94 protein-coding genes and 1 pseudogene (1 of these 95 only partly in view) are annotated in these 115,343 nt (G+C 69.7%); 44 read left to right on the plus strand and 51 right to left on the minus strand.

The annotated features are described in order from the left end of the window. Positions 1-112: 112 nt before the first annotated feature. Entirely contained in the window at positions 113-1,147 is a 1,035-nt protein-coding gene (locus ABZX12_RS36220; protein ID WP_355699968.1) for an acyl-CoA desaturase, read from the minus strand. Between the two features lie 311 nt (positions 1,148-1,458). Here ABZX12_RS36220 and ABZX12_RS36225 point away from each other — a divergent pair, with 311 nt between their 5' ends. Together ABZX12_RS36225 and ABZX12_RS36230 are read left to right on the plus strand one after the other, a co-directional pair. Then, complete coding sequence (locus tag ABZX12_RS36225; protein WP_355699969.1) at positions 1,459-2,757, plus strand: sensor histidine kinase; 1,299 nt, start codon at positions 1,459-1,461, stop codon at positions 2,755-2,757. Beyond that, positions 2,709-3,356, plus strand: coding sequence for a response regulator transcription factor (locus ABZX12_RS36230; protein WP_355699970.1), 648 nt, complete (start codon positions 2,709-2,711; stop codon positions 3,354-3,356). The genes ABZX12_RS36225 and ABZX12_RS36230 overlap by 49 nt, the downstream gene beginning before the upstream one ends. Positions 3,357-3,374: 18 nt before the next feature. Here ABZX12_RS36230 and ABZX12_RS36235 read toward each other — a convergent pair whose 3' ends face one another. Continuing rightward, the gene (locus ABZX12_RS36235; protein ID WP_355699971.1) at positions 3,375-3,989 is read right to left on the minus strand and encodes a helix-turn-helix domain-containing protein; all 615 of its coding nucleotides are present in this window, start codon (positions 3,987-3,989) and stop codon (positions 3,375-3,377) included. Between the two features lie 157 nt (positions 3,990-4,146). Here ABZX12_RS36235 and ABZX12_RS36240 point away from each other — a divergent pair, with 157 nt between their 5' ends. Then, entirely contained in the window at positions 4,147-5,193 is a 1,047-nt protein-coding gene (locus tag ABZX12_RS36240; protein ID WP_355699972.1) for a methyltransferase, read from the plus strand. Here ABZX12_RS36240 and ABZX12_RS36245 read toward each other — a convergent pair. Then, positions 5,190-5,987 carry a helix-turn-helix domain-containing protein gene (locus tag ABZX12_RS36245; protein WP_355699973.1) on the minus strand — a complete coding sequence of 266 codons (798 nt, stop codon included), beginning with the start codon at positions 5,985-5,987 and terminating at the stop codon, positions 5,190-5,192. The genes ABZX12_RS36240 and ABZX12_RS36245 overlap by 4 nt on opposite strands. Before the next feature lie 50 nt (positions 5,988-6,037). Here ABZX12_RS36245 and ABZX12_RS36250 point away from each other — a divergent pair, with 50 nt between their 5' ends. Next, positions 6,038-6,820 (plus strand): phytanoyl-CoA dioxygenase family protein, encoded by a 783-nt coding sequence (locus ABZX12_RS36250; RefSeq protein ID WP_355699974.1) that lies wholly within the window; start codon positions 6,038-6,040, stop codon positions 6,818-6,820. Here the strand turns inward: ABZX12_RS36250 and ABZX12_RS36255 are convergent. The 5 genes from ABZX12_RS36255 to ABZX12_RS36275 all read right to left on the minus strand — a co-directional run bounded on the left by ABZX12_RS36255 (position 6,799) and on the right by ABZX12_RS36275 (position 11,499). Further along, complete coding sequence (locus tag ABZX12_RS36255; protein WP_355699975.1) at positions 6,799-7,902, minus strand: hypothetical protein; 1,104 nt, start codon at positions 7,900-7,902, stop codon at positions 6,799-6,801. The genes ABZX12_RS36250 and ABZX12_RS36255 overlap by 22 nt on opposite strands. 101 nt (positions 7,903-8,003) lie before the next feature. Continuing rightward, the gene (locus ABZX12_RS36260) at positions 8,004-9,782 is read right to left on the minus strand and encodes a 3-hydroxybutyryl-CoA dehydrogenase (RefSeq protein WP_355699976.1); all 1,779 of its coding nucleotides are present in this window, start codon (positions 9,780-9,782) and stop codon (positions 8,004-8,006) included. A 63-nt stretch (positions 9,783-9,845) separates the two neighbouring features. After that, on the minus strand, positions 9,846-10,301 hold the full coding sequence (locus tag ABZX12_RS36265) for an NUDIX domain-containing protein (RefSeq protein ID WP_355699977.1): 456 nt from the start codon (positions 10,299-10,301) through the stop codon (positions 9,846-9,848). Continuing rightward, the gene (locus tag ABZX12_RS36270) at positions 10,298-11,179 is read right to left on the minus strand and encodes a class I SAM-dependent methyltransferase (protein WP_355699978.1); all 882 of its coding nucleotides are present in this window, start codon (positions 11,177-11,179) and stop codon (positions 10,298-10,300) included. The genes ABZX12_RS36265 and ABZX12_RS36270 overlap by 4 nt, the downstream gene beginning before the upstream one ends. Further along, positions 11,176-11,499: a hypothetical protein gene (locus ABZX12_RS36275; RefSeq protein WP_355699979.1), complete on the minus strand. Its 324-nt coding sequence runs from the start codon at positions 11,497-11,499 to the stop codon at positions 11,176-11,178. The genes ABZX12_RS36270 and ABZX12_RS36275 overlap by 4 nt, the downstream gene beginning before the upstream one ends. A gap of 49 nt (positions 11,500-11,548) precedes the next feature. On the opposite strand from ABZX12_RS36275, the gene nucS reads away from it, so the two are divergent. From nucS to glmS, 3 genes are all read left to right on the plus strand, one after another. Beyond that, positions 11,549-12,208, plus strand: a complete 660-nt coding sequence (gene nucS / locus ABZX12_RS36280; RefSeq protein ID WP_355699980.1) for an endonuclease NucS — start codon at positions 11,549-11,551, stop codon at positions 12,206-12,208. 81 nt (positions 12,209-12,289) lie between these two features. Continuing rightward, positions 12,290-12,571 (plus strand): hypothetical protein, encoded by a 282-nt coding sequence (locus ABZX12_RS36285; RefSeq protein ID WP_131292007.1) that lies wholly within the window; start codon positions 12,290-12,292, stop codon positions 12,569-12,571. A 39-nt stretch (positions 12,572-12,610) separates the two neighbouring features. Beyond that, complete coding sequence (gene glmS / locus ABZX12_RS36290) at positions 12,611-14,431, plus strand: glutamine--fructose-6-phosphate transaminase (isomerizing) (protein WP_355699981.1); 1,821 nt, start codon at positions 12,611-12,613, stop codon at positions 14,429-14,431. 66 nt (positions 14,432-14,497) lie between these two features. Here the strand turns inward: glmS and glsA are convergent, their stop codons facing one another. Further along, positions 14,498-15,946 carry a glutaminase A gene (glsA, locus tag ABZX12_RS36295; protein ID WP_355699982.1) on the minus strand — a complete coding sequence of 483 codons (1,449 nt, stop codon included), beginning with the start codon at positions 15,944-15,946 and terminating at the stop codon, positions 14,498-14,500. Between the two features lie 163 nt (positions 15,947-16,109). On the opposite strand from glsA, the gene ABZX12_RS36300 reads away from it, so the two are divergent. From ABZX12_RS36300 to mmuM, 10 genes are all read left to right on the plus strand, one after another. Then, on the plus strand, positions 16,110-17,225 hold the full coding sequence (locus ABZX12_RS36300) for a mandelate racemase/muconate lactonizing enzyme family protein (protein ID WP_355699983.1): 1,116 nt from the start codon (positions 16,110-16,112) through the stop codon (positions 17,223-17,225). Continuing rightward, positions 17,222-17,902: a FadR/GntR family transcriptional regulator gene (locus ABZX12_RS36305; RefSeq protein WP_355699984.1), complete on the plus strand. Its 681-nt coding sequence runs from the start codon at positions 17,222-17,224 to the stop codon at positions 17,900-17,902. Before ABZX12_RS36300 ends, ABZX12_RS36305 begins: the two co-directional genes overlap by 4 nt. 11 nt (positions 17,903-17,913) lie before the next feature. Next, positions 17,914-18,711 carry a hypothetical protein gene (locus tag ABZX12_RS36310; protein ID WP_355699985.1) on the plus strand — a complete coding sequence of 266 codons (798 nt, stop codon included), beginning with the start codon at positions 17,914-17,916 and terminating at the stop codon, positions 18,709-18,711. 50 nt (positions 18,712-18,761) lie between these two features. Beyond that, on the plus strand, positions 18,762-19,640 hold the full coding sequence (locus ABZX12_RS36315) for a LysR family transcriptional regulator (protein ID WP_355699986.1): 879 nt from the start codon (positions 18,762-18,764) through the stop codon (positions 19,638-19,640). A 52-nt stretch (positions 19,641-19,692) separates the two neighbouring features. Next, positions 19,693-20,607 carry a 5-dehydro-4-deoxyglucarate dehydratase gene (gene kdgD, locus ABZX12_RS36320; protein ID WP_355699987.1) on the plus strand — a complete coding sequence of 305 codons (915 nt, stop codon included), beginning with the start codon at positions 19,693-19,695 and terminating at the stop codon, positions 20,605-20,607. Continuing rightward, complete coding sequence (locus ABZX12_RS36325) at positions 20,604-21,923, plus strand: enolase C-terminal domain-like protein (RefSeq protein ID WP_355699988.1); 1,320 nt, start codon at positions 20,604-20,606, stop codon at positions 21,921-21,923. The genes kdgD and ABZX12_RS36325 overlap by 4 nt, the downstream gene beginning before the upstream one ends. Next, a complete protein-coding gene (locus ABZX12_RS36330) occupies positions 21,924-22,748 on the plus strand; it encodes a M55 family metallopeptidase (RefSeq protein ID WP_355699989.1) in 825 nt (274 codons plus the stop codon). 42 nt (positions 22,749-22,790) lie between these two features. Continuing rightward, positions 22,791-23,882, plus strand: a complete 1,092-nt coding sequence (locus ABZX12_RS36335; protein ID WP_355699990.1) for an esterase-like activity of phytase family protein — start codon at positions 22,791-22,793, stop codon at positions 23,880-23,882. 152 nt (positions 23,883-24,034) lie between these two features. Continuing rightward, a complete protein-coding gene (locus ABZX12_RS36340; RefSeq protein WP_355699991.1) occupies positions 24,035-24,961 on the plus strand; it encodes an FAD-dependent oxidoreductase in 927 nt (308 codons plus the stop codon). Further along, entirely contained in the window at positions 24,954-25,823 is an 870-nt protein-coding gene (mmuM, locus tag ABZX12_RS36345) for a homocysteine S-methyltransferase (RefSeq protein ID WP_355699992.1), read from the plus strand. Before ABZX12_RS36340 ends, mmuM begins: the two co-directional genes overlap by 8 nt. Here mmuM and ABZX12_RS36350 read toward each other — a convergent pair. Genes ABZX12_RS36350 through ABZX12_RS36360 form a run of 3 tightly spaced genes read right to left on the minus strand, consistent with a single transcriptional unit; the run spans position 25,812 to position 29,635 of the window. Continuing rightward, positions 25,812-27,179: a PLP-dependent aminotransferase family protein gene (locus ABZX12_RS36350; RefSeq protein WP_355699993.1), complete on the minus strand. Its 1,368-nt coding sequence runs from the start codon at positions 27,177-27,179 to the stop codon at positions 25,812-25,814. The genes mmuM and ABZX12_RS36350 overlap by 12 nt on opposite strands. 20 nt (positions 27,180-27,199) lie before the next feature. Next, positions 27,200-28,531, minus strand: coding sequence for an MFS transporter (locus ABZX12_RS36355; RefSeq protein ID WP_355699994.1), 1,332 nt, complete (start codon positions 28,529-28,531; stop codon positions 27,200-27,202). Positions 28,532-28,555: 24 nt separating this feature from the next. Further along, complete coding sequence (locus tag ABZX12_RS36360; protein ID WP_355699995.1) at positions 28,556-29,635, minus strand: alkene reductase; 1,080 nt, start codon at positions 29,633-29,635, stop codon at positions 28,556-28,558. Positions 29,636-29,761: 126 nt separating this feature from the next. On the opposite strand from ABZX12_RS36360, the gene ABZX12_RS36365 reads away from it, so the two are divergent. From ABZX12_RS36365 to ABZX12_RS36375, 3 genes are read left to right on the plus strand one after another with little or no spacing between them, the layout of a single operon-like run. Further along, on the plus strand, positions 29,762-30,223 hold the full coding sequence (locus ABZX12_RS36365) for a MarR family winged helix-turn-helix transcriptional regulator (RefSeq protein ID WP_355699996.1): 462 nt from the start codon (positions 29,762-29,764) through the stop codon (positions 30,221-30,223). A 43-nt stretch (positions 30,224-30,266) separates the two neighbouring features. Further along, complete coding sequence (locus ABZX12_RS36370; RefSeq protein ID WP_355699997.1) at positions 30,267-30,728, plus strand: carboxymuconolactone decarboxylase family protein; 462 nt, start codon at positions 30,267-30,269, stop codon at positions 30,726-30,728. Between the two features lie 10 nt (positions 30,729-30,738). Further along, positions 30,739-31,458 (plus strand): isocitrate lyase/phosphoenolpyruvate mutase family protein, encoded by a 720-nt coding sequence (locus ABZX12_RS36375; RefSeq protein ID WP_355699998.1) that lies wholly within the window; start codon positions 30,739-30,741, stop codon positions 31,456-31,458. Here ABZX12_RS36375 and ABZX12_RS36380 read toward each other — a convergent pair. Continuing rightward, positions 31,435-33,309 (minus strand): hypothetical protein, encoded by a 1,875-nt coding sequence (locus ABZX12_RS36380; RefSeq protein WP_355699999.1) that lies wholly within the window; start codon positions 33,307-33,309, stop codon positions 31,435-31,437. The genes ABZX12_RS36375 and ABZX12_RS36380 overlap by 24 nt on opposite strands. 85 nt (positions 33,310-33,394) lie before the next feature. Here ABZX12_RS36380 and ABZX12_RS36385 point away from each other — a divergent pair, with 85 nt between their 5' ends. Next, the gene (locus tag ABZX12_RS36385) at positions 33,395-33,883 is read left to right on the plus strand and encodes a pyridoxamine 5'-phosphate oxidase family protein (RefSeq protein ID WP_355700000.1); all 489 of its coding nucleotides are present in this window, start codon (positions 33,395-33,397) and stop codon (positions 33,881-33,883) included. Between the two features lie 3 nt (positions 33,884-33,886). Here ABZX12_RS36385 and ABZX12_RS36390 read toward each other — a convergent pair whose 3' ends face one another. Then, positions 33,887-35,524: a glycoside hydrolase family 32 protein gene (locus tag ABZX12_RS36390; RefSeq protein ID WP_355700001.1), complete on the minus strand. Its 1,638-nt coding sequence runs from the start codon at positions 35,522-35,524 to the stop codon at positions 33,887-33,889. An 84-nt stretch (positions 35,525-35,608) separates the two neighbouring features. Here ABZX12_RS36390 and ABZX12_RS36395 point away from each other — a divergent pair, with 84 nt between their 5' ends. From ABZX12_RS36395 to ABZX12_RS36415, 5 genes are all read left to right on the plus strand, one after another. Then, positions 35,609-36,247, plus strand: coding sequence for a GntR family transcriptional regulator (locus ABZX12_RS36395; protein ID WP_355700002.1), 639 nt, complete (start codon positions 35,609-35,611; stop codon positions 36,245-36,247). Positions 36,248-36,271: 24 nt separating this feature from the next. Next, the gene (locus ABZX12_RS36400) at positions 36,272-37,459 is read left to right on the plus strand and encodes an amidohydrolase (RefSeq protein ID WP_355700003.1); all 1,188 of its coding nucleotides are present in this window, start codon (positions 36,272-36,274) and stop codon (positions 37,457-37,459) included. Further along, positions 37,456-38,700 carry an MFS transporter gene (locus tag ABZX12_RS36405; RefSeq protein ID WP_355700004.1) on the plus strand — a complete coding sequence of 415 codons (1,245 nt, stop codon included), beginning with the start codon at positions 37,456-37,458 and terminating at the stop codon, positions 38,698-38,700. Before ABZX12_RS36400 ends, ABZX12_RS36405 begins: the two co-directional genes overlap by 4 nt. Before the next feature lie 69 nt (positions 38,701-38,769). Continuing rightward, on the plus strand, positions 38,770-39,369 hold the full coding sequence (locus ABZX12_RS36410) for a sigma-70 family RNA polymerase sigma factor (protein WP_355700005.1): 600 nt from the start codon (positions 38,770-38,772) through the stop codon (positions 39,367-39,369). After that, positions 39,366-40,214 carry a hypothetical protein gene (locus ABZX12_RS36415; protein WP_355700006.1) on the plus strand — a complete coding sequence of 283 codons (849 nt, stop codon included), beginning with the start codon at positions 39,366-39,368 and terminating at the stop codon, positions 40,212-40,214. The genes ABZX12_RS36410 and ABZX12_RS36415 overlap by 4 nt, the downstream gene beginning before the upstream one ends. Here ABZX12_RS36415 and ABZX12_RS36420 read toward each other — a convergent pair. The 6 genes from ABZX12_RS36420 to ABZX12_RS36445 all read right to left on the minus strand — a co-directional run bounded on the left by ABZX12_RS36420 (position 40,211) and on the right by ABZX12_RS36445 (position 47,092). Then, positions 40,211-41,011 (minus strand): family 1 encapsulin nanocompartment shell protein, encoded by an 801-nt coding sequence (locus ABZX12_RS36420; protein WP_355700007.1) that lies wholly within the window; start codon positions 41,009-41,011, stop codon positions 40,211-40,213. The two genes, ABZX12_RS36415 and ABZX12_RS36420, sit on opposite strands and share 4 nt — an antisense overlap. Beyond that, entirely contained in the window at positions 41,008-41,976 is a 969-nt protein-coding gene (locus tag ABZX12_RS36425) for a Dyp-type peroxidase (RefSeq protein WP_355700008.1), read from the minus strand. Before ABZX12_RS36425 ends, ABZX12_RS36420 begins: the two co-directional genes overlap by 4 nt. A 4-nt stretch (positions 41,977-41,980) precedes the next feature. Further along, on the minus strand, positions 41,981-42,799 hold the full coding sequence (locus tag ABZX12_RS36430; protein WP_355700009.1) for an aldo/keto reductase: 819 nt from the start codon (positions 42,797-42,799) through the stop codon (positions 41,981-41,983). A 53-nt stretch (positions 42,800-42,852) separates the two neighbouring features. After that, the gene (locus ABZX12_RS36435; protein WP_355700010.1) at positions 42,853-44,649 is read right to left on the minus strand and encodes a hypothetical protein; all 1,797 of its coding nucleotides are present in this window, start codon (positions 44,647-44,649) and stop codon (positions 42,853-42,855) included. A gap of 79 nt (positions 44,650-44,728) precedes the next feature. Further along, positions 44,729-46,708, minus strand: a complete 1,980-nt coding sequence (locus ABZX12_RS36440; RefSeq protein ID WP_355700011.1) for a protein meaA — start codon at positions 46,706-46,708, stop codon at positions 44,729-44,731. Between the two features lie 75 nt (positions 46,709-46,783). After that, the gene (locus ABZX12_RS36445; RefSeq protein WP_355700012.1) at positions 46,784-47,092 is read right to left on the minus strand and encodes an STAS domain-containing protein; all 309 of its coding nucleotides are present in this window, start codon (positions 47,090-47,092) and stop codon (positions 46,784-46,786) included. A gap of 129 nt (positions 47,093-47,221) precedes the next feature. Between ABZX12_RS36445 and ABZX12_RS36450 the strand changes: the two genes are divergently transcribed. Genes ABZX12_RS36450 through sppA form a run of 4 tightly spaced genes read left to right on the plus strand, consistent with a single transcriptional unit; the run spans position 47,222 to position 50,870 of the window. Further along, complete coding sequence (locus ABZX12_RS36450; protein ID WP_355700186.1) at positions 47,222-47,554, plus strand: hypothetical protein; 333 nt, start codon at positions 47,222-47,224, stop codon at positions 47,552-47,554. A 43-nt stretch (positions 47,555-47,597) separates the two neighbouring features. Continuing rightward, positions 47,598-48,215: an RNA polymerase sigma factor gene (locus ABZX12_RS36455; protein ID WP_355700013.1), complete on the plus strand. Its 618-nt coding sequence runs from the start codon at positions 47,598-47,600 to the stop codon at positions 48,213-48,215. Further along, on the plus strand, positions 48,212-49,186 hold the full coding sequence (locus ABZX12_RS36460; RefSeq protein ID WP_355700014.1) for a CU044_5270 family protein: 975 nt from the start codon (positions 48,212-48,214) through the stop codon (positions 49,184-49,186). Before ABZX12_RS36455 ends, ABZX12_RS36460 begins: the two co-directional genes overlap by 4 nt. 31 nt (positions 49,187-49,217) lie before the next feature. Continuing rightward, positions 49,218-50,870, plus strand: a complete 1,653-nt coding sequence (gene sppA / locus ABZX12_RS36465) for a signal peptide peptidase SppA (protein WP_355700015.1) — start codon at positions 49,218-49,220, stop codon at positions 50,868-50,870. Here sppA and ABZX12_RS36470 read toward each other — a convergent pair. Then, on the minus strand, positions 50,867-51,448 hold the full coding sequence (locus ABZX12_RS36470) for a cob(I)yrinic acid a,c-diamide adenosyltransferase (RefSeq protein WP_355700016.1): 582 nt from the start codon (positions 51,446-51,448) through the stop codon (positions 50,867-50,869). The genes sppA and ABZX12_RS36470 overlap by 4 nt on opposite strands. A gap of 49 nt (positions 51,449-51,497) precedes the next feature. On the opposite strand from ABZX12_RS36470, the gene murA reads away from it, so the two are divergent. After that, positions 51,498-52,784, plus strand: a complete 1,287-nt coding sequence (murA, locus tag ABZX12_RS36475) for a UDP-N-acetylglucosamine 1-carboxyvinyltransferase (protein WP_355700017.1) — start codon at positions 51,498-51,500, stop codon at positions 52,782-52,784. A gap of 33 nt (positions 52,785-52,817) precedes the next feature. Beyond that, on the plus strand, positions 52,818-53,990 hold the full coding sequence (gene fabV / locus ABZX12_RS36480; protein ID WP_355700018.1) for an enoyl-[acyl-carrier-protein] reductase FabV: 1,173 nt from the start codon (positions 52,818-52,820) through the stop codon (positions 53,988-53,990). Here fabV and ABZX12_RS36485 read toward each other — a convergent pair. Next, positions 53,977-56,478, minus strand: a complete 2,502-nt coding sequence (locus ABZX12_RS36485; RefSeq protein ID WP_355700019.1) for a DUF3516 domain-containing protein — start codon at positions 56,476-56,478, stop codon at positions 53,977-53,979. The genes fabV and ABZX12_RS36485 overlap by 14 nt on opposite strands. Next, positions 56,478-57,299 (minus strand): ATP-grasp domain-containing protein, encoded by an 822-nt coding sequence (locus ABZX12_RS36490; protein ID WP_355700020.1) that lies wholly within the window; start codon positions 57,297-57,299, stop codon positions 56,478-56,480. The genes ABZX12_RS36485 and ABZX12_RS36490 overlap by 1 nt, the downstream gene beginning before the upstream one ends. A 213-nt stretch (positions 57,300-57,512) precedes the next feature. Here ABZX12_RS36490 and ABZX12_RS36495 point away from each other — a divergent pair, with 213 nt between their 5' ends. Beyond that, the gene (locus ABZX12_RS36495) at positions 57,513-58,739 is read left to right on the plus strand and encodes an SGNH/GDSL hydrolase family protein (protein ID WP_355700021.1); all 1,227 of its coding nucleotides are present in this window, start codon (positions 57,513-57,515) and stop codon (positions 58,737-58,739) included. Between the two features lie 75 nt (positions 58,740-58,814). Here ABZX12_RS36495 and ABZX12_RS36500 read toward each other — a convergent pair whose 3' ends face one another. The 16 genes from ABZX12_RS36500 to ABZX12_RS36575 all read right to left on the minus strand — a co-directional run bounded on the left by ABZX12_RS36500 (position 58,815) and on the right by ABZX12_RS36575 (position 78,488). After that, positions 58,815-60,425, minus strand: a complete 1,611-nt coding sequence (locus ABZX12_RS36500; protein WP_355700022.1) for an extracellular solute-binding protein — start codon at positions 60,423-60,425, stop codon at positions 58,815-58,817. Then, entirely contained in the window at positions 60,422-61,321 is a 900-nt protein-coding gene (locus ABZX12_RS36505) for a carbohydrate ABC transporter permease (RefSeq protein ID WP_355700023.1), read from the minus strand. Before ABZX12_RS36505 ends, ABZX12_RS36500 begins: the two co-directional genes overlap by 4 nt. Next, on the minus strand, positions 61,318-62,268 hold the full coding sequence (locus tag ABZX12_RS36510; protein WP_355700024.1) for an ABC transporter permease subunit: 951 nt from the start codon (positions 62,266-62,268) through the stop codon (positions 61,318-61,320). The genes ABZX12_RS36505 and ABZX12_RS36510 overlap by 4 nt, the downstream gene beginning before the upstream one ends. Positions 62,269-62,461: 193 nt before the next feature. Continuing rightward, on the minus strand, positions 62,462-63,400 hold the full coding sequence (locus tag ABZX12_RS36515; protein ID WP_355700025.1) for an MBL fold metallo-hydrolase: 939 nt from the start codon (positions 63,398-63,400) through the stop codon (positions 62,462-62,464). A 3-nt stretch (positions 63,401-63,403) separates the two neighbouring features. Further along, entirely contained in the window at positions 63,404-64,177 is a 774-nt protein-coding gene (locus ABZX12_RS36520; protein WP_355700026.1) for an enoyl-CoA hydratase/isomerase family protein, read from the minus strand. Beyond that, positions 64,170-65,243, minus strand: a complete 1,074-nt coding sequence (locus tag ABZX12_RS36525) for an extracellular solute-binding protein (RefSeq protein ID WP_355700027.1) — start codon at positions 65,241-65,243, stop codon at positions 64,170-64,172. Before ABZX12_RS36525 ends, ABZX12_RS36520 begins: the two co-directional genes overlap by 8 nt. Then, on the minus strand, positions 65,240-66,427 hold the full coding sequence (locus tag ABZX12_RS36530; protein ID WP_355700028.1) for a CoA transferase: 1,188 nt from the start codon (positions 66,425-66,427) through the stop codon (positions 65,240-65,242). Before ABZX12_RS36530 ends, ABZX12_RS36525 begins: the two co-directional genes overlap by 4 nt. Beyond that, complete coding sequence (locus ABZX12_RS36535) at positions 66,424-67,170, minus strand: SDR family NAD(P)-dependent oxidoreductase (protein WP_355700029.1); 747 nt, start codon at positions 67,168-67,170, stop codon at positions 66,424-66,426. Before ABZX12_RS36535 ends, ABZX12_RS36530 begins: the two co-directional genes overlap by 4 nt. A gap of 17 nt (positions 67,171-67,187) precedes the next feature. Beyond that, entirely contained in the window at positions 67,188-69,014 is a 1,827-nt protein-coding gene (locus ABZX12_RS36540; RefSeq protein ID WP_355700030.1) for a right-handed parallel beta-helix repeat-containing protein, read from the minus strand. A 6-nt stretch (positions 69,015-69,020) separates the two neighbouring features. Next, positions 69,021-70,859, minus strand: coding sequence for a right-handed parallel beta-helix repeat-containing protein (locus tag ABZX12_RS36545; protein WP_355700031.1), 1,839 nt, complete (start codon positions 70,857-70,859; stop codon positions 69,021-69,023). Between the two features lie 5 nt (positions 70,860-70,864). Beyond that, positions 70,865-72,724 (minus strand): right-handed parallel beta-helix repeat-containing protein, encoded by a 1,860-nt coding sequence (locus ABZX12_RS36550; RefSeq protein ID WP_355700032.1) that lies wholly within the window; start codon positions 72,722-72,724, stop codon positions 70,865-70,867. A 23-nt stretch (positions 72,725-72,747) separates the two neighbouring features. After that, positions 72,748-73,536, minus strand: coding sequence for a hypothetical protein (locus ABZX12_RS36555; protein WP_355700033.1), 789 nt, complete (start codon positions 73,534-73,536; stop codon positions 72,748-72,750). 8 nt (positions 73,537-73,544) lie between these two features. Beyond that, the gene (locus ABZX12_RS36560) at positions 73,545-75,473 is read right to left on the minus strand and encodes a hypothetical protein (RefSeq protein ID WP_355700034.1); all 1,929 of its coding nucleotides are present in this window, start codon (positions 75,471-75,473) and stop codon (positions 73,545-73,547) included. After that, positions 75,470-76,348: a carbohydrate ABC transporter permease gene (locus ABZX12_RS36565; protein WP_355700035.1), complete on the minus strand. Its 879-nt coding sequence runs from the start codon at positions 76,346-76,348 to the stop codon at positions 75,470-75,472. Before ABZX12_RS36565 ends, ABZX12_RS36560 begins: the two co-directional genes overlap by 4 nt. Further along, the gene (locus tag ABZX12_RS36570) at positions 76,345-77,214 is read right to left on the minus strand and encodes a sugar ABC transporter permease (RefSeq protein WP_355700036.1); all 870 of its coding nucleotides are present in this window, start codon (positions 77,212-77,214) and stop codon (positions 76,345-76,347) included. Before ABZX12_RS36570 ends, ABZX12_RS36565 begins: the two co-directional genes overlap by 4 nt. Beyond that, positions 77,211-78,488, minus strand: coding sequence for an extracellular solute-binding protein (locus ABZX12_RS36575; RefSeq protein WP_355700037.1), 1,278 nt, complete (start codon positions 78,486-78,488; stop codon positions 77,211-77,213). The genes ABZX12_RS36570 and ABZX12_RS36575 overlap by 4 nt, the downstream gene beginning before the upstream one ends. A 177-nt stretch (positions 78,489-78,665) precedes the next feature. Here ABZX12_RS36575 and ABZX12_RS36580 point away from each other — a divergent pair, with 177 nt between their 5' ends. From ABZX12_RS36580 to ABZX12_RS36595, 4 genes are read left to right on the plus strand one after another with little or no spacing between them, the layout of a single operon-like run. After that, on the plus strand, positions 78,666-79,781 hold the full coding sequence (locus ABZX12_RS36580; RefSeq protein WP_355700038.1) for an FCD domain-containing protein: 1,116 nt from the start codon (positions 78,666-78,668) through the stop codon (positions 79,779-79,781). Next, a complete protein-coding gene (locus ABZX12_RS36585) occupies positions 79,774-80,658 on the plus strand; it encodes an amidohydrolase family protein (RefSeq protein WP_355700039.1) in 885 nt (294 codons plus the stop codon). The genes ABZX12_RS36580 and ABZX12_RS36585 overlap by 8 nt, the downstream gene beginning before the upstream one ends. After that, on the plus strand, positions 80,655-83,078 hold the full coding sequence (locus ABZX12_RS36590; protein WP_355700040.1) for a glycoside hydrolase family 95 protein: 2,424 nt from the start codon (positions 80,655-80,657) through the stop codon (positions 83,076-83,078). The genes ABZX12_RS36585 and ABZX12_RS36590 overlap by 4 nt, the downstream gene beginning before the upstream one ends. Then, complete coding sequence (locus ABZX12_RS36595) at positions 83,075-85,825, plus strand: hypothetical protein (protein WP_355700041.1); 2,751 nt, start codon at positions 83,075-83,077, stop codon at positions 85,823-85,825. Before ABZX12_RS36590 ends, ABZX12_RS36595 begins: the two co-directional genes overlap by 4 nt. 245 nt (positions 85,826-86,070) lie before the next feature. Here the strand turns inward: ABZX12_RS36595 and ABZX12_RS36600 are convergent, their stop codons facing one another. From ABZX12_RS36600 to ABZX12_RS36615, 4 genes are read right to left on the minus strand one after another with little or no spacing between them, the layout of a single operon-like run. Further along, positions 86,071-88,926: a glycoside hydrolase family 2 TIM barrel-domain containing protein gene (locus ABZX12_RS36600; protein ID WP_355700042.1), complete on the minus strand. Its 2,856-nt coding sequence runs from the start codon at positions 88,924-88,926 to the stop codon at positions 86,071-86,073. Beyond that, the gene (locus ABZX12_RS36605; protein WP_355700043.1) at positions 88,923-90,914 is read right to left on the minus strand and encodes a beta-galactosidase; all 1,992 of its coding nucleotides are present in this window, start codon (positions 90,912-90,914) and stop codon (positions 88,923-88,925) included. The genes ABZX12_RS36600 and ABZX12_RS36605 overlap by 4 nt, the downstream gene beginning before the upstream one ends. 55 nt (positions 90,915-90,969) lie before the next feature. Further along, positions 90,970-91,944 (minus strand): LacI family DNA-binding transcriptional regulator, encoded by a 975-nt coding sequence (locus ABZX12_RS36610; RefSeq protein ID WP_355700187.1) that lies wholly within the window; start codon positions 91,942-91,944, stop codon positions 90,970-90,972. A gap of 5 nt (positions 91,945-91,949) precedes the next feature. Further along, on the minus strand, positions 91,950-93,392 hold the full coding sequence (locus ABZX12_RS36615; protein ID WP_355700044.1) for a glycoside hydrolase family 28 protein: 1,443 nt from the start codon (positions 93,390-93,392) through the stop codon (positions 91,950-91,952). A 148-nt stretch (positions 93,393-93,540) separates the two neighbouring features. Here ABZX12_RS36615 and ABZX12_RS36620 point away from each other — a divergent pair, with 148 nt between their 5' ends. From ABZX12_RS36620 to ABZX12_RS36630, 3 genes are read left to right on the plus strand one after another with little or no spacing between them, the layout of a single operon-like run. Beyond that, entirely contained in the window at positions 93,541-94,953 is a 1,413-nt protein-coding gene (locus ABZX12_RS36620) for a glycoside hydrolase family 28 protein (protein ID WP_355700045.1), read from the plus strand. A gap of 11 nt (positions 94,954-94,964) precedes the next feature. Further along, positions 94,965-96,389, plus strand: coding sequence for a glycoside hydrolase family 28 protein (locus tag ABZX12_RS36625; protein ID WP_355700046.1), 1,425 nt, complete (start codon positions 94,965-94,967; stop codon positions 96,387-96,389). Beyond that, complete coding sequence (locus ABZX12_RS36630; RefSeq protein WP_355700047.1) at positions 96,386-97,681, plus strand: glycoside hydrolase family 28 protein; 1,296 nt, start codon at positions 96,386-96,388, stop codon at positions 97,679-97,681. Before ABZX12_RS36625 ends, ABZX12_RS36630 begins: the two co-directional genes overlap by 4 nt. Positions 97,682-97,703: 22 nt before the next feature. Here ABZX12_RS36630 and ABZX12_RS36635 read toward each other — a convergent pair whose 3' ends face one another. Together ABZX12_RS36635 and ABZX12_RS36640 are read right to left on the minus strand one after the other, a co-directional pair. Next, on the minus strand, positions 97,704-98,936 hold the full coding sequence (locus tag ABZX12_RS36635) for a hypothetical protein (protein ID WP_355700048.1): 1,233 nt from the start codon (positions 98,934-98,936) through the stop codon (positions 97,704-97,706). A gap of 6 nt (positions 98,937-98,942) precedes the next feature. After that, entirely contained in the window at positions 98,943-101,372 is a 2,430-nt protein-coding gene (locus ABZX12_RS36640) for a pectinesterase family protein (protein WP_355700049.1), read from the minus strand. A 181-nt stretch (positions 101,373-101,553) separates the two neighbouring features. Between ABZX12_RS36640 and ABZX12_RS36645 the strand changes: the two genes are divergently transcribed. Beyond that, complete coding sequence (locus tag ABZX12_RS36645; protein ID WP_355700050.1) at positions 101,554-102,558, plus strand: LacI family DNA-binding transcriptional regulator; 1,005 nt, start codon at positions 101,554-101,556, stop codon at positions 102,556-102,558. A 393-nt stretch (positions 102,559-102,951) separates the two neighbouring features. Here the strand turns inward: ABZX12_RS36645 and ABZX12_RS36650 are convergent, their stop codons facing one another. The 3 genes and pseudogenes from ABZX12_RS36650 to ABZX12_RS36660 all read right to left on the minus strand — a co-directional run bounded on the left by ABZX12_RS36650 (position 102,952) and on the right by ABZX12_RS36660 (position 107,384). Further along, positions 102,952-104,661, minus strand: coding sequence for a family 78 glycoside hydrolase catalytic domain (locus tag ABZX12_RS36650; protein ID WP_355700188.1), 1,710 nt, complete (start codon positions 104,659-104,661; stop codon positions 102,952-102,954). Continuing rightward, positions 104,659-105,684, minus strand: a pseudogene (locus tag ABZX12_RS36655) (alpha-L-rhamnosidase N-terminal domain-containing protein); the annotation flags it as partial. The pseudogene ABZX12_RS36655 and the gene ABZX12_RS36650, both read right to left, overlap by 3 nt. Then, the gene (locus ABZX12_RS36660; RefSeq protein ID WP_355700051.1) at positions 105,672-107,384 is read right to left on the minus strand and encodes a hypothetical protein; all 1,713 of its coding nucleotides are present in this window, start codon (positions 107,382-107,384) and stop codon (positions 105,672-105,674) included. The gene ABZX12_RS36660 and the pseudogene ABZX12_RS36655, both read right to left, overlap by 13 nt. Positions 107,385-107,508: 124 nt before the next feature. On the opposite strand from ABZX12_RS36660, the gene ABZX12_RS36665 reads away from it, so the two are divergent. Genes ABZX12_RS36665 through ABZX12_RS36675 form a run of 3 tightly spaced genes read left to right on the plus strand, consistent with a single transcriptional unit; the run spans position 107,509 to position 111,216 of the window. Next, positions 107,509-108,516, plus strand: coding sequence for an alcohol dehydrogenase catalytic domain-containing protein (locus ABZX12_RS36665; protein ID WP_355700052.1), 1,008 nt, complete (start codon positions 107,509-107,511; stop codon positions 108,514-108,516). Beyond that, positions 108,513-109,817, plus strand: a complete 1,305-nt coding sequence (locus tag ABZX12_RS36670; protein ID WP_355700053.1) for a RuBisCO large subunit C-terminal-like domain-containing protein — start codon at positions 108,513-108,515, stop codon at positions 109,815-109,817. Before ABZX12_RS36665 ends, ABZX12_RS36670 begins: the two co-directional genes overlap by 4 nt. Then, positions 109,810-111,216, plus strand: a complete 1,407-nt coding sequence (locus ABZX12_RS36675) for a four-carbon acid sugar kinase family protein (RefSeq protein ID WP_355700054.1) — start codon at positions 109,810-109,812, stop codon at positions 111,214-111,216. Before ABZX12_RS36670 ends, ABZX12_RS36675 begins: the two co-directional genes overlap by 8 nt. Here the strand turns inward: ABZX12_RS36675 and ABZX12_RS36680 are convergent. The 3 genes in view from ABZX12_RS36680 to ABZX12_RS36690 are tightly spaced (each overlapping or abutting the next) and all read right to left on the minus strand, a layout consistent with a single transcriptional unit that may run on beyond the window. Then, positions 111,188-112,315 carry a glycoside hydrolase family 28 protein gene (locus ABZX12_RS36680; RefSeq protein WP_355700055.1) on the minus strand — a complete coding sequence of 376 codons (1,128 nt, stop codon included), beginning with the start codon at positions 112,313-112,315 and terminating at the stop codon, positions 111,188-111,190. The genes ABZX12_RS36675 and ABZX12_RS36680 overlap by 29 nt on opposite strands. After that, the gene (locus ABZX12_RS36685) at positions 112,308-114,398 is read right to left on the minus strand and encodes a hypothetical protein (RefSeq protein ID WP_355700056.1); all 2,091 of its coding nucleotides are present in this window, start codon (positions 114,396-114,398) and stop codon (positions 112,308-112,310) included. The genes ABZX12_RS36680 and ABZX12_RS36685 overlap by 8 nt, the downstream gene beginning before the upstream one ends. Then, positions 114,398-115,343, minus strand: the 3' portion of a protein-coding gene (locus tag ABZX12_RS36690) for a DUF5605 domain-containing protein (protein ID WP_355700057.1). Its footprint extends 224 nt past the window's final position; only the last 946 of its 1,170 coding nucleotides appear in the window; its start codon lies beyond the right edge, outside the window; it ends in the stop codon at positions 114,398-114,400. Before ABZX12_RS36690 ends, ABZX12_RS36685 begins: the two co-directional genes overlap by 1 nt.

The following is a 115,343-nucleotide window of genomic DNA, read 5'->3' on the forward strand; positions in this document are numbered from 1 at the left end:
CAGCAGCGCGGTCGCCTGCCCGAACACCTTGAACAGGTCGTGCAGGATCTCGGTGCGCTGCCACTTGGAAGGCCTTCTGCGCGACATAGCCCCTCCAGGCTAGTCGTATGGCCTAGCTCACCTTGAGGTCGCCTCGAAGTTCGTCGCCGACCTCGTGCAGGTGGCGCAACCCCAGGCGGTACGACTCGATCAGGCCCGTCGAGACGTAGGGCATGCCGATCCGTTCGCAGTACGCGCGCACGATCGGCTGGGCGAAGCGGAGGTTCGCGCGCGGCATGCTCGGGAAGAGGTGGTGCTCGATCTGGTAGTTGAGCCCGCCCATCATCCAGTCGGTGACCAGGCCGCCGTTCACGTTGCGGGAGGTCAGCACCTGCTTCTCCAAGTGGCCCCAGTTGCTGTCGTCGTCGGGCATCTCCATGCCCTTGTGGTTGGGCGCGAACACGCTGCCGAGGTGCAGCCCGAAGACCATGTGGTGGATCAGCGCGAACAGCACCGCCTGACCGGGCGACATGATCAGGAACAGCGCGCCGAAGTACAGCACCAGGTGCGCCGCCAGCAGGCCGAGCTCGACCTTCTCGGTACGCCGGCGGGCGAGCAGGAAGCGGACGCTCGACACCTTGAGGTTGAAGCCCTCCAGCGTCAGCAGCGGGAAGAAGATCCGGGCCTGGTTGCGGGTCAGCCAGCCCTCGAGCCCCTCGCGGCCCTCGGCCTGCTCGAGCGTCCAGACCAGCACACCCTCGCCGACGTCCGGGTCCTTGCCGGTGTGGTTCGGGTTGGCGTGGTGGCGGTTGTGCTTGTCGTTCCACCAGGCGTAGCTCATGCCGAGCAGGAGATTGCCGTGCAGCATGCCGATCCAGTCGTGCAGCTTGCGCGAGGCGGCGATCTGCTGGTGCCCGGCGTCGTGCCCGAAGAACGCCGCGCGGGTGGTCAGGATCCCCAGCGGGACCGCGAGCAGCAGCACCCACCAGGACGCGCCGATCACCGCGATGCCAGCCCAGGTCAGCGCCATCAGCGCCACGTTGATCCCGATCGCCATCGCGTACGCCGCCGTACGGCGCTCCAGCAGGCCGGCGGCCTTGATCTCCCGCAGCAGCGGAGAGAAATCGGAGCGGCGGGTGGCAGCAGGTGACACGACAGGCTGAGCCATCAGGTCCTCGTCTCGGTAGCGGGGGAAGGCCTAGGCGTACAGCCGCGGCCAGGGTACGGCATCAAGCCTGTGTGCCCTAACCGCCGAAAACATGGGAGTTACTACCCAATTCACGGGGGGTGACAGCGCCCGGCGGACAGTGGGGATAACACCACTGCCGGAGATCTCACCCTCGGTCATGATGGAGACATGAGCACTGCATCGATGCCACGCCTCCGGCGCGGCGGGTCATGGGGCTGTAACTCCCGTCCTTCCCTCGTCGCTCCGGTCGCTTCGCTCCCTGCGCTCCTCAGTCCAGGACGGGAGGCCCCATGACCGGCGTCGCCGCCGCCGAAGCGCCGCCGATGCGCTACCCGAAACTCGCGCAGCCGTGGATCGCGCTGTTCCTCGCGATCCTGGCCGAGCTCGGGATCGCCCTGTTCGTGCTGAGCGTGGTGTCCGTGCCGCTGATCACGGTGTGGGTCGGGATCCCGCTACTGCTCGTCGTCGTGCCGACCGCGCGCTGGTTCGCGAACTGTCACCGCACGATGCTGGCCGGCTTCCTCGGCGAGCGCATCCCCCGGCCGTACAAGAAGCCTCCGATGCCCGGCATGCTGATGCGGCTGCGGACGATCCTGACCGACGCGCAGACCTGGCGGGACATCATCTGGCTGCTCGTCAACGCTGTGATCGGGTTCACGCTGTGTCTGCTCAGCGCCGTCCTTTTCCTGGCCGGGGTGTTCTACCTGGTCTACCCGCTGCTGGTCGGCGTCACCCCGGAGGGCGTCTTCACCGAGCCGTTCGGCGGGCTGGTCACGGTCAACTTCTGGACCAGCTTCCTGGTGATGCCGGTGGCGCTGCTCGCGTTCCTGATCTGGCAGGCCGCCGGCGAGCGGCTGCTGAAGGCGAACGCGTACGTCGCCCGCTCGCTGCTCGGCCCGACCGAGAGCGCCAAGCTGGCGATGCGGGTCCGCGAGCTGGCCGAATCCCGGGCCGAGACCGTCGACACCCAGGCGGCCGAGCTGCGCCGCATCGAGCGCGACCTGCACGACGGCGCTCAGGCCCGGCTCGCCGCGCTGAGCATGAACCTCGGGATGGCCGAGGAGATGGTGGCGCGGGACCCGGCCCAAGCGGCGGCGCTGCTCACCGAGGCCCGCGAGTCCGCGAGCACGGCGCTGTCCGAGCTGCGCGACCTGGTCCGCGGGATCCACCCGCCGGTGCTCGCCGACCGCGGCCTCGAAGGTGCGGTCAAGGCGCTCGCGCTGACCTGCCCGTTCAAGGTCGACGTGACCTTCGACGTCCCCGGCCGCCCGCCCGCGCCGGTCGAGTCGGCGGCGTACTTCGCGGTCGCGGAGTGCCTGGCGAACGCGGTCAAGTACTCGGCCGCGACGAACGCCTGGGTGCAGATCACCCACGAGGAGGAGAAGCTGCACATGATCGTCGGTGACGACGGCGTGGGAGGCGCGACGGTCAAGCCCGGCGGCGGTCTGTACGGTATCGAGCGGCGGCTGGCCGCCTTCGACGGTACGTTGACCGTGGTGAGCCCGAGCGCCGGGCCGACCACCGTGATCATGGAGCTGCCTTGCGAGTCCTCATCGCTGAAGACCACGCCCTCCTCCGGGACGGCCTGATCCGCCTGCTGGAGGCGCACGACTTCGAGGTCGTCGAGGCGGTCGACAACGGACCCCGGCTGGTGCCGGCGCTCGTGGAGCACCGGCCGGACGTCGCGGTCGTGGACGTCCGGCTTCCGCCGACGTTCACCGACGAGGGCCTGAAGGCCGCCATCGAGGCCCGCACGCAGGTCCCCGGGCTGCCGATTCTGGTGCTCTCGCAGTACGTCGAGCAGCTGTACGCGCGGGAGCTGCTCACCGGCGGCGGAGGCGGCGTCGGGTACCTGCTGAAGGACCGCGTGTCGAACGTCGCCGAGTTCCTGGACGCCGTCCGGCGGGTCGCGGCCGGCGGCACCGCGATGGACCCGGACGTGATCGGTCAGCTGCTGGCCCGCAACACCCGCGACGAGCCGATCAGCCGGCTCACCCCGCGCGAGTCCGAAGTCCTCGGACTGATGGCCGAGGGCCGCTCGAACGCCGCCATCGCCGGCGCTCTGTTCGTCACCGAGAAGGCCGTCAGCAAACACACCAACAACATCTTCGCCAAGCTCGACCTGCCGCCGTCCGAGGACGACAACCGCCGCGTGATGGCGGTCCTCACCTACCTCTCGTCCCGCTGAGCCGTTCAGTGCGGCGCGCTACTCACGAACGGCGCGCGCCAAGCGCTTCTGGGTCGCACCGAGAGCTCGCGCATAGACGTCCCGCTGTGCGGCGAACCTTTCGGTCGAGGCGCAGACGCCGAGCGACCCAGTGGGTTTGTCGCGGACGCGCAGGGCAGAGGCGGCGCATGTCACGCCGATGAGCGCGCGCTGCGGTCCGACGAGCACGCCGCGATGTTCGGTGGTCAGCACCTGACCAAGCGGCGTCAACTCCGCCGACACCGGGATTCCTGGAGCGGCAACTCCCCCGGGCGGCACGATACTGGTCACGTACAAGACCCGGTCACGGTCGAGGGCGGCGAAGTGGACCGTTTCGCCGAGCTCTTGGGCGAGTTCGTGCGCAACAGGGACGACCGTGGTGCTGTGCCCGTTCGTCTGCAGCATCGTGCGAGCCAACCCGGCCAGGCGCCAGCCGAGCCGGTACCGTCCGCACGCCATGCCCTCCAGCAGGCCGGCGTGCTCCAACTCCCGGAGCAGCGCGTGTGCGCTCGACTTCGCCACGCCGACCTCGGTGGCGACTTCGGTGGGGCCCCAGTGGGGCCGCTCGACCGAGAAAAGATCCAAGACCTCGGCGGCCCGGCGAACGCTCCGCATCCACTCATGCTAGCTCCCAACGCGTTCGGCTCTGCCGAACGGTGCTTGGCCGGGGACACCGTCCGCACGCATCGTCAACCAATGACCGTTACCGCGCTCCGCGACCGATGCCCGCCCGTGCTGCACCACGGACCTCGACGAGTTGTGTGGAGGAGCCATGACCACTGACGTCGACCAAGCGTTGTCGCCCGTCCCGTTGATGCAGCTGGCGACCGGCTTCTGGGCGTTCAAGACACTCGCCGCGGCCCATGAGCTTGACCTGTTCTCGCGTCTGTCCGGCACGGCGGGCACAACGACCCGAGAGTTGGCGGACGCGCTCGCAATCGAGGCGCGGCCGGCGGAGATGCTGCTCACCGGGTGCGCCGCACTCGGGCTGCTCGAGAAGAACGACGACCGCTACCTCAACAGCGCGCTTGCCGAGGAGTTCCTGGTCCGCGGCAAGCCGTACTACTTCGGCGGCTTCGTGCAGATGCTCGACGAGCGGCTCTACCCCGGGTGGGCCAGGCTGACCGAGGCGATCCGCACCAACCGCCCGACCACCTGGGACCCGGACCGGCAGAACTCGGTGTTCGACGGCGAGGACCCCCGACTGCTCGCGGTTTTCTGGGAGGCGATGCACTCGCTCTCGACCTTCACCGCTCGGGCGCTGGGCCGAACCGTCGATCTGCGCGGTTCGCGCCGGTTGCTCGACGTCGGAGGTGGCTCCGCGGCGTTCGACATCGAACTGTGCCGGCTCTATCCGACTCTGACCGCGACGGTTTACGAGTTGCCGAAGGTCGCCGCCATCGCGGCCGGGAAGGTCGAGGCGGCGGGACTGTCGGAGCGGATCGAGATCGTGGCCGGTGATTTCTTCGACGACGCATCGTTGCCCGCCGGGCATGACACGATCCTGCTGTCGATGATCCTGCACGACTGGGCGGAGGACCGCGCCCGCGCGATCCTCCAGAAGTGCTGGACGGCGCTGCCGAGCGGTGGCCGGCTGATCATCGCCGAACTGCTGGTGAACGACGAGCGGACCGGCCCTCCGCCGGCGGCGCTGATGAGCCTCAACATGCTGATCGAGACCGAGGGCCGCAACTACACACCTCGCGAGTATCACGCCTGGCTCGACGACCTGGGCTTCCAAGACATTGGCACGGTCTGGTTCGAGGCGGCGGGGGCGAACGGCGCCGTGATCGCCCGGAAGCCGCCCGCATCGGCCTAGGCTCTCCTCCGAAACGCGCTGGGGCTCGATCCGGTATGCCGGCGGAAGCGGGTCGAGAAGTAGAGCGGGTCGGTGTACCCGACCTGCGACGCGATCGACGCGACGGGGCGGCTGGTGAGTTCGAGGAGGCGGGCGGCCGCGTCGAGGCGGCGGCGTTCGACGAACTGCTGCGGGGCGACGCCGAGCTGCTCGCGGAACAGGTGCGCGAACCGCGAGACCGACAGGTTCACCGCCCGCGCGAGCCGCGGTACGTCGAGGCTCGCGGCCAGGTCCTGGTCGATCAGTTCGATCGCACGCAGCAGCCGGTCGTCGATCTGGACGGCCTTCGGGTTCTGGGTGTCGCACCACAGCAAGGCCGCTTCCAGCGCGTTGGCGCTCAGCTGCTCGGCCTGCGGCAGCACGCTGCGCTGGTGCAGTACGGCGTCGCGCAGGTGGCGGGCGACGCGCTCGAAGGCCGGTCCGGCCGGGTGCAGCTGAACGGTGCCCGGGGCAACTTCCGGCCAGTCGAGCAGCGGCAGCCAGTCGGGTTTCGGGTGCATGTGCGCGTACAGGAAATGCCACCGGTCGCCGACCGTGGCGTAGTCGTGCAAGGTGCCGGGGCGAACCAGCGTCACGCTGCCCGGAGCGGCCGCGACCTGACCGAATCGTCCTTGGCCGTCGAGGGTCTGGACCAGCAGCCAGTCGGTCGTCCCGCGCCGCCGATAGGTCGCGTACTCAGGGCCTTCGTCGAACTCACCGGTCACCAGCCGGCGCACCACCGGATGCGGCGACTCAGCAGGATATCGAAGGTTCACAGCGCGATAGGCTATCGCTCGGCGATGCCTGCGGGACAGATCCTGGAGGCATGACAGTCGTGGACATCTACCAGCGGGACGGCATCGTCCAGGTCCCCCAGTTGCTCGAGGCCGCCGAGGTCGAGCGGATCAAGACGGTCTTCATGGAGCAGGTCGCGGTCGACCACTCGCTGGCGATCGACGACGGCGTCCCGGACGACGACCCGCTCGCGAAGTTCCCGCGGTTCGTGCACCCGCACCGGGCGGCTGACACCGAGGCCGGGCGGATCTCGATGGAGCTGATGCTCGACAGCCGGATCCTCGATGTCGTGCAGGCCCTGATCGGCCCCGCGCTCGGCGCCCAGTCGATGTTCTACTTCAAGCCGCCGGGCGCCCGCGGACAGGCGCTGCACCAGGACAACACGTTCCTGCGCGCGGACCCCGAGACCTGCCTCGCGGCCTGGATCGCGATCGACGACGTGGACGCCGACAACGGCGGGCTCGCGGTCGTCCCCGGCTCGCACAAGACCGAGCTGGTCTGCCCGGAGCCGGCCGACCTGACCGAGTCGTTCACCAGCGTCGAGGTGCCGATCCCCGACGGCCTCAGCAGGGTGCAGACCCGGATGAAAGCCGGCGACGTCCTGTTCTTCCACGGCAGCGTCGTCCACGGCTCCCGCCCGAACTCCACCGCGGACCGGTTCCGCCGCTCGCTGATCTTCCACTACATCCCCGAGGACAGCGTCGAGATCGCCGCCTTCTACAACCCGCTGGTCCGCCCCGACCGCCGCGAGACGGTCCTCCCCGAAGCCATCGGCGGCGGGCCCTGCGGCGACTACGCCCAGGCCGAGCCGTAAACCCGCCGGCCCAGCGCACAGGCCGCCGCGATCGCGAGCAGCACTGCGCTGCCGACGAGGAGCCGCCCGACGGAGTGCGGCGGATCGAAACCGGTCTCGGTCGCCGCGGCAGCCAGGCAGGTGAGCAGCGTCAGGCCGAGGATCCCGGTCGCGAGCGTGGTCATCCGGAGCAGCGCCGCGCCGGGCGACGGGTCGAAGCGACGCCCCAGGAACCGCAGCCCGCGGCCGGATTCCGGGGCCCGCTGCCCCCAATCGTCGTACACATGCTGCGGGACCTTGATGCTGTCGAGAGCCGTGAGGCCCTGCGTCAACGACTCGGCCGTCAGCGGCTCCTCGCGGAACAGCACGAGCGCTGTGCCCGCGATCGCGAGGTGGACCTCGCGCGCGTCCAGGAGCGCCTGCATGGTGCGTGGATGCAGGACGGCGGTGAGGTAGCGAGGTTCCTCGCCGATCACGTCGAAGGTCCGATTGAACTCGCCGCTTTCGAGCGTGAGGTCCGATCGGGTCAGCCCACCTGGCCGTACCTCCAGCGGCGGTAACGCGACCGGCAGCGTCGTGACGAACGCGCTCAGGCTGCGCCGCCGGCACAGCAGGCCGTTCCACTGCAGCCACCGCACCTCGAAAGCGAGACCGTCCGGTGTCTGCACGACGTTCCGCGCGCTCCAGGAGCGGCCGACCGGCAGCGGAAGCGATGGCAGCCGCAGCTCACGCGGGTCGACGAGCCTCCAGCCGTTGCGGTGAGCGCAGTCCTGCACAGCGCGGGTGGTTGCCCGCGGCCACGAGTACGCGAGGATCGCGGCGAGCACGACGATCAGGGCCAGCAGCGGCAATACGGCGAGCAACATCGCCGGACCGGCGTCGTACGTCGTCCACGCGATCCGCGCCAGCACAGCTCCGACCCCGAGCACCGCGATCCAGCGCGCCGCGGTGGCCGATCCCGCGGAGATCCCGATCAGCACCCAGGCCACCGGAATCACCAGCACCGCGACCAGCACCATAGTCGCCGACCACCCGGGCCACTCCCCCCCGACCACCCCCGGCATCATGACCAGCCCAAGCCCGGTCACGACAACAAGCAGCATCCCAACCACCGACACCACCCGCCGCCGTCTCCGCACCCGCCCGAGTCTGCCAGCGACCCCGGGTCAGCGACGGCTCGCCTGCGCGGTGATGCTACTGCGGCTCAGTTGCTGTAGTCGCGGAAACCGCGGCCAGTCTTGCGGCCGAGGTAGCCGGCGGTGACCAGGTGTTCGAGCAGCGGCGCCGGGGCGAAGCCGGGCTCGCGGAACTCCAGGTAGAGCGTCCGCTGGATGGCCAGCGAGACGTCCAGGCCGACCACGTCGAGCAGCGCGAACGGGCCCATCGGGAGACGGCAGCCGAGCTTCATCGCCGCGTCGATGTCGTCGACGCCGGCGTAGTGCGCTTCGAGCATCCGGACCGCGTCGTTCAGGTACGGGAACAGCAGCGCGTTCACGATGAACCCGGCCCGGTCGCCGCACCGCACCGGATGCTTGCCAGCAGCAACGGCTACCGCGGCCACCGTGTCGGCGACGTCGGCGGAGGTACTCACCGTGCTGACGACCTCGACCAGCTGCATCACCGGCGCCGGGTTGAAGAAGTGCAGCCCGACCACGTCACCCGGCCGCTTGGTCGCCATCGCCAGGTCGATCACCGGCAGCGACGAGGTCGTGGTGGCCAGGATCGCGCCCGGCTTGCAGATCTCGTCGAACGTCTCGAACAGCGCCTGCTTGACGCTGAGCTCCTCGACGACGGCCTCGATCACCAGGTCGGCGCCCGCGAGGTCGTCGAGCTTCGCCGTACCGGTGACGCGGCGCAGCGCCGCGTCCCGCTCCTCGGCGGACAGCTTGCCGCGCTGCACGCCCTTCTCCAGCGAGCGCTCCAGCACACCGCGGACGCGGTCGACCTTCTCGGTGCCGCGGGCGACGTACAGGACGTCGTACCCAGCCTTGGCCAGGACCTCGACGATGCCCACCGCCATCGTGCCGGAGCCGACCACGCCGACCTGCTTGACCGGCCGGACGGCGATCTCGTCGCCATTGCGGTGCGGGGTGTGCTCGTCGTCCACCACGACCGGCGAGTCCGGCGCCTCGTAGGTGTAGAAGCCGCGCCCGGTCTTCCGGCCGAGCAGCCCGGCGGTGACCATCTGCTTGAGGATCGGCGCCGGCGCGTGCAGCCGGTTGCGGCCCTGCTTGTACATCGTGTCGAGGATCTCGTACGCCGTGTCGAGGCCGATCAGGTCGAGCAGCGCCAGCGGGCCCATCGGGTACCCGCAGCCGAGCCGCATCGCCGCGTCGACGTCCTCGCGAGTGGCGTAGCGGGACTCGACCATCGACACCGCGTGGTTCAGGTACCCGAACAGCAGCGCGTTCGCGATGAACCCGGCCCGGTCGGCGGCGACCACCGGCACCTTGTCGAGCCGGCGGGCCAGCGCCTGCACGTCCTCGACCACGTCCGGCTCGGTGACCACGGTCTTGATCACCTCGACGAACTCCTGCACCGGCGCCGGGTTGAAGAAGTGCATGCCGACGACGCGCCGCGGGCGCTGGGTGGCGACGGAGATCTCGGTGACCGACAACGACGACGTGTTGGTCGCCAGGATCGCGTCCTCGCGGACGATCTTGTCCAGTGCCGCGAAGATCTCGCGCTTCAGCTCGAGCCGCTCGACGACGGCTTCGATCACCAGGTCGCAGTCGGCCAGCGCCTCCAGCGAGGTGGCGAACGTGACCCGGTCGAACAGCGCCTGCTGGTCCTCGACCGACAGCTTGCCGCGCTTCACGGCCCGGTCGGTCGAGTGCTGGATGTGCCCGCGGCCGCGCTCGACGGCCTCCTCGTCGCGCTCGACACCGACCACCGTCAGGCCGTTGCGCGCGAACACCTCGGCAATCCCGGCGCCCATCGTGCCGAGACCCACCACACCAACCGTCGTCAATTCCCGAGCCATGCTTGCACTATGCCAGTCCCAGCACTGGTCCGCCCATGAGTTGCGTCACCGGCGAGGTCAAGCTCACACCCCCTCGTCGATGACGACCGGGGTCTCCATCCAGCCTTCGAGCAGCCACCACGGATCGGGCGCGCCGGCCAGCGCGGCCGCAACGGGTCGTGGCCGCAGGTCCCGCGCAACGAGGTCGTGCACCGGCATCCACACGGCGCGGTAACTCCCCCGCTCCGAGTCGGCCGAGCTTGCCATCTCCGGACCGTCGCCGGTCCCGAACTCGCCGCCGATCACGTCGGCGACGAAGTAGTGCTGCGTGCTGTCGCCGAAGTGCACGACCGCGACCGCCGCGCGGATCTTCACCAGCAGGCCGAGCTCCTCCTGCACCTCCCGGCGCGCGGCCTCCGCGGGACTCTCCCCGTCCTCCACCTGACCGCCGGGCAGCACGTGGTACGTCCGCCCGCCGCGGACCCGCTCGATCGCCGCGATCCCGTGCTCGCTCAGCAGCACGACGCCGGCGCGGATCACGCCCGCACCGCCAGGATCTGCAGCCAGGTTCCGATGCGGGAGTCGCCGCGCTCCAGTCGCTGGACGGACCATCCGGTCGCGGCGAGCAGATCGCGCAGCGGAGCTTCCTGCCAGAGGACGAAGTGGCGCGGCAGGTCGAGGTGCCGGTTGGACCACTCCTCCCCCTTGCCCTCCCGGGTCGCGAAGGCGAGCACGGGCGCGGCGCGGGCCGCCTTCCGCAGTACGCCGTCCAGCTGGGCGCGGTCGAAGTGCAGGAACACCGCGCTCGCGTACACCGCGTCGTACGGGCCGCCGTAGTCGTCGGTGATCGCGTTCAGCCGGTCGGCGGCATACCCGTCGGATCGCATCATCTCGACGAACGCCTGGGTCGCATCGGTGCGCCGGACGACGTACCCGCGGCTCTCCAACTCGATCGCGTCCTTGCCGGTGCCGCTGCCGAGCTCGAGGACACGCCCGCCCGGCGGCACGCGCTCGGCCAGCAGGTCGATCAGGAGGTTGTTGGGGTCGGTCGGGATCGAGTCGCGGAACTTGCCGGCGGCCTGTTCGTACGACGCCAGCGTCACCTCGTTGTCGGAGGCGATCCGCGTCCAGCCGTCGCCGGTGTGCTCGACGATCGCGGGCAGCCGGAGGCCGAGGTCCAGCCCGAGCACGACCACGGTCTCGCCGCGGTGCAGATCGGCGATCGACTGCAGCTCGGCGTCCGGGCGCTGGGTGAGCTCGGGTACGACGGTGAGCTTGACGCCGAGCCGATCGGCCAGCCGGGCGCCGGCGGCCGCCTCGAACGGGCCGGCGTACACCTGGGCGACCCGCTCGCCGACCGCCGCGTCCTGGACGTCGCCGGGCAGCAGCAGGATCCGGGCGGGACACATGAGGTTCATCGACGGACGTACTCCAAGGCCTCGGCGGCGTACTCCGGCCAGGCGGCCGACTGCTCCAGAGGGATCCTTACCCACTCCTTCATCGGCCGACCCATCCCCGGGTCGAACTGCTCCACACCGGGCAGCGCGAGCGCCTTCGCGCGCGGCTCCGGCGGGAGTTTGAAGGTCATCGCGTCGCCGTACATCCCGGCGAGCACCTTCTTGCCGATCTTCAGGCACGGCATGCCGAACATGCTGCCCCGGACCGCGCCGGCCGCCGCCAGACCGGCCGCGACCTCGTCGTACGCCGCCACTGCCGCGTCGCTCACCTTCGGCATCATGGTCACCACCTTCCCACTCCGCGCGGCGGGTGCACTACGGTGCTTTGTCGTGCGCTTGGTGATTGCTACGTGTTCTGTTGACTACTCGGGGCGGCTGACGGCTCATCTGCCGATGGCGCCGCGGTTGCTGATGGTGAAGGCGGACGGGTCCGTGCTGATCCACGCCGACGGCGGGTCGTACAAGCCGCTGAACTGGATGTCCCCGCCGTGCAAGCTGACGGAGGACGACTCCGTCTGGAGCGTCACCAACAAGGCCGGCGAGGAGCTGCGGATCACCATCGAGGAGGTGCACAGCGACACGGCGTACGAGCTCGGGACCGACCCGGGCCTGATCAAGGACGGCGTCGAGGCGCACCTGCAGGAGCTGCTCGCCGAGCACGTGCACACCTTCGGCGAGGGCTGGACGCTGGTCCGCCGGGAGTACCCGACCGCGATCGGCCCGGTCGACCTGCTGCTCCGCGACGCCGACGGCAAGCACGTCGCGGTCGAGATCAAGCGCCGCGGCGAGATCGACGGCGTCGAGCAGCTCACCCGGTACATCGAACTCCTCAACCGCGACCCGCTGCTCGCGCCGGTCCGCGGCATCTTCGCCGCCCAGCTGATCAAGCCGCAGGCCCAGTTCCTCGCCACCGACCGCGGCCTGGAGTGCCTGACCGTCGACTACGACGCCCTGCGCGGCATGGAGTCCGACGTACTCCGTCTCTTCTAGCTCCTGACAAAGCAGAGAATTTGCCCGATTTCGGGCAGATGCTTTGCGTTGACCCCAGAAAGACTGCATGGTTGACGCGTGATCAGTGAGGCGGCGGCCGTGGAGCCGGTCGACGAGCTGGCCGACCAGGTCAGCCGGACGACGGGACTGTCGGCGGATGTCGCGCGACGGGTGGTCGCCGACGTGCTGGCCTATTTCACCGAGACGACCGAGGAGTACGTCCGGCGCCGGCACCGTGAGCTGCAGACCTACGGCGCCCGCAACGACGAGATCTTCGCGCGCCTCGGCACCGAGCTCCGGCACTGGCCGGTCCGCTCGCCCGAACTCTCCGCCCGGCAGCTGCGACGGATCGTCTACGGCTGACCGGGCCGCTCAACCGAACCTACGAAGGGGCACCATCACATGTGCGGAATCGTCGGGTACGTCGGCACCAAGCCGGCCGCGCCCATCCTGGTGGACGGACTGGCCCGCTTGGAGTACCGCGGCTACGACTCGGCGGGCGTCGCCGTTCTCGGGTCGAGCGAGCTGAAGGTGCACAAGGACGCCGGACGGGTCCGTGAGCTGGAGGCGTCGCTGCCGAAGCGGTTCGGCGGCAAACTCGGCATCGGCCACACCCGGTGGGCCACCCACGGCGGTCCGAGCAAGGACAACGCACACCCGCACGCCAGCGGCAACGAGCGGATCGCGGTCGTGCACAACGGCATCTTCGACAACGCCGCCGCGATCCGCGCGCAGCTGGAGGACGCCGGCGTCAAGCTGCGCTCCGAGACCGACACCGAGGTGCTCGCGCACCTGATCGAGCAGGCCGACGGCGACACCCTCGAGGAGAAGGTGCTGGCCAGCCTGCGCCGGATCGAGGGCACCTACGGCATCGCGGTCGTCGACCTCGACTTCCCGGACCGGATCGTGGTCGCCCGCAACGGCAGCCCGCTGATCCTCGGTATCGGCGACGGCGAGATGCACATCGCCTCCGACGCCGCCGCCCTGATCCGCTACACCCGCCAGGTCGTGTACTTGGACGACGGCGAGCTCGCGACCGTCCGCGCCGACGGCTACCGCACCTTCACCCAGGACGCGTCCCCGACCACCAAGACCGCGAAGACGGTCGAGTGGGAGGCCGAGGAGTTCGAGCGCGGCCTGCACGAGCACTTCATGATGAAGGAGATCCACGAGCAGCCGGACGCGGTCGGCCGGGTCATCCGGGGCCGGCTGGACGAGCGCTTCCACACCGTGCACCTCGGCGGCCTGAACATGGATGCCCGTGAGGCGCGGGAGATCAAGCGGGTCAAGATCCTCGGCTGCGGCTCGGCGTACTACGCCGGCCAGATGGGCGCGCAGTTCATCGAGGAGGTCGCCCGGATCCCTGCCGACGCGGAGCCCGCGTCGGAGTTCCGGTACCGCAACCCGGTGGTCGAGCGGGACACGCTGTACGTCGCGGTCTCGCAGTCCGGTGAAACCCTCGACACGCTCGTCGCCGTCCAGGAGCTGAAGCGCAAGGGCGGCCGCGTGATCGGCCTGGTGAACGCGGTCGGTTCGAGCATCGCCCGCGAGGTCGACGGCGGCGTCTACCTGCATGCCGGCCCGGAGGTCTCGGTGGCCTCGACGAAGGCGCTCACCAACATGGCGGTCGGGTTCGCGATGCTCGGCATCCACCTCGGCCGGATCCGGGACGTCTCCCCCGCCGACGGCCGCCGGCTGATCGACGGCCTGAAGAAGCTCCCGGAGCACATCGCCGCGATCGTGGCGCAGGAGGAGGAGCTGGCCAAGATCGCCGGCCGGCTCGCGCAGCACGAATCGCTCTTCTTCGTCGGCCGCACTCGTGGGTACCCGGTCGCGCGCGAGGGTGCGCAGAAGCTGAAGGAGATCTCGTACCGGCACGCCGAGGCGTACCAGACCTCCGAGCTGAAGCACGGCCCGCTCGCGCTGATCTCGCCGGACGTGCCGAGCGTCGCGATCGTCCCCGACGACGAGCTGCTCGACCGCAACATCGGCGCGCTGCACGAGATCGGCGCCCGCTCCGGCCCGCTGTACGTCGTCACGCACCCAGGCGTCGACGTGCCGGACGGGGTCGCGGCGAAGATCGTCGTACCGAAGAACGAGGCCGAGCTGGACCCGATCCTGCTGACCATCCCGCTGCAGATCATCGCGTACTACGCGGCCGTTGCCCTCGGCCACGACGTCGACAAGCCGCGCAACCTGGCGAAGTCGGTCACCGTCGAGTAGCAGCCCGAACGACGACGGCCGCCGATCACCCCGAGGGGGTGGTCGGCGGCCGTTGTTCGTGGGAGATCAGAGCTGCTGGCCGGGCTGCGACGGACGCCGCAGCGTCGCTGTGCCGGCTCGCTCGGTCTCGACGGTCTGCGCGACACCCGCACCGCCGCTTCCCGGCCGGGCCAGGCCGCCGAGAGCGCGGTCGGCCGCGCTCGCCGCCTCAGCTCGCCGATCGGCGCCGTTGAGCGCACCGACCAACTGTCCCGCGGCGCGGCCGCGCTCGGCGCCCATGCTCCGGTACGGGTGCAGGCCGAACTCGTTGACGAGCCGTTTGCACACCTCGACCCCACGCACCGAGTTGCCGACCGCGTCCAGACGCGGCGAGAACACCACGACGGCCATCCGCTTCGACGGCACCACCATCAAGACGTTGCCGGACACCCCGCTCTTGGCCGGCAGCCCGACCTCGTTCGAGAACTGTCCGGAGTCGTTGTACATGCCGCTGTGGCCCATCATCGACAGCACGCGGGCGGCGGTCTCCTCGGAGAACACCTGCCGGCCGCTCAAGGGTGCGACTCCACCGTTCGCGAGCGTGGCGCCGGCCTTCACCAGGCTGGCGGCGGTCATGGTGAGTGAGCAGCCCATGGTGTAGAGCTCGGTGGCGTCCTCGGGCGCCCGCCGATCGGTCGGGCTCGCGCCGTACAGCTTCCCGTTCCGCGCCAGCGCGTTGGCGAACATGACATTCCCGAACCCGGTTTCGCGCTCGGCCAGGAACGTCGCACCGTGCAACTGCGGACGCTCGCCGGTCATCGCGGCCCAGGTGTCCCGGACGGTCGTGAACCTCGCGGACAGATCCTGGCCGGCGTCGACCAGTGCGAGCGTCCCGATCGCTCCGGCGTTGATCATCGGGTTGTGCGGCCGGCCGTCCGCACCCAGCGACAGCAGCGGATCGTTGAAGGGACCGCCGCTCTGTTCCTGACCGACCCAGCGGTGCACCTCCTCCGGGCCGAGCTGCTCCAGCGCGATCGCGTAGTTGAACGGCTTCGACGTCGACTGGACGCTGAACTCCTCCGCGGTGTCGCCGATCGAGAACACCTGGCCGTCGGCGGTGCAGATCGCGATCCCGAACTTCTCCGGATCGGCGTCCCGCAAGGTCGGGATGTAGTCCGCGGTCTCACCGGACCGCTCGTCCAGCAGATCGGTGTGGATCCGCTCGACCGCGTGCGCGAACGCCGCGAACTCGTCCACGGGAACGGCGAGATCACCGGTCAGCGCGCGCTGGATCACCTCGTGCCGCGCGACCTCGGCGAACGTGTCGAGATCGAGCTGCACGGGCTGGGCGTACGGCGTGATCGCGGGTCGGCCGGCGGCGTCACGGACACCGTCCAGCGCCGCACGGACCCGCGGATCGTCCGGCATGATGCCGGCCCGGCCGAGGGTGTTGAGCAACTCCCAGGACCAGATCCGGCCGTCGTCGTCGGTGTCGATCGTGGCGTACGACCGGAGCAGCTTCTCCGAGACGTCCATTGGCTGCTTCCTTCCCCAGCTGGCGGCAGGCGGGCGTGCACGACCACGCTGTCGGCGCGCAGCAGCTTGTCCTTCTTGTGTTTCCGGAGCGGTCACCTGGTGTTACGGCAGCATCAAACGACGGCGTTGTAGGACAAGTTGATTACTTGTACGATCACTTCGCATGGACCGCATCCGCCAGGCGAAGCTCTCGTCCGTCGTCCTCCCGCTCGACCAGCCGATCAGTGACGCCAAGGTGCTGACCGGGCGGCAGCGGCCGATGACCGAGGTGGTGTTCCTGTTCGCCGAGATCGCGACCGAGCAGGACCGGCACGGCATCGGGTTCAGCTACTCGAAGCGGGCCGGCGGACCGGCGCAGTACGCGCACGCGAAGGAGATCGCGGCCAACCTGATCGGCGAGGACCCGTCCGACATCGGCAAGGTGTACGACAAGCTGCTCTGGGCCGGCGCCTCGGTCGGCCGCTCGGGCGTCGCGACGCAGGCGATCGCGGCGATCGACATCGCGCTGTGGGACCTGAAGGCCAAGCGGGCCGGTCTGCCGCTCGCCAAGCTGCTCGGCGCGCACCGCGACTCGGTCCGGGCGTACAACACCTCCGGCGGGTTCCTGCACGCCCCGATCGAGGAGGTGAAGGAGCGCGCCTCGAAGTCGCTTGCCGACGGCATCGGCGGGATCAAGATCAAGGTCGGCCAGCCGGACAGCCGGATCGACCTCGAGCGCGTCCGGGCGGTGCGTGAACACCTCGGCGACGACGTACCGCTGATGGTGGACGCGAACCAGCAGTGGGACCGGCCGGCGGCGTTGCGGATCGGCCGGGTGCTGGAGCAGTTCGGCCTGGTCTGGATCGAGGAGCCGCTGGACGCGTACGACGCGCTCGGGCACGCGGAGCTCGCGGCGGCGCTCGACACCCCGATCGCGACCGGCGAGATGCTGTCCAGCGTCGGCGAGCACATGCGGCTGATCGAGGCCCGCGCGGCCGACATCATCCAGCCGGACGCTCCGCGGATCGGCGGCATCACGCCGTTCCTCAAGCTCGCGACGCTGGCCGACCACCACGGTCTCCAGTTGGCGCCGCACTTCGCGATGGAGATCCACCTGCACCTCGCGGCGGCGTACCCGCGGGAGCCCTGGGTCGAGCACTTCGAGTGGCTGAATCCCTTGTTCAACGAGCGACTGGAGACGGTCGACGGGCGGATGCTCGTCCCGGACCGCCCAGGGCTCGGCTTCACCACCAGCGAGCAGTGCGCGCGCTGGACGGTCGACAGCTGCGAGTTCTCGTGAGCGGACTGGCCGATCAGATCGTCGACGATCTGAAGCGGCGGATCCTCGACGGCGGGATCGCGCCGGGCCAGAAACTGCCGGGTGAGAACAGCCTGGTCGAGGAGTTCGGGGTCAGCCGGACCGTCGTCCGCGAGGCGGTGTCGCGGCTGCAGGCGGCCGGTCTGGTGGAGACGTTCCAGGGGCGCGGGTCGTTCGTGCTCGAGGTCCCGGAGCGTACGGCGGGGCTGCGCGAGGTGCGCTCGCACCGCGACGTCCTCGACCTGATGGACTTCCGGATCGGCGTCGAGAGCGAGGCGGCGGGGCTGGCCGCGGGACGGCGGACCGACCATCAGCTGAAGGGGATCGAGCGGGCGCTGGACGACTTCCGGCGAGTCGGGGACGATCCGGGCCGGTCGGTGGAAGCGGACTTCGCGTTCCACCTCAAGGTTGCTGTTGCTTCGGGCAATCGGTTCTACGCGGACCTGGTCGGCGAGCTCGGGCCGATGATGATCATGCTGCCGCGGACCCGGCTCGACCCGGCGTACGAGATGTCGGACCCGGAGCACCTGACCCGGGTGGTGCACGAGCACGAGAACATCGCCGCGGCGATCGCGCGGTCGGATCCGGAGGCGGCGCGGGCGGCGATGCGCGTGCACCTGTCGAGCACCCGGCACCGGTTGACCCAGCATCCCGGCTAGCGTCGTCCGGCATGTCCCAGTCCGTTCACGCCCGCGCACCGGCACCGCGCGCCGGGCGCCGGCATCCGGACTGGATCGAGGTGCGGGCGGACGGGATCACCGCGGTGCGTGCGTCCGGTACGTCGTGGGAACTCGTGCGGAACGAGGACAGCACGTTGCGCATCGTGGAGTCCCGCGGCCGGCCGTACTTGCAGCTCGACGGCATGACCTCCACCGGCCGCATCCCCCTCGCCCGCTTCGACGTAGACGAACTCCGCCAAGTCACCCGAGCCGAGGGCTGGCCCTGGTCCCCCAGCCCTGTAGCGCCGGACGCGAACTCCGTCGGCGCCGGCCGCACCAGGCAGCTGGGGCAGGTGGGTAGGAGTGGGACTCAGGTTGTGGTTCGGGATGGGATGCGGGGGCCTTTGCCTTGGGCTGACAGGAGGTTCAGTCCGAAGGTTGGGGTCGGGGTTGCTGGAGTCGTTGCTGCTGGGGTGTTGGTGTCGGCGTTCGAGGGTGGGTCGCCGGTTGCGATCATGCTCGCGGTGATGGGGCCTGGCGTCCTGCTTGCGTTGGCGCTCGTCGGGTTGTCTGTTCGCCATGCGTTGCGGGTCAGGTTGGCTGTCACCGTCGGGCCGGATCGGGTGACGGTTACCCACGGCACGCTCGCCTCGCAGGTCGTCCAGCGGACGGCCGTCACCTCCAGCACCATCGGCCGGCGCTACGTCCGCCTTCGCGGCCCGAACGGCAGGACCCTTCTGTACGTCCCGCTCAACCCGCAGCGCACCGCCGTACTGAACGCCCTCTCCGCCAACGGCTGGCCTGTCTGACCATGCGTCTCCAAGGCCCATATCGCGCCGAGTGATACCTTTCGGGAATCATGTTCTCGCTCGACCAACTGAGCGCGTTCGTCGCCGTCGCCGAGGAGCTGCACTTCGGCCGCGCCGCCGAGCGGCTGAACATGACCCAGCCGCCGCTGAGCCGGCAGGTGCAGAAACTCGAGCGCGCCGTCGGCGCCCGGCTGCTGGAACGCGACAACCGCAAGGTCGAGCTGACCGAGGCGGGGCAGGCGTTCCTGACCGAGGCGCGCCGGTTGCTCACGCTGGTCGAGACCGCGGGCGATCTCGCCCGCCGGGTCGACCAGGGCGCGGCGGGGACACTGCGGCTCGGATTCACGGCCACGTCGGCGATCCGGACGCTCGGCCCGCTGCTGCGCCGGCTGTCCGAGGAGCTGCCGGACGTCGACGTGATCCTGCACGAACGGGTCACCCCCGCACAGATCGACGGCCTGCTGCGCGGCGAGCTGGATCTCGGGCTCGCGCGGCCGCCGTTCGACTCCGACGTCCTGGACTCCCGGATCGTGTCCCGCGAGCCGCTGTGCGCCGTTGTCCCCGGCAACCATCGGCTCGCCGCCCTCGGCCGGCCGCTGACGTCCGCGGACTTCAGCGGCGAGCAGGTGATCAGCTACTCACCGACCCAGGCCCGGTACTTCCACGAGCTGACGGTCCGGTTCCTCGCCGAATCGCATCCCCGGATCGAGCAGCGGGTGCAGCAGATCCTGACCGTGATCCTGCTGGTCGCAACCGGCCGCGGCGTCGCGCTGGTGCCGGCGTCGGCCCGGCACCTCGGCGTCGAGGGTGTGACGTACTGCGACCTGGACGGCCCGGGCAGCCCGGTCGAACTGCACGCGATCTGGCGCCGCGACGCCACCAGCCCGGTCCTGCAACGGGTGCTCACGATGCTTCCCGAGCATCATTAGATCCAAAATCGATCTTGGACAGGTATCCACCGACGTTCTTACGCTGACCGGCGTGACCCATTACTCCCCCGCAGAACTCGCCGCGCAGCTGAAGACCGGGCTGCTGTCGTTCCCCGTCACGCACTTCCACGCCGACCTCAGCTTCAACGAGGCCGGGTACCGCGAGCACCTGTCCTGGCTGAGCCGGTACGACGTCGCGGGCCTGTTCGCCGCGGGCGGTACCGGCGAGGGCTTCTCGCTGACACCAGCGGAGATCGACACCGTCGTACGGACAGCTGTGTCGGAGGTTAATGGGCGTGTGCCGGTGATCGCACCGGCGACCGGCGGGACCGCGTCGGCGGTGGCGGGTGCGCGAGCGGCAGAAGAGGCGGGCGCGGACGGGATTCTGGTGTTCCCGCCGTACCTGACCGAAGCCGGTCAGCGCGGTTTGATCGAGCACGTGTCGGCGGTCTGTCGCAGTACGAGCCTCGGGGTGACGGTCTACAGCCGGGCGAACGCGATCCTCACCGACCTGACGGTCGCGGAGCTCGCGGACCGGCACCCGAACCTGGTCGGCTTCAAGGACGGCGTCGGGAACATCGAGCAGATGACGCGGACGTACGCGCGGGTGGGTGAGCGGCTCACGTACGTCGGCGGGCTGCCGACGGCCGAGACGTTCGCACTCCCGCTGCTGCAGCTCGGGTACAGCACGTACTCGTCGGCGATCTTCAACTTCGTCCCGGAGTTCGCGCTCGGCTTCTACACGGACGTGATCGCGCAGGACCGCGCATCGGTGTACCGGAAGCTGAACCAGTTCGTGCTGCCGTACCTGGACATCCGCGACCGGACCAAGGGGTACGCCGTGTCGATCGTGAAGGCCGGCGTGAACGCGATCGGCCGCGGCGCCGGACCGGTCCGGCCGCCACTTCAGGATCTCAGCGACGAGGAGCTCGCACAGCTCACCGAGTTGATCGGCAGGGTCAAATGACCCCGACCGTCACCGCGGTGCAGGTCGTGCCGGTCGCCGGGTACGACAGCATGCTGCTCAACCTGAGCGGCGCGCACGGTCCGTTCTTCACCCGCAACGTCGTCATCGTCACCGACAGCTCGGGCAACACCGGCCTCGGCGAGGTCCCCGGCGGCGAGAAGATCGCCGCCACGATCCGCGAGGCCGCTCCTTTGCTCATCGGCCAATCCCTCGCCCGCTACCGGGCCCTGCTCCGCACCGTCTCCACCAGATTCCATGGCCTCGACAGTGGTGGCCGTGGACTACAGACCTTCGACCTCCGTACGACGGTGCATGCGGTGACCGGACTCGAGTCGGCGCTGCTGGATCTCCTGGGGCAGCACCTCGGCGTGCCCGTCGCGGATCTCCTCGGCGATGGACAGCAACGCACCGCAGTCCCAGTGCTGGGTTACTTGTTCTACGTCGGCGATGCCACCCGAACAGACCTGCCCTACCGGACTGAGGATGCCGACGACAGATGGTCGGAGTTGCGTCGGCGGCCGGCGCAGACTGCTGACGCGATTGTCGAGCTGGCTGTGGCGGCTCAGGAGCGGTACGGGTTCGCGGACTTCAAGCTGAAGGGCGGCGTCTTCGACCCGCATGTCGAGATCGACGCGGTCCGGGCGCTGCACGACCGCTTCCCGTCCGCGCGCATCACCGTCGACCCGAACGGCGCGTGGCTGGTCCGCGAAGCCGTCGCGGTCTGCTCGGGTCTGGACGGCGTCCTCGCGTACGTCGAAGACCCGTGCGGCGCCGAACCCGGGTTCTCCGGGCGGGAGACGATGGCCGAGTTCAGGCGGCAGACCGGTCTGCGGACGGCGACGAACATGATCGCGACCGACTGGCGCGAACTGGCGCACGCGATCCGCACCGACGCGGTCGACATCCCGTTGGCGGATCCGCATTTCTGGACAATGGCCGGATCGGTGCGGGTCGCCCAGCTGTGTCACGACTTCGGGCTGACCTGGGGCTCGCACTCGAACAACCACTTCGACATCTCGCTGGCGATGTTCACGCACGTGGGCGCGGCCGCACCGGGCGAGATCACCGCGCTCGACACGCACTGGATCTGGCAGGACGGTCAGGCGCTGACCAAGGACCCGCTGCGGATCGCCGGCGGCGAGATCGCCGTACCGGCAGGACCGGGGCTCGGGATCGCGCTCGACCAGGACGCGCTCGCCGCCGCCCACGAGCTGTACCTGGAGCACGGCCTCGGAGCCCGGGACGACGCGATCGCGATGCGGTACCTGGTCGAGGACTGGGAGTTCGACCCGAAACGGCCTTGTATGGTGCGTTAGATGAAGGTCTTCCTCTCCACGGACATGGAAGGTACGGCGGGGGTCGTCGACTGGAGCCAGGCCCGCGGACCCGCCACGGAGTACGAGTACTACCGGCGACAGCTGCAGGCCGAGGTGAACGCCGCGATCGACGGCGCGCTGGCCGCGGGCGGGACCGAGTTCCTCGTGAACGACTCGCACTCGACGATGCAGAACCTGCGCCCCGACGAGCTCCACGGGCGCGCGAGCTACCTGTCCGGGAAGCACAAGCCGCTCTACATGATGCAGGGCCTGGACGAGTCGTTCGACGCCGCGTTCTTCGTCTCGTACCACGGGTCGGCGGGCGCGACCGGATCCGTGCTGCACCACACGTACAACCCGCGGGCGATCGCCGAGGTCCGGCTGAACGGCGCGATCACCGGCGAGGCCGGGATCAACGCCCTGGTGGCGCTCGCCTGCCAGGTACCCGTCGTGCTGATCTCCGGCGACCGGATCACGATCGACGAGGCGCAGGCGTTCTGCCCCGACATCGAGTCGGTCGTGGTGAAGGACTCGGTGTCGCACAACGCCGCCCTGTCGGTGCATCCCGAGCGGGCCCGCGAGCTGATCCACGACGGCGCCCGCCGGGCGCTCGCCCGGTTGAGCGACATCCGGTTGCCGAGCATCACGCTGCCGGCCGAGCTGACCGTCCGCTTCCACAACCGGGCTTTCGCCGAACTCGCCTGCGAGCTGCGCGGTGTCGAGCGGCGCGAGGACAGAGTCGTTGCCCTACGCAATGATGATCCGCTGCGGCTTTACCGGACCTTCATCGCGACCGTCCTGCTGAGCCGCGGCGTCAGCGAGTAGGTTGGTCCGGTGCTGTCGTCGTCTCTCTCCTAGGAGCCTGGAATGCGCTGGCAGAAGCCGCTCGCTGCAGCAGTTGTCCTGACCGCTCTCACCACGACGCTCACCGCGTCGGCAACTCCGGGCAAGCACGGCGGTGGCGGGGCATGCTCGCCGGACGCCACGCTCCTCGGTTTCAGCGACGCGCTCGACAAGACGACGTTCGACGGCCAGCCGGTGGCCGGGCTGTCGGCTCTCAACGTGACCGGACCGCACAGCGCGGTCGCGCTCGTGGACAACGTAGGGACCACGCCGGCGCGCGTGTTCGATCTGCGCGTGAACAGCCGGCCGACGTCGGTCAGCGTCGACGGGATGACGATCCTGCGACGCCCGGACGGTACGCCGTACAACGGTGGCGATTTCGACGGTGAGGGGCTCGTCGTCGAGCGCGGCGACCGGACCATCCTGGCGACGTCGGAGCGGGAGCCGTCGATCCGCCGCTTCCGGTTGTCCGACGGTCAGCAGATCGGCGAGCTGCCGGTGCCGGCCCGCTTCCTGGTCGCACCGGCCGGCGAGGCGACGAGCAATGCGACGTTCGAGTCGCTGGCGGTGAGCCGCGACGGCTTGTCGCTGTTCGCCGGGATGGAGGGCCCGCTCGCGCCGGACGGGACCGACGCCGAGAACCGCACCCGGAACCGCATCATCCGGTACGCCGGTCTGCCGGGGCACGACTACCGACCGGTGGCCCAGTACGCCTATCAGCCGGACCCGGGGCTCGCGCTCGTCGAGCTCGCGTGGGCCGGGCCGGCCGAGCTGGTGTCGATGGAGCGGACGTACACGCCGGGTGTCGGCAACACGATCCGCGTGTTCACCGTCTCGCTGCGCCGGGCCGCCGACGTGTCCGAGGTGACGTCGCTGGCTGATGTGCCGTCGTCGGTCTTCCTGCGGAAGAAGCTGCTGTTCGACCTGGTGGACTGCCCGCCGTCGGGTGCGGTCGCCAAGCAGCCGCAGCCGAACCCGCTGCTCGACAACGTCGAGGCGCTCGCGCTCGGCGGCTACCTCCCGGGCGGCCGCCGCCAGCTGTACCTGATGTCGGACGACAACAACGGCGCCACCCAGATCACCCGCTTCTACTCGCTCGCCGTCAACCTCCACTGAGCGCGGCAGCTCGACAGTACGTATACGTCCACTGGACGGTCGGCGCGGACCGGCGCACGCCTGGGAGTCGCGCCGACCGGCGGACACGTCCTGTCGAGCTGCAGATTCGTTGCCGGGTGGTGCGATGTCCGGGCGTGCGTAACACTGTGTGAATGCGCGTGATCGTTGTCGGGGCGGGCGTGATCGGGCTCAGCTGCGCCATCCGGCTCGCCGAGGGCGGGTACGACGTGGCGGTGTTCGCCCGCGACCTGCCGCTGGAGACCACGTCGTCGGTGGCGGCCGCGATCTGGTACCCGTACCTGTCGGCGCCGGAGGACCGGGTGGCCGGCTGGTCGCGGACGTCGTACGAGGAGTTCGCGAAGCTGGCGGAGATCGAGCCGTCGGTGCAGCTGCTGCACGGTCGGGAGTTCCTGGTGGAGCGGTCCCCGGATCCGCGATGGGCCGACGTCCTGCCGGATCTCACCCGGGTCGGGTCGCCGCCGGTCGGATTCGCGGACGGGTGGTCGTTCACGACCCCGGTGATCGACATGCCGGCGTACCTGCCCGCGCTGGTGAAACGGCTCGAGGCGGCCGGCGGGACGCTGACCCGCGCGGCGCTGTCCGCGCTGCCGACCGGAGCCGATCTCGTCGTGAACTGCACCGGGCTGGGCGCCCGGCTGACCGCGAGCGACCCGACGGTGACGCCGGTCCGCGGGCAGGTGCTGACGGTCGAGCCGTGCGGGCTGACCGAATGGCTGCTCGCGGACCGTTCACCGGACGAGATGACGTACGTGATCCCGCGCCGCAACGACGTGGTCGTCGGCGGCACCAGTCAGCCCGGCGACTGGAACCTGACGGTCGACCCGAAGACCTCGTCGGAGATCCTCGAGCGCGCGGCCGAGCTGGTTCCCCAGCTCCGCACGGCGAAAGTCATCCGGCAGCGCGTGGGGCTGCGGCCGGCGCGACCGACGATCCGGTGCGAGCTCGTCCGCACCCGGTCCGGTGAGCCGATCATCCATTGCTACGGCCACGGCGGCTCGGGCGTCACCGTCTCCTGGGGCTGTGCGGACGAGGTCTTCGAACTTGTCCAAGGTGTCTGACCTGCCGGTCATCCTTGACGGCGGTCTGTCCAACGCGCTGGAGGACCGCGGCCACGACCTGTCGGACGCGCTGTGGTCGGCTCGGCTGCTGCGGGACGACCCGGCGGAGATCGCGGCGGTGCATCGCGCGTACTACGAGGCCGGCGCGATGGTCGCGACAACGGCGAGCTACCAGGCCAGCGTGCCCGGCTTCGAGCGGGCCGGCGTCGACCGCTCCGAGGCCGAGCGCCTGATCGCGAGTTCGGTGCGGATCGCGCGCGAGGTCCGTGACGAGTTCCCCGGACGGCTCGTCGCCGCCTCCGTCGGCCCGTACGGAGCGATGCTCGCCGACGGTTCGGAGTACCGCGGCAGGTACGGCGTCAGCTCGACGGTCCTGCGCGACTTCCACGGGCCCCGGCTGGAGCTCCTGGCCGCTGCCGGACCTGATCTGCTGGCCGTCGAGACCATCCCCGATACGCAGGAAGCCGACGTCCTGGCCGAGCTCCTGCGTGATCTCGGCCTTCCCGCCTGGTTCTCCTACTCGATCGAGGGCGACCACACCCGGGCCGGTCAACCCCTCACCGAAGCCTTCGCGATCCCCGCCGTTGCCCAGGTGATTGCCGTAGGCATCAACTGCTGCAAGCCCGCCGACGTCCTGCCGGCCGTCCGGACCGCGGTCGCCACCACCGGCAGACCCGCGATCGCCTATCCCAACCGCGGCGAGTCCTGGGACCCGATCGCCCGGCACTGGGTCGGCGACGGCACCGGGCCGGACACCTTCGCCCCCGACTGGCTCAGGGCCGGAGCAACGTACATCGGCGGCTGCTGCCGAGTCGGCCCCGACGACATCCGCCGCCTGAGCAGCCTCATCTCACACGCCTAGCACCTGGCAGAGGAGGTCCAGGGCGCCGGGATAGGCGTGGTCGGGTGGGGTGCCGTAGCCGACGATCACGGCTTGGCGGGTGGCCGGCGTGGGGTCGAAGTGGTACGTCGTGAGCGTGGCCAGGCCGAGGCCCTGGCGGGCGGCCCGGGTGACGATGTCCTCGGCGTCGCCGGGCACGTCGAGCAGGACGTGCATTCCGGCCGAGATGCCGGCGACCTCGACGGTCGGCGCACGGACCGCGAGCAGCTCGACCAGGCGGTCGCGGCGACGCCGGTAGTGCAGACGGGACCGCCGTACGTGCCGGTCGTAGTGGCCGGAGGCGATGAACTCCGCGAGGACGAGCTGCTCCAGCGTCGCGGTCTGGTAGTCGGCGGTGCGCTTCGCGGCGACGACCGGCTCGATCAAGCGCTGCGGCAGCACCATCCACGCCAGCCGCAGTCCGGGTGCGAGGCTCTTGCTCGCCGTGCCGGTGTAGACGACGCGCTCCGGGTCGAGCGCCTGCAACGCCCCGACCGCCTGCCGGTCGTAGCGGAACTCCCCGTCGTAGTCGTCCTCGATCAGCACCGCCCCCGACTCCCGCGCCCACTCGACGGCGGCCGTGCGACGTTCCGGCGCGAGCGGCACGCCCGTCGGCATCTGGTGGGCCGGCGTCAGCAGCACCCCCTGCCCGGTCAGCCGCGACGTCTGCGCACCCAACTCGTCCACCGGGACGGCGGCCACCTTCAGGCCGCGGGCCCGGATGACGTCGCGGTGCAGCCCGTACCCGAACTCCTCGACCGCCATCGTCGTCCCGCCGAGCGTCCGGACCGCCTCGCTGAGCAGGCTGACAGCCTGCACGTAGCCCGAACAGATCAGGATCCGTTCCGGGTCGGCGCGGACGCCGCGCGCCCGGGCGAGGTAGTCCGCGAGCACGGTGCGCAGCTCGATCCGGCCGCGCGGATCGCCCAGCCCGAACGCCTCGTTCGGCGCCGAGGTGAGCGCCTTGCGTGCCGCCGCCAGCCACTCGGTTCGCGGGAACGTCGCCACGTCCGGCGCTCCCGGTGTCAGGTCGTACCGAAAGGCGCGGGCCTCAGGCAACAGCACAGACGACGCCGGGGGCACGGCAGCCCGGTTCGCGACGACCGTCCCGGATCCCTGCCGCGCCGTCAGCCACCCCTCCGCGACCAGCTGCCCGTACGCGTCCGCGACCGTGTTCCGCGCGATCCCGAGGTCCTTGGCCAGCGACCGCGACGACGGCAACCTGGTCCCGGCCACCAGCCGTCCGCTCCGGATCGACTCGTGCAGCGCCCGCACCAGGTCACCCCGGCCGCGCGCGGACGTCAGCTCGAGATGCAGGTCGGCCCCCGAATCCTCCATGGCACGGGACCATACAGCGATCAGGCCCGCGACGACCTCGGCAGGAGCGCACTGACCAGCGCGATCGCCGGCCCCAGCGCGGCCGCGACGAGGAACACCACGTCGTAGCCGCCGACCGCGACCGTGGTCAGCACCGCGAGCCCGATCGATCCGCCGACCTGGCTCGCGGTGTTGGCGAGCCCGCCGACGATCCCCGCGTCGTCCGCGGCCACCCCGGCGGTCACCGTGGCCATCAGGGTCGGGAACGTCAGCCCGATCCCGCCCGCGACCAGCAGCATCGGTCCGAGTACGGCGACCAGGTAGCCGCTGCCGGAGCCCGCCTGGGACAGCCAGCCGAAGCCGGCCAGGAACAGTACGGCGCCCGCGAGGATCAGCGGACGTATGCCGGTCCGCGGAAGCAGCCCGGCGGCCAGCCGCGCGACGACCACGAACGTCACCGCGGCCGGCGTCTGGCCGAGCCCGGCGCGCAACGCGCTGTAGCCGAGCACGTTCTGGAGCAGCAGCGAACCGAAGTACCACATCGCGATCCCGAGCCCGCCGAACACCAGCAGCATGGCGGAGCCGACCGCGACCCGGCGGCTGCGGAACAACCGCAGCGGCAGCATCGGCCGGACGGCGATCCGCACCTCGACGAACGTGAACGCGACGAGGAGCAACACACCGGCAACCACCGGGCCGGCGACCCGTGCCGAGGTCCACTCGCGGTCCGCGCTCTGCATGACACCGAAGATCGCCGCCGCCAGCCCCGCCGTCGCCGTCAGCGCACCGATCAGGTCGAGCGGCTCACGTCGCAGTGGACGGGCCCCGGGCAGCGATGCCAGCGCCGCCGCGATCAAAGCAACACCGATCGGTACGTTGATCAGGAAGATCCAGCGCCAGGACAGCCCGGTCGTGAGGGCGCCGCCGGCGAGTGCACCCGCCGTACCTCCGATGCCACCCGCGGCCGACCAGGCGCCGAACGCTCGCGCCCGCTCGCGCGGCTCGGTGAAGGCCGTGTTGAGTACGGCGAGGGTGGCCGGCGCCAGCAGAGCCGCCCCGGCGCCCTGGACGACCCGGGCCGCGACAAGAACCTCCGGCGACGTCGCCAGACCGGCCAGCAGGCTGGCCCCGGCGAACAGCAGCAGTCCCGTCACCAGGAGGCGACGACGACCGAAGACGTCGGCGGCGCGGCCGCCGAGCAGCAGGAAGCCTGCGAAGGTCAGCAGGTACCCGTTCACCACCCAGGCCAGGCCGGTGCCGCTGAACCCCAGGTCTGCCTGGATCGAGGGCATCGCGACGTTCACGATCGAGGCGTCCAGGATCACCATGAACTGACTGACGCAGGCGAGCGCGAGGACCAGGCGTCCGGTCATGGGGAGCGTTTGGTTGGACACGGGTCAGCCCTCCTGGCCGAGTCGCGGGTAGTCGGTGTAGCCCCGGTGGTCGCCGCCGAAGAAGGTGGTGCGGTCCGGGGCGTTGTACGGACCGCCGGCCGCGAGCCGGACCGGCAGGTCGGGGTTGGCGAGGAACAGCGCTCCGAAGGCGAGCAGGTCCGCCGTGCCGTCGTCGATCAGGCGCAGCTCGTCAGGCCCGGTCGGCCCGGGTGAGGTGTGCGGGTTGAGGATCAGCGTGCCCGCCCACTCCTTGCGCAGCCGGTGCGTCAGCTCGCGTCCGCGCGGGGCCTCCATCACGTGCAGGTAGCTGAGCCCGAGCGGTGCGAGACCCGCCAGCAACGCCAGGTACGTGTCCTCCGGATCGTCCTCGGCGATGTCGTTGACCGGGCTTCCCGGCGAGATACGGATGCCCGCCTTGCCCGGCCCGATCGCCGCTGTCACCGCGTTCGCCACCGCGACGGCGAACCGGGCCCGGGCCGCTGGTGATCCGCCCCAGGCGTCGCTGCGGCGGTTCGTGTTCGGCGCGAGGAACTGGTGGATCAGATATCCGTTGGCGCCGTGCAGCTCGACTCCGTCGAAGCCGGCCGCGATCGCGTTGCGGGCCGCGGCGGCGAACTCGTCGACGGTGCGTGCGATGCCGGCGTCGGTCAGCGCGGCCGGCGTGACGAAGGCCTTCGGACCGTCATGGGTGAAGACCTGCCCCTCCGCGCGGGTCGCCGAGGGGGCGACCGGGTGCAGGCCGTCGGGCAGCAGGCTCGGATGCCCGATCCGGCCGGTGTGCAGGAGCTGGGCGTAGATCACGCCGCCGGCCTGGTGCACCGCGTCCGTCACGCGGCGCCAGGCCGCGATCTGCTCGGGAGAGTGCAGCCCGGGTGTGTCGGGGTAGCCCTGGCCGACCGGCGACGGCTGGGTTCCTTCGGTGACGATCAGGCCGGCTCCGGCGCGCTGGGCGTAGTACTCGGCCGCGAGGTCGCCGGGAACGGCACCCGGACCGTGGGCGCGGCTCCTCGTCATCGGCGACATGACGATGCGGTTGGCCAGGCGCAGGTCGCCCAGTTGGTAGGGATCGAAGGCGAGGGACATAGGTGGTTCCGTTCTGCCGGGAGCACATTACCTGTTCGAACAGGTAATATACGGAATCCATTCCCAGAGCGCCTTTGAATAAGACGTGCTAGGGTTCGACTGTCCGAACAGCTACCAGGGGAGCCGATGACTCAGGCCTCGATGCCGGCCCAGCCGCTGACCAACGCGATCGTCCGGGTGGCTCGCCTGCAGCGCCTGCTGGCGCAGCAGATGCTGCGCGGGGTCGGCCTGCACCTCGGCCAGGAGCTGGTGATGATGCAGCTGTGGGAGCGCGGTCCGCAGACCCAGACGGACCTGGTCCGCACGCTCGATTCGGATTCCGCGACCATGACTCGGATGGTCCGGCGCCTCGAGAACGCCGGCTTCGTCCGCACCCGGCCCAGCTCCACCGACAAGCGCGCCACGATCGTGGAGCCGACGCCGGCCAGCCAGGCGGTCCGCCGCGAGGTCGAGCGCAGCTGGGCCGAGCTCGAGGGGATCGCGGTCGGCGACCTCACCCCGGAGCAGCAGGCCGAGGCCCTCGACGTCCTCGCGCGACTCGAGGCGAACCTCGCCTCGTCCCGAAATGGCCCTTCGATCCGCGAGTGAAGTGGACCAGGAGTCTGGGCCGATCCGGCCGTAGGTTGAAGGTATGACAACGACGACGCGGCGGGTCAAGCTCGCCAACGTGGCGCCTGACTTCTACCAGGCGATGATCGAACTGGACCGGGTGTCCGACACCGGGCTGGACCCGAAGCTCGCGCACCTGGTGCGGATCCGGGCCTCGCAGATCAACGGCTGCGCCTACTGCACCGACATGCACTCGCTCGATCTGCGGGAGCTCGGCGAGGACCAGCAGCAGCGGATCGCCCTGCTTCCGGTCTGGCGGGAGGCGCAGAAGTTCTACACCGACCAGGAGAAGGCCGCGCTGCAGCTGACCGAGGCGATCACGCTGATCAGCGTCGACCATGTTCCGGACGACGTGTACCAGGTCGCGGCGGAGGCCTTCGACGAGAAGGACCTGGCCCGGCTGATCGCGTTGATCATCACGATCAACATGTGGACCCGAGTCGGGGTGACCGGGAGGATGGAGCCCGGTCACTACAAGCCGTGAGGTCGCATCGATGACTGCTGAGAAGTTCAGGGCCCTGCACCATGTCCGACCTGGCGGCACTCCCCTGGTCCTCCCGAACGCGTGGGACCCGGTGAGCGCCCGCCTGGTCGCCGAGGCCGGTTTCGCCGCCGTGGCGACCAGCAGCGGAGCCGTCGCCCGCGTGCTCGGGTACGACGACGGGCAGCTGACCCCGCCGGAGACGATGTTCACCGCCGTCGCGCGGATCGCCGGCGCGGTCGACGTACCGGTGACGGCCGACATGGAGGCCGGGTACGGCCTGCCGCCGAAGGAGTTCGCCGAGCGGTTGCTGGAGACCGGCGCGGTCGGCTGCAACCTCGAGGACTCGGCCGGCGGGGCGCTGGTCGACGTCGCGCGGCAGGCCGACTACCTGGCCGAGGTGCGGGCCGCCGCGGGGGCCGAACTGGTGATCAACGCCCGCGTCGACACCTTCATCCGCCCGGTCGACGACCCGGTCGGCGAGGCCGTCCGGCGGGGGCGCGAGTACCGTCGCGCCGGCGTCGACTGCGTCTACCCGATCCTCGCGCCGCTGGACCAGCTGGCCCAGGTGGCCGCCGAGGTCGGCGGGCCGATCAACGGCCACGCGAAGGTCGGCGGACCGACGCCGGCCGAGCTCGCCGCCGCCGGCGCCACCCGGATCTCGTACGGAACCAGCGTGCACGAGTACCTGATGGCGCAGCTCCGGGAGCTACTCCCGACGCTCACGGCGTAAGGCGTAGACAAGCGCCCAGTCCTGGTCGTTCGCGAGCGGATCGGCGACGTGGGCGGGCTGCCCGTTGACGCAGCTCGGATAGACGAACGCGCAGGTCGCCGATCCGTCCGCGGCGAAGCTGACCAGGTTCGCGCGGAGGATCGCCTCCTCCGCGCGGTCCAGCCAGGCGGCGTCCGCGGGCGTGACGAGTTCACGCGGCCAGGCGGCGTACACGACCGCGCTCAACGCGGACCAGTAGTGCGGGAAGACGTCACCCCACAGCCGCAGCCGACCGAACCAGTAGCCGTCCCAGTGCCGGATCGGGACGTGCCGCAGCCGGACGTCGGGCTGGTCGGCGGCGAACGCGGTCAGCCACGGGAGACGCCGGGTCAGCTCGGCGCCGTCGATCTCGTCCGGCGCGATCCGGTACGCCGCGACGAGCAACTCCAGCAGCGGGGCGACCATCGACTGCTCGTAGTTGACCTCGTGCGGCGGCAGTTCGTCGCCGTACGAGACGAAGGTCTTCGCGTGCCGGACCAGATGGTCGTGCAGGCCGAGCTCGCTGAGCAGCGGGCCGAGGTCGAAGGCGAGGAAGTGGTCGCCGCCGAGCTCGTAGTACCGGTCGAGGATGCGGGTCGCCGCGGCGCGATCGCCCTGGCCGAGCAGGAAGCGGGCGAACCACGGGAAGTTGTACAGGCGGACGGCGTTCTGGTGGATGCTGTCGTCCTGGATCGTGCGCTGGTCGTCGAGCAGATGGTCGCGGACGAACTGCTCGTAGCCGGCCAGCGCCTCGTCCAGCTCGGCGCGGTCGCCCCACCCGCGGTCGCGGACCTCCTGCAGCAGCAGCGCCATGCCGACACGCTCACGGGCGTCGGACCAGTCGCGCCACGCGCTCGAGAGGACCGTGAGGCCGCTGTCGTTGTCGTACGGCACAAAGGCGTACTTGCGGCTGTCGTCCAGCTCAGGCCGGCGTTGCCTGTCCAGCACGAACCGCGCCCGGCGCTCGGCGACCTCCCGGAGCGGTTCGTGGAACAGTACGGCGATCCGCGCGTTACCGTCCGGCGCGTCGACGTACTGGAGGCCCGGCTCGGCGGCGGTGATCTCGCGTCCGTCGTGCAGCCGGATCGTCTCGCCGACCTCGGCCGCGAGGTTGTCGGCGCCGATCAGCGGTGCGCGGTCCGCGTGGAAGGCGGGCAGGTCGTCGTACCAGGCCAGCTGCCAGGTCCAGCGGTACGACTGGTCGGGGTGCAGGACCTTGGTCGGCTGGCCGCCCATCGCGTGCGGCGCGCGGGCGTGGTCGGTGACGTGGAGGTAGATGTGGCCGCGGATGTTGCTGCTCGTGCCGGGCTCGCGGGACTCGACCGAGTAGGCCCAGAGCTCGCCCTCCATCAGCTGCAGGCCGAGCCCCGGACCGCTGCCGTCCATCGGTACCGCCCACACCCAGGCGTCCGCGCCGCCGGTCCAGACATGCGCGTGCACCGCACCGGTGAGACTCTCCCGGCTGGACGTGTAGACGTCGCGGTACGGCGTACTGACGGCCAGCGACCCGATCTCGATCGGATCCGTGCCGGTGTTGCGCAGCTCGTACGTCTCGGTCCACTGCTCGCCGAACCGGCGGCCGACGCGCAACTCCAGATCGCCGAACCGGTACATCAGGTCGATGCCGCTGCTCCGCCACCGGGTGAATGCGGGGGTGTCGAACCGGTGCGCGCCACGATCGGTGATCACGAAGCCCTTGCCCCAGGCGTGCAGGCTGTCGTGCACGACCCCCTCGTCCAGCAGGATGCGTCTGCCGTCCGGATGCAGCACCTGCGCGACCGAGCCGTCGCCGGCGAGCTGGACCGTCCCGCGACCGAAGTCAAAACTTTCCACGATGCGCCAACCTATCGATGTCGAGAACCGCCGGACGGCTCCGTCCCCCTGATGAGAACCGACCTCCGCAGCGATGGGAACCGAGATGAACAAGCAGCAGATCGCCGAGATCCTCGCCAAGCCGTACGCGCAGCAGCTCCTCAACGGGCCGGAGCCGGCCCGGTTCGCCTACGACGGCCTGGACGGGGACCCACGGGTCGTCCCGATCGGCTTCTGGGTCGAGGGCGACCAGATCCTGATCGCCACCGTGCCGAAGGCCGCCAAGGTCGCCGCGCTCCGCAAGAATCCGAAGGTCGCGCTGACCATCGACACCGGGGCGTTCCCGCCCAAGGTCCTGCTGCTGCGCGGCACCGCCGAGCTCAGCACCGTCCCGGGTGTCCCGGAGGGCTACCTCCTCGCCGGTCACAAGGTGATGACCGACGAGCAGTACCCGGCCTGGGAGGCCGGTGTGAAGGGGCTGTACGACGAGATGGTCGTCATCACGATCACGCTGACCTGGGCCAAGCTCCTCGACTTCGAGACCACGATCCCGAAGGCCGTCGAGGACCTGATCAAGGAGAAGAGCGCGAGCTGACCGTCAGGCCCGCGGCCAGATGGAGTCGAGCTCGGCGATGTCGAGGCGTTCGATCGTGCAGGCGGTTCCGGTCGCACTGAGGGTGAGCTCGGAGCGCCCCGGCTGCACACAGGCCGTCAGCGAAGCCTCGCCGTCGTTGGCGAAGACCTCGACGGAGGTCGTGTCCACGACGATGTCGAGCTTCGTCAGCGCAGTGAGCGTCGGCTGACGACCGTCGAGTACGGCGATGCTGCCCGGTGTCACCGTCACGCGCGTACCGCAGATGTCGAGCGTCAGTTCACCGTCCGCGGGCAGGGTCACGTCGCAGGTGATGCGGAGCAGCGGCCACGCCGTACCGATCTGCCAGGGACTGCCGGTGGACAGCACCCGGGCCGGCCAGGTGTTCCGGTCGCGCTCCAGGCTCGCGAGCTCGGGCACCGGCGCGCGGTAGAGCCGCAGGCCACCTGCGGTGCGCTGCAGGCTCAGGTCGCACGGGATGCTCACCTGCTGGTTGAACGGCATGTTCGGGTAGCGGCCGCCGCGCATCCAGGCGACCTGGACGCGGCGCGGGGCGGGATCGGCCGCCCAGCTCTGGGTCGCGTAGAAGTGCGGCCCGCCGTCGACCTGCAACTGCGGTGTCTCCTCCACGAAGGCCTGCCCGTCGAAGCTGCCGACCGAGTAGCGGCCGTCGCCGCGCACGAGGACCCAGCGCGACTCGTCCGTACCGGCGACCGGGAGCTCGAAGAAGTCCGGGCATTCGAAGCTGTCCGCGATCGAGCTGTCCAGCAGTTCCCAGTGCAGCAGGTCGTCGGAGCGCAGCAACTGGTACCGGTCGTCGCCGTACAGCACCATCACCCACTGCGACCGCCGATGATCGCGGAACACCATCGGATCGCGCTCAGGCAGATCGATGATCGGGTTGCCGGCGTAGTGCGTCCAGGTCCGGCCGCGGTCGAGGCTGTACGAGACGCACTGCGACCGGTTGTCGTTGCGCGACCAGAAAGCGACCATCGCCGGCTCCCCGCCCGGCTCGCCGAGGCCGGAGGTGTTGCCGACGTCGACGACACAGCTGCCCGACTGGACGCCGGTGTCGAGGGACTCCTCGAAGAACGCCGGCCGCAGCTCCGTCCAGTGCACCAGGTCGTTGCTGACGGCATGGATCCAGCACTTGTTCCAGCGCTGCGCGAACAGGTGGTACTCGCCCTCGTGGAAGACCAGCCCGTTGAGGTCGTTGAGCCAGCCCTCCTCGCGCTCGACCGGGTTCAGCCGGTGCATGGCCCACTGCCGGGCCGTGAAGTGCAGTTGCGGGCGCAGCGCCTCCCGGTACAGCGGGGGGCTCGTCGTGTCGACCGCCGGCGTGGAGCTCGGCGCGATGTCGCTCACGTGGACGTCGCTGTGGCCGGCCTCGGAGACAATCTCCAGTTGTGCCTCCTGGCCGAGCCGGTCCGTCAGGTCGAAGGACGCCGGGTGCGGCCGCTCGGTGCCGCGGCCGGTCTCGGTGCGGACGATCTCGCCCTCGACGACGACGTTCAAGCAGGTCTTGTACTCGTAGTCGCCGCCGCCGATCCGGAAGTTCAGATACGGCTGCGAGATCACGAACGGCGCCGAGACGCGCCGTCCGCGCGCGGATGTGGTCCAGGTCAGCGGTTCCGGTGCCTCCATTGCGCGGACAGTAGCACCTGATTCGCCCGCGGACCCGCCGGTACGACATGCTGGACAATGGCATACCAAACCCTGGAGAGGCCGATGAGCGAAAGCCGGGAGTCGGAGACCGAGCGGGTCACACGGCAACTGCGGGACGAGATCCTGGACGGCGCGCGGCTGCCGGGTGAGCGGCTGGTCGAGCGGGAGCTCGCGGCCGCGCTGAACGTCAGCCGGGTGCCGGTGCGGGAGGCGCTGAAGGCGCTCGTCGGCGAGGGGCTCGTGACGTTGCGGCCGCGGTCGTGGGCAGTGGTGCGGACGTTCACCGACTCCGACATCGCGGACCTGAGCGAGGTCCGGTCCGCGTTCGAGCCGCTGACGTTCCGGCTCGCGGCACAGCGGCGTACGAGGGACGGACTCGACCGCCTGCGGGCCGTTCTGGACGCGCAACTCGTCGCGGCGCGAGCCGGCGACGCCGTCGTCGCGCGGCGCACGGCGGCCGACTTCCACGAGCTCGTCACCGAGTTGGCGTCCAACGAACTGCTCGTCGAGATCGAGCGCCCGTTGCGCAGCCGGATGCGCTGGCTGCTGACCCAGCACGACGACCTGGTCGCGGTCGCCGACCAGCACCAGGAGCTATTCACCGCGATCGCGAACCGCGACGTCGAGGCCGCCGAACGGCTGGCCGGCGAACACCTCACGCAGTCGGGGTCCCTGATCCGGAACAAGCGCGCGGGCGCGTGAGAAATTTGGTATACCATTCGCCGCATGACCTCCTTGCTGCTTGCTGACGTGCGCCCCTGGGGCGGCGACCCGGTCGACGTGACGATCGTCGACGGTGTCATCTCCGACCTCTCTCCCGCCCGGAGCGGCACAGCGGCCGCGGAGCGGATCGAGGGGCACGGGCTGCTTGCGCTGCCGGGGTTCGTGAACGCGCACGCGCACGTCGACAAGAGCTGGTGGGGTCAGCCGTGGGTGTCGTACGGCGGAGAGCCGACGACGCAGGGCCGGATCGCCCACGAGCGCGCCGAGCGGGACAAGTACGGCATCCCGAGCGTGAGCGGTGCCCAGGCCGTGCTGCGTGAGTTCCTCCGGCACGGTACGACGGCCACTCGCACGCACGTCGACGTCGACCTCGGTGTCGGGCTGCGCGGCATCGCCACGGTGCGCGAGGCTGCGGCCGCGCTCGACGGCGCGGTCGACGTGGAGATCGTGGCGTTCCCGCAGGACGGTGTGCTCCGGCGTCCCGGCGTCCTCGACCTGCTCGACCAGGCCGCCGCCGAAGGGGCGACGAGCATCGGCGGTCTGGACCCGGCGTCGATCGACCGCGACCCGGTCGGCCAGCTGGACGCGCTGTTCGAGATCGCCGCCCGGCGCGGGGTCGGGATCGACATCCACCTGCACGACCGCGGCGACCTCGGCGGCTTCCAGTACGAGCTGATCGCCGAGCGCACCGTGCAGGCCGGGCTGCAGGGCAAGGTGAACGTATCGCACGGCTTCGCGCTCGGCGAGCTGCCGCCGGCGCGACGGGCCGAGCTGGTGGACCAGCTCGGCACGGCCGGGATCTCCTGGACCACGGTCGCCCCGCCGACCTCGGTGCCGTTGCCGTTCCGCGAGATGCGCGCGGCGGGCGTTCCGCTCGGTCTCGGCACCGACGGCATCCGGGACCTGTGGTCGCCGTACGGCGACGGCGACCTGCTGCAGGTCGCGCGCGGTTTCGCCCGGCTGCACGGGCTCCGCACCGACGAGGACCTGACGTACGCCGTCGAGCTTGCGACGACGTACGGCGCCGCGTTCGTGCACCGCGCGAACCACGGCCTCACCGTGGGCGCGCGGGCCGACATCGTGCTGCTCGACGCCGAGAACGCGCCGGACGTGCTGGTGCGCGCGCCGCGTCGCGAGCTCGTGATCGCCGGCGGGCAGGTCGTCGTCCGCGACGGCGAACTCCGGGTGTGAGCACCGGTACGGCGGTCGGACGGACGCTGGGCTCACTGCGGGACAACCGCGTCTTCCGGCTGTTCTGGTTCTCGAACCTGTTCTTCTTCGGCGGTGTGTGGACGCAGACGCTCGTGCTCGGGTGGCTCGCGTGGGAGACGACGCACTCCGACTTCCTGGTCGCGGTCTACACCGCGGTGCGGCTGGCGCCGTTGCTGCTCGGGCCGTTCGCGGGGGCGTTCGCGGACCGGCACGACCGGGTGCGGTTGCTGATCGTCGCGGCGTCCTGGGCGCTGGTCGCGGTCAGCAGCGTCGCCACCCTCGCGTCCCTCGGCAAGGCGTCGTACTGGGTGCTCGTGGTCGGCGGACTGGCGATCGGGCTCGCGCAGTCGCCGTCGCAGCCGGCGCGCGCCTCGCTGGTGATGGACCTGGTGGGCCGGCAGAACCTCAGCAACGCGAACGCGCTGAACTCGATGGCGCTGAACATGACGCAGGTGATCGGGCCCGCGGTCGGCGGGCTGCTGATCACCGGGCTCGGCGCTCCGGCCGCCTTGTGGGTCTCGACCTTCTGGTACGCCGTCTCGCTGGTCACGCTGCTGCCGTTGCGCGGCCACGGCCGGGTGGCCGGCTCCCACACCGGGTCGGCGATCCGGATGGTCGCCAGCGGTCTCCGCGACCTCGCGAGGAACCGGCTCGCCTCGACGGTCCTCCTGGTCACGCTGGCCGCGAACACGCTGCTGTGGCCGATCGCCCAGTCGTTCATGCCGGTGTTCGCCCAGGAGTCCCTCGGGCTGGACGCGGCGGGACTCGGCTGGCTGCTCACCTGCGCCGGCGTCGGCGGGCTGACAGGTTCGCTGGTGATCGCCTGGCTCGGCGACTTCCGGTTCAAGGGCGGCCTGTTCGTGATCGGCACGGCGCTCTGGGGCACGCTGTGGTCCCTCTTCGCGCTGTCCCACGACAGGATCGTCGCGTTCGTCCTGACGGCCGCGATCGGTGTGACGAGCGCCGCGTTCGGCGTCTTCCAGACGACGCTGCTCCTGATGACCACCGACGAGTCGCTGCACGGTCGCGCGCTGGGCGTTCAGGAGCTGGCGATCGGCATCATGCCGGTCGCCTCCCTCGCTCTCGGCGCATTCGCCGAGAGCTACGGCGTCGGCAGCACCACCTTCGTCAGCGCCCTGCTGCTGGTCGTCCTGGTCGCCGCGCTGGCGATCTGGACTCCGAGTCTGCTGCGCTACAGCGGTTCCGGCTACGGTGATTGATCGACCCACCCCGGGAACCTTTCCCGCGCGCCCGACACGTTGCAGGTGTCAGGCGAGAACGGAGGGTCGATGGGGGTTTACCTAGTGGACGACGGGCCGGTGACGGCGTCCGACGGATGGCTGTGGGACCGCGCGGCGGAGGGCGATTCCGAGGCGTTCGGGCAGCTGTACGACCGGCACGCGCAGGCGATCTACGGATTCCTGTACCGGCGGACCGGCTCGTGGAGCGATGCCGAGGACCTCACCTCCACGGTGTTCCTGCACGCGTGGCGGCGGCGCGCGGACGTGGTCCTCGACCGTGACTCGGCACTCCCCTGGCTGCTGCGCACCGCCGACTACACCGTCCGGAACGAGTGGCGCGCGAAGCTCCGGTACCGCCGGGCGCTCGCGGCGGCGCACGTGCTCGTCCACGACGTCCGGGACCACGCCGACGACGTCGCCGGCCGGCTCGACGACGACCGCCGGGTCCAGCAGGCCCGGGAGTTGCTGCGGCGGCTCCCGAAGCACGAGCGCGAGATCGTCGAACTCTGCATCTGGGCCGGTCTCGACCAGCAGGCCGCCGCGGTCGCCCTCGACGTACCGCTCGGCACGGTCAAGTCCCGGCTGTCGCGGGCCCGCAAGCACCTGCGCGAACTCAATCTTCTCTCTCCGACGGAGTCACCGGCATGATCACCTCTCCTCCCGACCTGCGCCCGGAAACCCGCGCTCGCCAGCGCGCCGAGCTGACCGCGATCGTCGCGCACGAGGCGGCCCGCAAGCCGCGCGGCCGCGTCGTACCGCTGCTCGCCGCGGCGGCCGTGCTCGCCGTGACGGCCGGCCTCGCGTTCGGCGTACCGGCGCTGCGCCGTGACAACGGGCAAGCTCCCGCGACCCAGCCGCCGCAGGCGGTGGCGCCGCTGAACGACGCCGACAAGACGCGGTTCGCGAAGCTCTGCGCGCAGCGTCTCCAGCTCCCGAAGCGCTCCCCGGAGTCGGTGCGCTACCAGGTCCTCGACGGGTTCCGCTTCACGAACCCTCCGGCGGGCGCGTACACGACGTCCTGGGTGATCGTCCGGGAGTTCGGCCTGTGGATCACCTGCGGGCTGGACGCCGAGGGCAACGTCAAGCAGTCCTTGCCGCAGGGCGACAACCAGGACCTGTACCGCGCGGTCGAGCCTCGGATGATCGGCGCCGGCGCGTACGCCGCGCACATCAAGCGCATCACCGTTGCCGTCGGCAATCAGGAGCCGGTCGAGGCGGTGCTGCGGAACGGCTTCTTCTACACCGCGGTGCCCTACGTCCGGGTCCGCGGCCCGCACGTCGACTCGACCCGCCGCGTGTACGTCGTCCGCGGGTACGACGCGACGGGCAAGCTCGTGTACACCAGCCCAGGGACCGACGGCGAGGTCGCGGCGCTCAGCAGGGCGTGCTACCTCGACCCGAACGGCAAGCTCACCGTCTGGCAGAGCGACAACCCGCACCCGGACCCGAAGACCTGCCGCCAGGGGTATTTCTGGAACTACGGGCCGAACTAACGGACCACGACGCTCGACTCAGCGGTGAGGGCCAGGAACGTCAGCGACTCCTGCAGGTACAGCTGGACCGTGTCGGCGTCGTGCGAGAGGTGCCCGATCGAGAGGTCCTGACCGAGGTGCAGCTCGTAGTCGCCGCCGCGCGTCGACACCAGCAGCGCGCCCTCGAGCGCCGGCGCCCAGATGATCTCGCCGTCGCCGATCAGCCGGGCGAGGTGCTCGCGGATCGGGTAGCCGTGGTCGGTGGTCTCCGCGACCGCGGTGTACGTGTCGGCGGACAGCAGCAGGCTGTACGGACCGCTCACCCCGGCCAGGCGCAACGCGCGCAGGGCCTGGGCGACGGTGTCCGGCAGCTCGCGGGGGTCGGACGGGAGGCTGAGGACCGGGTTCGACGAGCTCGGGGCGAGGCCGGTGATCCCGGCCGCGCCGGAGCCGTGGAAGACCAGGTGGTCCTCGGCGTACGCGATCTGCTTCGCGGCGTCCTTCACCGGCTGCCAGTCGGAGTCCTTCGCGCCGCGCTCGACGTCGTCGACCGCCTGCCGGGAGACGGTGAACGGAACCCGCAGCTCGATGATCGGCTGCGCGGTCCGGCGGAGCGCGAGCACGCCCTCGCCCGGCGCCTCGACCGGTTCGGTGTGCCCGGTGCCGACCGAGGACAGGCCCGGCCCGGCCGGGCCGACGAGGTCGACCACGCGGCGGCCGGCGATGTCGCGGGTGAAGGTCCGCCGGGCCTCCTGTTCGATCTCGCCCCACGCGGCGTCCGAGACCGGGGCGAGCTCGCGGTGCAGGTTGTTGGTCATGCGTGACTCCCTTTCAGACTGCCGATGCCCAGCGAGCCGTCCGCGCTGGTGGTGGCCGGCTGGTCGCCGGCGAGGAACGCGGCGGTCGGCACGAAGAACAGGCTGCCGGTGACCGCGGTCGAGAAGTCCAGGATCCGGTCGTGGTTGCCGGGCGGCTCGCCGGCGAACATCCGGCGCAGCATCCGCTCGATCACGTCCGGGGTCCCGGCGTACCCGATGAAATAGGTGCCGAACTCGGCGGCTCCGGGTGCGCCGAAGGCCATGTTCTCGCGGACGATCTGCCGCTCGGCGCCGTCCGGGTCGACGATCGTGGTGACCGCGACGTGCGAGTTCGCGGGCTGGTCGGAGAGCTCGATGTCGGCGAGTTTCGACCGGCCGATCACCCGCTCCTGCTCCGCGACCGGCAGCGCCTGCCACGCGTCGAGGTCGTGCAGGTACTTCTGCACGATCACGTAGCTGCCGCCCGCGTACGCCGGGTCCTCGGCGCCGATCGTGACCGCGGCGACCGCTTCCGCGCCGGACGGGTTCTCGGTGCCGTCGACGAAGCCGAGCAGGTCGCGCTGGTCGAAGTACTTGAACCCGTGCACTTCGTCGCGGAGGTTGACGTGCCCGGCCAGCCGGGCCATCACCTGGCGGGCGAGCTCGAAGCACAGATCGAGGCTCCGGGCGCGCAGGTGGAACAGCAGATCGCCGTGGGTCGCCGGGGCGGTGTGCTTGGCGCCGGACACGCTCCGGAACGGATGCAGGCCGCGCGGCAGCGGTTGGCGGTACAGCCGGTGCCAGAGAGAGGCGCCGATGCCGGCCAGGCAGCTGAGCTGGTCGTCCGGCACCCGGAAACCGACCGAGCGGGTCAGGCCGGCGAGGTCGGCCAGCACGTCCCGCGCAACGCTCTCGGATCCAGGACGTACGTCGAGCACGAGGAAGATCGCTGCCTTCGCGGGCTCCCGCAGCACCTCCTGGATCATGGGGTCAGGACCACCACTTGCCGCTCTGCGCCAAGGCGTCCGCCGTCAGATGCGTGGTGTCCAGGGCGTCCAGGTCGGCGACCTGCGCGTCGTCCAGCTCGAAGCCGAAGACGTCGAAGTTCTCGACGATCCGGTCCTGGTGGATGGACTTCGGGATGACCGAGAGGCCCTTCTGGATCGCCCAGCGGATCAGGACCTGCGCCGGTGTCCGGCCGGTCGCCGTGGCGATCCGCGCGATCACTGGGTCGTCGAGGTGCCGGCCGGTGCCGAGCGGGCTGTACGCCTGCACTACGACGCCCGCCTCCTCGCACGCCTCGACAAGCCCCTTGCGGTACTCGAACGGGCTGAACAGGACCTGGTTCGCAACCGGCTGGATGCGGGCGATCTCGGTCAGCTCGGCCAGCTCGGCGGCGCTGAAGTTCGAGATGCCGATGCCCTTGGTGAGCCCGGCGTCGACCGCGGCCTCCATGGCCGGCCAGGCCCACGTCGGCCCGCCCTGCGGCCAGTGGATCAGGTACAGGTCGAGGTAGTCGGTGCCGAGCCGCTCGAGACTCTTCTCCGCCTCGACCCGCGCATCCTTGCCGCCCGGGTAGAACTTCGTCGTCAGGAAGATCTCCTCGCGCGGGATGCCGCTGTCCCGGATCGCCTTCCCGACGCTGGTCTCGTTGCGGTAGGCCTGCGCGGTGTCGATCAGCCGGTAGCCGGCCTCGAGCGCCCACGTCACGGCACGCTCGCACTCCGCGCCGTCGTCCACCTGCCAGACCCCGAGGCCGAGCACCGGGATCTCAGTTCCGTTCGACAGTTGCCGGGTGTTCGCACTCATGCACTTCTTCTACCACGCCGCGGCCGGAATCCGGAGGCGTTCCCGGGCTTCGGTCAGCGGCTTCCCGCGCCGCTCCGCCCGCCGGCAGGTCCGGTCAGGCCCTCGAAGGTCTTGCCGTTGGCGAGGCGCGCCTGCAGACCGGTGACGATGGTGCCCGGCACGAGCGGCGCGGCAACGGGTGTGGTGATCACCCGTCGGCCACGGTTCGTGCGGAGCACCAGACCGGTGACGTGACGGCTGCCCGCGGCCAGGACGTAGCTCTGCCGGGTCGGAGCCCGCCACACAGTCGCGGCCGCGATGTTCTGCGAGAAGCGGCTGCACGCACTGGTGCCGGCAGCGGTGCCCACCGGAACAGCTGGACCGGACGGCGGTTCGAGGCGGACGGTTGCCAGCCCCTGACCGGACCAGGCGTCGACGCGAAGGCACGACCACCGCGCCGTCCCGCCGGTCGGCAGCTGCTGCTCGGCGAACGCCCAGTTGTTGATCAGCCGGGTGCCCGCATCGTGCCAGCCGTCGAGGGAGCAGGCGTGCAACGCCCACGAGCTCCGCGCCTCGGCGCTCAGCACCTCCCGCGGAGACCGTGCGGTGCCGTCGCCGGGCAGCGGCATGTAGGTCAGATGCGCGGGAATCAGGTCGCCGAGGTCGGCCAGCACGAACGCGTGCTTCTCGGCGACGGCGGGTGAGCTGCGCAACTCGAGGACGAAGCGGCTGCGGCAGCCGGCGCTGCCGCCCGGGACCGCGGCGGTCAGGCCGGCGTCGACCTCCAACGGACGCGAGACTCCTGCGGGTGCGGCGAGATCGCGGACGGCGGCCGCGGCGATCCAGGGCGCCAGCACGTAGCGCGTGCCCTGCGGCGTACGGCTGACGGCGATCGCGGCCGACGTCATCAGGTCCGCGGAGTCCACCCGATCCAGGCGCAGACTCCGCGCTCCGCCGGACTCGGTGTAGCGCCCGATCCGCGTGCCGTCGTACACGACGACCACAACCGCGCCGGCCACCCGCCCGGCGTACAGCAAGGCCGGCGGCTCGGCCGGAGCCAGCGGTGACGTGCCCGTCGCCGTGGTCACCTGCTTGCCCTGCTGCCAGAACTGCCAGACCCGGCTCTGGACCTGAGCGTCCCGGGCAAGCTCTCCGCGCGGTGACCACGCGCCGAAGTCGAGCTTCGACGTACGCCGCCACAGATTCGCCGGCGCAGCCTTGAATCCGGCGGCGACGGTCTGCGACTGGACGCTCGACCCGGTGGCGCGGCTGGTCGCGACATCGGCCGGGTCGTGCAGCACGGCCCAGGCTGCCAGACAGGTCGCGATCAGCACCAGCGGCAGCGCCGGCACAAGCCGCGATCGCGACCGGTTCCACTCCGGCGCCAGCTTGACGGCACACGGATCGAACAGCTGGTCCGGCGGCAACGCGATGTGACCGGCAGCCGACAGGACGGCGGTCGTGTCGGCGACACCGGCCGCGCCGAGGATCCGGCGTACGGCGTCGTCGTCGAAGCCGGCACGCTGCCGAAGCGCCCACGCCACCCGCACCTCCGGCGGCACGCGGTGCAGCGTCTCCTCCAGCTGCAGAGGCTCGGGCGCGTCGGTCATCGGGAAGAACCGCAGGCCGCGGATCCGCACCCGCTGCCGGCTCTCGCCCGCGCTCAGCGCGGCCTTGACGACAAGGCTGAACAGCTCCGCCGGAAGCTGCGCGACAGATCGCTCGCGACGGCGCGGCAACCGCTGCACGACGGCGTGTGCGACGAGCACCCGCCGATGCCGGCCCAGCCGGACTGGCGTGGCCTGGTAGGCGACGTAGACCAGCTCGTCGTACAGCTCACCGACCAGATTCTCCGCGTGACCACGGCGCATGGCGCAACTTCCTGTCAGCCCCGTATCGGACTCACTCACAACGAGTAGTCATCGACGGCGTTACGGAACTGCGGAAGTCCTACAGCTTGCCGGCGTGCCGGATCACGTCGACCACGTCGGACATCATGCCGGTGAGGTCGTAGTCCTTCGGGGTGTAGACGGCGGCCACCCCGGCCGCGCGCAGCGCCTTGGCGTCGGCGTCGGGGACGATGCCGCCGACGACGACCGGGACGTCCTCCAGACCCGCCTCGCGAAGACCGTCGACGACCTGCGGGACCAGCTCCATGTGCGAGCCGGACAGGATCGAGAGGCCGACGCAGTGCACGTCCTCGGCGACCGCGGCGGCGACGATCTGCTCCGGCGTCAGGCGGATGCCCTGGTAGATGACCTCGAAACCGACGTCGCGCGCCCGGACCGCGACCTGTTCGGCACCGTTGGAGTGACCATCGAGTCCGGGCTTGCCGACCAGCAGCCGGAGCCGGCCACCCAGCTCCGCCGACGTCGCGGCCACCTTGTCCCGGACCGCGGCGATCTCGGCGCCGCCGCCGGACACGCCGACGGATCCGGCGACCCCGGTCGGTGCGCGGTACTCGCCGTACATCTCCCGCAGAACCCCGGCCCACTCCCCGGTCGTCACACCGGCGCGGACGCACTCCAGTGTCACGGGCATCAGGTTGTCGGTCGTCTTGGCGGCCGCGCGCAGCTTCGACAGTGCGGTCTCGACGACGGCCTCGTCCCGCTCGGCGCGCCAGGTCCGCAGCGACTCGAGCGCGGCCGCCTCGGCCGCCGGGTCGACGGTCTGGATCGCGGTGTCCAGGTCGGCGGTCAGCGGCGACGGCTCGGTGTTCTCGAACTTGTTCACGCCGACGACGACCTGTTCACCGGACTCGATCCGTTGCCGCCGTTCGGCGTGCGACGCGACGAGCGCCTGCTTCAGGTACCCGCTCTCGACGGCGGCGACCGCGCCGCCCATCGCCTGCACCCGGTCGATCTCCTCGCGCGCGCCGTCGACCAGCGCCGACACCTTCGCCTCGATCACGTGCGAGCCGTCGAAGATGTCGTCGTACTCGAGCAGGTCGGACTCGTAGGCCAGCACCTGCTGCATCCGCAGCGACCACTGCTGGTCCCACGGGCGCGGCAGCCCGAGCGCCTCGTTCCACGCCGGCAGCTGGACGGCGCGCGCCCGCGCGTTCTTCGACAGCGTCACGCCGAGCATCTCGAGCACGATCCGCTGCACGTTGTTCTCCGGCTGCGCCTCGGTCAGGCCGAGCGAGTTCACCTGGACGCCGTACCGCAGCCGGCGGGCCTTCGGGTCCGTGACGCCGTACCGCTGCAGGGTCAGCTCGTCCCAGAGCTGGACGAAGGCGCGCATCTTGCACGTCTCCTCGATGAACCGCACGCCGGCGTTCACGAAGAACGAGATCCGCTGCACGACGTCACCGAACCGCTCCGGCGGCACCTGGCCGCCGTCGCGGACCCGGTCGAGGACCGCGATCGCGGTGGACAGCGCGAAGGCGAGCTCCTGTACCGGCGTCGCGCCGGCCTCCTGCAGGTGGTAGCTGCAGATGTTGATCGGGTTCCACTTCGGCATGTCCGCGACGGTGTACGCGATCAGGTCGGTGGTCAGCCGCAGCGAGGCGTCCGGCGGGAACGCGTAGGTCCCGCGGGACAGGTACTCCTTGACGATGTCGTTCTGCGTGGTGCCGGTCAGCTCGGCGGGCGACGCGCCCTGCTCCTGCGCGGCCACCTGGTAGAGCGCGAGCAGCCACATCGCGGTCGCGTTGATCGTCATCGAGGTGTTCATCTGCGCCAGCGGGATCTGGTCGAACAGCGCCCGGACGTCGCCGAGATGCGCGACCGGTACGCCGACCTTCCCGACCTCGCCCTTCGCGAGCGGATGGTCCGCGTCGTACCCGGTCTGGGTGGGCAGGTCGAACGCGACCGACAGCCCGGTCTGGCCCTTCGCGAGGTTCCGGCGGAACAGCGCGTTGGACTCCGCCGCGGACGAGTGGCCCGCGTACGTCCGCATCACCCAGGGTCGATCCTTGTCGGTCGCCATGTACCCGAGAGTAGGACTCTGTGCCCTTGTGAGTCCGCTCCTCGTGACTGGCGTCACCAGGGGTGTGGGTCACATTCAGGCGCTGATGGGCAGGGGTGTTCGCTCGACCTTGAGGACGCGGTGCAGGCGGGTGACCGCGAGGATGCGGATCACCGACGGCATCGGGTGCCAGAGGACGAGTTGGCGGCCGAGCTGCTGGGTGCGGCGGTGGGTCGCGACGAGCAGGCCCAGACCGGTCGCGTCGACCGCGTCGACCTCCTCCAGGTCGACGATCACGTCGCCGTCGGAGGCGTCGATCAGGTCGTTGAGAGTTTGACGGACGTCGCCGACCGAGCGCACGTCCAGGATCCCGGTCAGGTGCACCACGTTGTCAGGCTCGAGCATGTGCGTGCCCTCCGCTCTTCCGGCGGCCCCCGAGGTTCCATCGGCCGCGTGACAGCGCTTGTGTTCGTAAAGACTCCCCGGAGACACGGAAGGTTGCCAAGGCCTCACGATCTTTTGTTTCGCGCGACAATGGTGTCCGTGTTCGCCGAGCAGTACTTCCTCTTCCCGGTCGTGGCCCTCGCTCTCGCGGGTGTGATGGTCCTGCTGTGCCGCTGGGCGTTCTCGAAGGCGAAGGGCGGATCGCTGGTCCGCCGCGTCGATCACCGCCCGGCCGAGCGGGACGCGTTCGGCCTGCTCGTCGACATCCGCACCGTGGCGAACTACAACGAGGCCCGCGTGCTGGTCAGCCGCCTGCGCACCTTTGGGATCAAGGCGACCGCGGCCCGTACCACCGACGGCTGGACGGTGTACGTCTGGCCGCGGGACGAGGCCGCCGCCCGCGGTCTCCTCGACGCTCCCTGAGACAGCGTGTCCACCTGAGAGCGATCTCAGGCGTCACTCCACCATGACGTCTGAAGCTGGGGTCGCCTTTCCGTACCAGAATCCAGCGTGGCGCGATGTCGTACCTGTCACCGACGATGCCCGCCTGCTGGAGGCGTCGGTGCGCGAGCCGGAGCGGTTCGCGGTGATCTTCGACCGGTACTTCGGCCAGGTGCACGCGTATGTCGCCCGCCGGCTCGGGACGGATGTGGCCGACGACCTGGCCGCCGAGACGTTCCTGATCGCGTTCCGCCGGCGGGAGCGGTTCGACCGGCACAGCGGCGCGGTCCGGGCGTGGCTGTACGGGATCGCGACCAACCTGATCCGGCGGCACCGGCGCGACGAGGTCCGGGCCTGGCGGGCCGCGGCGAAGCTGCCGGCGCCGCTGCCCGCGGGAGCACACGACGACCGAGTGACGGCCCTGGTGACGGCGCAGGGCGCGTCCCGGGACCTGGCCGCCGCCTTGGCGAAGCTGAACGCGAAGGACCGCGAGGTCCTGTTGCTCGTCGCCCTCGGGCAGCTGACGTACGACGAGGTTGCGGCCGCGCTGGGAATCGCCTACGGCACCGTGTGCTCGCGATTGTCACGGGCCCGCCGGACGGTACGGGCAGCAGTCACGAATCCTTCGGAGGACGCGTCGTGAACGAGTTCGACGTACTGCGGAAGGCGTTTCCGGAGCAGGAGCCGCCGGCGCCCGAGTCCGCTGAGGCTGCGCGTCGCCGGTTGCAGGAGCTGATGCGCAAGCCTCGCATGTCCTTAGTCCGGACGGGCTGGCTCGGGACTGCCGTTACGGCAGCCACCGCACTGGTGGCCGTGGCCGGGCTGGGCGGCGCGTTGCTGCTCGGGCATGGGGACGACGGGAGCGTGCCGAGCGGGCCGACGACGACTACTGCGCCGCGGCTCGCCACCGCGGCCGAGGTGTTGATCGCTGTCGCCGTCCGGCAGGAGAAGGACGAGAAGGCGTCCGGCACGTACTTCCGGGTGCGGAGCCTGCAGCTGACCACCGGCAAGTACGCGCGGCGGACCATCACCGAGAGCTGGATGCCGATGAAGCCGGGCGTGGCCTCCTGGTTCGGCTGGGTGAACCTGGGCGAGAAGACCGCGCCAGTGGTGAACAAGATGTCGTTCCGCGACGTGCCGCCGGGCTATTTCCTGGGGGAGAAACCGCTGAGCGCCAAGCAGATCGCTGCGCTGCCGACAGACCCCGCGGTGCTCCGCAGAGTCCTCGCCAAGACGGCGGGGTCGGATCTGACCCCGGCCGACCAGGACTACGTCGTGTTCGCCGCGGCCGGACGGCTGCTGTTCGAGATGCCGTCGCCGCCCAAGCTCCGGGGCGCTGCCCTGCGGGTGCTGGCCGCCCTGCCCGGGACGCGGATCCGCACCGGCATCAAGGACCCGATCGGCCGCACCGGCACCGAGGTGAGCATCACGGCCGTCAAGCCGAGTGCCACGCGGACCAGCCTGTTCTGGAGCGGAGCGACGTACATCATCGATCCGGCCAGCGGACGCCTGCTCAGCTCCACGATCCGCGGGCCGAAGACCGGCTCCACCGTCGTCCTCGAGTCCGGCTGGACCGACGACAAGCCGACCCCGCCCTCCACCGCTGTCCGGTAGCCGGTCTTTGGTAGGGGTCTAGGGTCGGGGTATGGGGACTCTGCTTGAGCTGGATCTGACCCGCGGTGTGCTCGAGACACCGCCCGCCTCCCCGGTGGCCGCATTCCGGGCGCGGCACCTGCCGACTCTGCGCGAGCTGGTGGGCGCGCTGCGGAAGGGGGCGCGTGACGACAGTGTGGTCGGGGTCGTGGCCCACCTCGGCGGACACCGGCTGTCGCTCGCGCAGGTGCAGGAGCTACGTGAGGCGGTGGCCGATTTCCGTACGTCGGGCAAGCCGGCGGTCGCGTGGACCGAGTCGTTCGGCGAGTCCGGTCAGGGCACCGTGCCGTACTACCTGGCGACCGCCTTCGACGAGATCTGGCTGCAGCCGTCCGGCGACCTGGCCGTCACCGGCGTCTCCGTGCAGGCCGTCTTCGTCCGGGGCGCGCTCGACAAGGCCGGCGTGATCCCGCAGTTCGGCAAGCGGCGTGAGTACAAGACCGCTGCCGACACGTTCACCGAGCGGGAGATGACCCCGCCGGCCCGCGAGATGGCGTCGCGGCTCGCGGAGTCGGCGTACGAGCAGATCGTCGAGGGCATCGCCGTACGGCGGCGCCTGGACACCGCACGGGTCCGGGAGCTCGTCGACAGCGCACCGCTGGCCGCACAGGCCGGCCTGGATGCCGGACTGATCGATCGGCTCGGCTACCGCTCGGACGTGTACGACGAGCTCGAGAAGACGCTCCAGTACGACAACCGGCTGCTGGCCGAGCGGTATATCCGGCGTGGTCCGCGGACCCTCGAAGACGTCCGCAAGGCGCTCCCCTGGCCGCAGAAGCCGCTGGTGGCGGTGGTCCGCGTGACAGGCGGCATCTCGGTCGGCCGCAACTCGAACAGTCCGCTCGGCGGCCCTGGCTCGGGCTCCGACACCATCGGCGCCGCGCTGCGCGCTGTCGCGGACAACGACCACGTGAAGGCGGTCGTGCTGCGAGTCGACAGCCCAGGCGGTTCGTACGTCGCCTCGGACGCCATCCGCAACGAGGTCCTGCGATTGCGCTCGACCGGACGTCCGGTGATCGCGTCGATGGGCGGAGTGGCAGCGTCCGGCGGGTACTTCGTCGCGATGCCGGCCGACGTGATCGTGGCCCAGCCGGGCACGATCACCGGGTCGATCGGCGTGCTGACCGGCAAGGGCGTCGTCCGCGACGCGCTGGGGCGGATCGGCATCTCGCGGGAGGCCGTGTCCGAGGGCGAGAACGCGCAGATGTACTCGGCCCAGGAAGAGTTCACCGACGAGCAGTGGGCGCGCCTGGAGGAGACGCTGGACCGGATCTACAAGGACTTCGTCGCCAAGGCCGCCCAGGACCGCGGGCTGCCCGAGGAGCGACTGGAATCGCTGGCCCGCGGACGGGTCTGGACCGGTGCGGACGCGCACAGCCACAAACTGGTGGACGAGCTCGGCGGTTTCCAGCACGCGCTCACCCTCGCCTGCAACCGGGCCGGTCTGGACCGCGAGGAGATCGCCGTGACGTCGGTCCCGCACCGCAACCTGCTGAGTCAGCTGAAGGCGCCGACGACGACCGATGATCTGGCGGTCAGCGCGGCGCCGTTGACGCTCGACGGCCTGACCACCGGTCTCTACAGCGCGCTCGGGCTGCCGCCCGCCGGCGTCCTGCGGATGCCGTTCAGCTGGGAGATCGGCTAGTCGCGCTCGCCGCCCGGGACCCACAGGACGTCGCCGCCGGAGGAGAGGTTGGCGACCCGGCCGAGGATGAAGAGCAGGTCGGACAGGCGGTTCAGATAGGTGATCGCGAGCAGGTTGACCGACGGGCCGTGGGTTTCGACGGCGGCCCAGCCGGCGCGCTCGGCGCGGCGGACGACCGCGCGCGCGACGTTCAGGTACGCGGCGCCCTCGGTGCCGCCGGGCAGGATGAACGAGCGGAGCTTGGTCAAACGAGAGTTGTAGTCGTCGCACCAGGCCTCGAGCCGGTCGACGTAGTCCTGCGTGATGCGCAGCGGCGGGTACTCCGGGTCGGGCGCGATCGGGTTGCACAGGTCCGCGCCGACGTCGAACAGGTCGTTCTGGATCCGGGTCAGCAGCACGACGATCGCGCTGTTCAGGTGCCCGGCCGCGATGGCCACCCCGATCGCGGAGTTCGCCTCGTCGACCTCGCCGTACGCCGCCAGTCGCGGGTCCGTCTTCGAGGTCGTGGAGTTGTCGCCGAGACGGGTCTCGCCGGCGTCACCGGTGCGGGTGTAGATCCGCGTCAAGTTCACAGCCATGCCAGGACTCTACGCAAAGCCTCGGACGGCCAAACGCTACAGTCGACCGGTGGAACGGTTTCGGATCGCGGGTGAGGCACGGCTCGAGGGCGCTGTCGAGGTGGCCGGGGCGAAGAACAGTGTGCTCAAGCTGATGGCGGCGGCGCTGCTGGCGGAAGGTACGACGACGCTGCGGCAGGTGCCGGGCATTCTCGACGTCACGTTCATGGCGCAACTGCTGGACACCCTCGGGTGCGAGGTGACGGTGGACGCCGAGCAACGGCTCGCGACGATCGCCGTACCGGGCACCATCGGGCATCAGTGCGACTACGACCTGGTCCGCAAGCTGCGCGCGTCGATCTCGGTGCTCGGTCCGCTGCTGGCCCGCTGCGGCCAGGCGGAGGTCGCGCTGCCGGGCGGTGACAACATCGGCTCCCGTGGCCTGAACATGCACGTCGCCGGCCTGGAGTCGATGGGCGCGAAGGTGCACATCGAGCACGGCTTCGTGATCGCCGAGGCTCCGCAGGGCCTGCACGGCGCCGAGGTCTGGCTGGACTTCCCGAGCGTCGGCGCCACCGAGACGATCATGATGGCGGCGGTGCTCGCGCGCGGGACGACGATCATCGAGAACGCCGCCCGCGAGCCGGAGATCCAGGACATCGCGGCGATGCTCGTCGAGATGGGCGCGCAGATCGACGGCGCCGGCTCGCCGCGGATCGAGATCACCGGCGTGGACGGGCTGCTGAACCCGGTCGAGCACGTGGTGGTGCCGGACCGGATCGTGTCCGGCAGCTGGGCGTTCGCGGCCGCGATCACCAAGGGTGACGTGACGATTGCCAACGGGCACGCCGAGCATCTCGAACTGCCGCTCGACAAGCTGCACCGGGCCGGCGCGGACATCACCGTGCTGAACCCCGGCTTCCGGGTCCGGATGCACGACCGGCCGAAGCCGGTGGACGTGGTCACGCTCCCCTACCCCGGGTTCGCCACCGACCTGCAGGCGTTCGTGATCGCGCTGAACGCGATCAGCGACGGTGCCGCCATGGTCACCGAGAACCTGTTCGAGGGCCGGTTCACGTTCGCGCAGGAGCTGACCCGTCTGGGCGCCCAGATCCAGACCGACGGGCATCACGCCGTGGTCCGCGGCGTACCGCGACTGTCGGGCGCACCCGTGGTCGCCTCGGACATCCGCGCCGGGGCCGCGCTGGTGCTGGCCGGCCTCGCCGCCGAGGGCGAGACGCTGGTGTCCGCCGCGCACCACGTGCACCGCGGCTACACCGACTTCGCCGGCAACCTGCGCCGCCTCGGCGCCGACGTCGTCGTGGAACCTGACGACGCAGAGATGTACTGGAGCTAAGAGGCCCCCGCGACCTCTTATAGGCTCATCGCCATGACTGAGCGTGTGGTGAAGCCGGTGGGGCGGGGATTCCTGTTTCTCGACTCGCACCCGGCGGGGTGTGCACGGGTCGTGCGGGACATGGCGGCGGAGGTCCCGCTGCGGACCGTGGACCGGCGTACGGCGCTGGTGATCGGGTCGAGCTCCGGGTACGGGCTGGCGACGACGATCGCGGGCCTCGCGCGGTACGGGATCGACGGGATCGGGATCTGCTTCGAGAAGGCCGCGACGGCCCGTCGTACGGCGACCGCGGGCTGGTACCGCACTGCGGAGACCGCCGCGCTCTCCGAGGAGCTCGGTCGCTCGTGGACCTTCGTGAATGCCGACGCCTTCGCGGACACCACGAAGGACGAGGTGCTCGACCTGATCGCCTCGAAGCTCGGCGGGATCGATCACCTGGTCTACAGCGTCGCGGCGCCGCGGCGTACCGACCCGCGTACCGGCGAGACGTACCAGTCCGTGCTGAAGGCGATCGGCGCCGAGCACACCACCAAGAGCCTCGCGTTCGACGACGGTGCGCCGGTGCTGCAGGAGGTCGGGATCGAGGTCGCGACCGACGAGGAGATCGCGCAGACCGTGAAGGTGATGGGCGGCGAGGACTGGACCCGCTGGATCACCGCGCTGCGCGAACGCGACCTGCTCAAGCCCGGCTTCAACACCGTCGCCCTCACCTACATCGGCTCCGAGCTGACCGGCCCGCTCTACCGCCAGGGCTCGATCGGCGCGGCCAAGGCGGACCTGGAGCAGACCGCCTTGAAGCTGGCCGCCGACGGCGTGACCGCGATGACGTCGGTGAACGGCGCCGCCGTCACGCAGGCGTCGTCGGCGATCCCCGGCATCGGCCTGTACGTCAGCCTGCTGCACAAGGTGACCGGCCTGCAGACGCCCGTCGAGCAGTCGATCGCGCTTTGGGACCAGCTCACCGGCGAGACCCCGCTCGACCTGGACGACGAGGGCCGCATCCGCCTCGACCGCTGGGAACTCAACGACGAGGTCCAGTCCGCCGTCCGCGCCCAGTGGGAGTCCGTAACGCCCGGCAACATCGCGGCGGTCGCGGACGCTGACTGGTTCCTCGCCGAAGTCCGCCGCCTGTACGGCTTCGACGTCGCGGGGGTCGACTACGACGCCGAGACCGAGGTCGACGTGGAGTGGCCTACAACGGCTTGAACGACACCATTTCCAGGACGAGTTCGCCGGCCTCGTCGGAGGCGTTGAGGTCGACGGACGCGGTGATGCGCCAGTCGTGGTTGCCCTCCGGGTCGTCGATGATCTGCTGGACCTCCCAGTAGCCGGGGTGCTCCTCGACCAGGAACAGCGCGGGACCGCGGGCGGCCGGACCGGTGCCGACGACGTCGTGCTCGGCGTAGTACGCCGTACCGGCTTCGGCCCAGCGGCCGGCGTCCCAGCCGGCCTCGCTGTCGAGCTGACCGAGCTCGGCCCAGCGGTGCAGGGCGAGTAGCTCGACGCGGCGGAACATCGCGTTGCGGACCAGGACCCGGAAAGCCCTGGTGTTCAAGGTGATCCGGCGCGGACCGGCCGGCGTCGGCTCGGCGGCCTCCTCCTCGGTCGGGTTGGTCAGCTCCTCCCACTCGTCGAGCAGGCTGGAGTCGGTCTGGCGGACGACCTCGCCGAGCCACTCGATCAGGTCGGCCAGGTCCTCGTTCACCTTGTCTGGCGGGACGGTCTGCCGCAGCGCCTTGTACGCGTCGCTGAGGTAGCGCAGGACGATGCCTTCGGAGCGGGCCAGCCCGTAGTACCCGATGAACTCGCCGAACGTCATCGCGCGCTCGAACATGTCCCGGACCACGGCCTTCGGCGACAGCCCGGTGTCCGCGATCCACGGGTGCGTCTGCCGGTACATCTCGAACGTTGCCTCGAGCAACTCCGCGAGCGGCTTCGGCCAGCTGACGTCCTCGAGCAGCTCCATGCGCTCGTCGTACTCGATGCCCTGGGCCTTCATCGCGTTCACTGCCTCGCCCCTGGCGTGGTGCTCCTGCGCCCAGAGCACGGCCCGAGGGTCCTCCAGCGTGGCCTCGATGATCGACACCACGTCCAGCGCGTACGACGGGTCGCCGGGGTCGAGCAGGTCCAGCGCCGCGAGCGCGAACGTCGACAGCGGCTGGTTGAGGCTGAAGTCCTTCTGCAGGTCGACGGTCAGGCGGAGGATCCGGCCGTTCTCGTCCGGCTCGTCGAGGCGCTCCACGACGCCCGCGGTGACGAGCGTGCGGTAGATCTGGATCGCGCGGCGGATCAGCCGGACCTGCGCCTTGCTGTCCTCATGGTTGTCGCGCAGCAGCCGCCGCATGCTCTCGAACGCGTTGCCGTCGCGGGCGATGACGTTCAGCAGCATCGCGTGGCTGACCCGCATCCGCGACCGGAGCGCCTCGGGCTCGGCCGCGACCAGCCGGTCGAAGGTGTCCTCGCCCCAGGTGACGAACCCTTCCGGCGGCTTCTTCCGCTGCACCTTGCGCTGCTTCTTCGGGTCGTCACCGGCCTTCGCGAGGGCCTTCACGTTCTCGACGACGTGGTCCGGCGCCTGCACCACGACGGTGCCGGAGGTGTCGTACCCGGCCCGGCCGGCGCGGCCCGCGATCTGGTGGAACTCGCGCGCCTTGAGGATCCGCTGGCGGCGTCCGTCGTACTTGCTGAGCGCGGTGAGGACGACAGTGCGGATCGGGACGTTGATGCCGACGCCGAGGGTGTCGGTGCCGCAGATGACTTTGAGCAGCCCGGCCTGCGCGAGCTGCTCGACGAGCCGGCGGTACTTCGGGAGCATGCCGGCGTGGTGGACGCCGATGCCGTGCTTCACCAGCCGCTGCAGCGTCCGGCCGAAGCCCTTGCTGAACCGGAAGTTCCCGATCAGCTCGTTGATCTTCTCCTTTTCCTCCTTCGAGGAGACGTTGATGCTCATCAGCGCCTGGGCGCGTTCGAGGGCGGCGGCCTGGGTGAAGTGCACGACGTACACCGGGGCCTGGTGGGTGGTAAGCAGCTCTTCGAGGGTCTCGTGCAGGGCGGTGGTGACGTACTTGTAGATCAGCGGGACCGGACGCTCGCCGGACGCCACGATCGCGGTCGGGCGGGCGGTGCGGCGGGAGAGGTCGATCTTGAAGCGCTCGACGTCGCCGAGGGTCGCGGACATCAGGACGAACTGCGCCTTCGGGAGCTCGAGCAGCGGCACCTGCCAGGCCCAGCCGCGATCCGGCTCGGAGTAGAAGTGGAACTCGTCCATCACCACCTGGCCGACGTCCGCGTCCGCCCCTTCGCGCAGGGCGATGTTCGCCAGCACCTCCGCCGTACAGCAGATGATCGGAGCGCCCGCGTTGACTGCGGCGTCACCGGTCAGCATGCCGACCTTGTCCGCCCCGAACACGTCGCACAGCGCGAAGAACTTCTCCGACACCAGTGCCTTGATCGGCGCGGTGTAGAACGTCCGCTGCCCGTTGGCCAGCGCGGCGAAGTGCGCGCCGGTCGCCACCAGGCTCTTCCCGGACCCGGTCGGCGTCGACAGGATCACGTTCGACCCCGTCATCACCTCGATCAACGCCTCTTCCTGCGCCGGGTACAACGAGATCCCCTGCTCCGTCACCCACCCCTGGAAGGCGTCGAACAGGTCGTCGGGCTCGGTCGTCTCCGGCAACTTCTCGGTAAGCGTCATCACCGCCCATTGTCCCTGAACAGGCAATTCACCAGCGCCGCCGGGTCCCACGTGGCCGGCCAGTCACTCACCTGCCCGTCACCGAGCTCGACGACCCGCCAGGCGCCGTCCGCCCGGCGGACCAGGTCGACCGTGACGAACGGCAGCGTGATCCTGCCGGCGAGCGCCTCCACCTCGACGCCTGGAGGCAGCTCGTCGGGCGTGTCCGGGTGCGGGGTCACCAGCGCGCACCGGCCGTCGACCCACCACGTACGTACTTCGGCGCCAGTGAACTCCTCGAAGCGGCGCACCACGTAACCACCGGTGAACGCGTCATCCCGCAGCTCGCGGAACCGCTTTGCCACCCGTTCGACGGCGGGCCGGTCCGACAGGTCAGGGATGTACGCGGCCTCGTTCCAGTGGTGCTTCATCGACTTCACATAGTCCCGTAGAACGGCGGGTCCGTTGCCGAGTTGCTGCGCCACGGTTCCGAGGTCGTCGCCGACGGTCCAGACGGACTGGGGCGTGAGGTCGCGGAGTTCGCCGTACCAGCCGGGGAGCTCGTGGGCGGCGCGATAGGACTTGGGGGTGGTGCGCAGGGTGACGCCACGCTCCGCGAGCGCGCGGGCGAACCCGGCGTACTCGGTGGCGGTCATCATCCAGCCGCGGTACACGGCGTCGTCCGCCGGCGGGACACCCGCGACGGCCTCATCCGGGCGGGCGAGGGCGTCGTGGTCGATGCGGGCGACCGGGATGCCGCGGTCGCGGGCAGCGACGGCCTGGGCGGCGAAGTGCGGGTCCACGCGTCGCGGGTTCAACGGGTCGGCCGGTACGAGCAGCATGCCGTCGATCGTCGCAGAGTCTGCAGCTCGACAGGACGTATATACCCACTGAGCGTTCTTGCCGCCGAGCGCCAGGCGCACCAAGAGCGGAGGTCGGCGAAGACATCCTGTCGAGATTGCACACCTACCGTTCGGCTCGGTTTGGGGACCGTTCGGCGACGGAATCAGTGCAAACGATTGCACGCCTTTCTGTTCAAGGGTGACTTGATGGGCATGACTTCTACTGCGTGGCGCCGGATGGGCGCGAGTTTGCTGGTGGCGGCGGTGGGTGCGGCGGGGCTGGTGGCGGCGGCGCCGGACGATCAGGGGGCGACGGGAGGTGGTGGCGGGCTGGTCACGACCTGGGGAGCGGCGGACGATATCGCCGGCGGGACGTTGAGCGACATGACGGTGCGGAACGTGCTGCGGACGTCCGTCGGCGGCAAGGACCTGCGGATCCGGATCTCCAACGCGAACGGGGACCAGCCGCTGGTGTCGGACTCGGTGTACGTCGGGCGGCAGGACAGTGGCGCGAGCGTGGTGCCCGGGACGAGCCGGCGGCTGACGTTCGGCGGAAGTCCGACGGTGACGATCCCGCCGGGCGCGATGGCGATCAGCGATCCGCTGCCGGGCGCGGTGCCGGCGCTGACCAAGCTGACCGTCAGCCTGCACGTGGTCGGGACGACGGGCGTGATCACTGCGCACAACCGGGCGATGCAGCACAGCTACAAGTCCACGTCCGGCGATCACGCGGCCGACGAGTCGAGTACGGCGTACCAGACGGAGTCCTCGGCCTGGTTCTTCCTGAACGCCGCGATCGTCGAGGCGTCGCAGCCGGTGGAGACCGTCGCGACGCTCGGCGACTCGATCACGTCGTCGGTCGGCACGACGATCGACACCGACCAGCGGTGGCCCGACATCCTCGCCGCCCGGTACGCACAACTGCCGGAACCGCGGCGGCTGGCGATCTCGAACGAAGGTATCTCGGGGAATCGGGTACTCGGCGGGGTCGCGAAGGCCGGCAGCGCCGGGGCGAGCGCGCTGGCCCGGTTGGACAAGGACGTGCTGACCAAGCCCGGCGTACGGACGGTGCTGGTGCTGGAGGGGATCAACGACATCTACGCCGGGGCGACGACGGAACAGCTGATCGCCGGCTACCGGCAGCTGATCACGCGGGTGCACGCGTCCGGGCGTTGCATCGTCGGCGGGACACTGACGCCGACGGGCAGCTCGTTCGTGTACACGCCGGAGAAGGAGGCGATCCGCCAGGCGGTCAACACCTTCATCCGCACCAGCGGCGAGTTCGACGCCGTAGCCGACTTCGACGCCGCCACCCGAGACCCCGCCAACCCCACCCGCCTGGCCGCCCCCTACGACGGCGGAGACGGCCTACACCCCAACGACGCCGGCAACCAAGCGATGGGCGAGGCGCCGAACCTCGACGCGCTGCGCTGCAACTAGCAGGGGTGACGACAACCGATGGGGTCTGTGAACAGGCTATTGCTTGTTCACAGACCCCGGCGGGTGTGCACAGACCTACTTGTCGCCCTTGATGGCCAGCGCTTGTTCCAGTTCGTTTCGGATGGCGTCGGCGCCGGACTTGCGGTAGTTGGTGACGGCTTCGTCCCAGGCAGAGAGGTCTGCTCGGCCTAGTTGGATGTCCTTGGTGAGGGCGTCCATGCGGGTGTCCAACACCTTGCCCTTGGTGGATTGGGTGGGTGAGTAGAGGCCGTACGTCGGCGGCAGGATCGCTGTCGGGAGTACGGACTTCAGGTGGTTGTACAAACTGTCGACCGCGTCGGGATGGCCGGGGAAGTACGCCGGGTACGGACCGTCGGCCAGGTACTGGACCGGGAACTCGCCGAGGCACACCTCGCTCCCGCCGTCCTTGGTCAACTGCGGATCGGTGCCGTTCAGCGTGTAGTGCCGCCCGGGCAGGCCGAACTTGCGGAACAGGTACTCCTCGGTCCCGAACGGCGCCGCGAACCAGTTCAGGATCCGCAGCAGCGCCTTCGTCCGCTCCGGTGAGCTCGGCCGGATCGCCGCGATCGAGTTGTTCGGCGAACCGAGCAGGACCCGCCCGACCTTGCCGTCGTCGGCGCGCGGCACCGGGAGCGTGATGCTGAAGTTCTTGTTCGTCGCGCGCCGGTAGAAGCTCTGGATCGACGAGTACGTGTCCTGTGTCATCACCGCCGAGCCCTGCGTGAACCAGACCTTCTGGTTGTTCTTCGCGACCCCGTCCGGATGGATCAGGCCGTCCTTCACCATCTGCCGGGTGATCGCGAGCAGTTCCTTGTGCTCCGGCAGTTCCCGGCTGTGCACGAGCTTCCCGTCGCGCACCTCCCACCCGTTCGGCAGGCCGAGCATCGCACTGACCGCCGCGGTCGGCGGTACGGCGAAACCCCACCGGTTCTTCTTGCCGTCGGTGACGGCCTTCGCCACCTTCACCAGCTCGTCGACGGTCGGCGAGCCGATCTCGACCCCGAACTGGTCGAGCAGGTCCTGCCGGACCAGCAGTGTGTTCGTCGACATCACGCCGCGCTGGATCGGCACCGCCCGGATACCGCCCGAGAACACACAGCCCCGCCACGACGCCTGCGGCGCGTTCGCCAGGAACGGGTACTCGAGGATCGCGTCCCCGGACAGGTACTCGGTCAGGTCCTGCGCCCGCGCCTCCAGGAACTGCGGCAGGTACGCGAACCCGCCGTCCACGTTGAACAGGTCGCCCAGCGTGTCACCGGCCACCGCGGTGGCGAACTTGTTCGGGTAGTCGGCCGCCGCCGTGATGGTCAGTTCCAGCGGCGACCCGAGCCGCCGGTTCAGCTCCTGCCAGTACGGGTTGCGGTCGGCCGTCGGCGGGATCGGGTTCGACGTCAGCGTCGAGCCCACGACGTCGCTCCCGTCCCCCGGCGGGCCGCTGGTCGCCTTCGTCGGGTTCGCCGGGAAGCGGTAGAAGCAGTCCGGCATCAGCGGGTGGCTGCGCGGCAGGTCCGGCTTGGGGCCGTCGAACCGCTTGTACGTCGGGAGCGCGACCGGCTTGTTCAGCGCCGCGATGTCGGTCGACCGGGTCACCGTCGAGCACCCGGTCACGCCGACCGCCGCGGCGGCCAGCGATCCGCCGAGGAACGCCCTTCTGCTGAACGTCATCCCTTCACCGCCCCGGTCAGCATGCCCTTGGCGAAGTGCCGCTGCAGGAACGGGTACACGATCAGGATCGGTACCAGCGACACCACCAGGATCGCCATCTGGATCGACTCCTGCGGCGGCAACTGGTCGGCCGCCGCGCCGCCGAGGTCACCGCTGCTCAGCTCGGTGTTGTTGACGACGTACGTGCGCAGGACCAGCTGCAACGGCCATTTCGCGGTGTCGTTGATGTAGAGCATCGCGTTGAAGAACGCGTTCCAATAGCCGACCGCGTAGAACAGCCCGACCACCGCGAGCACGGCCCGGGACAGCGGGAGCACGATCGACCAGAAGATCCGGAAGTCGCCGGCGCCGTCGATCCGGGCCGAGTCGAGCACCGAGTCCGGGATGCCCATGAAGAACGACCGCAGCACGATCACGTTGAAGCCGCTGATCGCCGTCGGCAGGATCAGCGCGAGCAACGAGTCGAGCAGCCCGAACTCCTTCACCACCAAGTAGTTCGGGATCAGGCCCGGGCTGAACAGCAGGCTGAACAGCACGATCATCAGGATCGGCTTCTGCCCGAACGAGCCCGGCCGGCTGAGCGAGTACGCCAGCATCGTGGACCCGGCCAGGCTGATCAGCGTGCCGCCGGTGGCGATGACCACGCTGACCAGCAACGCCCGCTGGACGACGCCGCCGTTGAAGATCGACTTGTAGGCGTCCAGGTTGAGACCGTCCGGCCAGAGCACGAACCCGCCGGAGTTCGTGACGTGTTCCTGGCTGGCGATGCTGGTCGCGATCACACCGATGAACGGGATGATGACGACCGCGCAGCAGATCAGCAGCACGACACCCTTCACCGCCCGCGTGGGCGCGCCGGGACCGTCGTCGATCCCCTTCGTCTGTACGAGACTCATTTCTTGTACACCCCCGCTTCGCCGAAGATGTGGGCGATCTTGTTGGCGCCGATCACCAGGGCGACGCCGATCAGGCCCTTCACGAGTCCCACGGCGGCGGAGACGCCCCATTGGCCGGCCAGGACGCCGTTGTTGTAGACGTAGGTGTCGAGGACCTCACTCGCCGGTCTCCCGACCAGGTTCTGCTGCAGGATGATCTGCTCGAAGCCGACGGTCAGCGAGTCACCGAGCCGCAGGATCAGCAGCAGGATGATTAGGCCGCGGATCCCGGGCACCGTGACGTGCCACAGCTGCCGCCAGCGGGAGGCGCCGTCGACGCGGGCCGCCTCGTACAACCCGGGATCGATCTGGGTCAGCGCGGCCAGGAACAGGATCGTCCCCCAGCCGGTGTCCTTCCAGATCACCTGGCTGGTGAGCAGCGCGATGAAGCCGTCCGGGTTGCCGAGGAAGTCGATCGTGCCCATCCCGTGCTCGCGGAGGAAGTTGTTGATCAGCCCGCTGCCGCCGAGGATCTGCTGGAAGATCGCGATCACGATCACCCAGGACAGGAAGTGCGGCAGGTACAGGACCGACTGCACGACCCGCTTGATCCGCTCGGACAGCAGGCTGTTCAGCAGCAGCGCCAGCGCGATCGGCGCCGGGAACACGAAGATCACCTGGACGAGCGTGATCAGCAGCGTGTTCTTGAGTGCGTTCAGGAACTCCGGGTCGCCGTTGAAGATCACCGCGAAGTTGTCCAGCCCGACCCACGCGCTGCGCCCGAGCGGCACGAACGGCAGGTACTCCTGGAACGCGATCAGGTTCCCGAGCAGCGGCAGGTAGTGGAACACCAGCAGCAGCGCCAGGCCGGGCAGGGCCATCAGCAGCAGGATCTTGTCCCGGCGGGCCCGGGCCCACCAGGACAGCGGTTTGCCGGCCGGGCGCGCCGAGGATCTACTGTCCGTCACGGCGCCCGGTGGTCCGGAGCCCGTCGGTTCTCCGGCCGTGGTCTGTCGGCTGGGGATTCGTTCTGTTTGAGCCACGCGACACTCCCAGGTCGTAGCCCCCCTCAGTGGAGAACGCTTTCCGTTCTCCTTTGTTCGACTGTGTCGCGTCTTGGGGAGCCACGCAGCTTTGGTCGGAGTGTCTTGCGGAAACCGGTCAGGTGCGGTCGTGCCAGCGGGCTTCGGCGGCGCCCCGGCGGGACAGGTGTTCGAGGTGGGCGCGGGCCATCCGCACGGTCTGCAGGTTGATACCGCCGTACGCCCCCAGCTCGGTACCGATGGCCGCGGCCAGGTCACGGACAGTCAGCGAGCCCCTGTTCCGGAGCAGCCGGGCCGTGAGGTCGTCGACACCGGCGACCCACTCGAGGCTCTCCTCGATCAGCTTCCGGCCGGCGGTCGCGTCCATCGCGTCGCCGTGCGACGGCACGAGCGCGTCGAAGTCGAGCTCCAGGAGCCGGGTCAGCCCGGTCGTGTACCGGGCGACGTCGGTGTAGAGCGGCGCCAGCCAGACCGAGCTGTCGAGGTACGGCCGGCCGCGACCCTGCACGTCGTCGAAGGTGAACAGGGTCCGCGAGGTCTCGTCGAGTACGGCGATGTGCCCGGGACTGTGGCCGCTGGTCGTGATCACCCGCAACGGGCGCTCACCGGGCAGGCGATCGCCGTCGCGCAGCAGGAGGTCGATCCGGACCCGGTCGTCCAGCATCTCCAGCAGCTCGGTCCGCTCGGCCTCCGAGAGGTCCAGCGCGTCCGGATCCGAACCCCACAGCTCGGTCAGCAACCGCTCGTTGTCCTCCAACCACCCGGCCTCGAGAGCAGGAGCCGCGAACCGGGCGCCGCTGTGCTTGCGCAGTACGGCGTTGCCGCCCATGTGATCGGGGTGCGCGTGGCTGTTGACGACCAGGGTGAGGTCCGACAGCCCGAGGCCCAGGCCCGCGAGCTCGGGCGCCGTCGTCGACTCGGGAGTCGACGCGATGCCGGCGTCCAGCAGCACCAGCTCGGAGCCGGCGTCGATCACGTGCAGCCAGAGCGGCAGTCCGCACACATGCGGGTAGTCGGTCGCCAATTGGTGGATCCCCGGTGCGATCTCGTTAGGCATGTTTCACCGTCCCTCGAAGATTCCGGTCCGCCGTTCCGCGAAGGCCGCGCGCCCTTCGGCCGCGTCGTGGGTGCCGAGGGCAACCGCCTGCAGCTCGCGCTCGTACTGGATGGCGGCTTCCAGGCCCATCGACCACGCTGCCCGCAGGTTGGCCTTCGCCGCGGCGGCGGCGACCGGCGGACGGGCGGCGATCCGGTGCGCCAGCTCGGTTGCCTTCGGCCTCAGGTCGGCCGGGGCCAGGATCTTGCTGACCAGGCCGATCCGCAGCGCCTCGGCGGCGTCGATCGGGTCGCCGGTGAGCAGCATCGTCGCCGCGTCACCGGCCGGCACCGAGGCGGCGAGCAGCGCCGTCACTCCCCCGCCGCCGATCCAGCCGAGCTTGATCTCGGCCGCCGCGAAGCTCGCGCTCGACGACGCCAGCCGGATGTCGCACGACAGCGCCAGCTCCAGCCCGCCGCCGTACGCGTACCCGTTGACCGCCGCGATCACCGGCGTCCGCAGCGAGCGCAGCGCGTCGCAGTAGTCACGCCGGTTCCGGAAGTGCCACGGGCCGTCGTACCGATCGAGTTCGCCGATGTCGCTGCCGACCGAGAAGGCCCGCTCGCCCGCGCCGGTCACCACGACCGCACGGATCGACGGGTCCTCGTCGATGCGCGGGATGAGCTCGAGCAGCTCGGCACTCATCGACCGGGTGGCCGCGTTCAGCTTCGCGGGCCGGTCGAGCGTGAGCACGCCGACGTACCCGTCCTGGTCGAAGCGGATCCGCCCGTCATCCATTGCGCACCTTCTTGAAGTCGTCCTCGATCCGGTCCACCGCGGCGTCCAGATCGTCGTCGTTGCCGAGCAGTTCCCGCACCCGCTCGGACAGCTCGTCCTGGAACCCGATCCAGCCGTCGAACCGCGGCCGGACGTACGACGTGCGCACGGCCTCGAGCGTGGCCGAGTAGTGCCCGTTCCACGCCTGGTCCACCTCCGGCGACTCCCACACCGCGGCGGTCGCCGACTGCCCACCCACGGCCGCCAACTCGACTTGCGTTGTCACGTCGAGCAGCCCGCGCACGTACTTGGTCACAGCAAGCACCTTCGAGTACGCCCGCGGCGTGACCGCCAGCCCGGTCCCACCCAACGTGCCGTTCCCGAGCCCGTCCGCGTCGAACAGCCGAGGCGCAGCGGACCAGCTCAGCGTGTGTCCGTAGTACGCGTAGCTGTACACCAACGGACAGCACACCGCCTCGTCCGCCACGAGCAGCTCGTGAACGCCAATCGGATCAAGGCCCGCAGCCGTCTGGTCAGTCCGCTTCCACACCGCACGCAGCAACTCCAATGCCTCAACCGCACGCCGCCTGTCCAACAGCCCGGCGCCGGTACGATCCCCCGCCATCCCCAGCACCATCAGTCCGGCGTGCGGGCCCGCCACGCACAGCACCACAGCCTCAGACAGCTGCAGGACGTCGGACCAACTCTTCGGGGGTGCAGGCAGTCGGTCGGCCCGGTAGACACACGTCTGCGTAGCCGCATCCAGCGGGAGCGCCCATGCATGCCCTTCCAGCTGATAGCTGGACCAGGTAGGCAGGACGGCGCGCGACTCCCACCGGGCCAGGTCGTCGGGTGCGAAGACGTCCTCGACGGGCAATATCGCGCCCGCCTCGATCGCAGCGCCCAGGCCTGGGTGGTCGATCACCAGGAGGTCGTAACGATCCGCGAGTTCCACCAACGGCGTCGACTCGAACCCGGACAGCGGCTGCCGGTCCCACTCGACCTGGACCTCCGGGTGTGAGAACACCTCCAGCGGCCGATAGCCCCGCGGGTGGTCCCAGGTCAGTCCGCGCAATGCCACCGTCACGGCGCGACCACCGCGCCCGACTCCAGCAACGCCTGGCGCCTCGCCGGCGAGACGCCGAGCTCCGACAACAGCTCGTCGGTGTGCTCACCGACCAGCGGAGCAGGCCGGTGTACCTCGGCAGGTGTCCGGCTGAAGCGGTACGGGAATCCCGGTGTCGTGACGGTGCCCTCGGTCGGGTGCTCGTACGTCACGAACGACTCGTTGTGCAGCACATGCGGGTCCGTGCGCAAGTCGTCGTACGACAGCACCGGGCCGCACCACACGCCACGCTCACGCAGCTTGAGCATCCAGTGCTCGGTGGACTCCCGTCGCAGCGCCGTCGACACCGCGGCAGCGATCTCGTCGCGGCGGGCGAACCCGTCGCGCTCCGCGTCGAGTCCGGCCAGCTGTGGCGCGTCCAGCACCTCCGCCAGCACCGGCAGGTTCGCGAACGCCAACGAGATGTACCCGTCGGCAGTGGTGAAGATCCCGTACGGCGCACGAATGTAGCTGTGTGCATGGACCTCCTCGGAGCGCGTCTGCGGTACGCCGCCGACAGTGTGCACCGACAGCTCCTGCATCTGCAGGGCGATCACCGCATCCAGCATGTTCACCTGGACGAGCTGTCCCTCACCGGTTCGCTCCCGATGCAGCAGCGCGGCCAGCACGCCTTCGAACGCGCTGTACGCCGTGACCGCGTCGGCCAGGAAGTACGGCGCCGCGACGGGCGGCTCGTCAGGGCGGCCAGAGCTGAACAGCGCACCGCTCATCGCTTGCACCAGCAGGTCCTGTCCAGGCCACTCGGCGTACGGCCCGCTCTCGCCGTACCCGGAGATCGAGACGTAGACGAGTGAGGGCTTCAGTGCGCGCAGCGTGTCGTAGTCGACGCCGAGACGGGCTGCTACGCCGGGCCGGTAGTTCTGGAGGAACACGTCCGACGTGCGCACCAGCTCGTACAGGAGCTCGCGGCCCTCGTCGGACTTGAGGTCGACGGCCAGACTGCGCTTGTTGCGGTTCAGCGACAGGAACGACGCGTTCACCTCGTTGCCCGCAGCGCCGCCGGCGGACGTGTGCCGCTGCCATTCGCCGGTCACCGGCTCGACCTTGACCACGTCCGCCCCGAGGTCGCCGAGTCGCATCGCCGCCAGCGGACCGGCCATCGCCACCGACAGGTCGAGCACCCGGTAACCGCCCAGGATGTTCATTGCGCCGTCCATCCCGCGTCGACCGGCAGGACCGCGCCGGTGATGAACGAGGCGTCGTCGCTGGCCAGGAACGCGATCGCGGCCGCCACTTCGGCCGGCTGCCCGATCCGGCCGAGCGCGTGGTGGCGCTCGACCATCGCCTGCATGGCGCCCGGGTCGTCCTCGCCGCCGACCTTTCCGTTGCGGATCAGCGGGGTGTCGATGAGTCCGGGCGCCACGCAGTTCGCGCGGACGCCGGCGCGACCGTGGTCGAGGGCCATCGCGCGGGTCAGGTTCTCGACGCCGGCCTTGGCCGCGCAGTACGCCGACCTGTTCCGCTCGCCGACCGTGCCGATCGCGGACGAGATCGTCACGATCGCGCCGCCGCCCTGCGCGATGAACCGCGGCAGGACAGCTCGGCACGAGTTGTAGACGCCGGTCAGGTCGACGTCGAGAATCGTCCGCCACTGGTCAGGCGTCGTGTTCGGGACGGTGTCGCACACGTCGACACCCGCGGCGCTGACGAGCACGTGCACGTCGCCGACGGCCTCGACGACCGCGAGCGTGCCGTCGAGATCCGTCACGTCCAGCTCGTACGACTGGCCGCCGAGCTCGGCGGCCAACTGCTTCGCAGCGCCGCTGTGGCGGTCGCAGACCACGACGGTGCCGCCCTCGGCGGCAATGCGGCGGGCGGTGGCCGCGCCGATCCCGGAGGCGGCTCCGGTGATCAGCGCGACCTTGCCCTTGAACCTTTCGGTATCCATAGCTGTTCTAGAACTCTCTAGGGCTTCTCGTAGGGAAAGGACGGCAGCACGCCGATCTGGTCGTACTGCATCTTGGAGTCGTCGAAGCCGGCCTCCCAGCTGACGTTCTCGAACGTGTCGCACGGTCCCGCGGACGGCCCGTGGTACGGGTCGCTCTCGGTGTTGGTGACCTTGATGTCGGAGAACGCGAACCCGCAGCCGCCGAAGTCCATGTGCACGCCGTACGGCTTGGCGTCCGGCATCGACGGATCCGCGTTCGCGTCGTCGATGACCAGCTGGGAGACCGAGGCGTCCGGCGTGTACGGCGGCTCGTTGCGGACGCCGTACGCGTAGAACGGACCGGTGTCGCCGCTGTCCTGCGCGAGGTGCGAGAGCCGGACGAACTTGACGGTGTTGCCGCCGGTGTAGTTGTCCGCGTTCGGGATCTCCGGCCGGGACTCGATGCTGATGCCGTACCGGGCGCCGTGCTCGACGACGGTGTGGCTCACCTCGTTGCCGCCGCTGTTCATGATCTCGACGCCGGCCGAGTCGCCGGGCACCAGCTCACCGATGTGATGGATGTAGTTGTTGGTGAACGTGTTGCCGTGGGCGACGTCGCCCTCGCCGGGCCAGCCGCCCTCGATCTTGATGCCGTCGTTGCCGAGGTGCTCGAGCAGGCTGTCCGCGACCGTGGTCTGCTCGTTCGCGAACAGCAGTTCGATCGCGGTGAAGCCGGTCTGCTGGATGTGCAGCCCTGTGAGCTTCACACCGCGCGTGTTCGTGAGCGTGATCGCGCCCCACCGGTTCCGCGGCAGCTCGATCTGGGTGTCGTACTTCGGGTACTTGTGCTTGAAGCCGGAGTCACCCGTCCCGTTCCAGCCGTACCGGTACCAGTCCATGAAGTCCGTGTGCTGGATGGTCAGGCCGTCGAGCGTCAGATTCTCCACCCGCCGGTTCGGCGACGCGCCCTCGAGCGAGAACACCTGGGTCTGCGCCGGCCGGTAGACCTTGACGCCGTCCATCGTCCCGCCGGCGGGCTTGTAATACAGCGTCTTGGCCGGGTAGTCCAGGTAGTACTCACCGGCCTGGTCGAGCAGGCTCAGCGAGTTCTGCACGAAGTACCGCGAGCCGCCGCCGGAGTTGATGAAGCCGTACCGCGCCGGGTAGACCAGCGTGGTCCGCTTCTTGGTGAAGTTGATGTCGAGCATCGGGATCGTGTCGGTGAACCACGACCACGAGCCGCCCGACCACACCGTCACCTGCGCCGGCCACGACGTACCGAGCCGCAGGTCCCAGGACGGGTCGATGTCACCGCTGTTGAACCCGAGCTGGTCGCGGACCGCTTCCTTGGTCGGGTCGAACAGGATGGACCGCAGGTACGGCGCCCACTTGTCGTCGGCCGCCCGGTTCGGGTAGCGAGCGGTCGTCGCCCGCTTGCCCTCGGCGTACAAGCTGTAGAACGGCTGGCTGACATCGACCGGCGCCTTGAAGATGCCGTCCTTGTACGGCGTCCACCCAGTCACCTCCCGCCCCGCCTCGAAGACCGCCTTGCCCGGCCCGTCCGCGCTCCGATAGGTCACCCCGGAGTCGCGGTCGTCGAAGGTGATCGTCTTGTCGACCTGGTACGTCCCGGCCTTCAGGTTGACCACGGGCGTACAACTGGCGTGTGCCCGCACCCGCAGGGTGTCCCGCGCATGCTCAACGGTCTTCCACGGCTTCCGTTCCGTCCCAGCAGCCGAGTCGTCCCCAGTTGGCGACACCCAGTAGGAACCACAGTCCTGGGTCGGCGCCCCGGACCCCACCGCGGAGCCTGCGCCCACCACAGCCAGCGCTGCGCCGACGGCTACTCCCACGAGCAGCTTCATCAGAGATCACCGCCCTTCCACGTCGTACGGGAAGGAAGGCAGTACGCCGATCTTGTCGTACTCCATCCGCCCCTGGTCGAAGCCCGCCGCCCAGTTCGCGTTGGTCACCTCGTTGCACTGGTACGACTGGTACTTGTCGTCGGTCACCGTCCCGACCTCGATGTCGGCGAAGCTGAACCCACAGCCGCCGGCGTCCATGTGCACGCCGCGCGTACCGCTGTCCGGCATCGACGCGTCCGGGATCACGTCGGTGATCACCATCTGCTTCACCGTGTTCCGCACCGGGTGGGGCTCCTGGTTGTCGATGCCGTAGGTGTAGAAGGCGCCCATGTCCCCGCTGTCCAGGCCGGTCTGTTCCAGTCGGATGTAGGAGAACTCGTTGTCGAGCGCGTAGCCCTCGCCGTCCTTCACCTCGGGCCTGGCCTCGAGGCTGATGCCGTAGCGGGCGCTGTGCTTCACGACCACGTGCGAGACCTTGTTGCTGCCGGTGTCCATCAGCTCGATCCCGGCCGCGTCGCCCGGGACCAGCTCGCCGACGTGGTCGATGTAGAGGTTGGTGAACGTGTTGTGGTTCGCGACGTCGCCCTCGCCCGGGTACGGGCCCTCGACCTTGATGCCGTCGGCGCCGATGTTCTCCAGCAGGCTGTCGGCGATCGTCACGTGATCGTTGGCCGACAGCAGGTAGACGCCGTGGTACCCGGTGTCGCGCAGGTGCAGCCCGGTCAGGCCGACGTTGCGCGTGTTGGTCAGCGTGACCGCGCCGTACCGGTTGCGGGTCATCTCGATCTGCCGGTCGTACTCCTTGTACTTGTGGCTCTGACCGGAGTCACCGGCGCTGATCCACCCGGAGCGGTACCACTGCATGAAGTCGGTGTTCGCGATGCCGATACCGTCGAACGTGATGTCGTGCAGCCGCCGCGTCGGCGTCGCACCGGCCAGCGACAGCACCTGGGTCTGCGTCGGGCGCAGCACCCGCTTGCCGTCCATCGTGCCGCCGCGCGGCTTGTAGTACAGCTCCTTGTTCGCCCAGTCGAGGTAGTACTCGTCCTCGGCGTCGAGCAGGTCCAGCGAGTTCTGGACGAAGTACCGCGAACCGGATCGCGAGTTCATCATCGCGTACCGGGTCCAGTAGTCCAGAGTGACCTTGTTGTCCTTCCAGTCCGGGTTCTTGATCGGCACCGTGTCGGTGAACCAGCTCCACGAGCCGCCCGACCAGATCATCAGCTGCGCCGGCCAGTCGGTGTAGCTGCCGAGGTTCCAGGTCTCGTCCCAGTCGCCTTCGTTGAAGCCCACCTGGTCGCGGATGGCCTCCTTCTCCGGCTCGATCAGCACCGACTTCAGGTACGGCGCCCACTCGTCGTCGGACGTCCTGTTTGGGTACCGCGCGGTGGTCGCGCGATCGCCGTCGACGTACAGCGTGTAGAACGGCCGGTCGATGTCGACCTTCGCCTTGAAGATGCCGTCCTTGTACGGCGTCCAGCCGGTCACCTCCTGCCCCGCGTCCAAGACCGCCTTGCCCGCGCCGTCCGCGCTGCGGTAGGTCACACCGGAGTCGCGGTCGTCGAACGTGATCGTCTTGGCGACCTGGTAAGTGCCGGCTCGCAGGTTCACCACCGGCGTACACCCGGCGTGCGCCCGGATCCGCAGCGTGTCCCGAGCGTGCTCGATCGTCTTCCAGGGCTTCGATTCGGTTCCGGGCGCACCGTTGTCGCCGTCCGGCGCCAGCCAGAACGTGCTGCACGTGTCATGCCCGGCCGGGGCGGCGGCTCGCGCCGCCACCCCGCCTCCGAGGACAAGAGCGGGCAGGGCCAACCCGGCCAGCACTCCTGCCGCGAAACGTGGCATCCCACTCACCGGCCCGCGACGTCGTACGGGAAGGACGGCAGCACGCCGATCTTGTCGTACTCCATCTTCGACGCGTCGAAGCCGGTCACCCAGTTGGCGTTCGTCACCTCGTTGCACTTGTACGACTGGTACTTGTCGTCGGTGACGGTACCGACCTCGACGTTGCTGAAGGCGAACCCACAGCCGCCGGCGTCCATGTGCACGCCGCGCGTTCCACCCGCGTCGGGCATCGACGGGTCCGGGATCACGTCCCCGACGACCAGCTGGTCGACCGTGTTCTGGACCGGGTGCGGCTCCTGGTTGTCGACGCCGTAGGTGTAGAACGCGCCCATGTCGCCGCTGTCCAGGCCGAGCTGCTCCAACCGGATGTACTTGAAGCTGTTGCCGGACGCGTACTGGTCGCCGTCCTTCACCTCGGGCCGGGACTCCAGACTGATGCCGTAGCGCGCACCGTGCTTGACCTCGATGTTCGAGATCGTGTTGCTGCCGGTGTCCATCAGCTCGACGCCGGCCGAGTCGCCGGGGACCAGCTCGCCGATGTGGTCGATGAACACGTTCGAGATCGTGTGGTGGTTGCTCAGGTCGCCCTCACCCGGCCAGCCGCCCTCGACCTTGATGCCGTCGGCGCCGATGTTCTCCAGCAGGCTGTCGGTGATCCTGGTGTGATCGTTGGCGAACAGGAGGTAGATACCGGTGAAGCCTGTGTCGGACAGGTGCAGCCGGCTCAGGTCGATGTTGCTCGTGTTGGTCAGTGTGATCGCACCGAACCGGTTGCGCGGCATCTCGATCTGCCGGTCGTACTCCGGGTACTTGTGCTCCACGCCGGCGTCGCCACCGGCCACCCAGCCGTTGCGGTACCAGCTGACGAAGTCGGAGTACTGCACGCCAAGACCGTCGAACGTGACATCGTGCAGCCGATCCTGCGGCGACTTGCCGGCCAGGTTGAGCACGGTCTTCACCGTGGGCCTCAGGACCTTGACACCGTCCATCGTGCCGGCGCGCGGCTTGTAGTAGACCTCACCGGCCTTGTTGTCGACGTAGTACTCCCCCGGCTGATCCAGGAAGCTCAGCGAGTTCTGGAAGAAGTACCGGGAGCCGCCGCGGCTGTTGACCATCGCGTAGCGCGTCCAGTACTTCAGCGTGGTCTGGGTCTTCTTGAAGTTGGTGTCCAGCAGTGGAATGGTGTCGGTGAACCACGACCATGAGCCGCCGGACCAGATCGTCACCGACGCCTGGCTCATGTCCCACGTCGGGTCCCAGTCACCCGGCTTGCCCCACAGCCAGTTGTGGACGTCCATCTTGTCCTCTTCGTAGAGGATCGACGTCATGTACGGCGCCCAGGTGTCCTCGGCGGCACGGTTGGGGTAGCGGGCGTTCGTCGCGCGCTTGCCGTCCTCGAAGAGCGTGTAGAACGGCTTGGACGCGTCGAACTTGGCCTTGTAGATGCCGTTCTGCGTCGCGGTCCAGCCAGTGATCTCCTCGGCGCCCTGCAGTTGCGCCTTGCCGGGACCGTCGACGCTGCGGTACACGACCCGGTGGCCGTTCTTACCGGAGTCCTGCTCGTTGAGGTCGATCGTGGACGCGACCGGGTAGTCCCCGGCCTTCAGGTTGACCGTGATGTCACAGTTCATCCGGTCGTTGAGGTGCTTGTTCCGGATCTCGTCCCGGGCCCGGGTGACCGTCTTCCACGGTTCCTTCTCGGTGCCCTTGCCGGCGTCGTCGCCGGTCGGCGCGACCCAGAAGGTGTTGCAGTCGACGGCACCTGCGGGCTGGGCGTTGAATTGGATGGCGGCGACCGTCACCAGGGCAGCCGCGACCACCCCGGCGCCGACGCTGAGCGTCGTACGCCTGGTTCTCTTGGACATGTTGGGCGGGGTCCTCTCAGGGGTCAGTGATTCCCGTTCTGGCTGCGCCAGTGCTCGTACTCGAGACGGGTCTTCTCGTTCAGGGGGTAGTAGTCACGCAGCGGGGCGCCCTCGTCGATGCGGCGCCGGCTGAACTTCTCCCACTCGTCGTGCGCGGCGGCCGCCTCGATGACGGACTCGGCCCGCCGGCGGGGTACGACGACTGCTCCGTCGTCGTCGGCGAGCACCAGGTCCCCCGGCAGCGTGAGGACGCCGCCGACCGCGACCGGGACGTTGTACGCCCACGGGAACAGTTCGGACTGGGACGCGTAGTGCGGGGTAGCTCCGGTGGACCAGATCGGGACGTCGAGCTGCGACACCCGTGGTACGTCGCGGATCCGGCCGTCGACGACGATGCCGGCCCCGCCGCGGAGCTTGAAGTAGCGGACCAGCATGTCGCCGAAGCAGCCCGTCGTGTGGCTGCCGTACGCCTGGACCACCAGGACGTCGCCGGGCTGGATCTCGTCGAGCACGGCCCACAGCGCCGTACTGCGCTCGATGTACTCCTGGGTCTGCCCGTCCGCGATGTCCTCACGCTGCGGCATGAACTGCAGGGTCAGCGCGCGGCCGACCACCTTCTTGCCGGGAAACATGCTGGTCGGACCGTCGACGAAGGTCCGGCGGATACCCTGGTTGTGCAACCGGGCGCAGGCGGTGGCCGACCCGATCTCGGACAGCCGCGCGACCAGGTCGGGATCCGGCGCGGGCGGGGTGTCGCCGCGCACCGGCAGATCCCAGACCGGCGTCACCGGAGCTTGTTCGGTGCTGCTCATATGTCTCCTCAGTCAAGCGCCAGGTGTGCGGCGCGGTAGGTGTTTCTGGTCAGCCGCAGATCGAGCCGGATGGTCCGGCCCGGCGGCATCGTCACTTCGAGTCTGTTGCTGCCGACAACGACCGTCCGGCTGCCGGGCGTCGGCGGGCTCGAGGTGTACGCCGGGGACGGCCCGGGGTACTCCCCGGTCGCGGTGGACACCGTCGCCTCGTCGATCCGGTCCGTGCCGAAGCTGCCGGCCTGCACGATCACGCGACGGGTCTGCGTCGCGGACAGGTTTACCAGCTGCAGACCGGTGCGGTCCGGCTCGACCGTGTCGACCAGCGCCGCCACGTCCGGCGGCAGACCGGGCCGTCCACGGTCGGCGTCCAGGTACAGGACACGCATCGGGAGCAGGCCGCCGTTGTAGAGCAGCTGCGGCGTACCCGTGGTCAGCTGCAGCAGCGCCTCGGTGGCGACCGGGTTGTGTCGCTGCCAGTGGTGGATGTTCATCTCGGCGGGGTCGACGGTGTCGACGGCCATCAGGTCCATCCGCCGCTGCACCTGCGACAGCGCGACGCCCAGCATCGCCTCCGGGTAGCCGGGATTGTCGCCGGCCAGGTACGCGAGCCAGGGCGCCTCGTGACCGGCATCCTCTTTGTTGCGGAAGTCGCGGACGGTCCTCCAGTCGTAGCCGCTGCGCTCCCGCAGCTGGACCAGCCGCTCGCGGTCGCCCGCTTCGAACGACGCCTGCCACAACCACATCGGCAGTCCGAGTTGCGGCGGCTGGTAGTCGAACCAGCCGTCGTCGTTGTGCCGGTTCGGGATCAGCAGCGTCGGGTTGGCGCAGTCCTCGCCCAGCTCGGCCTCCCAGCGGTCGCGGATGCTCATCTCCGTGTTGTCGACAGCACCGCTGACGCCACGCTCGTACAGGTGGTCGAGCAACTGCCGGGCGAAGTCCAGCCGCTTCTGGTCACCCGTGAGTACGGCGCCGTTCAGCGCGGCCACGCAGGCGGCCGAGCCGACGCTGTACACGCCGTGCGGCCAGTTCCACCCGTAGTTGCCGCCGTACCAGCGGCCGTCGTGCAGTTCGCCGACGATGCCGTTCGGGCCGACGTTGTCGGGCAGCAGGCCGCCGTTGGCCTTGGCGCGCTCCTCCCAGGCGTCCAGGTACTCCAGGGTCCACGCCGCGAACCGGTCGCTGTGGTCGTACAGCCAGGCGTTCGCGGTCAGCGTGGTCGCGGCCAGGTTGACTGCGGTGTCACCAGCACCGAGTCGGCGGATCATCTCCGCGCCCATCAGGTCCGCGTTCGTCTTCAGGTCGTCCCAGCTGTTGATGCCGGGCACACCGGACAGCGGCAGCCCGAAGATCCGCATCCGCTCCTGGTTGGTACCGAACGTCCGCCACTCGTCGTTGATCCCCCACCGCGGACCGCCGGCGCCGTTGTGCGGCGCACGGATCGTCCGGGTCGTGGCGTCGTAGTTACCGGTCGGCGAGCCAGGCAGGTAGAGCTCGGCGAACCGGTACGCGCGTTCGCGGAACACCTCGTCGGTCGGATCCGCCGCACACAGCGAGTAGAAGAAGATCATCGACTCGCCGATGTGGAACCAGTCGTACCCGCGCTCGAACTCGTCGACCAGGAACCCCAGGTCGGTGAGCTGCCGGGTGACGCCTTCCCAGTGCCATTTGGACACGTCGATCAGGTCGTCGGCGCCACCCAGCTGGTACAGCACCGGCCAGTTGACGAACGCCTCGTAGAAGTCGTCGGCGCCGTCCCGGCTCTGCATCGGGCCGGCGTACCGCAGGCCGCCGTCCGGCAGGCAGTAGCGTTCCCGGAACAGCCACCAGCCCTCGTCCATCACGTCGAACAGCCGGCGCTGCATGATCGCCCACGCGGGCGGCGTACCGATCGGGGTCTCGGCCAGGACCGTTGTCTGCGTGGAATTCGTCGGGGTCATCCCTTGGTCGCTCCCGCGGTCAGGCCGCTGATCACGTGCCGCTGGAGCAGCACGAAGACCACCAGCAACGGAGCCACTGCGAGCAGCAGCGTCGGGAACACCACCGTGTAGTCGGTGGAGTACTGGCTCACGGCGGCGTACACACCGGTCGTCACGGTGTAGAGGCCGCTGCCGGGGCCGAGGATGATCTGCGGGTTCACGAAGTCGTTCCACACCGAGAAGGTGTTCAGGATGACCATCGTGACCACGGCAGGTTTCATCAGCGGGAACACGATCGACCAGAACACCCGGTGCTTGCCGGCGCCGTCGACCGCGGCCGCCTCGTCCAGGCTGGCCGGGATCGTCATGATGTACCCGGCGTACAGGAAGATCGAGAACGGCAGCGTCAGCGTGGTCTCGAACAGCACGAACCCGGGGATCGTGCCCATCAGGCCCAGGAACTTCAGCGTGTACACGACCGGGATCACCAGCACCTGGCTGGGGATGAACGTCCCGGCGACGAACAGCAGCAGGAGCATCCGGTACCGGCGTTCGCTGCGCCGGGCGATCACGTACGACACCGGCCCGGCCAGTGCCACGGACAGCACGTTCACCGACACCACGAACAGGATCGTGACGGCGTATCCCTTGAGGATGTTGAAGTCCGGGTTCGTCGCGGCCTTCCGCAGGTACTCCGTGGTCAGCTGGTCCGGCGACAGCGAGAACGGGTGCGCCAGGATGTCGTGCTGCGACTTGAACGCGCTGCCGACCAGCAGGTACATCGGCACCAGCATCAGCACGCTGGTCACCACCAGGAACGCGACCCGTCCCCAGCCCTTGGTCTTCCACGGCTTGAACTGCACAGTGGCCACCCGAGGCATCCGGAGCGCGCTCATGCCTGCACCCCTTGGTCAGCGCGAGCCCGCAGCCGGGCGACCGTCAGGGCGAGACCGGCGGTGATGACCATCAGGACGACGCTCTGCGCGGAGCCGAAGCCGAGGGCGTTGTTGTGGAACGAGTCCCACAGGATCAGGTACGCCGCGGTCTGCGTGGAGCCGGCCGGGCCACCACCGGTCAGCGACACCACGAGGTCGTACGTCTTCAGCAACGTCACCAGCGACAGCACCAGGTTCACCGTCACGACAGGCGCCAGGGCGGGCAGCGTGACGTTGAAGAACGTCTGCCGCTTCGACGCACCGTCGATGCGCGCTGCCTCGAGCAGATCCCTCGACACGGTCTGCAGACCGGCCAGGTAGAGCACCACGTTCACACCGAACCCTGCCCAGACCAGTACGGCGATGAGACTCGCCAGTGCCCATTTCGGATTGGACAGGAAGGGCAGTACGTCGGCGCCCTTCGACGTCAGCCAGCCGTTCACGACACCCGACGTACCGAGCACGGCGCTCCACAGGAAGCCGACGACCAATGCGCTCAGCACGTGCGGGTAGAACAGGACGATGCGGAAGAACGCGTTCAGCCGGGAGGCACCGTTCACCAGCAGCGCGAACCCGAGTCCGAACACGCTGAGCACGACCGTGCCGACCGCGGCGATCAACAGCGTCACCCAGCCCGCGCGGATCGCCTCGGCGCTGTGCGTCAGGTTGACGTAGTTCTTGAGGCCGACGAACGCCGGGTTCGCGCTGTACCCGTCCCAGTCGGTCAGGCTGAGGTAGAGCGACAGACCGACCGGGACGACCAGCATGACGACGAACAGCGCCAGGGCGGGGCCGACCATACTGAGGGTGGTCAGACGGGCTCTCACGATTTCGAGCCCATCCAGCTGTCGATGCGCGCGGCGACGTCCTTCGCGCTCTTCCCCGTGTAGAGGCTCTGGACCGCCTTGTTCCACTCGCCGTTGAAGCCCTGCGGCAGCGTGTTCGCGCCGTACCCCTCACCCTGGGCGACCTGCTTCGGCGCCTGGTCGAGGATGTCCTGCACCTGCTTGCCGAGCGGTGACAGCCTCTCGGTGTAGCCCTTGCGGAAGTTGCCGTCCTGCGCGAGCTGGCTCTGGACCGCGGTCTTGTCGGTGACCAGCCACTGCACCAGCTTCACCGACAGGTCGCGCTGCTTGGTCGACTTGAGCACCATGTACGGCGCGGCCATCGTGACACCCTGCGGGCCGGGCGACGGCTGCCCCTTCTCGGTCGGGGCCGCGAACACCCCCAGATCGAACGTGGGCTTCGCGTCGTCGGCGGTCCGGACGAACCAGCTGCCCATGACGTACATGCCGGCCTTGCCGGACAGGAAGTTGGTCTGCGCACCGACGTCCTTCAGACCCAGCGCGTTCTTGTCGACGTACCCTTTCTTGATCCACGACTCGTAGCGCTCCAGCAGCGGCAGCATCGTCTCGCCGACCTTGGCCTGCTTGGAGCTGACCTGCTGGTACCAGTCCGGGTACTTGGTCGCGATCGACGGGTCGCTGAGCTGCAGCAGCTGCAGACCGGTCACGTAGTCGCCGGCCGTCTGCAGCGGTAGGTAGCCGGCCGCCTTCAGCTTGCCCATCGCGACGGTCAGCTCGTCCAGGTCCTTCGGCGGTGCGCTGATACCGGCCTTGGCGAAGGCGTCCTTGTTGTAGAACACCAGCGACTGCGCCTGCTGGCCGACACCGACCGTGTACACCTTGCCGTCCAGCGAGGCCTGCTCCACCAGCGGCGTGTCCTTGGTCCAGGCCTGGTCGGTCAGGTCGAGCATCTGCGGCGCCAGCACCTTGTCGGCCATCAGCGTCTCGACGACATCCGGCGCGTTGCCGGCCGCGAGCAACTGCGGCAGCGTGTCCTTCACACCCGACCCGGTCGGCGCCTCGATCTTCACGTCGACGCCCGGGTTGGCGTCCTCGAAGGGCTTGACCAGCCCCTCCCAGTAGCTCTTGGTGAGGTTGGGGGTGATGTTGACCAGCATCCGGACTTCGCCGGTGCTGTCACCAGCAGCACCCTTGTCGTCGCTGAAGCCGCCACCGCAGCCCGCCGCGCCCACCAGGATCACAACGGATGTCAACAGGCCGAGCTTGCGCCCTGGTTTGCGTGCCGAACGAGCCATTTCCGGGTCCTCTCCAGATCGTCCCGGCGTCGGGGGCGGCCGGGCGTCGTTATCGAGTGACGATGCAGAGCGCCGCGCCGAAGTGTCAACGTTTACGCGACAAAGTGGACGCTGTGAGTCAGAAGTCCGCGCCATATAGGGTTGGCAGAACACTGTGAACGGGGTCACCATGCAGCCATGCCCGATGCCGGAAGACCGAAGTCGCCGCTGACCCTGTCGGTGGCCGAGCGGACCGCGCTCAGCCAGCTCGCCGCCGCGCCGCGGACCACCGACGCCATGCGGCTGCGGGCCAGGATCGTGCTGGCCAGCGCCGAGGGACGGTCGAACAAGGCGGTTGCGGACCTGCTCGAGGTCACCCCCGGCACGGTCGGCAAGTGGCGCCGCCGCTTCCTCCGGATGGGCATGGCCGGCCTCGACGACGGGATGCGCAGCGGACGGCCGCGAATGGTCGACCGGGTGCAGCTGGGTGCTGTCGCGGCAACATCGATGGCCGATTCCGGACATCGGCCTTCGACGCGCGAACTGGCGGCGGCGTACGGCGTCTCGCAGTCGACGGTCGCGCGGCGCCGCCGGGAAGAGGTCCAGCACTACCGCTCCGGTGCTGGCATCGTCCTGGGCGCCGACCGTCCCGCACCGCCGGTCTCCAGTGACCCTGAGTTGCTGTCCGACCGGGTGTACGAGGCGATCCGCGGCTGGATACTGTCCGGCGAGCTCGCGCCCGGGATGCGGGTCGTCGAGTCCGAGATCGCCCGGGTGCTCGGGACCAGCCAGACCCCGGCCCGAGAGGCCGTCCGGCGGTTGGCGCACGAGGGGCTCGTCACGTACCGGCCGCGGCTGGGGAACTTCGTCACCGAGATCTCGCAGGTCGAGGCGCGCGAGGCGCGCGAGGTCCGGGTGCTGCTGGAGTCCGCGGCGGCGCGGCGGGCGACCGGGCACGTGCCGCCGGAGGAGCTGGACCTGCTCCGGATCGAAGTGCAGCGGATGATCGAGGCCGCCGGTCACCACGACATCGGCGCGTTCCGCGAGGCCGACCTGCGGTTCCACCGGCAGGTGCTGGCGACCAGCGGCAACTCGATGCTGCTGCGCGTCTGGCGGACCCTCGAGCCGGCCCTGTGGAGCCTGCAGGTGGTGTCGAACGCGATGTACGCCGGCGACTGGGGCCTGATGGCCCGCCGCCATCTCGACCTGATCGAGGTCCTCAACGGCACCGACCCCGAAGACTCCGCCCGCCTCTTCGCCGCCCACGCCCGCGGCGAGAGCTCCATCACCAGACCAGCCGGCCACCATGACTGAAGCCGCCCTGCTCGACGCCCACGTCCACGTCTGGGACCTGTCCCGGCAGGCCCTTCCCTGGCTGAAGCCCGGCCACCCGCTCCGCCGCAACTTCTCCCTCGCCCATCTCAGGGGTCAACCCCTCGGAACGCGGGATGACCCTCAAGAATCCGGCGCCCCAACCCACCACCTCAGGGGTCAACCCCTGAGGCGGCTGATGAGTGCGGAGCACGACGCCGGATCGAGTGTTGTGCTGGTGCAGGCTGATGCGGACCCGGACGAGGTTGGTTACCTGCTGACTCTGGCTCGGCGGGAGTCCGCGGTTGCCGGGGTGGTCGGGTGGTTCGATCTGCTGGAGTTTCCGGATCGGCTGCCCGATGACCCGTTGCTGGTGGGGGTGCGCAGTCCGCCGAGCGATCAGACGGACCCCGACCTGCTGACAGCTCCCGCGCACGTGCGCGGAGTGCGGGCCGCCGCCGACGCCGGCCTTGCCATCGACCTGCTGATCCGCCCCTCCGCCCTGATCGGCGCCGCCCGGCTCGCCACCGCCGTACCGGAGGCCCGCCTGGTCCTCGACCACCTCGGCAACCCCACGACCGCCACCCCCGCTTGGCGCACCGGAATGCAGGCACTCGCCGAGTGCCCGAACGTCACCGTGAAGCTCTCCGGCACCGCCCACCTCGCGACCGACGACCTCCGCGCACTGGTCGACGTCGCCCTCGAACTGTTCGGCAGTGAACGGTTGCTGTTCGGCTCGGACTGGCCCGTGTGCACGCTGGCCGCCACCCGCGCCGAGGTGATCCGCCGTACCACCGCACTGCTGCCACCCGCCACGCACAACGACGTGTTCCGTGGCACCGCCCAGCGCATCTACCGCCCCAGGGAGACCGCCCCATGACCGAATACACCCGGCGCCAGGTCCTCAAGACCGCCGGCGCCGCCGCCGGCACCGCAGTCGTCGCCGGCCCACTCACCCATCCCCTGTCCGCAGCCGCGACAACCGGCAGCGACACCAACCCCCTCAAGCTCTGGTACTCCCAGCCCGCCACCGAGTGGCTCCAAGCACTTGCCATCGGCAACGGCAGGCTCGGCGCCATGGTGTACGGCGGGACCGCCACCGAGACGCTGCAGCTCAACGAGGACTCGATCTGGGCCGGCGGCCCGCACCAGTACGACGACCCGGTCGGCAAGGAGGTGCTGCCCGAGATCCGCCGGCTGATCGCCGAGGAGCAGTACCTCGACGCGCAGAACCTCGCCGACGAGCACTTCATGGGCCGTCCGACCGAGCAGATGCAGTACCAGCCGGTCGGCTACCTCTCGCTGGCCTTCCCGGGCATCGACGCGACCGCGGTCACGGCCTACCGGCGGGAGCTCGACCTGACCACGGCGATCACGTCGGTCAGCTACGAGCACGCGGGCGTGCGCTACACCCGGGAGGTGTTCGTCAGCCATCCCGCGCAGGTCCTGGTGATGAAGCTGACCGCGAACCAGCGCGGCGCGCTCACCTTCGACGCGACGTACACCACCGAGCAGGCGGCCACGCCCGCGACGTACGACGAGCGGACGCTGGCGCTCAACGGCATCAGCGGCGACGCCGAAGGTCTCAAAGGATCGGTCAAGTTCTGCGCACTGCTCCGCGCCTTCGCCGACGGCGGCACCACGACGGTTGCTGACGGCAAGCTCTCGGTCGCCGGCGCAGACGAGGTCACGCTGCTGTTCTCGGTCGGCACCAGCTACCGCAACTACCTCGACGTCGGCGCTGACCAAGTCGCACGCGCCGCCGCGCCGCTGACGGCGGTCGGCCGCCCGGCGTACGGCGCATTGCGGCACGCACACGTGGAGGACTACCAGCGCCTGTTCGGCCGTCTCGACCTGGACCTCGGTACGTCGGACTCGATCGCCCTGCCGACCGACCAGCGCATCATCGCGTTCCGCAACGGCGGCGACCCGCAACTGGCCGCGCTGTACTACCAGTTCGGCAGGTACCTGCTGATCTCCAGCTCCCGCTCGCCGGGTCAGCCCGCGAACCTGCAGGGCATTTGGAGCTACAAGATGCTGCCCGAGTGGCAGTCCAAGTTCACCCTGAACATCAACTGCGAGATGAACTACTGGCCGGCCGGCCCGGCCAACCTCGCGGAGTGCTGGGACCCGCTGTTCCAGATGATCGGTGAGCTGTCGGAGTCCGGCGCGCGGACGGCTGCAGCCATGTACGACGCCCCGGGCTGGGTCGCGCACCACAACACCGACGGCTGGCGCGGGACCGCACCGGTGGACTTCGCGTACTACGGTGTCTGGCCGACCGGCGGCGCGTGGCTCTCGCTGCTGTTCTGGGAGCGGTACGAGTACACCGGCGACCTGGAAATGCTGCGGAAGTATTACCCGGTCCTGCGTGGCTCAGTGGAGTTCTTCCTCGACCAACTGCAGACCGACGCGAAGACAGGCTGGCTGGTGACCAGCCCGTCGCACTCCCCCGAGCTCAAGCACCACGACTACGACAACGTCGGCGTGAGCATGTGCGCCGGGCCGACGATGGACACCGAGATCCTGCACGACCTGTTCAAGGTGTTCGGGCAGGCGACCGCGCTGCTGGGCGTCGACAGCGCGATGGCCGCGCAGGCCGCAGCGGCCAGGGCCAAGCTGGCACCCATCCAGATCGGATACCTCGGGCAGATCCAGGAGTGGCTGATCGACTGGGAGGAGGCCGCCCTGGAGACGAGTCGACATGTCTCGCACCTGTGGGCCGTCTTCCCGAGTGACCAGGTGACGCCCCGCCGTACGCCGGAGCTCGCCGACGCGGCCCGCAAGTCGCTGGAGCTTCGCGGGCCGGCTGTCACCGCCGGCTGGTCGCTGGCGTGGAAGCTGAACCTGCGCGCGCGGCTGCTCGAGCCGGACAACGCATACAAGCACCTCACGCAACTGCTGGGCCCCGGCCGGACCGCGCCGAACCTGTTCGACCTGCACCCCCCGTTCCAGATCGACGGGAACTTCGGCGGCGTCTCCGGCATCACCGAGATGATCATGCAGAGCCACTCCGGTGAGGTCGCGCTGCTGCCGTGTCTGCCGACGGCGTTCCCGACCGGGAGCGTCCGGGGCATGCGCGCCCGCGGCGGCTTCGACCTGGAGTTCTCCTGGTCCGGCGGGAAGTTGGTCAAGGCGAAGATCCGGTCGCTGCTCGGCAACCGGCTGCGGCTGCGGACCGGCACTCTGGTGGACGTGAAGTCGTCCGCCGGGCCGGTCGCGTTCGCCCGCCCGGAGGACGGCGTCGTCGAGTTCCGTACGCGTCCTGGCATCGACTACTTCGTCGAGGTGCGCGGATGAACGCCCTGAGACTGACGATGCCGTTGCTGGTCGCCCTGCTCAGTGTCGGCGCGACGTCGCTGCCAGCTGCCAGTACTACGGCTGCTGATCAGGAGACGACGGCCTGGCGCGACGGTGCGCTTCAGGGCGATACAGCTGGTCTGGTGTCGCGGTCAGACCTCGTCCAAGAAGGTCCTGCGTGGCGCTACTACCAGGCGATGCCGCTTGGGAACGGTGTGCTCGGCGCCTCGGTCTGGGCCGAGAAGGGGTACAGCGCTCAGCTCAACCGCGTGGACACGTTCCCGGACCTCAAGTCCGCCGGGCGCCTCGTCGTACCGGGGCTGGACTCGCTGATGCGTGCCGACGACTACAGCGGCCGGCTGTCGCTGTACGACGGCCAGGTCGTGCAGAGCGGCGGTGGAATGACCGCGCGGTCCTACGTGCGTGCCGACGCGGATCAGTTCGTTCTGGAAGTCACGGGAGCGGATCCGTCGCGTCCACAGACCGCTGACCTGAAGTTGTGGGCCGGTCGTACGCCGGCGGTCAGCGCCGCGAACGGGATCGCCGCGCTGGCGGAGACGTTCCACGACGAGGCGTCCGGCAGCATCACCGGTGCGGTCGCCGCACTGACCGCACAGGCCCAGGGCGTCACCGCGTCGGTGGTCGACCCGCTGACGGTGCGGCTGACGTTCCGTCCTCGGGCGGACGGCAGCTTCCGGCTCGTGGTCGGCGTACCGTCCTACCGCGGCGGCGAGCTGCGCGCCGCCGCCCGGCGGGCGGTGGTCGAGACACCCAGTCGTCACCTCGACTGGTGGCACGCGTTCTGGGAGAAGGCGGCGCCGATGCGGATCACGTCCGCGGACGGGTCCGGTGAGTACGTCGAGAACCTGCGAACGCTGCAGCTGTACACAATGGCCGCGTCGATGCGCGGCGACGTGCCGAGTACGCACGGCGCTGTCGTCCGGATGTTCTCGTCGTCCGGAGACCAGGCCGACTGGGCACAGGACTCGTACTGGCACTTCAACCTGCGGATGCTGGTGTCGGCGAACCTCGGCGCCGGTGTCGGCGAGCTCAACTGGCCGTACTTCAAGTTCTACCTCGACCGTGCCGAGCTGATGCGCGAGTGGACGCGGACCCACTGGATCGGCGGCGAGGGGCTTTGTCTGCCGGAGTTCATGCGGTACGACGGCACCGGCGACGGCTGTGACAACACACAGGAGCCCAGCTGGACGCGGAGGATCTTGACCAGCGGTCCTGAGCTGGTGAACAACGTCTGGCAGCAGTACCGATACACCGGTGACAAGGCCTTGCTGGACCGCAGCTATCCGCTGATGCGGGACGTGGCGCGGTTCTACCTGTCGGCCATGACGCCCGGCGCGGACGGCTACCTGCATCTGGAGCACGTGAACGCCCTGGAGGTGCAGTGGGACACCACTGACCCGGTGCCGGACCTGGCCGCGATGCGAGTGATCTTCCCGCTCGTCGCCGACCTGGCACAGACGCGTGGTGACACCGCGCTGGCCGCGCAGTTGCGGGACGCGGTGGGCAAGCTGCCGCCTTTCCGGACCGTCGAGCGCAACGGTGAGCAGGTGCTGGCGTGGTCCGGTACCGACGAGGCGGCCCACAACACGCAGAACCCGGAGATGGAGGCGCTCTGGCCGTGGGGCGTGTTCGACGAGACGTCCGAGTTGATGCAAGCGACGTACCGGCAGCGCGTGTACCCGCAGGACAAGGACTGGGGTATGGACGCGACCTGGGCCGCACGACTCGGTCTGTCGGACGAGGTGAAACGGATGCTGCTGAAGGGCATCGCCGACTTCCAGATCTACCCGAACGGTTTCACCGTGCACCGCACCGGCCAGGAGGCGGTCCGCAACCACAGCTTCTACAACGAGTGGGGCGGTGTCCTGAGCACCGGCTTGCAGGAGGCCTTGGTCCAGTCGTACGACGGTGTCGTGCACGTCGCCCCGGCGTGGCCGCGGGACTGGGACGTCGCGGGATCTGTGCAGATCGAGGGCGGGCACCGGATCAGCACCGAGGTGCACGACGGCGTACCGACGGTGGTCGGTATCCAGGCCGGCAGCCGGGACACGCTGAAAGTGCGCAACCCGTGGCCGGGTCAGAAGGTTCGGGTGGTCGACTCTCAGGGGCGAGTCATCGTTGGTGCCGGATCGGCTGATGTTCTGTCGGTCGCGGTCCTCCCGCAGGCGTCGTACACGGTGGAGCGCGTCGACGTGCCGCTCTCGTCGTTCACCTATGCGCCCTTGACCGGTCAGTCGGCTACCGCCGTCAAGACCGTAGGTAACCGGGTACTGGGCATCAAGGAGAGTGAGCCACCGTTGGCGAGCGACCTGGTGTCTGTGGCGGCGCCGGAGAAGCTGTCCAACCTGGTCAAGGCGCAGGTCGGCGCACCGATCTATGTCGACCGCAGCTACACGGTCAGCGAACTGCCTGGTCAGTTGAACGGGCAGGCGTTGGTCCAGGGCGCGAACGACGACTCCAAGGCGACCACACCACCGGACTACCTGAAGCTCAACCTGACCCGCCCGGCCACGGTCTACGTCGCCTTCGATCCGCGCGGCGAGAACGTGTGGTGGCCGGCGTGGCTGTCCGACTACACCCGCACCGGCGAGACCGTCGGAACCACCGACCAGCGCCTGATCCTCTTCAAACGCGACGTCCCCGCCGGACAACTAACCCTCGGACCGAACTCCGGGGTCGCCGGCAAGGGCAATTCCACCTACGTCACCTTCGTGGTACCACGCTAGTCATGTTCAACCACGCCCCCGACGGCTACGACTGCCCGTTCTGCCGACTGGCCGCCGGGGGCGAGGACAGCCTCACGGCGCAGCACGACATCGTGCTGCGCCGTGAGCACGCCCTGGCCTTCGTAGCCTCCCGCTGGTGGCCTTCTCGCGGTACCCGGACGACAACCTCTACTACACCCGCCACCTGGAGTCGCCCGCAACCGCGGCGCAACGCGCCCCCTACATCGAGCGCCTCCAGGCGTACTTCAGATCCGCTGGAACGTCAGGCTGAAGGTGTACGGCGCTACTTCCAGCTGGTACTGGGGTGTGGCGGCCGGGCCGCAAGAGGCCGACCCGAGGCCGTTCTGGGCCAGGTCGAGGTTGAGGTAGATGTGGTCGCGGGGAGCGAGTTCGGAGCGGTGTCGGGCGTGCTCCAGGTCCTCAGTGGTCCAGCGGCGCGCGGTGAGCTGGAAGTACGGCGTTCCGTCCACCCGGAGACCGTTGCCGTCAGCATCGGTCAGTTCGGCCCAGCGTACGTCGATACGTGAGCCGTTCTCCTGCGGTACGACGTACGGCGTCTGCAGCTCGTCGACGGTGCCTGTGTACCGCCCGACACGCGCCGCCTCGCGGCTGTCGGCGTACGCCTCGCCCGGACCGCCGCCGTACCACTGCACGTTCTCCAACGTCTTGGGCAGCGTCATGCGTACGCCGACCCGCGGCCAGCTCCCGCAGCGCGGTGTGACGGCCGTGCCGCCCCACTCCCCCTCGGGCTGCACGTCAACGGTCAACTGGAGGCGACGCGCGTCAGCCGTCCAGCGGTACGTCGTACGCACGCCGACACCAAGCCCTTCAGGCGCCACGCGTGCACGCACGATCAGCTCGTTGTCCATCACTTCGACCGCATCCACGCGGTGCAGCAGGCGATCAAGCCCGGCGGCGCGCCACTCTTGGGTGACGCCGTTGCGCCCGCCCTGGCCGTTGTCGTTGTCGGTCGGAGCACGCCACAGGTCCAGCACCGGCCCGTCGACCGCCTGACCGAACAACCGCGTCAGCCGACCAGTACTCCGGTCGAACTCAGCCCCACCGAGCGACAGCACCTCCCTGCTCTCCACCACGGCAGCCGTCCCGGGCGTAGCTTGCTCAGCCGGCGGCTCCAGGGCGAACTGCGCCCACGCGACCTCATGCCCCGCCTCGGCCCATACCTGGTCCTTCGCCAGCACCGCTCGCACAGTCAGCATCTGCCCCACCCCAGGCACAAGAGGTGGGTCGACGGTGATGGACTGAGACGGCAACACCGGAGGCACCGAGAGAACGCCGGCGGCCAGCTCGGCCCCGTCTTCTTCGAGCACCCAGACGAACTCCAGGTCCGAGGTGTCCGTGAAGGTTCGCTTGTTGCTGATCGTCAGCGGATTCGGACCGGTGAAACGAACCGGTTCGATGACCTTCTTGTACTCGGTCAGGCCCGGGGTCGGGGTGCGGTCCGGGAACAGCAGGCCGTCGATGCAGAAGTTCGTGCCGTGGAGCCGCTCGCCGAAGTCGCCGCCGTACACATGGTCGGTCGCACCCGGCAACAGCAGGCCGTGGTCGATCCACTCCCAGAGGAAGCCGCCTTGGAGCCGCGGGTAGCGCTCGAGGATCCGCTGGTAGTCGGCCAGCCCGCCGGGACCGTTGCCCATCGCATGCCCGTACTCGGCGAGGACGAACGGCAGCGCGCGGCGGCGGGCCTCCAGCGAAGGGTGCCCGGCGGTCTCCTCCGGTACGTCCTCCGTCCGCGTGCCGATCGCCTCGAGATCCTCCAGCGGCGGGTACATCAGGCTGTAGAAGTCCGAGAACTCGTACGTCCGGTCCCGCTCGTAGAACAGCGCCCGCTCCGGATCGCGCTGCCGCGTCCAAGCCGCCAGCTCGCCGAAGTTCCGGCCGCGGTGGCTCTCGTTGGCCAGCGACCAGATGACCACGCTGGGATGGTTCTTGTCGCGTTCGACCATCCGCTGCATCCGGTCGAGCATCATCGGCGCCCAGTCCGGGTCGTCGGCCGGGTTGCCCCGCCAGTCGGCGTAGATGAACCCGTGCGTCTCGATGTCGCACTCGTCGATCACCCACAGCCCGAGCTCGTCGCACAGGTCCAGGAACGCCGGATGCGGCGGATAGTGCGCGGTCCGGACGGCGTTGACGTTGTGCTGCTTCATCAGCACGAGGTCCTCGCGCATCGCGTCCACCGTCATCGCCCGGCCGCGCCGTTCGTCGTGCTCGTGCCGGTTCACGCCGCGGAAGAACAGCGGCTGCCCGTTCGCGGTGAACAGCCCGTCCACCATCCGCACCGTCCGGAACCCGATCCGCAGCTCGACCGTCTCCCCCGGCACCTCGACCGTCGCGTCGTACAGCCGTGGCAGCTCGGCCGACCACGGCTCCACCGCACCGACCGTCACCGGCGCCCCCGGCTCCGCGACGACACCGAGCTCCGGTACCCGGACGACCGCGTCCGGCGCCGTGTCGACGCGCAGTGTCCCGGCGCCGGTCAGATGGTCGTACGACGCATGCACGAAGACGTCGTCGATCAACGGCCGCGCGAGCAGCGTCACGTCCCGGAAGATGCCGGGCAGCCACCACATGTCCTGGTCCTCGAGGTACGAACCCGACGACCATTGATGCACCCGGACGGCCAGCGTGTTCCGTCCCGGCCGCAACAGGTGGCCGACGGTGAACTCGCTCGGCAGCCGGCTGCCCTTCGCGGTGCCAACCTCGACGCCGTTCACCCAGACCTTGAAGCACGAGTCGACGCCCTCGAACCGCAGAACCGCGCCGTCGGCCGGCCAGTCGCCAGGCAGGTCGAACGAGCGGACGTGGTCACCGGTCGGGTTGGCGTCCGGCGCGTACGGCGGATCGATCGGGAACGGGAACGCCGTGTTGGTGTACCGCGGCCTGTCGTGGCCCTGCAGCACCCAGTGCCCGGGGACCTCCAGCTCACCCCAGTCCGGCCCGATCTCCGGTACACCGTCCGGCGCACTGTCCCAGAGCTTGAAGCTCCAGCGGCCGTTCAAGCAGATCCGCGGCCGCGACGAGCGCAACCACGCCCGCGGCTCCCGGGCCCCGGTGCTCGGCGTCAGATCCTCGTAGTACCTCACTGCGCCTCCTTGAAGACCTGAACGTCCCACGGCCCCAACTCGACTCGCCCGACAGGCACCGGCGGCGCGACGACAACCGAAGCGCCCGACCAGTTGTGCACGAACCACCATCGCTCCCCCGCCGCGTTCACCGCCGACAACGCGGTCACCGACGGAGCCCACAACCGCGACTCCCCGTACAGTGCCGCGGCGAGCGCAGGATCCGGCACCGTGCCGACATACGTCACCCGCCCGGCACCGAACCGCTTGGTCGTGACGATCGGCCGGCGACCGCCCGGATGCTCGTACGACGCCAGCACGTCGGCGTCCTCGACGAGCAACGTCTCCGCCCACCGCGTGGCGCATCCGTCCAACCCGCTCACCGGCATCGCGGCGTCCAGGTTCTCGAACTCGTGGTACGCCACCCCGGCGGCCTCCCGCAACCTTGCCGGAGCGACCAATGGCCGCGGCCGAGCCTCCAGGTCGGCGTATCCCGTTCGCGGACCGACGATCAGATGCCCACCGTCACGCGCGTAGTCGACCAACCGATCCAGCACAGCGTCCGAGGCCGCGTAGAGGCCGGCAGCAACCACGACCGGTGCCGGCAACGCGGCGTCGAGCCGCTCGACGGGGACCACGCCGGGCCGCAGCCCAGCATCCAGGATCCCGCTGTAGAACGCTTCGACGATCGTCCGGTACGACGCCTTGTCGGGCCCACCGCCCGCGGTGGCCAACGGCGGCTGGCACTGCATCGCCCAGTCGCTCTCGGTGGACCACAGCACCGAGACGTCGACATCGGGCGTGAGGTCGACCATCGACGAGCCGGCCGCCGCCAACTCCGGACCGACGGCGGCGATCTCCCGATACACGCGCCCGGGCTCCAGCCCGTGCCCGAGAATCCCGCCCCAGAACGTCTCCGCGCCATGGTGGATCGAGTGCCAGTGCCAGTACTCGACCATCCGCGCACCGCGCGACACCATCGCCCACGCGAGCTGCCGCAGCTGCCCGTCGTACGGCGGCCGGTTCTGGTGCGAGCCGCCGATCGAGGTCGCGTTGGTCTCGGTCACCAGGAACGGCTCGCCGCGCGACCCGTACACCCGGTCGGCGGCCAGGAACAGCTCGGACACACTCCGCCCGATCCACCCCGGCGCCAGCCGCGACGGCTCCGCCGGACGGGCGAGCCCGTCCTGCACCTCGACGTAGATGTTGCCCGCCGCAACGTCCAGCTGCGACGTCAGGTCCACGTCGGCCACCGCCGGCCGGTCGTACGCCAGGCAGGTCGTGACGAACTGACCCGGGCGTCGCAGCTCGCGCACCAGTTGCGCCTGCCACCCGATGAATTCCGTGGCCCGCGAAGCCTGGAACCGGCGCCAGGCCAGGTCGTACGACGGCGTGCTGTTCCCGTCCGGTCGCCACAACTCGGACCAGTCACTCAGCCGATGAGACCAGTAGGTCAGTCCCCAGGCCTCGTTCAGCGCCTCGACATCGCCATAAGTCCGGCGCAAGCCGGCCACGAAGTCGTCGAAGGCCGACGCGTTGTGCGCCAGCAGCACACCCGGCTCGTTGTCGACCTGGTACCCGATCACGACTGGATGGTCCCGGTACCGTTCCACGATCCGGCGCACCACCCGCTCCGCGTGGAAGCGGAACGCCGGCTGCCTGTAGTCGATCTCCTGCCGGATCCCCCACGGCACCGGTACGCCGGTCTGAGGCTCGGCTGCGATCTCCGGGTGCGCCCGCTGCAGCCACGGCGGTACGGCGTACGTCGGCGTCCCGAGGATCACGCCGATCCCGCGGTCGTGGGCCCCGTCGAGCACCGGGCGGATCCATTCGAGGTCGAAGACGCCGTCCCGCGGTTCCCAGGTCGACCAGACCGACTCACCGACGCGGACGGCGGTGATACCGGCCGCGACCATCAGATCCAGGTCGGCCGGGATCCGGTCACCGAGCGAACGGGGCAGATATTCCGGGTAGTAGGCCGTCCCCAGCACGACATGTGGCGGCAGCATGCGCCCACGCTAACCGACGGTCAGCCGCGCGTGCAATCGTTTGCATCCAGGGATTTCAGCGAATCCGGGCCCGTCGCCGAGCGGTCCCGGTGCTGGCCCGCACGACGAGCTCGGGAGTGAGCAGATCCGGCGCCGGCCAGTCGTCGCCGCCGAGCCGCTTGGTGAGCTGCTGCCACGCCAGCTCGCCCAGCCTCGCCCGCTCGTTGCGCAGCGACGTCAGCGGCGGCCGTGAGTACGCCGCGATCGGAATGTCGTCGTACGACGCGACCGACAGCTCCGACGGAACCTCGACGCCGTTGTCGTACATCCAGCTCAGCAACCCGATGCCGACCAGGTCGTTGAACGTGATCACCGCCGTGGCGCGACTGTGCAGGACGGCCGGGCCGGCGTCGTACCCGTGGTTGCCGGACCAGCCGCCGTCGACCTCGTCCAGCGTCACGTCGAGCGCCCGCGCCGTACGACGCAGCGTGCGGCGGCGCTCGCCGTCGGACCAGGACGACGCCGGTCCGCCGACGTACAGCACGCGGCGATGGCCGAGGCCGGTGAGGTGTTCGAGCAGCAACCGCGAGGCGGCGCGGTAGTCGATCGCGACCACGCCTGCGTTCTTCACGGTGCGGTTGATGCACACCACCGGCACCGGTAACGCCAGCGCCTTCTCCAGGCCGGCGCGGGTGAGCCGCGAACTGCAGAGCACGAGCGCGCCGGAATAGTCGACGAGCTCGTCGACGAGGCGCAGCTCCTCGGCCGGATCCTCACCGCTCTCACCGATCAGCAGGCGGTAGCCGCCTGCCCGCGCCGCGGCGTTCAGACCCTTCAGCACCTCGGAGAAGAACGGGTTCGCGAGGTCGGGCACCGTCACGCCGACCGTCAGCGGGCGGCCGAGCTTGAACTCCTGCGCCCGTTTGTCGGCGCGGTAGCCCAGCTGGCCGGCCACCGCGCGCACATGGGCGACCACCTCGGGCGAGATCAGGTCGGAACCGTTCAGCGCGCGCGACACCGTCGAGACCGAGGTGCCGGCCTCGCGTGCCACATCGATCAAGCGAACCCGCTCCGCCACTCTGTTCCCCTAATCCCCTCAGAAGCACCGATCCGAACGTTCCGGATCGTCACGTCGTCGGCGTACTGTACGACGGCTTCCGCCGCGACCTCGTCGAACCGGCTGTCGGTGATCGCCACCGAGGAGATGTGCTTGGTCTCCGCTCCCACGATGCGATAGGCCCGCTCGGCGCGGGCCACCCGGACCCGATCGAAGCGGATGCCGTGCACAGCGGGGAACAGCGACTGGTCGCCGCCTCCCTGGTAGCTGAAAGTGATTTCCAAAGGACGATACATCCAGGCCCGCGAATCCACGTCGCTGACGTCGACATTGCGGACGTGTCCGCCGCGGGTCGAGGTGGACTTCACGCACAGCAGCCATTGCAGATACGCCTCGTCGGCGGCCGGATCGCCCGGCGCAGACAGCCGCCGGACGAACACGTCCTCGATGCCGCCGCTCAGCTCGCTACCGACAGCGACCGCGGCGCCACCGCTGACGAAGGTGCAGTCCTCGACGATGATCCCGCGTGACGGCAGGCCGAGCCGGCGGCCGTCGGCGTCCCGGCCGGACTTGATCGCGATGCAGTCGTCATGGGTCGCGAACGTGCAGTCGCGGATCAGCACGTCGGTGCAGGACTCCGGGTTGCAGCCGTCGCCGTTCGGGCCGAGGTTGTTCACGGTGACGCCCTGCACGGTGACGTTGCGGCACTCGAGCGGGTGGATCGTCCACATCGGCGAGTCCTTGACCGTCACGCCTTCGATCAGCACGTTCGTGCAGCGGAACGGCTGGATGAAGCTCGGACGGAGGTAATGCCCTCCACCGAAGACGCGCTGCTCGACCGGGACCTGCTCGTTGTTCATCCGCTCGAGCTCGGCCCAGTCGGCGCGCTGATTCGGCAGGCCGGTGTGCCAGCCGTACTGACCACTGCCGATCAGGTACCACCAGTGCTCGTCGTCGCCGGCGCCGTCGAGCACGCCCTTGCCGGTGATCCCGATGTCGGTCTGCCCCTCGGCACGGATCAGCGACGAGTAGTTGTACACCTCGACGCTCTGCCAGCGGGTCCGGACGACCGGCAGGTACGCCGCGGGGTCGGTGCTGAACCGCAGCGTCGAGCCCTCCTCGAGGTGCAGGTCGACGTGACTCAGCAGGTTGATCGCACCGGTCTGCCACACACCGGGCGGTACGACGACATGTCCGCCGCCGGCCTCGTGACACGCCGCGACGGCGGCGGCGATCCCCGCGGTCGCGTCGGCCGGCGTCGCGCCGTACGCCGTGATCGGGAACCAGGCGTCGCGGAACCGCGGCGGGCGGATCCGCGACCGGATCAGGCCTTCGGCGCCGGGTTCGGCGGCGCCCGGATCGGCGGCCGCGGGCAGGCCGATGCCGGCAGCAACCACTCCTCCGATCGAGAGACCGAGAAGTTGACGACGGGAGGGACGCATGGGCGGAACACCTTCCTCAGACGCGGTTGAGGTAAAGCTTTGCCCGCAAGTATCCAAGAGATTCCACCCCGGTCAACCCCAGGCGTTGACACCCTCGCGGTCTGCGGGCACGATCGGTTGCAATCGTTTGCACGCTAGGAGGCCGCGGATGACCGCCCCTGTTCGTCGCCGTACCGTCCTGTTCGCCGGCGGAGCCGCTCTCGCCGGCGGATCCCTGCTCGGCGGCGGCACCGCCCCGGCCGCCGCCGCGCTCGTCCCGGAGGCGGCCGCCGACGCGCAGATCGCAGCCGTCCTGCGCCGGATCAGCCCGCCGCGCTTCCCGGACCGCTGGTACGGCGTGACCGATTTCGGCGCCGTCGGCGACGACGCCACCGACTGTACGGCGGCGCTGCGCGCGGCGATCGAGGCGTGTCACCGCAGCGGCGGCGGGCATGTCGTCGTACCGGCCGGTGACTACCGCACCGGCGCCGTCCACCTGCTGAGTCGCGTCGACCTGCATCTGGCGGCCGGCGCGCGACTGGCCTTCAGCCAGGATCCGGCCGCGTACCTGCCGGTGGTGCCGACGCGCTACGAGGGGACGGAGTGCTACAACTACTCGGCCTTCGTCTACGCCTACGGGCAGCGCGACATCGCGGTCACCGGCGCCGGCGTTCTGGACGGCCGCGCCGACGCGACGCACTGGTGGGACTGGACCGGCGGTCCGCCGCCCAACGAGGGGCCGGACAAGACGCTGCTGATCCAGATGGCCGAGGCCGGTGTCCCGGTCGAGGAGCGGGTGTTCGGCGCCGGTCACAACCTGCGGCCGAACCTGCTGCAGTTCAACCGCTGCGAGAACGTGCTGCTCGAGGGCATCACGGTCAAGGACTCGCCGATGTGGAACCTGCACCCGGTGCTCTGCCGCAACGTCACGATCCGCGGCGTGACCGTCGACAGCCCGGACGGGCCGAACAACGACGGCATCGACCCGGAGTCCTGCACCGACGTGCTGATCGAGAACTGCACGATCTCCACCGGCGACGACTGCATCGCGTTCAAGTCCGGCAAGGACGCCGACGGCCGGCGCGTGAACGTTCCCGCCCGGTACGCCGTCGTCCGCAACTGCGAGATGGCCGACGGGAACGGCGGCGTGACAGCCGGCAGCGAGACCAGCGGCGGGGTGCTGGACATCTTCGTCCGCGACTGCCGGATGAGCAGCCCGCACCTCGAGCGCGCGATCCGGATCAAGAGCAACCCGAACCGCGGCGGCACGATCGCGAACATCGACGTCCGCCGGGTCGCGGTCGGCCGGGCCGCCGACTCCGCGATCGAGATCGTGCTCAACTACGCCAACGTGACCACCGGCGCCTACCCACCGGACGTGCACGGCATCACGATCAGCCAGCTCACCGTGGCGTCCGCGCCGCGGGCCCTGAACCTGCTCGGCCTCACCGACGACCCGCTGCGCGACATCCACCTGCACCAGTGCCGCTTCGACGCGATCACCGAGGAGAACGTGATCGAGAACGTCGAGGGCCTGCGCCTGGACCAGGTCTGGATCAACGGCGCCCGCGTCGACAACTGAAGGAGCCCTCCATGAACGACGTGAGCCGAAAGAACTTCCTCCGCCTCGGCGCTGCCGCGGCCGTCACCGGCACCACCGGGATCCTGGCGGCCGGACCCGCCGCCGCCGACGGCGCGGGTGGGTCGGCCCTCGACGATCCGGGGCCTGGCTGGGGATATGTCAGCGAGATCGTCCGCAACACCCGTCCGCCGCGGTTCGCCGCCCGCGACTTCTCGATCACCACGTTCGGGGCGATCCCCGACGGCAGCACGCTCGCCACGGACGCGATAGCGAAGGCCGTCGACGCCTGCCACGACGCCGGCGGCGGTCGCGTCGTCGTCCCCGCCGGCACCTTCCTCACCGGCGCGATCCACCTGAAGTCGAATGTCAACCTGCACGTCTGCGCCGGTGCCACGCTCCTGTTCAGCAGCGACCCCACGCAATACCTCCCGGTCGTCCTGACCCGCTTCGAGGGCCAGGAGTGCATGAACTACTCGCCGTTCATCTACGCCCGCGACTGCGAGAACATCGCCGTCACCGGCAGCGGCACCCTGGACGGCGGCGCGACCTGGGACAACTGGTGGTCCTGGGTCACGCCCTCCGGCCCGGACGCCCGGACGCTGCAGCAGATGGCGGCGGACGGCGTACCGGTCGCGGACCGCGTGTTCGGCGACGGCCATCACCTGCGCGCCGCGTTCATCGAGACGCAGTCCTGCCGCAACGTGCTGATCGAGGGCCTGACGATCCTGCGGTCGCCGTTCTGGGAGATCCATCCGGTGCTGTCCCGCAACGTCACCGTCCGCGGCCTCACCATCGACAGCCGCGGCCCGAACAACGACGGCGTCAACCCGGAGAGCTCGCAGTACGTCCACATCCAGGACTGCACTCTGAACTGCGGCGACGACTGCATCGCGATCAAGTCCGGCAAGGGCGCCGACGGGCTGCGGATCAACGTGCCGTCGGAGAACATCCTGATCGAGGACTGCACGCTGAACATCCGGTACGGCGCGATCACGATCGGCAGCGAGATGACCGGCGGCGTCCGGAACGTGTTCGTCCGCAACTGCACGATCGGCAGCCCGAACCTGTACTTCGGCCTCTACATCAAGACCAACTCGGTGCGCGGCGGCTTCGCCGAGAACATCTACCTGCGCGATCTCGACATCTCGAACCTGACCAAGGAAGTCGTGTCCTGCAACTTCTACCGCAGCGAGGGCGACGTCGGCCCGCTGACGCCGCGGGTGCGGAACGTCGAACTGCGCAACGTGAACGTCGGGCACGCCCGGAACGCGTTCTCGATCTTCGGGTACCCGCGCTCGCCGATCCAGGACTTCCGGCTGATCGACTGCACGTACACCAGCATCGACGCCGCCAGTTCGATCCAGGACACCGAGCTGTCGTTCCAGAACTTCACTGTCAACGGTCAGCTGATCACCGATCTGGCACAGCTCACGTGACCGCACCGGATACCGCTCCCCCGGCAGGCTGGCCGGACGCCGATCGCATTCTGGCCGGCGTCCGGCCGCCGGCCTTTCCTGCCGTCGACTTCCCGATCACCGCGTACGGCGCAGTCGAGGCGAACGCCGGCCCCGGGATCGCTGCCGCGATCGCTGCCTGCCACGCCGCCGGTGGTGGGCGCGTCGTCGTACCGCCCGGACGCTGGCACACCACCGGGATCCGCCTGCTGTCGTCCGTCGACCTCCACGTCAGCGAGGGAGCGACGCTGCTGTTCAGCACCGACCCGGCCGACTACCTCCCGCTCGTCGAGACGCGGTACGAAGGTCTCGACCTGCTGAACCACGCACCGATGATCTATGCGCACGGCTGCACCGACATCGCGATCACCGGCACCGGCACGCTCGACGGCCAGGGGTCCTGGGACAGCTGGTGGCAGTGGTTCGACGAATGCGACGACGAGTTCCGGACGCTCCGCGAACAGAGCTGGTACGGCGTACCGCTCGAGGACAGGGTGCGGGGCACCCGCCTGCGGTCCAGCTTCGTCCAGCCGTACGACTGCGCCAACGTGCTGATCGAGGGCGTGACCGTGGTGCGGTCACCGTTCTGGCAGATCCACCCGGTGCTCTGCCGCAACGTGACGATCCGCGATCTGGTGATCGACTCGCAGGGGCCCAACAACGACGGCATCGACCTCGAGTCGTGCCGCTCGGTCGTCGTGTCCGGCTGCGTGATCGACGCCGGCGACGACTGCATCGCGCTCAAGTCCGGCCGTGAGGCGGACGGGCTCCGGGTCGGCGTACCGACCCAGGACGTGCTGATCGAGAACTGCGAGCTGCGGGTCAAGTACGGCGCGATCACGCTCGGATCCGATCTGACCGGCGGCGTCCGCAACGTCTACGTGCGGGACTGCCGGATCGGCGGGCCGTACTTCGCGCTGTACATCAAGACCAACGCGGTCCGCGGCGGCTTCGTCGAGAACGTGTACCTGCGCGACATCACGGTCTCCGACGTCCAGAAGGAGGTCGTCCAATGCAACTTCCACCGCGGCGAAGGAGAGACCGGCCCGCTCACGCCGTCCGTCCGGAACGTCGAGCTCCGCGGCGTGAAGGTGGAGCACGCGCGCAACGCGCTGCTGCTCCGCGGCTATCGGCACGCGCGGATCGAGGACTTCCGGCTGGTGGACTGCGCCTTCACCGTCGACCAGCCCAGCACCGTGCAGCACGCGGTGCTGAGCTTCGACGACGTCACGGTCAACGGCCGGCCGGTGAAGGACGTCCATCAGATCCGTTAGGTCCTGTCTGGTGATCCATCGCCTAGGGCAGATGCGCGCAGTGGACGTCGAGGTCCCACAGGATCACCGACAGCGCGTACGGGCTGATCGTGTGGTCGCCGTGGGTCGCGTCCTCGAGCAGCTCCCAGTGGCCGTTCGATTCGTTGCTCACCGCATCGGTCCCGATCACGGCGATCCGCTGCCGCACCGCCGCCTCGTACGACCGGTGGCCGACGCCATTGAAGCAGCACTCGTCGAACCGGTTGAGGATCTGCATCTGCCTCCGGTGCGGCCCGACGGAGGCGAGTGCGTAGAAGTCCGGGAAGTCGGCCAGCCCGTAGAACCCCGGCTGCATGTCGAGGCGCTGCTCCCAGTCGCCGCGGGTCGGGCTCGGCTTCGGCGACCCCGGCCGAACGAAGAACGGCAGCGAGCCGGCCGTCGGGTAGGACCGCGTGATCCGGGTGTCCAGCGCCGGGTACACGCTCGTCGCCCAGCCACCGCCGGACAGCCCGATCATCTGCACCGACGACGGACGGTACGTCGCCTGCACGTAGTTCATCGCGACCGCGAGCGGCGTCAGGAACAAGGCGAGCGGTGAGTACGTGGCCGAGGCCCACTGCGGCAGGTCGTTGTGCGACGGCTGCAGCTGCTTGGTCGGATCGGCCGGGTCCTGCAGCGTCTTCGGGTTCCAGTGGTAGAACGGCATCGCGAACAGCAGCACGGTGTACCCGTGGTCGAGCAGCCCCTGCGCGACCCGCTGCATCGTGTCCAGGCCCTCGCCGTGTCCGTTGTGGTAGAACGCGACCCGCCGGTGCGTGCTCTGCGTCGGCTCGAGCAGGAACACCGACGCGACGTACCCGAACTCCATCGCCACGTCGAGCTTGTCGAACCGCCGTACACCGGTGAACTCCGGTAGCTCCGGCGGTGCGCCGATGTCCCGCCGGACCGTCGGCAGCCCGGTCGGCAGGGCGCCGGTGTCCTTCCAGACCTGCGCCACCAGCTGCGGCCGCAGCGCGTCCGCGTCGGCGGCGGTGTGGATCTTCATCAGCTCCTCGACGTCCACCCCGACGACGACCTGCGGCAGCGTCTTGTACGTCGCCGCGTGGGCGGCCGCGATCTCAGCATTCACCGGCGCGACGGGGCGCGGAGCCGGGTGCGGCTGCACACCGCCCGCGGGGGCCTCCGTCGCGGCCGCGGTCAGCGGCCATCCGGTCGCGCTGCCGGCAGTCACGGCGAGAGCACCTCCGAGAATGGCCCGACGGTTGACGTTCTTCATCATGAATCACCTTTCGAGGCGGGGAACAACCGGGTGCCATCCGCCGAACACGAACGACGGGTCGCGCAGCTGCGCAGCCTCCTCGTCGCCGAGCTGCCGGGAGCACGCCAGTCGTGTGCTGGTGTCGAGCGGCCGGCCGGCCAGGTCGGTGCTGTGGTACTCCCAGAACCGGATCTGGCCGGCGGCCGCGCAGTCGTTGGGGCTGGTGATCTGCCAGCCGGTCTTTTTCACGTGGCTGTCCATCGCGGAGTCGACGAAGACAGCCTGGCTGGTCGGGAACCGGCTGAGCTCGGCACGCGCCAGGAACACGCTGTCGTCGGCCACCTCCGGCGCACGGGTCAGCCGCACCCGGACGAAGATGTTGCCGGGACCGTTGTCGATGTTGCGGACCTGGTTGTAGTAGCCCTCGTGCAGCGCCTTCAGCTCCGAGTCCTGCATGAACACGCCGCCGGTCCCCCAGACGAAGTCCACGTCACCCTCGACGTAGCTGTTCGTCACGAACGCCTGGCCTTGCAGGCGCAGGCTGTCCTGGTAGCCGAGGATACGGACCCGGGCGAGCACGATCCGGCTCCCGTTCCCGAAGAACGCCTCGGCCTGCGAGCCGCGGTACGGCGTGAGGTTCTGCACCGTCACGTCCGACATCGTGAAGTCGTCCGCGAAGACGGCCATCGCCGACCGCCAGCAGTTGAACCGGTCCGATTGCGGGATGACGCGGCGCTGGCAGTACGACTGCTCGGGCGGGACGTTGCCCATCGCGGAGTCGCCGTTCAGCAGGTTGTTGTTCGGGTAGCCGATCACGGTCCTGCCGGCACCCGCGCCGCGAATCGTCAGCCCGGGCTTGGTCGGCGGCACCCAGACCAGCTCGCGGTAGAGCCCTGGCGCGACGTCGATCGTCGCCTCGTGGCCCTCGCCTACGAAGTCGACCGCCGCCTGCACTGTGCAGAACTCCTTGCCGGGGCCCACGGACAAGCGCTCGTCGGTCCTGGGGTCGTGCCGGGTTCTGAATCGCCACTCGGTGGTGCCACGATCCCCGACCACGAACCCGGGATCGACAGTCACGGAGTACACCTGGCCAGGCTCGAGCCGCCGGTGCGGGTAGACCGTCACCGTCCGCCCGTCGACCACCACCGCCTGGTACATCCACGTGTGCAGCTGCCCGAAGTCCGTCTGCGCCTGCCCGACCGACCGCTGGTACGACGTGAGGTCCGCAAGGCTGATCGTGTCGACGACGTTCCCGTTGGCCGCGTGGATCTGCACCTTCCCGGTGACACCGAGCCTGACGGGCCCTTGGTAGGTGAGGGTCAGCGGCGTGTCCGAGCAGGTCGCATCTGCCAGACCCTGCGGCGCGAGTTGCGCCGTGCCGATGGGGCCGGTGGACCAACCGGTGAGGCGTTCGAGGACCGCGGTGAGTCTCGCGGCCGCGACCTGGTGGCCCTGGATGTTCGGGTGCGTGCCGCCGTTGAAGTCGTCCGGTCCGAGCCAACCCGTGGTGTCGACGTACACGATCTTGCGGTCGTTGGCCGCCGCGACCGCCGCCTTGATGTCGTCGGCGTGCGTGCCGTTGAACGGGCGCAGGGCAACGATCACCGTGCGCGGGTAGGAGGCGCGGATCTTGCTGAGGTAGGCGGCGTACGCAGGAGTGAACTGCGCGCTGTCGTACGCCGCGTCGTTCGTGCCGAAGTTGACGACGACCGCGCCGGGGTCGAAGCCCGTGGCGGGGAAGCCGGCGAGGTTCCAGCCGAACGACTCCGCGGCGGTACCGACGTTGCCGTGCCCGGGCTGCAGGATGCCCTGCTTGCCGAAGCCGACCTGGTTGGTGTCCGCGCCGAACGCTTCTCCGACCAGATGCGGGTACGCCTTGGTGCCGTCCGCGCAGTCCGTGCCGAGCTCGGCGCACAGGGCCATCACGCCCTGGGTGATCGAGTCGCCGTAGAACTCGATCCGGTGCTCGGCCGTCGTCGGCAACGGGATCAGCTTGGCGTCCGGGGCGAGCTCGATCTTCTTCAGCACGACGCCGGTCTGCAGCGGCACGTTCCAGCGGTTCTCGTACTCGTCGACGTCCTTGACCAGGATCTCGGCGGTGTGCGCGACCGCGGGATCCAGGTCGTCGGCGAACACCTTGTGGTCCGCGTCGACCTTGTGCAGCACCGGCGCCCCGCCGTCGATCGCGACGTACAACTGGGCCGGGACCGTGATCGACGCGGTGTCGAACAGGGCGCCCAGGTGCGAGCCGGTGAAGCGGAAGCGGACCGACGAGCCCGAGTTCACCGTGATCGCGACGTCGTCGTCACGACCCCAGTGACCGTCGAGCTCGATCCGCGGGTCGAACGGGCCGTACGTCGCCGGGTTCGCGGCGGCGGCCGGTCCGGCGGACACGGTCAGCAGCCCGGCTCCGGCGAGCACGACCAGGCACAGACTCAACAGACGATTTCGCACGGCGATCTCCTCGCGCGGACCGCCGCAACAGAAGGCCCGGGGCGGGGGGCGGGTAATCCTTTTCCTGGCAACCGTGACAGCGCCGCACGGTGACGTCAAGGGTTCGCCTCAGGAAATCGGGAAAAGGTTTACATCAAGCTGCCGGCAGCGATCTGCGCTGCGCGCATGGTCCAATGGAGCGGTGAGAAAGCCCGTTGCGAACCGCGCAGCTCGTGCGACGATCCATGACGTGGCGCGGCTGGCCGAGGTGTCGACGGCGACCGTGTCGCGGGTGCTGAGCGGCGGCAAGCCGGTGTCGCCGGAGGTCGCCGACCGGGTCCGAGTGGCCGCCCAGGACGTCGGCTACCGGCCGAATCCGGCGGCGCAGACGCTGTTGCGCGGCAGCAGCCGGACGGTCGGCGTCGTCGTCCCTGATCTCGGCAACCCCTACTTCGCGGAGATTCTCAAGGGCATCGCCGCCGAGGCGGCTGCGGACGAACACCACACGTTGGTGGCCGGCACCGAGGAGGACCCGGAGCAGGAGTACCGGTCCGCGATCGAGCTCGCGCGTTGGGTCGACGGTCTGCTGCTGTGCGCGCCGCGGATGAGCACGCCGCGCCTGCGCGAGGTCGCGGAGGCGGCCCGCCGGCTCGTCCTGATCAACCGGGTGCTGCGGCACCACGCCGTCGGATCGGTGGTTGTCGACTACCACCTCGGTGTGCGGGCGCTGTGCGAGCATCTCGCGTCGCTCGGGCACAAGCGGATCGCGTACCTGCAGGGGCCGACCGCCGCGTGGTCCGATCAGCAGCGGCAGCGCGGCTTCCGCTCGCCGGAGGCGTCGGGGCTCACGATCGTCCGGGTGGAGTGCGGTTCGACGCTCGTCGACGGGCGGGAGGCGGTCGAGGAGGCGCTGACCTACCAGCCGACCGCGATCATCTGCTTCAACGACCACGTCGCCGTCGGCGTTCTCAGCCGCCTGCGCGAACTCGGCCTGTCGGTCCCGCACGACATCTCCGTGGCCGGCATCGACGACGCCCCGATGAGCGCGCACACCGACCCCGGCCTGACGACGTACGCCGTGTCCACGGTCGAGCTCGGCCGCCAGGCGTGGGAACGCTTCACGCCGAAGGTCACCACCGCCACCACCCACGTCCGGGGCGAGCTCGTCGTCCGCGGCTCCACCGCCCGCCCACCCCGCCGCCGCTGACCCCACCCGCAACCCCCCCACAGCCGACCCCACGTCAGGCACCGACCCACACCAGACACCGTCCGCGCCGCCCCACCGCCCGACCACACCCCCGCCGCGGGCCCGCCTCGGCCGCTACATGCCGCCGTCTCACCTCGTGGGTTTACCCACGAGATGCTGGGTTTGCGACCCGAATGCAGCGCGCAAACCCAGCACCTCGGACGCCAACCCACCAACTGCGAGTTGCGGTGGAGCGCGAGCGGAGCCGCTCGCCCGTCGCCCCGACTGCCGCCCGCGCGCGGCCGCTAGATGCCAACCCACGAGATGCGGCGGGGTGCGGAGGTGCGGCGGGTGCGGCGGGGTGCGGGGGTGCGGCGGGTGCGGCGGTGGGGTGGAGCTGGTTCGGGTGGTGGGTCAGGCGGGGGCGGTGAAGTGGTAGGTGCCGGGGGTGGCGTGGCAGCGGGCGGCGGTTGCGGTGGGCTCGAGACGGGTCAAGCCTTCGGCCTCGGCAAGCGGCCGGCCGGATTCGCGACTGGCGTCTGGGCTCTTGGTGGGGATGTGGATCGTCGCTTCGGCGCCGGGTGGGACGGTCACGGCGAGCGTGAGGGTGCCGTCGGCGATCTCCCAGCGGGTCGAGACCCGGCCGGAGGGGATGTCGTACGACGCCTCGGCCCAGGTCAGCCGGCCGCCCGGGCACGGCTTGATGACGAGGTCACGGAAGCCGATCGACTCGGGCGCCTGGCTGATCCCGGCGACGTCGCCGTACAGCCATTCGCCGACCGAGCCGAGCGAGTAGTGGTTGAACGAGTTCATCGCGACCGGGCCGAACCCGCTCTCCTCGGTCCACCCGTCCCAGCGCTCCCAGACCGTCGTCGCGCCGTGCTTGATCGAATACCCCCAGGACGGGTAGCGGTCGTCGTGCAGCAGGTCGTAGGCCAGCTCGGCATACCCGTACCTGGTCAGGATCGGGCACAGCAACGCGACCCCGGCGAACCCGGTCGTCAAGGATCGCCCGCGGAGCTCGAGATCCGCGACCAGGTGCTTGACCGCTACCTGTTCGGCCTGCTCCGGCAGCAACCCGAACGCCAGCGGCAGCAAGTACCCGGTCTGGGTGTCGCCGCGGACCTTGCCCTCGGCATCGACGAACTCCGCGACGAACGCCGCCGCGATCTTCGTCCACAGCTCGCGGTACGCCGCTGCCTCGTCCGTCAGCCCGAGCACCTCGGCGGTCGCGGCCGTGAACTCTACGCTGCGCGCGAAGTACGCCGTTGCGAGGACGTCGCGATCGGTGCGCACGCCGACCTGCAGCCAGTCGCCGTAGTGACCGCTCGTGCGGTGCCGCCAGATCAGGTCGGGGTTGGCACGGCGCACGTAGTCGACCCAGCGCCGCATCACCGGCCACGCGGTCCGGAGCACCCGCTCGTCACCGTAGAACCGGTACAGCGTCCACGGCACGATCGTCGCCGCGTCCGCCCACGCCGGCGTGCCGTGCCGGCCGGTGATCACGTGCGGGATCACGTCCGGAATCGCGCCTTCGTCCGTCTGCGCCACCGCGAGGTCCGCGCACCAGTTCTGGAAGAAGGTCAGCACGTCGGCCTGGTAGGCCGCCGTGGGCAGGAAGATCTGCGCGTCGGCCGTCCACCCGAGGCGCTCGTCGCGCTGCGGGCAGTCCGTGGGGACGCTGACGAAGTTGCCGCGCTGTCCCCACCGGATGTTGCTGAGCAGCTGGTTGACGCCGGGATCCGAACAGTCGAACCGCCCCGCGACCGGCGTGTCGGAGTGCAGCACCCGCCCGGTCACGTCGTCGGCGGTCAGCTCGCCCGGATACCCGTCGACCTCGACGTACCGGAAGCCGTGCACGGTGAAGATCGGCTCGAAGAACTCCTCGGTCGCGCCGGCGCTGACGAAGTAGTCGGTGGCGTCGGCCGTCCGCAGGTTGGCGGTGTACAGCTCGCCGTCGGCCTGCAGCATCTCGCCGTGCCGCAGCCGGATCCGGTCTCCGGCGTCGGCGCCGCGCACCCGCAACCGCACGCGACCGGCGAGGTTCTGCCCGAGGTCGACGATGAAGCGTCCTGGCTCGAGCGCGGTGACCGCGACCGCCGGCACGTCCTCGGTGACGCGCACGGGGTCGGTCGTCGCCGCGATCAGCGTCGACACGTCACCACCGAGATCGCCGGCGGGCGCCCACTCGCTCGCGTCGTACCCGGCGCTGGACCAGTCGCCCAGCTCCATCCGCGCGTCGTGCGACTCCCCCATCAGCAGGTCGGCGAACCTGATCGGGCCGACGCGTTCGACCCAGCGGCCGTCGGTCGCAACCACAGCCTGCGAGCCGTCGGGATGATCGACGACGAGCTGCGCGAGCAGTTGCGGCTTCCTGCCGTAGTGGTGCGCGTGGCTGCGCGTGTCCCATCCCACGTACCCGGACCACCAGCCCTCGCCGAGCACGGCGCCGACCACGTTCTCGCCGGCGCGCAGCAGCTCGGTCACGTCGTACGTCTGCTAGGCGACGCGCTCGCGGTAGTCGGTCCAGCCCGGCGTCAGCTCGTCGTTTCCGACCCGCCGGCCGTTGGCGTGGAAGTGGTACAGCCCGTGGGCGGTCGCGTAGAGCCGGGCCCTGGTGATCGGTTGGGTCAACTCGAACGACCGGCGGTAGTAGCGCGGCGGCGCGATGGTCGCCTGCCGGACCGTCCGCGGCTCGGCGCGATCCACCGGCGGCTCGAAGTACGGATCGGTTTCGTAGTCGTGCTCGATCCAGTGCGCCTGCCATTCGTCGTCATGGAAGAGCCCGGTCGCGAACGTCGCCTCGGCCGACGACACGGCTCCAGCCGCGTCACGCACCTCGAGCTGCCACACGTAATCGGTCTGCGACGTCAGTGGGGCACCGCCGTGGTCGACCGACGTCGTCCGCTCGCTCCGCCACCCGCTGTCCCACACCTGCACGCCGTCGCGCAGGACGCGCACGCGGAAGGCGTCCTGCCGATCGCCACGCGTCGGCGACGCCAGCCGCCAGCTCAGCCGCGGTCGCGCCGTACCGATCCCGAGCGGGTCGGCTCGATGCTCGCAGCGCAGGTCGTACGCCGTCAGCCCTGGCAGCTCCGTCACGGCCGGCGCTTCGGACAGCACCCAGTCAGTTGTCACCAGGACCACTCCGTCTCGGGTCGATGCAGCTCGTACTCCCGCAGGCCGCCGGCGTGCTCCGGGCGGTCGCCGTACATCGGGCGGGACGTGCCGGGTGGGTCGATCCCGATCACGTCGTCACCTCGCCAGGTGGTCCGGAACTCGTTGCCGGCCGCAAGCTCTGTGGTGGTCTGCTCGACCATCGGGAACGTCACCACGATCCGCTCCCCCGGCTGCGGCTTCGGGATCGACAGGTAGCCGTCGGGCGCCCAGATGCGCTCGGCGCCGGTCCGCTCGTCGTCTCCGCGGCGGAGCTTCAGCCGCGCATATCCAGCCCAGTCGGGGATCCGGACGCGGAGCTCCTCCATCGGCTCGTTGACGTGCAACTCGACCTTGCCCTCGACCGGCAGGTGGCTGATCACATCGACCGCGTGGTGCCCGCGCGTCAGCAGCAGGTTGATCCGCCGCACCCGGTGGTCGCCGGTGACGATGCTGTTCCACGCCCAGAACAGGCCGCGGACGCCGGAGCCGACACAGCAGGCCTGCACGTCGTTGGTGTGGCCGCGGCCCAGCGGCACGTCGGACACGTAGTCGTTCGGAGCGCCGTATCCGCAGAAGGCGCCGAGCACGCGCTCGCCGACGTCCACGTAGGTCCGCCAGCCGGGCTCGTCCTGTGAGCGGTCGGGCGCGGACTCCACCCAGCTGACGTCCTGGAGTTGCGACGCGGCCAGGTGGTTGCGGACGAAGCGCTCGACGACCGGCCAGTACTCCGTGAGTCCGTTGCCGGCCAGAGTCGTGCCCAGACCAATGAGGTCGACGAGTGAACAGGTCTCATGCTCGTACTGCTGGTCGGCGAGGTCGCCCGGCGTCCAACCGAATCTGGTTGCCTCGCCGAGAACCCAGTCGTAGCTGCGGCGCACGAACTCGGTCAGTCCGTGGTCACCGGTGTGCCCGGCCAGTCGCGCCAGCCCCTCCAGCGTGCCGACGCGCGTGTGGAAGTGGCCGCTGCGGTAGGCACGGGCGGAGTTGAAGCTCCCGTCCGCGTTGAACACACCGCTCTTCTCCACGATCAGACGGGCGAACCACTCGCACAGCTCGAGCGCGTCGGTGTTGCCGGTGGCCTGGTGGTACCGCAGCAGCGGCATGATCAGGCGGCCGGAGAACGAGGCCGGGTCGGGCGCGAGGTGCAGATCGATCGCGTTCGACGACGGCCAGCCGTCCTTCGTGTACTCCGAGGCCGGGTAGAACCAGACGTCGCGCTCCTTGATCGCGATCCGCTTCAGCGCTGCCACCTGACGGTCCGCGGCCTGCCGAGCCTGTGGATCATCGGCGGCGACCACAGCGGTCGTCATCGCAAGGAGTGTGGCGCGCTGATCGATCAGATTCGCGTTCGGCAGCCAGTGGCCCTTGGGATGGACCTGGCGGTAGGTGAGACCGTCGTCGGCGAGCAGCGCGAACAGCCGCTGCCGGTAGCGGTCGGCGATCGCGTCCCACCGCGGGTCCCAGTCCTTGCCGCCGGTCATCTGCCGGGTGAGCAGGATCGCGTCGGTGAGCCGGCCGTGGCTGGAGCCGTAGTCCCAGTCGCCGTGGTCCATGCGGGCCGGGCGGGCCAGCAGGTTCGCACTGAAGAACGGGATGCCGTCCAGGTCGTCGTCGGCCAGTCCGGTCACCGCGTTCATCGCCAGCGCGGCCCGGTCCTCGAGCAGCAGTGTCGCGGGGATCGTCGCCATGAGGTAAACCTTTGCCTCCTCGGCCGCCGAAGTCAACCGGCTATCCACAGGCTGGCCGATCCGCCTTGTTTTCTTGACGTTTACTGGCGGAGACTGTTCGGACCCGAGCGAAAGGAGAGACCTCGTGCGAGCAGCAGTTCTGCAGGCGCCGCGGCAGGTTTCGGTGACCGATGTGCCGGATCCCGAGAGGGGCGGTCACGTGCTGCTCAGGATGCGCGCAGTCGGGCTGTGCGGCTCGGACCTGCACACCTGGAGCGGGCGGCACCCGTTCCGCAAACCGCCCGTCGTGCTGGGCCACGAGGGCGCCGGGGAGGTCGTGTCGTCCGGGGACCCACGCTTCCGGCCGGGCGACCGCGTCGGGGTGCTGCCGGCCCTGTCGTGCTGGAAGTGCCCCCGCTGCGAGACCGGGAATCCACATCTCTGCAAGCACAAACGCGTTCCCGGCCTGGGCTGGCCGGGCATGCTGAGTGAATACTTCGCGGCGCCCGGGCGGGTCCTGGTCCCGCTGAACGACGAGATCGGGTACGGCGAGGGCGCGATGATCGAGCCGGTCGCCGTCGGGTGGCGCTCGACCTCGGCGGTGCGGGCCGGTGACGCCGTCGCGGTTCTCGGCGGCGGCGCGATCGGGAGTCTCGCGGCCGCGATCAGCCGGCACCGCGGCGCCCGGACGGTGCTGGTGAGCGACATCAAGCAGCACAACCGCGAGTTCCTGGTGGATCAAGGCGTCGACGTCGTGCTCGATCCGCTCACGTCGGACCTGACGTCGATCGGGCTCGAGGCCAGTGGCGGTGACGGGTTCGACGTAGTCGTGGTGGCTTCCGGGCATCCGAGCTGCCTCGCGGAGGCGTTGGCGTTGTGCAGACCGCGCGGACAGGTGGTGCTGCTGCCGATGTTCGGCGGCGCGCTGACGGTCGATCTGAATCCAGTCGTTCTCAAGGAGGTCACAGTGCAGGGCTCGACGATCTACACACCGGCCGATTTCGCTGCAGCGGCACGGCTCGTCAACACCCGGACCCTCGACGTCCGTCCGTACATCTCCGACGTCGTGCCACTCGCCCGAACACCCGAAACTCTGGCCGCCATCGACGCCGGCGCCGCACACCTCAAAATACAGATCGACCCGACCCGATGAGCGCCCACAAGGTCATCGGCACGTACTTGATCGAGACCTACCTCCCACTGGAGCACGCCGCGGAAGCGATCGCCGGCGAGCAATCAACCGGCACCTTCACCGCCATCGCCCGGGAAACCCCCGAGCTCCGCCAACGCTTCGCAGCCGAGGTCGTCTCCATCGAAGAGCTCCCACCCACCGCAAACCCCGACCTCCCAGGATCAACCCGCCCGGCACCAACTGCCCTACGTCCAGCGGACGGTCCGCGCGCGGGAGAGCTGTCCGTGGTGAAGCGGAGCGGGCTGGTGCGGATCGCGTTCGGGCTGGACAACTTCGGGCCGTCGTTGCCGAACCTGCTCGCCGCAGTCGCGGGCAACCTCTTCGAGCTGCGGCAGCTCGCCGGGATCCGGCTGCTCGACCTCGATCTCCCGGCACCGTTCGCCGAGCGCTACCCCGGACCGCAGTACGGCGTCCGCGGGACCCGCGAGCTGCTCGACCGGCCCGACGGCGTGCTGCTCGGCACCATCGTGAAACCCAGCATCGGACTCCCACCCGAAGAGCTCCGCCTCGTCGTCCGAGAGCTCGCCGAGGCAGGCATCGACTTCATCAAGGACGACGAACTGATGGGCAACCCGCCGCACTCGCCGCTCGCCGACCGCGTGGCCGTCGTCACCGAGGAACTGGACAAGATCGCCGCGCGCACCGGACGTCGCCCGATGTACGCGTTCAACATCACCGACGACCTGGACCGTATGGCCGCCAACCACGACCTCGTCCAGGCAGCCGGAGGCACCTGCGTCATGGTCTGCGTGAACCTCGTCGGCTTCACCGCCCTCGCCTGGCTCCGCGAACGCTGCGCCCTACCCATCCACGGCCACCGCGCAATGACCGGCGTGTACACCCGCGCACCGCAGCTAGGCATCGACTACGTCGTCTGGTCCAAACTCGCGCGGCTGGCCGGCGCGGATCACCTCCACACGAACGGCCTGTCCAACAAGTTCTACGAGACCGACGAAGAGGTCCTCCGCTCCATCACCGCCGTCCGCACACCCCTACTGGGAGGCTACGAGACACTGCCCGTCCTCTCGTCCGGCCAGACACCGGGCTTGGCCCCGGAAACCTACCGCCGCACGAACACCACCGATCTCCTGGTCCTGGCAGGCGGCGGCATCCACGGCCACCCAAGCGGCCCGGCCGCAGGCGTCACCGCCCTGCGAGCAGCCTGGTCAGCCGCAACCTCCAACACCGACCTGGACAAGGCCGCCACCCAGGTCCCCGCACTACGCGAGGCCCTCGACAAGTTCGGCGGCAACCGTGCCTGAGACGACAAGCTTCAGCACCGATTCGACACCCACCACCAGACCGCTGGCGTTCGGCGGCGGCTGTCGCGGAGCATTCGGGGCGGGCGTGGTTGAGGCGGCGTTTTACGGGGACGACTTCACTGGGTCGACCGATGCGATGGTGCAGTTTGCTCGGGTCGGGTTGCGGTCGGTGCTGCTTGTGACGTTGCCGTCGGCCTCTGAGTTGCGGACGTTGACCGAGCGGTACGACGTGATCGGTGTCGCCGGGATCGCGCGGTCGTTGCCGCCTGACGAGCAGGAAGCTGAGCTCCGTCCGGTACTGGAGGCGCTCCGGGATCTCGGGCCGCGCGTGTTGCAGTACAAGGTCTGCTCGACTGCCGACTCCTCCCCCACGCGTGGCAGCATCGGCCGAGCGCTGGAGATCGGACGGGAGGTTTGTGGTTCCACCGTCGTACCCGTCCTGATCGCGCAACCGGAGCTGGGCCGCTACACCGTCTTCAGCCACCACTTCGCCGCCGAAGCCGGCACCGTCCACCGCCTCGACCGCCAACCCACCATGTCTACGCATCCCGCCACCCCCATGCACGAATCCGATCTCCGTAAGCACCTCAGCCGCCAGACGTCGCTTCCCCTTGGCGCCCTTCACCTGACCACTTACTCCACCCTCGCGACTGGACTCACCGCGGCTGGGGATGTCGCCGCGGTTTTGCTCGATGCGTTGACCGACGAGGATCTGCGGCTACTCGGAGAGGTGATCCTGGGAGACGCGGGTGAAGCCAGGTTCGTCGTCGGCTCAGGAGGTATGTCCCGAGCCGTCGCCTTGGCCCTCCGACCTGACGGCGGAGCGGCTACCGCGGCGGCGTCCCGTGTCGGTGGGCCGGTGCTTGTGGTGTCGGGCAGCCAGTCGCGGCGTACCGCGGAGCAGATCGAGTACGCACGCTCCGCCGGCTGGGAGGTGCTGCCGCTCGCCGACAGCGTGACGACGGCTCACACGACCGCCGGGCCCGCGGACAGCTTGGCAGGTCAGGCGACAGCCGCGCTCGCGGATGGCGTGATGGGGCGGGCGATCGGTGCGTTTGTGGCAGGGGTCGACGGGGTCGTCGTGCATACGAAGGAGTTGGATCCCAGGGACGTCGCGCAGGTGCCTGCTGCGTTGGCGGAGGTTGTGCGGGGGATTGCTGCGGCGACCGGCGTCCGTCGGGTAGTTGTGGCGGGTGGAGATACGTCCGGGCAGGTGCTGCGGGAGCTTGGGATCAGTGCGCTCGAGCTGGTTGGTGCGTCGGAGTCGATCGCGCCTGGGGTGCATTTGTGCCGTGCGGCGTCGGGCGAGGGGGAGCTTGATGGGCTGGAGTTGTTGTTGAAGCCGGGGCAGTTGGGGCAGGTCGATCTGTTTACGCGGTTTCGGGGGTGGTCAGGGTGAAGGATTCGACTGGCGCCTGTGGGCTATCGAGGATTTCCACGGTGCGTGGCGCGGCCGCGACGGTCAGGTTCGTGATGGTGATGTCGCGTACGACGGGAGCGTGGCCGCCGAAGTGTTCCGGCTCCGCGTGGCGGGTGGTGATGAGTACGGCGGACGAGGTGACAGCTTCGACCGCGAGGTTTTCGACACGGACCTGCTCGATCAGGCCGCCACGTGAGGAGTTCGTCTTGATCCGTAGAGCGTGGTCGACGGACGGGCCGGTGACGTGCAGGTCGCGGGCGTGGACGTTGTGGACGCCGCCGGATGCTTCGCTCCCTATCGTCAGGGCGCCGTGGCCTCCGACGAACCGGCACGACTCGATGAGGATGTTCCGCGACGGGCGGCCGACGCGGCGTCCGTCGTCGTCGCGGCCGGACTTGATCGCGATGCAGTCGTCGCCGGTGTCGAACGAACAGCCGGTGATGACGACGTCCGTGCAGGAGTCGGGATTGCAGCCGTCGTTGTTCGGGCCGTGCGAGTCGACGGTGACGCCGCGCACCAGGACGTCGCTGCAGAAGACCGGGTGCACCACCCACATCGGGGCGTTGACGATGCGGACGTCTTCGATGCGGACGCGACGAGAGCTGTGCGGCTGGACGAAGCTGGGGCGGAAACCGTGACCGGGTTCGAAGACACGCTCCGATACCGGCACATCGTCGTCGACCATGCGCAACAGACGCTCCCAGTCCGCGCGCGGGCGGGTGCTGCGCCACCAGTTGTCCGTGCTCGCGCCGCCGTCGAGGGTTCCGGTGCCGGTGATCGCGACGTCCGTTTCGCCGGAGGCGTAGATGAGAGGTGAGTGACTGAAGCACTCGATTCCCTGCCACCGGGTGCGGACGATCGGGTACGCCGCCGGATCGGTGCTGAACCGCAGCGTCGCGCCGGCAGACAAGTGCAGCTCGACGTTGCTGCGCAGCCGGACCGCGCCGGTGTGGAATTCACCGGCGGGTACGACGACGCGCCCGCCGGTGAGCGCGCACGCGTCGATCGCCCTCGCGATCGCGGCCGTACAGTCCGCACCAGCACCAGCACCGAAGGCGGTGATCAGGTAGTCAGTCATCGAGCGGCAGGGCCTGGGTGCGGAGGGCGTTGGCGAGTGGTACGGCGATGACCCAGCTGGGGTTCCAGGTGTTGGCGTGGCCGCGCCGTTGCCAGTGGGTTTGGAAGACGGCTTCGCCTTGTTCGCCGGGCAGGGGGAAGTTCCAGTCGTGGGGGCTGATGGCGACGGTCTGGGTGAGGGCCTGGAGGGTCGTTCGGGCCGCGTCGACGTACGACCGGCGGTTGGTGGTGAGTCCGAAGGACAGCAGTTCGTACGTCGGGAAGAAGGCGTCGAGGTGGTGGTTCTGGACGCTGACGGTCGGCCAGCCGATCGCGTTGAAGCCGGCCGCGTGCAGGGGCGAGCCTTCGTCCTGCTCCGGGGACCAGACGTAGACCCAGGTCAGGAGCCAGTCGGCGGCCACCTCGCACCAGGTCGCATAGACGGGATCGCCAGTACGGCGGAAGAGCTCGTAGGCGGCCATGAAGTAGTACATGCCGGCTTCTTTGTCCTCGCACGCCGCGTCGAGAGTGGAGCGCGAGAACGGGCGGTCGAAGGTCCGCGCGTGCTGATCGTGGTACCGGGACAGCCAGACGGTCGCCTCCGACAACAGCTCGGCGTCGTCGAGAACCTCCGAGGCCTTCAGCGCAGCGAGCACGCACGGGATCCCGGCGGACGAGACGGTCGTCGTCGCCGGAGAGCCGTCCAGCCGCCACCCCACCGGAAACGTGCCGTCGGCCAGCTGAGCGCCCGCTGAGCTGCGGAGAAAGGTCATGGACTCCGTGAGGGCATGCAGCCAGGACGGCGGGACCGGTTCCTCGTGGGTCCGGAAGAGCGCGATGATGTCGGCCAGGTCAGCGATCGTCTCGCCGTAAGCACGGCTGGAGACCATGGGCCGGTTGCCGGTCCGGAAGCTGGTCCAGCGACGGGTGATGGCCTGGTAGGCGTTGTGGCGCAGGCCGGGAGTCGGCGTCGGGCTGCCCGACAGGTAGAACTCGACGGCTGCCCGGCAGCGATCGATGCGCAGGCGGTCCCGGGTGTTGAAGCCGAGCTGCGCGTCGCACCAGGCGAGCTTGAGCGCCTGGCCGGTCCACCCGTACATGAAGTGCCGCGTCTTCCGCGGACCGTTGCCCGGGACGTCACTGAACTTCGTGTACCCGGCCACCGTCCCGGACTGGTACCACCGGTTGTCCAGAGCAACGGTCTTCAGCCGGATCAGCTCGTCCAGCGCCAGACCGTCAGCGCCGACAGCAGTGAAGACCGCGCGCGCCGTGTGGACCAGCTGCCGGAAAGCGTGACCGCGAATGTCCTGCGGCCCCCAGTCGAGGACCAGCTGCTGCGTGTAGCTCTCCCCCGGCCGCAGCGTGAGGTAGCCGTCGTCGGTGACCTCGGTCTCGGCCTTGCTGACATAACGGATGTCCTGCTTGCCGTCGAACATCAGGGCGCCGCTGAGCGCCGCGATCACCGGCCCCTCCTGCCGGATCGCGCCGAGTGAACCGTAGCGGACCTGGCCGTACCGCGAGCGGCGTGCCTGCGGCCGCGAGAGGACGGACAGCCAACGCCGTTCGCGGCCCTCGCGCCATTCGAGGTTCACCCCGGGGATCGGCAGCCGGTCCTCCTCGGCGACGAATCCGCCGCCGGGCGCCGGACCGATCCGCGGTACGGCGCGCGCCGGGTCGGCGGACGGGTTGTCGTTGTAGATCACGCCGGGGACGGTGAGCCGGCTGTCTTTCACCCGGCCCAGGTCGAGCAGGAACCCGACAGCAAGGTCTGCGAGGCGGCGCTTGCTGGTGTTGCGCCACCGGAGCTCGAGATTCAACCGAGCGCCGTCGTCGAACGCCAGCCGCACCTCGACCGCGAGCGGTCCGGTACGGCAGCCGGCGCGATGCTCGCCCGGTCTCCGCGAGATCCACCAGCCGTCGGGTGACGGTGTCCCGGCCGCCTGAAGCAGGGTCGGCTGCCACGGCCGGCCGGCCGAGCAGGTGAGCAGTCCGGCCAGCGGGCGTTCGAGGTAGACAGGGCCGTCGGCCAGGCCGAGCTGCAGGACCACACCGTCCGGCGTACGGCGGAGTTCGGCTTGGCGGGGTCCCGAGGTGAGCGGTGGCATCAGGACGTCCGGCGGATCTGGATGGCCTGGTATTGCGTGCCGGGCAGCCTGACGGTCAGCGTGTCGGTGACGTTCTCACGGGTACGGCGTACCGAGTGGTTCCACACGTCCAGCACGTCGACGTCGTACACGCCCTCGGGGAGCGAGAACGTGCGGTCGGGGAACTGGTGTTCGCCGAGGTACTGCAGATAGTACGAGCCCGGCACCGCGAGGGTCGGGGCGTCCCGGTAATCGTCGATGGGCTCGACACTGTCCGGGAGCTCGTCGAGGACCTCACGCAGCAGTCGAAGCCGCTGCGCAGCAACCCCAGTCGGCCGGCTACCGCCAGCTGACCAAGGCGTGTCGACGTACCACTCGCCATGGGTGACGTACGCCCCGCGGACCGTCCCCTCCCAGATCCGGGTCAGCATCTCCTCGGGACGGAGGCTGGTGTCGGGAGTGGTGCCGTCACCTTCGTGTCCGCAGGCGTCGACGAAGACGGGCTTGGCGTAGTCACGGCGAAGTGCCGAGACACCGCGGAGATTCTCGAGGCGGACGCTCAGATGCGTCAGCCACGGCGGACCGGGATCGGTTGCCTCGTGCATCGAGATCAAGTGGTGGCCGTGGTCGACCTCGGCGATCAGCTCGGCGAGTCGCCGAACGTCCGAAGCCTGCGCGGTGTCCGTCGGCGACAGGCACCACGTGACATTGCGGTAGGCGGCGAGACGATTCACCGCGTCCCGCACGACAGACTCGTCAGCCGGCAGGACGATGTCGGCGACGATGTCCGCGGCCAGGAGGTCGCGCACCTGGTCCTCGACGGTCTCCGAGAAGGCCAGCCGGACGCGGTTGAAGGGCGACGCAGCCAGCGCCGGACGGGCGGCAGCCCACTGATCGGGCCGGCCGAACCACGACGTGGTGAGCGGGTGATACGGCGTACCGTCCGCCCAGCGCAGCGCCGTCCCG

Source organism: Kribbella sp. NPDC003505 (genome assembly GCF_040610875.1).
GTDB lineage: Bacteria > Actinomycetota > Actinomycetes > Propionibacteriales > Kribbellaceae > Kribbella.

Excerpts from the sequence above, each read along its gene's own strand:
- ABZX12_RS36535 (WP_355700029.1), bottom strand. The coding sequence starts at position 67,170 with ATGGATACCGAAAGGTTCAAGGGCAAGGTCGCGCTGATCACCGGAGCC.
- ABZX12_RS36520 (WP_355700026.1), bottom strand. The coding sequence starts at position 64,177 with ATGGATGACGGGCGGATCCGCTTCGACCAGGACGGGTACGTCGGCGTG.
- ABZX12_RS36335 (WP_355699990.1), top strand. The coding sequence starts at position 22,791 with ATGCGCTGGCAGAAGCCGCTCGCTGCAGCAGTTGTCCTGACCGCTCTC.
- ABZX12_RS36585 (WP_355700039.1), top strand. The coding sequence starts at position 79,774 with ATGACTGAAGCCGCCCTGCTCGACGCCCACGTCCACGTCTGGGACCTG.
- ABZX12_RS36445 (WP_355700012.1), bottom strand. The coding sequence starts at position 47,092 with ATGCTCGAGCCTGACAACGTGGTGCACCTGACCGGGATCCTGGACGTG.
- ABZX12_RS36555 (WP_355700033.1), bottom strand. The coding sequence starts at position 73,536 with ATGAGCAGCACCGAACAAGCTCCGGTGACGCCGGTCTGGGATCTGCCG.
- ABZX12_RS36225 (WP_355699969.1), top strand. The coding sequence starts at position 1,459 with ATGACCGGCGTCGCCGCCGCCGAAGCGCCGCCGATGCGCTACCCGAAA.
- glmS (WP_355699981.1), top strand. The coding sequence starts at position 12,611 with ATGTGCGGAATCGTCGGGTACGTCGGCACCAAGCCGGCCGCGCCCATC.
- ABZX12_RS36355 (WP_355699994.1), bottom strand. The coding sequence starts at position 28,531 with ATGACCGGACGCCTGGTCCTCGCGCTCGCCTGCGTCAGTCAGTTCATG.
- ABZX12_RS36515 (WP_355700025.1), bottom strand. The coding sequence starts at position 63,400 with ATGCCTAACGAGATCGCACCGGGGATCCACCAATTGGCGACCGACTAC.
- ABZX12_RS36575 (WP_355700037.1), bottom strand. The coding sequence starts at position 78,488 with ATGGCTCGTTCGGCACGCAAACCAGGGCGCAAGCTCGGCCTGTTGACA.
- ABZX12_RS36625 (WP_355700046.1), top strand. The coding sequence starts at position 94,965 with ATGAACGACGTGAGCCGAAAGAACTTCCTCCGCCTCGGCGCTGCCGCG.
- ABZX12_RS36270 (WP_355699978.1), bottom strand. The coding sequence starts at position 11,179 with ATGAACCTCATGTGTCCCGCCCGGATCCTGCTGCTGCCCGGCGACGTC.
- ABZX12_RS36550 (WP_355700032.1), bottom strand. The coding sequence starts at position 72,724 with ATGTCCAAGAGAACCAGGCGTACGACGCTCAGCGTCGGCGCCGGGGTG.
- ABZX12_RS36605 (WP_355700043.1), bottom strand. The coding sequence starts at position 90,914 with ATGCTGCCGCCACATGTCGTGCTGGGGACGGCCTACTACCCGGAATAT.
- ABZX12_RS36530 (WP_355700028.1), bottom strand. The coding sequence starts at position 66,427 with ATGAACATCCTGGGCGGTTACCGGGTGCTCGACCTGTCGGTGGCGATG.
- ABZX12_RS36450 (WP_355700186.1), top strand. The coding sequence starts at position 47,222 with ATGGTGTCCGTGTTCGCCGAGCAGTACTTCCTCTTCCCGGTCGTGGCC.
- ABZX12_RS36505 (WP_355700023.1), bottom strand. The coding sequence starts at position 61,321 with ATGAGTCTCGTACAGACGAAGGGGATCGACGACGGTCCCGGCGCGCCC.
- ABZX12_RS36260 (WP_355699976.1), bottom strand. The coding sequence starts at position 9,782 with ATGGCTCGGGAATTGACGACGGTTGGTGTGGTGGGTCTCGGCACGATG.
- ABZX12_RS36680 (WP_355700055.1), bottom strand. The coding sequence starts at position 112,315 with ATGACTGACTACCTGATCACCGCCTTCGGTGCTGGTGCTGGTGCGGAC.
- ABZX12_RS36580 (WP_355700038.1), top strand. The coding sequence starts at position 78,666 with ATGCCCGATGCCGGAAGACCGAAGTCGCCGCTGACCCTGTCGGTGGCC.
- ABZX12_RS36435 (WP_355700010.1), bottom strand. The coding sequence starts at position 44,649 with ATGCGCCGTGGTCACGCGGAGAATCTGGTCGGTGAGCTGTACGACGAG.
- ABZX12_RS36545 (WP_355700031.1), bottom strand. The coding sequence starts at position 70,859 with ATGCCACGTTTCGCGGCAGGAGTGCTGGCCGGGTTGGCCCTGCCCGCT.
- ABZX12_RS36670 (WP_355700053.1), top strand. The coding sequence starts at position 108,513 with ATGAGCGCCCACAAGGTCATCGGCACGTACTTGATCGAGACCTACCTC.
- ABZX12_RS36440 (WP_355700011.1), bottom strand. The coding sequence starts at position 46,708 with ATGGCGACCGACAAGGATCGACCCTGGGTGATGCGGACGTACGCGGGC.
- ABZX12_RS36410 (WP_355700005.1), top strand. The coding sequence starts at position 38,770 with ATGGGGGTTTACCTAGTGGACGACGGGCCGGTGACGGCGTCCGACGGA.
- ABZX12_RS36370 (WP_355699997.1), top strand. The coding sequence starts at position 30,267 with ATGACAACGACGACGCGGCGGGTCAAGCTCGCCAACGTGGCGCCTGAC.
- ABZX12_RS36365 (WP_355699996.1), top strand. The coding sequence starts at position 29,762 with ATGACTCAGGCCTCGATGCCGGCCCAGCCGCTGACCAACGCGATCGTC.
- ABZX12_RS36595 (WP_355700041.1), top strand. The coding sequence starts at position 83,075 with ATGAACGCCCTGAGACTGACGATGCCGTTGCTGGTCGCCCTGCTCAGT.
- ABZX12_RS36275 (WP_355699979.1), bottom strand. The coding sequence starts at position 11,499 with ATGATGCCGAAGGTGAGCGACGCGGCAGTGGCGGCGTACGACGAGGTC.
- ABZX12_RS36500 (WP_355700022.1), bottom strand. The coding sequence starts at position 60,425 with ATGACGTTCAGCAGAAGGGCGTTCCTCGGCGGATCGCTGGCCGCCGCG.
- ABZX12_RS36325 (WP_355699988.1), top strand. The coding sequence starts at position 20,604 with ATGACCCCGACCGTCACCGCGGTGCAGGTCGTGCCGGTCGCCGGGTAC.
- ABZX12_RS36300 (WP_355699983.1), top strand. The coding sequence starts at position 16,110 with ATGGACCGCATCCGCCAGGCGAAGCTCTCGTCCGTCGTCCTCCCGCTC.
- ABZX12_RS36615 (WP_355700044.1), bottom strand. The coding sequence starts at position 93,392 with ATGCGTCCCTCCCGTCGTCAACTTCTCGGTCTCTCGATCGGAGGAGTG.
- ABZX12_RS36425 (WP_355700008.1), bottom strand. The coding sequence starts at position 41,976 with ATGATCCAGGAGGTGCTGCGGGAGCCCGCGAAGGCAGCGATCTTCCTC.
- ABZX12_RS36470 (WP_355700016.1), bottom strand. The coding sequence starts at position 51,448 with ATGGCTGTGAACTTGACGCGGATCTACACCCGCACCGGTGACGCCGGC.
- sppA (WP_355700015.1), top strand. The coding sequence starts at position 49,218 with ATGGGGACTCTGCTTGAGCTGGATCTGACCCGCGGTGTGCTCGAGACA.
- ABZX12_RS36685 (WP_355700056.1), bottom strand. The coding sequence starts at position 114,398 with ATGCCACCGCTCACCTCGGGACCCCGCCAAGCCGAACTCCGCCGTACG.
- ABZX12_RS36560 (WP_355700034.1), bottom strand. The coding sequence starts at position 75,473 with ATGACCCCGACGAATTCCACGCAGACAACGGTCCTGGCCGAGACCCCG.
- ABZX12_RS36490 (WP_355700020.1), bottom strand. The coding sequence starts at position 57,299 with ATGCTGCTCGTACCGGCCGACCCGTTGAACCCGCGACGCGTGGACCCG.
- ABZX12_RS36330 (WP_355699989.1), top strand. The coding sequence starts at position 21,924 with ATGAAGGTCTTCCTCTCCACGGACATGGAAGGTACGGCGGGGGTCGTC.
- ABZX12_RS36375 (WP_355699998.1), top strand. The coding sequence starts at position 30,739 with ATGACTGCTGAGAAGTTCAGGGCCCTGCACCATGTCCGACCTGGCGGC.
- ABZX12_RS36540 (WP_355700030.1), bottom strand. The coding sequence starts at position 69,014 with ATGAAGCTGCTCGTGGGAGTAGCCGTCGGCGCAGCGCTGGCTGTGGTG.
- ABZX12_RS36390 (WP_355700001.1), bottom strand. The coding sequence starts at position 35,524 with ATGGAGGCACCGGAACCGCTGACCTGGACCACATCCGCGCGCGGACGG.
- ABZX12_RS36250 (WP_355699974.1), top strand. The coding sequence starts at position 6,038 with ATGACAGTCGTGGACATCTACCAGCGGGACGGCATCGTCCAGGTCCCC.
- ABZX12_RS36340 (WP_355699991.1), top strand. The coding sequence starts at position 24,035 with ATGCGCGTGATCGTTGTCGGGGCGGGCGTGATCGGGCTCAGCTGCGCC.
- ABZX12_RS36385 (WP_355700000.1), top strand. The coding sequence starts at position 33,395 with ATGAACAAGCAGCAGATCGCCGAGATCCTCGCCAAGCCGTACGCGCAG.
- ABZX12_RS36430 (WP_355700009.1), bottom strand. The coding sequence starts at position 42,799 with ATGAGTGCGAACACCCGGCAACTGTCGAACGGAACTGAGATCCCGGTG.
- ABZX12_RS36315 (WP_355699986.1), top strand. The coding sequence starts at position 18,762 with ATGTTCTCGCTCGACCAACTGAGCGCGTTCGTCGCCGTCGCCGAGGAG.
- ABZX12_RS36235 (WP_355699971.1), bottom strand. The coding sequence starts at position 3,989 with ATGCGGAGCGTTCGCCGGGCCGCCGAGGTCTTGGATCTTTTCTCGGTC.
- ABZX12_RS36660 (WP_355700051.1), bottom strand. The coding sequence starts at position 107,384 with ATGGCGACGATCCCCGCGACACTGCTGCTCGAGGACCGGGCCGCGCTG.
- ABZX12_RS36395 (WP_355700002.1), top strand. The coding sequence starts at position 35,609 with ATGAGCGAAAGCCGGGAGTCGGAGACCGAGCGGGTCACACGGCAACTG.
- ABZX12_RS36415 (WP_355700006.1), top strand. The coding sequence starts at position 39,366 with ATGATCACCTCTCCTCCCGACCTGCGCCCGGAAACCCGCGCTCGCCAG.
- ABZX12_RS36360 (WP_355699995.1), bottom strand. The coding sequence starts at position 29,635 with ATGTCCCTCGCCTTCGATCCCTACCAACTGGGCGACCTGCGCCTGGCC.
- ABZX12_RS36350 (WP_355699993.1), bottom strand. The coding sequence starts at position 27,179 with ATGGAGGATTCGGGGGCCGACCTGCATCTCGAGCTGACGTCCGCGCGC.
- glsA (WP_355699982.1), bottom strand. The coding sequence starts at position 15,946 with ATGGACGTCTCGGAGAAGCTGCTCCGGTCGTACGCCACGATCGACACC.
- fabV (WP_355700018.1), top strand. The coding sequence starts at position 52,818 with ATGACTGAGCGTGTGGTGAAGCCGGTGGGGCGGGGATTCCTGTTTCTC.
- ABZX12_RS36635 (WP_355700048.1), bottom strand. The coding sequence starts at position 98,936 with ATGAAGAACGTCAACCGTCGGGCCATTCTCGGAGGTGCTCTCGCCGTG.
- ABZX12_RS36565 (WP_355700035.1), bottom strand. The coding sequence starts at position 76,348 with ATGAGCGCGCTCCGGATGCCTCGGGTGGCCACTGTGCAGTTCAAGCCG.
- ABZX12_RS36255 (WP_355699975.1), bottom strand. The coding sequence starts at position 7,902 with ATGCTGCTTGTTGTCGTGACCGGGCTTGGGCTGGTCATGATGCCGGGG.
- ABZX12_RS36590 (WP_355700040.1), top strand. The coding sequence starts at position 80,655 with ATGACCGAATACACCCGGCGCCAGGTCCTCAAGACCGCCGGCGCCGCC.
- ABZX12_RS36240 (WP_355699972.1), top strand. The coding sequence starts at position 4,147 with ATGACCACTGACGTCGACCAAGCGTTGTCGCCCGTCCCGTTGATGCAG.
- ABZX12_RS36495 (WP_355700021.1), top strand. The coding sequence starts at position 57,513 with ATGACTTCTACTGCGTGGCGCCGGATGGGCGCGAGTTTGCTGGTGGCG.
- ABZX12_RS36310 (WP_355699985.1), top strand. The coding sequence starts at position 17,914 with ATGTCCCAGTCCGTTCACGCCCGCGCACCGGCACCGCGCGCCGGGCGC.
- ABZX12_RS36220 (WP_355699968.1), bottom strand. The coding sequence starts at position 1,147 with ATGGCTCAGCCTGTCGTGTCACCTGCTGCCACCCGCCGCTCCGATTTC.
- ABZX12_RS36485 (WP_355700019.1), bottom strand. The coding sequence starts at position 56,478 with ATGACGCTTACCGAGAAGTTGCCGGAGACGACCGAGCCCGACGACCTG.
- ABZX12_RS36455 (WP_355700013.1), top strand. The coding sequence starts at position 47,598 with ATGACGTCTGAAGCTGGGGTCGCCTTTCCGTACCAGAATCCAGCGTGG.
- ABZX12_RS36620 (WP_355700045.1), top strand. The coding sequence starts at position 93,541 with ATGACCGCCCCTGTTCGTCGCCGTACCGTCCTGTTCGCCGGCGGAGCC.
- ABZX12_RS36420 (WP_355700007.1), bottom strand. The coding sequence starts at position 41,011 with ATGACCAACAACCTGCACCGCGAGCTCGCCCCGGTCTCGGACGCCGCG.
- ABZX12_RS36400 (WP_355700003.1), top strand. The coding sequence starts at position 36,272 with ATGACCTCCTTGCTGCTTGCTGACGTGCGCCCCTGGGGCGGCGACCCG.